This is a genomic window from Micromonospora sp. DT228 (assembly GCF_049841595.1).
Taxonomy (GTDB): domain Bacteria; phylum Actinomycetota; class Actinomycetes; order Mycobacteriales; family Micromonosporaceae; genus Micromonospora.
The window spans coordinates 1-114,548 of record NZ_JBNCKO010000011.1; the positions used below are offsets into that span (position 1 = coordinate 1).

At 72.0% G+C, this 114,548-nt stretch carries 100 protein-coding genes (1 of these 100 running past the window's edge); 58 read left to right on the forward strand and 42 right to left on the reverse strand.

Annotation, left to right across the window (positions count from 1 at the left end):
* Window positions 1–172 precede the first annotated feature (172 nt).
* Window positions 173–793 (reverse strand): hypothetical protein, encoded by a 621-nt coding sequence (locus tag ACLQ29_RS21855; RefSeq protein WP_425773348.1) that lies wholly within the window; start codon window positions 791–793, stop codon window positions 173–175.
* Window positions 794–1,461: 668 nt separating this feature from the next.
* On the opposite strand from ACLQ29_RS21855, the gene ACLQ29_RS21860 reads away from it, so the two are divergent.
* The 7 genes from ACLQ29_RS21860 (at window position 1,462) to ACLQ29_RS21890 (ending at window position 15,491) form a co-directional block, all read left to right on the forward strand.
* On the forward strand, window positions 1,462–4,341 hold the full coding sequence (locus ACLQ29_RS21860) for an ATP-binding protein (protein WP_425773349.1): 2,880 nt from the start codon (window positions 1,462–1,464) through the stop codon (window positions 4,339–4,341).
* A gap of 151 nt (window positions 4,342–4,492) precedes the next feature.
* A complete protein-coding gene (locus ACLQ29_RS21865; protein WP_425773350.1) occupies window positions 4,493–5,518 on the forward strand; it encodes a hypothetical protein in 1,026 nt (341 codons plus the stop codon).
* A gap of 140 nt (window positions 5,519–5,658) precedes the next feature.
* On the forward strand, window positions 5,659–7,932 hold the full coding sequence (locus tag ACLQ29_RS21870) for a TOMM precursor leader peptide-binding protein (RefSeq protein WP_425773351.1): 2,274 nt from the start codon (window positions 5,659–5,661) through the stop codon (window positions 7,930–7,932).
* Between the two features lie 52 nt (window positions 7,933–7,984).
* Window positions 7,985–9,448, forward strand: coding sequence for a SagB/ThcOx family dehydrogenase (locus ACLQ29_RS21875; protein WP_425773352.1), 1,464 nt, complete (start codon window positions 7,985–7,987; stop codon window positions 9,446–9,448).
* Window positions 9,445–10,254 carry a hypothetical protein gene (locus tag ACLQ29_RS21880; RefSeq protein WP_425773353.1) on the forward strand — a complete coding sequence of 270 codons (810 nt, stop codon included), beginning with the start codon at window positions 9,445–9,447 and terminating at the stop codon, window positions 10,252–10,254. Before ACLQ29_RS21875 ends, ACLQ29_RS21880 begins: the two co-directional genes overlap by 4 nt.
* Window positions 10,251–12,434: an NHLP family bacteriocin export ABC transporter peptidase/permease/ATPase subunit gene (locus ACLQ29_RS21885; protein ID WP_425773354.1), complete on the forward strand. Its 2,184-nt coding sequence runs from the start codon at window positions 10,251–10,253 to the stop codon at window positions 12,432–12,434. Before ACLQ29_RS21880 ends, ACLQ29_RS21885 begins: the two co-directional genes overlap by 4 nt.
* A gap of 24 nt (window positions 12,435–12,458) precedes the next feature.
* On the forward strand, window positions 12,459–15,491 hold the full coding sequence (locus ACLQ29_RS21890) for an ATP-binding cassette domain-containing protein (RefSeq protein ID WP_425773355.1): 3,033 nt from the start codon (window positions 12,459–12,461) through the stop codon (window positions 15,489–15,491).
* Between the two features lie 8 nt (window positions 15,492–15,499).
* Here the strand turns inward: ACLQ29_RS21890 and ACLQ29_RS21895 are convergent, their stop codons facing one another.
* On the reverse strand, window positions 15,500–16,246 hold the full coding sequence (locus tag ACLQ29_RS21895) for a MerR family transcriptional regulator (RefSeq protein ID WP_425773356.1): 747 nt from the start codon (window positions 16,244–16,246) through the stop codon (window positions 15,500–15,502).
* 356 nt (window positions 16,247–16,602) lie between these two features.
* Between ACLQ29_RS21895 and ACLQ29_RS21900 the strand changes: the two genes are divergently transcribed.
* The 5 genes from ACLQ29_RS21900 to ACLQ29_RS21920 all read left to right on the forward strand — a co-directional run bounded on the left by ACLQ29_RS21900 (window position 16,603) and on the right by ACLQ29_RS21920 (window position 22,202).
* On the forward strand, window positions 16,603–16,965 hold the full coding sequence (locus ACLQ29_RS21900; RefSeq protein WP_425773357.1) for a hypothetical protein: 363 nt from the start codon (window positions 16,603–16,605) through the stop codon (window positions 16,963–16,965).
* Between the two features lie 148 nt (window positions 16,966–17,113).
* The gene (locus tag ACLQ29_RS21905; protein WP_393246266.1) at window positions 17,114–17,488 is read left to right on the forward strand and encodes a class IIb bacteriocin, lactobin A/cerein 7B family; all 375 of its coding nucleotides are present in this window, start codon (window positions 17,114–17,116) and stop codon (window positions 17,486–17,488) included.
* Window positions 17,489–17,514: 26 nt separating this feature from the next.
* Window positions 17,515–18,681 carry a YcaO-like family protein gene (locus ACLQ29_RS21910; protein ID WP_425773358.1) on the forward strand — a complete coding sequence of 389 codons (1,167 nt, stop codon included), beginning with the start codon at window positions 17,515–17,517 and terminating at the stop codon, window positions 18,679–18,681.
* Window positions 18,674–20,071 (forward strand): TfuA-like protein, encoded by a 1,398-nt coding sequence (locus ACLQ29_RS21915; RefSeq protein WP_425773359.1) that lies wholly within the window; start codon window positions 18,674–18,676, stop codon window positions 20,069–20,071. The genes ACLQ29_RS21910 and ACLQ29_RS21915 overlap by 8 nt, the downstream gene beginning before the upstream one ends.
* 10 nt (window positions 20,072–20,081) lie before the next feature.
* Entirely contained in the window at window positions 20,082–22,202 is a 2,121-nt protein-coding gene (locus ACLQ29_RS21920; protein ID WP_425773360.1) for a B12-binding domain-containing radical SAM protein, read from the forward strand.
* A 100-nt stretch (window positions 22,203–22,302) separates the two neighbouring features.
* On the opposite strand, the gene ACLQ29_RS21925 is transcribed toward ACLQ29_RS21920, so the two are convergent.
* Window positions 22,303–23,496 carry a PEP/pyruvate-binding domain-containing protein gene (locus ACLQ29_RS21925; protein ID WP_425773361.1) on the reverse strand — a complete coding sequence of 398 codons (1,194 nt, stop codon included), beginning with the start codon at window positions 23,494–23,496 and terminating at the stop codon, window positions 22,303–22,305.
* A 93-nt stretch (window positions 23,497–23,589) separates the two neighbouring features.
* Here ACLQ29_RS21925 and ACLQ29_RS21930 point away from each other — a divergent pair, with 93 nt between their 5' ends.
* Both ACLQ29_RS21930 and ACLQ29_RS21935 read left to right on the forward strand, forming a co-directional pair.
* Window positions 23,590–24,234, forward strand: coding sequence for a transcriptional regulator (locus tag ACLQ29_RS21930; RefSeq protein WP_425773362.1), 645 nt, complete (start codon window positions 23,590–23,592; stop codon window positions 24,232–24,234).
* Window positions 24,235–24,243: 9 nt separating this feature from the next.
* Window positions 24,244–24,837, forward strand: a complete 594-nt coding sequence (locus ACLQ29_RS21935) for a histidine phosphatase family protein (RefSeq protein ID WP_425773363.1) — start codon at window positions 24,244–24,246, stop codon at window positions 24,835–24,837.
* 408 nt (window positions 24,838–25,245) lie between these two features.
* Here the strand turns inward: ACLQ29_RS21935 and ACLQ29_RS21940 are convergent, their stop codons facing one another.
* From ACLQ29_RS21940 to ACLQ29_RS21970, 7 genes are all read right to left on the reverse strand, one after another.
* Window positions 25,246–25,857, reverse strand: a complete 612-nt coding sequence (locus ACLQ29_RS21940) for a DM13 domain-containing protein (RefSeq protein WP_425773364.1) — start codon at window positions 25,855–25,857, stop codon at window positions 25,246–25,248.
* A gap of 94 nt (window positions 25,858–25,951) precedes the next feature.
* Complete coding sequence (locus ACLQ29_RS21945; protein ID WP_425773365.1) at window positions 25,952–26,794, reverse strand: S-methyl-5'-thioadenosine phosphorylase; 843 nt, start codon at window positions 26,792–26,794, stop codon at window positions 25,952–25,954.
* Between the two features lie 35 nt (window positions 26,795–26,829).
* Entirely contained in the window at window positions 26,830–27,243 is a 414-nt protein-coding gene (locus ACLQ29_RS21950) for a hypothetical protein (RefSeq protein ID WP_425773366.1), read from the reverse strand.
* On the reverse strand, window positions 27,240–28,388 hold the full coding sequence (locus tag ACLQ29_RS21955) for a molybdopterin-dependent oxidoreductase (protein WP_425773367.1): 1,149 nt from the start codon (window positions 28,386–28,388) through the stop codon (window positions 27,240–27,242). The genes ACLQ29_RS21950 and ACLQ29_RS21955 overlap by 4 nt, the downstream gene beginning before the upstream one ends.
* Window positions 28,385–29,098: a methyltransferase domain-containing protein gene (locus tag ACLQ29_RS21960; protein WP_425773368.1), complete on the reverse strand. Its 714-nt coding sequence runs from the start codon at window positions 29,096–29,098 to the stop codon at window positions 28,385–28,387. The genes ACLQ29_RS21955 and ACLQ29_RS21960 overlap by 4 nt, the downstream gene beginning before the upstream one ends.
* Window positions 29,095–29,775, reverse strand: coding sequence for a TIGR04282 family arsenosugar biosynthesis glycosyltransferase (locus tag ACLQ29_RS21965; protein WP_425773369.1), 681 nt, complete (start codon window positions 29,773–29,775; stop codon window positions 29,095–29,097). The genes ACLQ29_RS21960 and ACLQ29_RS21965 overlap by 4 nt, the downstream gene beginning before the upstream one ends.
* Window positions 29,772–30,449 (reverse strand): glycosyltransferase family 2 protein, encoded by a 678-nt coding sequence (locus ACLQ29_RS21970; RefSeq protein WP_425773370.1) that lies wholly within the window; start codon window positions 30,447–30,449, stop codon window positions 29,772–29,774. The genes ACLQ29_RS21965 and ACLQ29_RS21970 overlap by 4 nt, the downstream gene beginning before the upstream one ends.
* A 147-nt stretch (window positions 30,450–30,596) precedes the next feature.
* Between ACLQ29_RS21970 and ACLQ29_RS21975 the strand changes: the two genes are divergently transcribed.
* Entirely contained in the window at window positions 30,597–31,952 is a 1,356-nt protein-coding gene (locus ACLQ29_RS21975) for a hypothetical protein (protein WP_425773371.1), read from the forward strand.
* Here ACLQ29_RS21975 and ACLQ29_RS21980 read toward each other — a convergent pair.
* The gene (locus ACLQ29_RS21980; protein WP_425773372.1) at window positions 31,924–33,003 is read right to left on the reverse strand and encodes an NAD-dependent epimerase/dehydratase family protein; all 1,080 of its coding nucleotides are present in this window, start codon (window positions 33,001–33,003) and stop codon (window positions 31,924–31,926) included. The two genes, ACLQ29_RS21975 and ACLQ29_RS21980, sit on opposite strands and share 29 nt — an antisense overlap.
* A gap of 161 nt (window positions 33,004–33,164) precedes the next feature.
* Here ACLQ29_RS21980 and ACLQ29_RS21985 point away from each other — a divergent pair, with 161 nt between their 5' ends.
* The 3 genes from ACLQ29_RS21985 to ACLQ29_RS21995 all read left to right on the forward strand — a co-directional run bounded on the left by ACLQ29_RS21985 (window position 33,165) and on the right by ACLQ29_RS21995 (window position 35,903).
* Window positions 33,165–33,860, forward strand: a complete 696-nt coding sequence (locus ACLQ29_RS21985) for a response regulator transcription factor (protein ID WP_425773373.1) — start codon at window positions 33,165–33,167, stop codon at window positions 33,858–33,860.
* Window positions 33,853–34,869, forward strand: coding sequence for a sensor histidine kinase (locus ACLQ29_RS21990; RefSeq protein WP_425773374.1), 1,017 nt, complete (start codon window positions 33,853–33,855; stop codon window positions 34,867–34,869). Before ACLQ29_RS21985 ends, ACLQ29_RS21990 begins: the two co-directional genes overlap by 8 nt.
* Before the next feature lie 131 nt (window positions 34,870–35,000).
* Window positions 35,001–35,903 (forward strand): CPBP family glutamic-type intramembrane protease, encoded by a 903-nt coding sequence (locus tag ACLQ29_RS21995; RefSeq protein WP_425773375.1) that lies wholly within the window; start codon window positions 35,001–35,003, stop codon window positions 35,901–35,903.
* Window positions 35,904–36,057: 154 nt separating this feature from the next.
* Here ACLQ29_RS21995 and ACLQ29_RS22000 read toward each other — a convergent pair whose 3' ends face one another.
* A complete protein-coding gene (locus ACLQ29_RS22000) occupies window positions 36,058–36,390 on the reverse strand; it encodes a GNAT family N-acetyltransferase (RefSeq protein ID WP_425773527.1) in 333 nt (110 codons plus the stop codon).
* Window positions 36,391–36,542: 152 nt separating this feature from the next.
* Between ACLQ29_RS22000 and ACLQ29_RS22005 the strand changes: the two genes are divergently transcribed.
* Entirely contained in the window at window positions 36,543–37,418 is an 876-nt protein-coding gene (locus tag ACLQ29_RS22005) for an endonuclease/exonuclease/phosphatase family protein (protein ID WP_425773376.1), read from the forward strand.
* Between the two features lie 109 nt (window positions 37,419–37,527).
* On the opposite strand, the gene ACLQ29_RS22010 is transcribed toward ACLQ29_RS22005, so the two are convergent.
* The 3 genes from ACLQ29_RS22010 to ACLQ29_RS22020 form a co-directional block, all read right to left on the reverse strand.
* A complete protein-coding gene (locus ACLQ29_RS22010) occupies window positions 37,528–38,280 on the reverse strand; it encodes a hypothetical protein (RefSeq protein WP_425773377.1) in 753 nt (250 codons plus the stop codon).
* A gap of 79 nt (window positions 38,281–38,359) precedes the next feature.
* Window positions 38,360–39,193 (reverse strand): hypothetical protein, encoded by an 834-nt coding sequence (locus tag ACLQ29_RS22015; RefSeq protein WP_425773378.1) that lies wholly within the window; start codon window positions 39,191–39,193, stop codon window positions 38,360–38,362.
* A 118-nt stretch (window positions 39,194–39,311) separates the two neighbouring features.
* Window positions 39,312–39,707 (reverse strand): DUF3224 domain-containing protein, encoded by a 396-nt coding sequence (locus ACLQ29_RS22020; RefSeq protein WP_425773379.1) that lies wholly within the window; start codon window positions 39,705–39,707, stop codon window positions 39,312–39,314.
* Between the two features lie 158 nt (window positions 39,708–39,865).
* Here ACLQ29_RS22020 and ACLQ29_RS22025 point away from each other — a divergent pair, with 158 nt between their 5' ends.
* Complete coding sequence (locus ACLQ29_RS22025) at window positions 39,866–40,900, forward strand: phosphotransferase (protein WP_425773380.1); 1,035 nt, start codon at window positions 39,866–39,868, stop codon at window positions 40,898–40,900.
* Here ACLQ29_RS22025 and ACLQ29_RS22030 read toward each other — a convergent pair.
* Window positions 40,842–41,399 (reverse strand): hypothetical protein, encoded by a 558-nt coding sequence (locus tag ACLQ29_RS22030; RefSeq protein WP_425773381.1) that lies wholly within the window; start codon window positions 41,397–41,399, stop codon window positions 40,842–40,844. The two genes, ACLQ29_RS22025 and ACLQ29_RS22030, sit on opposite strands and share 59 nt — an antisense overlap.
* Window positions 41,400–41,657: 258 nt before the next feature.
* Between ACLQ29_RS22030 and ACLQ29_RS22035 the strand changes: the two genes are divergently transcribed.
* The 10 genes from ACLQ29_RS22035 (at window position 41,658) to ACLQ29_RS22080 (ending at window position 53,709) form a co-directional block, all read left to right on the forward strand.
* The gene (locus ACLQ29_RS22035; protein ID WP_425773382.1) at window positions 41,658–43,073 is read left to right on the forward strand and encodes a family 43 glycosylhydrolase; all 1,416 of its coding nucleotides are present in this window, start codon (window positions 41,658–41,660) and stop codon (window positions 43,071–43,073) included.
* Between the two features lie 36 nt (window positions 43,074–43,109).
* On the forward strand, window positions 43,110–44,549 hold the full coding sequence (locus ACLQ29_RS22040; protein ID WP_425773383.1) for a glycoside hydrolase family 43 protein: 1,440 nt from the start codon (window positions 43,110–43,112) through the stop codon (window positions 44,547–44,549).
* A 51-nt stretch (window positions 44,550–44,600) separates the two neighbouring features.
* The gene (locus ACLQ29_RS22045) at window positions 44,601–46,094 is read left to right on the forward strand and encodes an RICIN domain-containing protein (RefSeq protein ID WP_425773384.1); all 1,494 of its coding nucleotides are present in this window, start codon (window positions 44,601–44,603) and stop codon (window positions 46,092–46,094) included.
* Between the two features lie 168 nt (window positions 46,095–46,262).
* Window positions 46,263–46,973 carry a ThuA domain-containing protein gene (locus ACLQ29_RS22050; protein ID WP_425758572.1) on the forward strand — a complete coding sequence of 237 codons (711 nt, stop codon included), beginning with the start codon at window positions 46,263–46,265 and terminating at the stop codon, window positions 46,971–46,973.
* Complete coding sequence (locus tag ACLQ29_RS22055) at window positions 46,943–48,097, forward strand: Gfo/Idh/MocA family protein (RefSeq protein WP_425773385.1); 1,155 nt, start codon at window positions 46,943–46,945, stop codon at window positions 48,095–48,097. Before ACLQ29_RS22050 ends, ACLQ29_RS22055 begins: the two co-directional genes overlap by 31 nt.
* A 9-nt stretch (window positions 48,098–48,106) precedes the next feature.
* Entirely contained in the window at window positions 48,107–49,648 is a 1,542-nt protein-coding gene (locus ACLQ29_RS22060; protein WP_425773386.1) for a phenylacetate--CoA ligase family protein, read from the forward strand.
* On the forward strand, window positions 49,645–50,091 hold the full coding sequence (locus tag ACLQ29_RS22065; RefSeq protein WP_425773387.1) for a DUF4188 domain-containing protein: 447 nt from the start codon (window positions 49,645–49,647) through the stop codon (window positions 50,089–50,091). Before ACLQ29_RS22060 ends, ACLQ29_RS22065 begins: the two co-directional genes overlap by 4 nt.
* Window positions 50,088–51,185, forward strand: coding sequence for a hypothetical protein (locus ACLQ29_RS22070; protein ID WP_425773388.1), 1,098 nt, complete (start codon window positions 50,088–50,090; stop codon window positions 51,183–51,185). Before ACLQ29_RS22065 ends, ACLQ29_RS22070 begins: the two co-directional genes overlap by 4 nt.
* Window positions 51,182–52,084 carry a hypothetical protein gene (locus ACLQ29_RS22075; RefSeq protein ID WP_425773389.1) on the forward strand — a complete coding sequence of 301 codons (903 nt, stop codon included), beginning with the start codon at window positions 51,182–51,184 and terminating at the stop codon, window positions 52,082–52,084. Before ACLQ29_RS22070 ends, ACLQ29_RS22075 begins: the two co-directional genes overlap by 4 nt.
* A gap of 170 nt (window positions 52,085–52,254) precedes the next feature.
* On the forward strand, window positions 52,255–53,709 hold the full coding sequence (locus ACLQ29_RS22080; protein ID WP_425773390.1) for an alkaline phosphatase PhoX: 1,455 nt from the start codon (window positions 52,255–52,257) through the stop codon (window positions 53,707–53,709).
* 90 nt (window positions 53,710–53,799) lie between these two features.
* Here ACLQ29_RS22080 and ACLQ29_RS22085 read toward each other — a convergent pair whose 3' ends face one another.
* A complete protein-coding gene (locus ACLQ29_RS22085; RefSeq protein WP_425773391.1) occupies window positions 53,800–55,545 on the reverse strand; it encodes an RICIN domain-containing protein in 1,746 nt (581 codons plus the stop codon).
* Between the two features lie 425 nt (window positions 55,546–55,970).
* On the opposite strand from ACLQ29_RS22085, the gene lanKC reads away from it, so the two are divergent.
* The 4 genes from lanKC (at window position 55,971) to ACLQ29_RS22105 (ending at window position 62,260) form a co-directional block, all read left to right on the forward strand.
* The gene (gene lanKC, locus ACLQ29_RS22090) at window positions 55,971–58,568 is read left to right on the forward strand and encodes a class III lanthionine synthetase LanKC (RefSeq protein WP_425773392.1); all 2,598 of its coding nucleotides are present in this window, start codon (window positions 55,971–55,973) and stop codon (window positions 58,566–58,568) included.
* Window positions 58,569–58,573: 5 nt separating this feature from the next.
* Complete coding sequence (locus ACLQ29_RS22095; protein WP_013734295.1) at window positions 58,574–58,693, forward strand: SapB/AmfS family lanthipeptide; 120 nt, start codon at window positions 58,574–58,576, stop codon at window positions 58,691–58,693.
* 73 nt (window positions 58,694–58,766) lie between these two features.
* On the forward strand, window positions 58,767–60,491 hold the full coding sequence (locus ACLQ29_RS22100; protein WP_425773393.1) for an ABC transporter ATP-binding protein: 1,725 nt from the start codon (window positions 58,767–58,769) through the stop codon (window positions 60,489–60,491).
* Window positions 60,488–62,260, forward strand: coding sequence for an ATP-binding cassette domain-containing protein (locus ACLQ29_RS22105; protein ID WP_425773394.1), 1,773 nt, complete (start codon window positions 60,488–60,490; stop codon window positions 62,258–62,260). Before ACLQ29_RS22100 ends, ACLQ29_RS22105 begins: the two co-directional genes overlap by 4 nt.
* Window positions 62,261–62,281: 21 nt before the next feature.
* Here ACLQ29_RS22105 and ACLQ29_RS22110 read toward each other — a convergent pair whose 3' ends face one another.
* The 3 genes from ACLQ29_RS22110 to ACLQ29_RS22120 form a co-directional block, all read right to left on the reverse strand.
* The gene (locus tag ACLQ29_RS22110) at window positions 62,282–62,866 is read right to left on the reverse strand and encodes a response regulator transcription factor (RefSeq protein WP_425773395.1); all 585 of its coding nucleotides are present in this window, start codon (window positions 62,864–62,866) and stop codon (window positions 62,282–62,284) included.
* Window positions 62,867–62,984: 118 nt separating this feature from the next.
* Window positions 62,985–63,590: a response regulator transcription factor gene (locus ACLQ29_RS22115; RefSeq protein ID WP_425773396.1), complete on the reverse strand. Its 606-nt coding sequence runs from the start codon at window positions 63,588–63,590 to the stop codon at window positions 62,985–62,987.
* A 200-nt stretch (window positions 63,591–63,790) separates the two neighbouring features.
* The gene (locus tag ACLQ29_RS22120) at window positions 63,791–65,023 is read right to left on the reverse strand and encodes a hypothetical protein (protein ID WP_425773397.1); all 1,233 of its coding nucleotides are present in this window, start codon (window positions 65,021–65,023) and stop codon (window positions 63,791–63,793) included.
* A gap of 298 nt (window positions 65,024–65,321) precedes the next feature.
* Between ACLQ29_RS22120 and ACLQ29_RS22125 the strand changes: the two genes are divergently transcribed.
* The 5 genes from ACLQ29_RS22125 to ACLQ29_RS22145 all read left to right on the forward strand — a co-directional run bounded on the left by ACLQ29_RS22125 (window position 65,322) and on the right by ACLQ29_RS22145 (window position 68,072).
* The gene (locus ACLQ29_RS22125; RefSeq protein WP_425773398.1) at window positions 65,322–65,864 is read left to right on the forward strand and encodes a hypothetical protein; all 543 of its coding nucleotides are present in this window, start codon (window positions 65,322–65,324) and stop codon (window positions 65,862–65,864) included.
* 57 nt (window positions 65,865–65,921) lie between these two features.
* A complete protein-coding gene (locus tag ACLQ29_RS22130) occupies window positions 65,922–67,217 on the forward strand; it encodes a GAF domain-containing protein (RefSeq protein ID WP_425773399.1) in 1,296 nt (431 codons plus the stop codon).
* Window positions 67,218–67,291: 74 nt separating this feature from the next.
* On the forward strand, window positions 67,292–67,726 hold the full coding sequence (locus ACLQ29_RS22135; protein WP_425773400.1) for a glutaredoxin domain-containing protein: 435 nt from the start codon (window positions 67,292–67,294) through the stop codon (window positions 67,724–67,726).
* Between the two features lie 2 nt (window positions 67,727–67,728).
* Window positions 67,729–67,827: a DUF302 domain-containing protein gene (locus ACLQ29_RS22140; protein ID WP_425773401.1), complete on the forward strand. Its 99-nt coding sequence runs from the start codon at window positions 67,729–67,731 to the stop codon at window positions 67,825–67,827.
* A gap of 68 nt (window positions 67,828–67,895) precedes the next feature.
* Window positions 67,896–68,072, forward strand: coding sequence for a hypothetical protein (locus ACLQ29_RS22145; protein WP_425773402.1), 177 nt, complete (start codon window positions 67,896–67,898; stop codon window positions 68,070–68,072).
* 42 nt (window positions 68,073–68,114) lie between these two features.
* On the opposite strand, the gene ACLQ29_RS22150 is transcribed toward ACLQ29_RS22145, so the two are convergent.
* From ACLQ29_RS22150 to ACLQ29_RS22175, 6 genes are read right to left on the reverse strand one after another with little or no spacing between them, the layout of a single operon-like run.
* Window positions 68,115–69,239 (reverse strand): LLM class flavin-dependent oxidoreductase, encoded by a 1,125-nt coding sequence (locus ACLQ29_RS22150; RefSeq protein ID WP_425773403.1) that lies wholly within the window; start codon window positions 69,237–69,239, stop codon window positions 68,115–68,117.
* A complete protein-coding gene (locus tag ACLQ29_RS22155; RefSeq protein ID WP_425773404.1) occupies window positions 69,236–70,282 on the reverse strand; it encodes an aldo/keto reductase in 1,047 nt (348 codons plus the stop codon). Before ACLQ29_RS22155 ends, ACLQ29_RS22150 begins: the two co-directional genes overlap by 4 nt.
* Window positions 70,283–70,302: 20 nt before the next feature.
* Window positions 70,303–71,640, reverse strand: coding sequence for an LLM class flavin-dependent oxidoreductase (locus ACLQ29_RS22160; RefSeq protein ID WP_425773405.1), 1,338 nt, complete (start codon window positions 71,638–71,640; stop codon window positions 70,303–70,305).
* Window positions 71,637–72,374, reverse strand: coding sequence for an ABC transporter ATP-binding protein (locus ACLQ29_RS22165; protein ID WP_425773406.1), 738 nt, complete (start codon window positions 72,372–72,374; stop codon window positions 71,637–71,639). Before ACLQ29_RS22165 ends, ACLQ29_RS22160 begins: the two co-directional genes overlap by 4 nt.
* A complete protein-coding gene (locus ACLQ29_RS22170) occupies window positions 72,350–73,186 on the reverse strand; it encodes an ABC transporter permease (protein ID WP_425773407.1) in 837 nt (278 codons plus the stop codon). The genes ACLQ29_RS22165 and ACLQ29_RS22170 overlap by 25 nt, the downstream gene beginning before the upstream one ends.
* Complete coding sequence (locus ACLQ29_RS22175; protein WP_425773408.1) at window positions 73,183–74,247, reverse strand: ABC transporter substrate-binding protein; 1,065 nt, start codon at window positions 74,245–74,247, stop codon at window positions 73,183–73,185. Before ACLQ29_RS22175 ends, ACLQ29_RS22170 begins: the two co-directional genes overlap by 4 nt.
* 474 nt (window positions 74,248–74,721) lie before the next feature.
* Between ACLQ29_RS22175 and ACLQ29_RS22180 the strand changes: the two genes are divergently transcribed.
* A complete protein-coding gene (locus tag ACLQ29_RS22180; RefSeq protein ID WP_425773409.1) occupies window positions 74,722–76,065 on the forward strand; it encodes a glycoside hydrolase family 6 protein in 1,344 nt (447 codons plus the stop codon).
* Between the two features lie 33 nt (window positions 76,066–76,098).
* Here the strand turns inward: ACLQ29_RS22180 and ACLQ29_RS22185 are convergent, their stop codons facing one another.
* Together ACLQ29_RS22185 and ACLQ29_RS22190 are read right to left on the reverse strand one after the other, a co-directional pair.
* The gene (locus tag ACLQ29_RS22185; protein ID WP_425773410.1) at window positions 76,099–77,289 is read right to left on the reverse strand and encodes an amidohydrolase family protein; all 1,191 of its coding nucleotides are present in this window, start codon (window positions 77,287–77,289) and stop codon (window positions 76,099–76,101) included.
* Window positions 77,290–77,392: 103 nt separating this feature from the next.
* Window positions 77,393–77,752 carry a winged helix-turn-helix transcriptional regulator gene (locus ACLQ29_RS22190; protein WP_425773411.1) on the reverse strand — a complete coding sequence of 120 codons (360 nt, stop codon included), beginning with the start codon at window positions 77,750–77,752 and terminating at the stop codon, window positions 77,393–77,395.
* A 73-nt stretch (window positions 77,753–77,825) separates the two neighbouring features.
* On the opposite strand from ACLQ29_RS22190, the gene ACLQ29_RS22195 reads away from it, so the two are divergent.
* Together ACLQ29_RS22195 and ACLQ29_RS22200 are read left to right on the forward strand one after the other, a co-directional pair.
* Window positions 77,826–78,605 carry a group II truncated hemoglobin gene (locus ACLQ29_RS22195; protein ID WP_425773412.1) on the forward strand — a complete coding sequence of 260 codons (780 nt, stop codon included), beginning with the start codon at window positions 77,826–77,828 and terminating at the stop codon, window positions 78,603–78,605.
* Window positions 78,606–78,631: 26 nt separating this feature from the next.
* On the forward strand, window positions 78,632–79,813 hold the full coding sequence (locus ACLQ29_RS22200; RefSeq protein ID WP_425773413.1) for a MalY/PatB family protein: 1,182 nt from the start codon (window positions 78,632–78,634) through the stop codon (window positions 79,811–79,813).
* A 65-nt stretch (window positions 79,814–79,878) separates the two neighbouring features.
* Here ACLQ29_RS22200 and ACLQ29_RS22205 read toward each other — a convergent pair whose 3' ends face one another.
* Window positions 79,879–80,379: a MarR family winged helix-turn-helix transcriptional regulator gene (locus ACLQ29_RS22205; RefSeq protein ID WP_425773414.1), complete on the reverse strand. Its 501-nt coding sequence runs from the start codon at window positions 80,377–80,379 to the stop codon at window positions 79,879–79,881.
* 73 nt (window positions 80,380–80,452) lie between these two features.
* Between ACLQ29_RS22205 and ACLQ29_RS22210 the strand changes: the two genes are divergently transcribed.
* From ACLQ29_RS22210 to ACLQ29_RS22240, 7 genes are all read left to right on the forward strand, one after another.
* Window positions 80,453–80,878: a hypothetical protein gene (locus ACLQ29_RS22210; RefSeq protein WP_425773415.1), complete on the forward strand. Its 426-nt coding sequence runs from the start codon at window positions 80,453–80,455 to the stop codon at window positions 80,876–80,878.
* A gap of 171 nt (window positions 80,879–81,049) precedes the next feature.
* Window positions 81,050–81,766 carry an alpha/beta fold hydrolase gene (locus tag ACLQ29_RS22215; RefSeq protein WP_425773416.1) on the forward strand — a complete coding sequence of 239 codons (717 nt, stop codon included), beginning with the start codon at window positions 81,050–81,052 and terminating at the stop codon, window positions 81,764–81,766.
* A gap of 308 nt (window positions 81,767–82,074) precedes the next feature.
* Complete coding sequence (locus ACLQ29_RS22220; RefSeq protein ID WP_425773417.1) at window positions 82,075–82,374, forward strand: acyl carrier protein; 300 nt, start codon at window positions 82,075–82,077, stop codon at window positions 82,372–82,374.
* On the forward strand, window positions 82,374–83,645 hold the full coding sequence (locus ACLQ29_RS22225) for a beta-ketoacyl-[acyl-carrier-protein] synthase family protein (RefSeq protein ID WP_425773418.1): 1,272 nt from the start codon (window positions 82,374–82,376) through the stop codon (window positions 83,643–83,645). The genes ACLQ29_RS22220 and ACLQ29_RS22225 overlap by 1 nt, the downstream gene beginning before the upstream one ends.
* A 38-nt stretch (window positions 83,646–83,683) precedes the next feature.
* Window positions 83,684–85,735, forward strand: a complete 2,052-nt coding sequence (locus ACLQ29_RS22230) for a 3-oxoacyl-[acyl-carrier-protein] synthase III C-terminal domain-containing protein (protein WP_425773419.1) — start codon at window positions 83,684–83,686, stop codon at window positions 85,733–85,735.
* Window positions 85,736–85,746: 11 nt separating this feature from the next.
* Window positions 85,747–87,717, forward strand: coding sequence for an asparagine synthase (glutamine-hydrolyzing) (asnB, locus tag ACLQ29_RS22235; protein ID WP_425773420.1), 1,971 nt, complete (start codon window positions 85,747–85,749; stop codon window positions 87,715–87,717).
* Entirely contained in the window at window positions 87,714–88,757 is a 1,044-nt protein-coding gene (locus ACLQ29_RS22240) for an NAD-dependent epimerase/dehydratase family protein (protein WP_425773421.1), read from the forward strand. Before asnB ends, ACLQ29_RS22240 begins: the two co-directional genes overlap by 4 nt.
* 9 nt (window positions 88,758–88,766) lie before the next feature.
* On the opposite strand, the gene ACLQ29_RS22245 is transcribed toward ACLQ29_RS22240, so the two are convergent.
* From ACLQ29_RS22245 to ACLQ29_RS22255, 3 genes are read right to left on the reverse strand one after another with little or no spacing between them, the layout of a single operon-like run.
* Window positions 88,767–91,640 carry an FAD-binding and (Fe-S)-binding domain-containing protein gene (locus ACLQ29_RS22245; RefSeq protein WP_425773422.1) on the reverse strand — a complete coding sequence of 958 codons (2,874 nt, stop codon included), beginning with the start codon at window positions 91,638–91,640 and terminating at the stop codon, window positions 88,767–88,769.
* A 25-nt stretch (window positions 91,641–91,665) separates the two neighbouring features.
* A complete protein-coding gene (locus ACLQ29_RS22250; protein ID WP_425773423.1) occupies window positions 91,666–92,835 on the reverse strand; it encodes an anhydro-N-acetylmuramic acid kinase in 1,170 nt (389 codons plus the stop codon).
* Window positions 92,836–92,846: 11 nt separating this feature from the next.
* Window positions 92,847–94,412, reverse strand: a complete 1,566-nt coding sequence (locus ACLQ29_RS22255; protein WP_425773424.1) for a sodium:solute symporter — start codon at window positions 94,410–94,412, stop codon at window positions 92,847–92,849.
* 256 nt (window positions 94,413–94,668) lie between these two features.
* On the opposite strand from ACLQ29_RS22255, the gene murQ reads away from it, so the two are divergent.
* On the forward strand, window positions 94,669–95,562 hold the full coding sequence (murQ, locus tag ACLQ29_RS22260) for an N-acetylmuramic acid 6-phosphate etherase (protein ID WP_425773425.1): 894 nt from the start codon (window positions 94,669–94,671) through the stop codon (window positions 95,560–95,562).
* Window positions 95,563–95,690: 128 nt separating this feature from the next.
* On the opposite strand, the gene ACLQ29_RS22265 is transcribed toward murQ, so the two are convergent.
* From ACLQ29_RS22265 to ACLQ29_RS22275, 3 genes are all read right to left on the reverse strand, one after another.
* Window positions 95,691–95,969: a hypothetical protein gene (locus ACLQ29_RS22265; RefSeq protein ID WP_425773426.1), complete on the reverse strand. Its 279-nt coding sequence runs from the start codon at window positions 95,967–95,969 to the stop codon at window positions 95,691–95,693.
* Window positions 95,970–95,982: 13 nt separating this feature from the next.
* Complete coding sequence (locus tag ACLQ29_RS22270) at window positions 95,983–96,783, reverse strand: hypothetical protein (protein ID WP_425773427.1); 801 nt, start codon at window positions 96,781–96,783, stop codon at window positions 95,983–95,985.
* A gap of 198 nt (window positions 96,784–96,981) precedes the next feature.
* Window positions 96,982–98,220 (reverse strand): MFS transporter, encoded by a 1,239-nt coding sequence (locus ACLQ29_RS22275; protein ID WP_425773428.1) that lies wholly within the window; start codon window positions 98,218–98,220, stop codon window positions 96,982–96,984.
* A 124-nt stretch (window positions 98,221–98,344) separates the two neighbouring features.
* Between ACLQ29_RS22275 and ACLQ29_RS22280 the strand changes: the two genes are divergently transcribed.
* Entirely contained in the window at window positions 98,345–99,610 is a 1,266-nt protein-coding gene (locus ACLQ29_RS22280; RefSeq protein ID WP_425773429.1) for a prolyl oligopeptidase family serine peptidase, read from the forward strand.
* A 214-nt stretch (window positions 99,611–99,824) separates the two neighbouring features.
* Here ACLQ29_RS22280 and ACLQ29_RS22285 read toward each other — a convergent pair whose 3' ends face one another.
* The 3 genes from ACLQ29_RS22285 to ACLQ29_RS22295 form a co-directional block, all read right to left on the reverse strand.
* Entirely contained in the window at window positions 99,825–100,085 is a 261-nt protein-coding gene (locus ACLQ29_RS22285) for a hypothetical protein (RefSeq protein ID WP_425773430.1), read from the reverse strand.
* A 108-nt stretch (window positions 100,086–100,193) separates the two neighbouring features.
* The gene (locus tag ACLQ29_RS22290) at window positions 100,194–100,853 is read right to left on the reverse strand and encodes a response regulator (protein ID WP_425773431.1); all 660 of its coding nucleotides are present in this window, start codon (window positions 100,851–100,853) and stop codon (window positions 100,194–100,196) included.
* Window positions 100,850–102,226: a sensor histidine kinase gene (locus ACLQ29_RS22295; RefSeq protein ID WP_425773432.1), complete on the reverse strand. Its 1,377-nt coding sequence runs from the start codon at window positions 102,224–102,226 to the stop codon at window positions 100,850–100,852. The genes ACLQ29_RS22290 and ACLQ29_RS22295 overlap by 4 nt, the downstream gene beginning before the upstream one ends.
* Window positions 102,227–102,431: 205 nt before the next feature.
* Here ACLQ29_RS22295 and ACLQ29_RS22300 point away from each other — a divergent pair, with 205 nt between their 5' ends.
* A complete protein-coding gene (locus ACLQ29_RS22300; protein WP_393361468.1) occupies window positions 102,432–103,124 on the forward strand; it encodes an ABC transporter ATP-binding protein in 693 nt (230 codons plus the stop codon).
* Window positions 103,121–105,514 carry an FtsX-like permease family protein gene (locus ACLQ29_RS22305; protein ID WP_425773433.1) on the forward strand — a complete coding sequence of 798 codons (2,394 nt, stop codon included), beginning with the start codon at window positions 103,121–103,123 and terminating at the stop codon, window positions 105,512–105,514. Before ACLQ29_RS22300 ends, ACLQ29_RS22305 begins: the two co-directional genes overlap by 4 nt.
* 65 nt (window positions 105,515–105,579) lie before the next feature.
* Here ACLQ29_RS22305 and ACLQ29_RS22310 read toward each other — a convergent pair whose 3' ends face one another.
* The 3 genes from ACLQ29_RS22310 to ACLQ29_RS22320 form a co-directional block, all read right to left on the reverse strand.
* A complete protein-coding gene (locus ACLQ29_RS22310) occupies window positions 105,580–106,335 on the reverse strand; it encodes an MBL fold metallo-hydrolase (protein ID WP_425773434.1) in 756 nt (251 codons plus the stop codon).
* 135 nt (window positions 106,336–106,470) lie between these two features.
* Window positions 106,471–107,877: an acyl-CoA synthetase gene (locus ACLQ29_RS22315; RefSeq protein ID WP_425773528.1), complete on the reverse strand. Its 1,407-nt coding sequence runs from the start codon at window positions 107,875–107,877 to the stop codon at window positions 106,471–106,473.
* 53 nt (window positions 107,878–107,930) lie between these two features.
* Window positions 107,931–108,557 carry a TetR/AcrR family transcriptional regulator gene (locus tag ACLQ29_RS22320; RefSeq protein WP_425773435.1) on the reverse strand — a complete coding sequence of 209 codons (627 nt, stop codon included), beginning with the start codon at window positions 108,555–108,557 and terminating at the stop codon, window positions 107,931–107,933.
* A gap of 69 nt (window positions 108,558–108,626) precedes the next feature.
* Between ACLQ29_RS22320 and ACLQ29_RS22325 the strand changes: the two genes are divergently transcribed.
* The 3 genes from ACLQ29_RS22325 to ACLQ29_RS22335 all read left to right on the forward strand — a co-directional run bounded on the left by ACLQ29_RS22325 (window position 108,627) and on the right by ACLQ29_RS22335 (window position 112,372).
* A complete protein-coding gene (locus ACLQ29_RS22325) occupies window positions 108,627–109,160 on the forward strand; it encodes an MMPL family transporter (RefSeq protein ID WP_425773436.1) in 534 nt (177 codons plus the stop codon).
* 95 nt (window positions 109,161–109,255) lie between these two features.
* Window positions 109,256–111,853: a rifamycin-inactivating phosphotransferase gene (rph, locus tag ACLQ29_RS22330; RefSeq protein ID WP_425773437.1), complete on the forward strand. Its 2,598-nt coding sequence runs from the start codon at window positions 109,256–109,258 to the stop codon at window positions 111,851–111,853.
* A gap of 84 nt (window positions 111,854–111,937) precedes the next feature.
* A complete protein-coding gene (locus tag ACLQ29_RS22335; protein ID WP_425773438.1) occupies window positions 111,938–112,372 on the forward strand; it encodes a VOC family protein in 435 nt (144 codons plus the stop codon).
* A gap of 19 nt (window positions 112,373–112,391) precedes the next feature.
* Here the strand turns inward: ACLQ29_RS22335 and ACLQ29_RS22340 are convergent, their stop codons facing one another.
* Window positions 112,392–113,336: an acyltransferase domain-containing protein gene (locus ACLQ29_RS22340; RefSeq protein WP_425773439.1), complete on the reverse strand. Its 945-nt coding sequence runs from the start codon at window positions 113,334–113,336 to the stop codon at window positions 112,392–112,394.
* A 338-nt stretch (window positions 113,337–113,674) separates the two neighbouring features.
* Between ACLQ29_RS22340 and wrbA the strand changes: the two genes are divergently transcribed.
* Window positions 113,675–114,274 (forward strand): NAD(P)H:quinone oxidoreductase, encoded by a 600-nt coding sequence (gene wrbA, locus ACLQ29_RS22345; RefSeq protein WP_425773440.1) that lies wholly within the window; start codon window positions 113,675–113,677, stop codon window positions 114,272–114,274.
* Between the two features lie 123 nt (window positions 114,275–114,397).
* Window positions 114,398–114,548 carry the beginning of a GNAT family N-acetyltransferase gene (locus ACLQ29_RS22350; RefSeq protein ID WP_425773441.1) on the forward strand. The gene runs 584 nt beyond the window's last position, so the window shows 151 of its 735 coding nt (coding positions 1–151); it begins with the start codon at window positions 114,398–114,400; its stop codon lies beyond the right edge, outside the window.

Sequence of the window (114,548 nt, forward strand, 5' to 3'; positions counted from 1 at the left end):
AGCCAGACGAGCCCACTACGCCCGCCGCCTCAACCTCGAATTCCAACCATGATCACGAATGGCGGCTGTCGTACTAGACGAGTAAGTCTCAAGCTCAGTGGCCGAGTCTGCGCTGGAGGTAGTGGCAGGGCGAGGACGAAGGCGTCGAGGAGTCGGCGGATCCCGGTGACGGTCAACGCGATGATCTCCGGGTGCCGCCGGGCTGCTGAGCCGGGTGCTCGGTGCGGCCGGCGGGTCGGGTGTCCCACCAGCGTGGCAGATCCACGTCCGGCGTTTCCGGGCTGGCGAAGTGGAACGGCACGCCGCAATGCCGTGCGATCGCCTGGCCGTGCTCGATCGCCTGTTGCGCCTCCGGCCACGGCGGCACCTGCCCGTTGAACAGGCGGATGTCGCTGCCCTCTCGGAGCGTCGCCAACCGCACCTCGTCGACGTGATCGTGGTCTCGGCCCGGTCGGCTGACGATCGCCACCAGGTCGACGCACCAACCCCGGGAGTCGCCGTCCCAACAGGCTTCGACCGCGAGGATCGGTGCGGCGATGGCGTCGACCTTCGCGATGAGCTGCGTGGTCGTCGGCGGCGGTGGCTCGGGCGGCAGCAGGCCCTGTCGGTCCAGTTCGGCGCGTCGCTCGACCAGCAGACCCTGTGCCTCGTACAGGCCAGGTCGCGGTTGCGGTCCGCCTTCCCCGCGCAGGAGGAGGATCGCCTGGATCAGTCGATCCGTGCACAGGGCCTCGTCTATCTGCGTCAGCAGCCGTGGCTCTACCGCGTCCCACCAGCCATCGGGTGTCAGCACCCGGCCATTATCGTCGGGCGGCGTCCATGTTGGTGGACAGCGTCCCGCGCTGGGGTCGACGGCTCGGCGGGCCGCACCCCGGCTGCCGCGTGTGGCCCGAGCATCGATCGACCGAGAGGGTGCTCCGCCCGTTTCCGTCCGCGCGACGCCTACGGCTTTTATTTTTTGTCCCTTCGTGTGCTTGCGGCCACCGCTTCCTGCTGTGCTCACTTCTTCACGGTCGGCAGAGGGTGGCCAATTATGCGAGAGGTCCCGGCCATTTGTCGCCGTCGAGACCCGTGCGTCGGCGCAGTTCGCAAGCCCTGATGGCCCCGGGATTGACATAGGCGGCGATGAACATGGTGGTATCCCGGCGGGTGCGGCCCTGCGCTGATTACCCGACTGTCCTGGTCGGAGCCGCGCAGGGGGCCCTGCCGTCCGGGGAACCGCTCCCCGGGCACCGTGGCGCGACAGGTGGGCGATTTAGGATGGTTCAGGGACATCGTTCCACCGTTTGGGTGACCGGTCCGTTTCGGTAGGTGTGGTGCGATCCCGGGAAAGAACCGCGCCCGGACGTGCAACTTGCCGAATAGGAGCCGTTCGCATCGGTATCTTTCGACAATTGACGGTGCACCGGTATAGTGCCTCCAATTCCCCTGGAGCGTGCCGGAAGGCGTCTGGTCTGCGTGATGAAATCTGGGCTGGAAAGCGCGTCAACAAGCCCGCGCTTCGTCGGGCGGCAACCACAGTTGGCGCACATCAGGAGAGCCCAGGCCGCCGTGCTCAACCGTGGCTGGCAAATGGTCTGCGAGGTGGTCGGGGAGCCGGGCATCGGCAAGACGCGTTTCGTCCACGAGGCACTGGAACGGAACGTCCCCGCCGTCGCCTGGGCCGTCGGGACCTGCTCGCCGGATGAGCGAGGAGTTCCCTTCCACGTGTTCCGGCACGCCTTCACGGCGGGGCAGTCACCCCGACGCGGGCTGCCCGCCGGACGGTGCAGCGGGCAGACCTGGGCCGAGTCCGCCGCCGAGGTGCCGCCGGCGCCGGCGCGGGCCTCGGACGCCCAGCGGTTCCGGACCTACCAGTTGGCCCGTCGGCTGATCGGCCTGGCCGCCCGGGACGGTCTGGTGCTGGTCCTCGACGACCTGCACTGGGCGGACGCATCCTCCACCGGGTTGATCGCCCACCTGCTGCGGTATCCGGTGCCCGCCCCGCTGCTGCTCGTGCTCGTCTACCGCCCGCGGCAGATGGCGACCCCGATGCCGTTCGGCCCACCAGATCCCGGCGAACATGCCGATGCGGCGACGACGTCACGCGATCGGATCGAGCTGCAACCGCTCAGCCTCGCGGAGGTCGCGCTGCTGCACCCCTGCGTCGGCCCCGCGGAGATGCGCCCCCGGTACGACCTGACCGGCGGCATCCCCGGTTACCTGGCGGCGCTGCCGGTCGACCCCACCTCGACGGACGCCGATCCGACCCGTGCGACACCCGGTGCCCGGTTGTCCGACGCGTCGGTGGCCGAGTTGCGCCGCGAGTGGAGCGGCCTGCCCCCCGTCGACCTGGCCTGCCTACGGGCCGGGGCGATCGTCGACGCGCCCTTCTCCACGGATCTGCTCGCCGAGGTCGCGCAGGTCCCGGCGGCACTGGCGGTCGAGGTCGGCTGGCGGTTGGCCCGGCTCGACCTGATCCGCCGTGTCCCCGGCGCCGGACGGTTCGCCTTCCGGCACCCGGTGCTGCGCATGGCCGTCGCTCAGGACACCGACCCGGCGTGGCAGGCGGAGGCGTGCGGGCGGGCGCTGACCGCGCTTGTCGAGCTGGGCGCCCCACCCGCGGACCGGGCCCGCTACGCGGAGCGTCTGCTCGCCCTCCCGAACGGCCGCTGGGTCGACCGCTGCGTCACAGTGCTCTGCCGGGCCGCGCAGGAGGTCCGGTGCGAGACACCGGACCTGGCCATCCGCTGGCTGCGGCTGGCGCTGCGTGCGCTGCGGCCGACGGCGGGCCTGACGCAGCGTCGCCACGAGGTGTCACTCGTGCTCGCCCAGATCATCGGGGAGGGGGGTGACCTGGCCGAGAGCCGGGCGCTGCTGCAGGAGATCGTGCCGCTGTTCCCCGCCGACCCACTGGGACGACGGGCGCAGGCAGTGGCGCTCTGGGCGCGCGTGGAACGCCTGCTCGGCAACTACGCCGAAGCGGCGGCGATCAGCCGACGCGAGCTGGCCGCCCTGCCCGCCGAGGCCGGACCCACAGGTGGTTACCGACTCGCCACCGAGATCGGCGTCGCCGGCATCCTGGCCGGCCGCCCGGCCGCCGGGCTGCCCGACGTGCTCGGCGGAGATCTCGGCGGCTCCGGCGCGGACCGGGCCGGCCTGCTGGCCGTCCGCAGTCTGGCCGCCGTCCACGACGGTGCGCTCGACGACGCCCGGGGCCTGCTCGACGCCGGTGCCCGGATCGTCGACTCGCTGCCGGACGGGGACGTGCGGGACCACCCCGACTGCCTCACCGCGCTCGGCCTCACGGAGTTGTACCTCGAACGGCATGCCGACGCGGAACGGCACCTCGACCGTGGGCTGACGCTCGTCCGCGCCTCGCACCGCGACGACGGGCTGTGCCAGTTGCTGCTCGGCCGCAGTCAGGTGGCCTACCACGGCGGCCAACTGCCCATCGCCATCGGACTGGCCACCGAGGCGGGCATCGTCGCCCGACGCATCGGCAGTCACCACCTGTTGAGCTTCGCCCTGGCGTTCGAGGCGGAGGCGACGGCGTGGCGTGGTGGCCTGCGCGACGACGACCGGGCGGTGGCGCTGGCCCGCAGCGCCGCCGGCATCGCCACCGACCTCGCCACCTGGTGCGGGCGTACCGCCGCGACGGCGCTGGCGACCGCCGCGCTGCTGTCCGGTGATCCGGCGACCTGTGCCGACCTGGTGCGGTCGGCCGGCGGCGACAGCCGGCTGAGCCGTCTCCAGAGCACCCTCCGGCCCAGGTGGTTCGAGCTGCTCTGCGCCGCCGCCCTCGCCGCGGGTGACCTGACCGACGCCGAGCGGCAGGCGCGGCTGGCGCTGGCCGAGGCAGACCAGGTAGGGCTGCCCGGGCAGCGGGGCTTCGCCGAGTCCGCGTACGGCGAGGTGCTGCTCGCCCGCGGCGAGGCCGCGGCGGCGCTGCCGCACCTGGAGACCGCGGCCGACCTGTTCCGCTCCGGCGGGATGGCGCTCCGGCGCAGCCTCGCACTGGCCTCGCTGGCCCGGGCGGCAGAGGCCGCGGACCAGACCGGCCTGGCGGCGCGGGCCCGCCGCCGCGCGCTGGAACTGGCCGGGTGGTGCGGGACGGAACGGGTCGGTCTGCGGCTGGCCCGTCCGGTCGGCCCGCGCGAGGTCGCCGCCCTGACCGACCGGGAGTGGCACATCGCGCGGCTGGCGGCGACCGGGGCCACCAGCCGACTGATCGGGCGGCAACTGAACATCAGCCCCCGCACCGTCGAGGCGCACCTGACCCGCATCTACCGCAAGGCGGGCGTCGCCTCCCGGTCGGCTCTGGTCGCCTGGGTCGCTCGGCTCGATGACACCGATCGATGACCACCTCCCGGGCCGGATGACATCGTTTCGTGCGACGTCGACAGGCCGGGCAGCACGAGGCCGCGCCGCCACCGTCGTGGCCCCACAGCCGCTCACATACTCGACTGCATCGGGCGCGAATCCCGTGCACCGGTGGTGGATGGAGGACCAGATGCTGGGCAGTAGATCCGTCAGGAGCCCGCGTACCCTCACCGCGCCGGTGCCGGCGATGCCGTTCGCCGCCGCCACGGTGGCGCTGCTCGTGCTGGCCGGCTGTGGTGGCGAGCCGGTGGACGCGGCCACCCCGGCGCCCCAGGGTTCGGCGGCCTTCGGTCGGGACCGGGCCGCGCTCGTGCTCACCGCCTTCGACCAGGCCGACTCGGCGGCCTCGGTGGCCGGCGACGTCGAGGCGCTGCGGGCCCAGGAGGTCCCGCCCTCGCTGGACCTGAGCATCGCCGCGGTACGCCGGGCCACCTACAACCAACGAACGCAACCGTCCTTCCAGCACATCAACCCCGCCTTCGCGGTGCCGCCCGGCGACCCGGCCTGCTTCCTCGTCACGGCCACTCTGCGGCTGACCGGCTCGGAGCTGGCGCCGACCGACGTGAGCCAGTTCGTGCGGGGCGCCGACGGCCAGTGGAAGCTCAGCCACAACGTCCAGGTCACCCAACCGTCGCTTGTGGCCGCCCGGAGCATCGACGGCCGGCCGGCCACGGCGGGCGGGACCGCGCTTGACGAGACCAGTCGCCGGGCCCTCGCCGCCGAGGTGTTCGCCCGCAGCATCGGCTCCACGACGGGCAACCGGTCCCTCGTCGCGTCGAGCCCGCTGCTCGACGGCCAGTTCGCCGGCGGTTGGGAGGTCTACGGGCAGCAGCTCGCCGGTGTCGGCGCGGCGGCGCGGCGGACGATGGACCGGGCGGAGTGGTCGGACTGCGCGGTGGCCGTGCCGACCGGCACGCTCACCTTCCTGACGATCCACGCCACCGACACGCTGCGTCCCGCGCCCGGCGGCCCGGCCACCGTCCAGATGGTGCCGCAGAGCCCGGATCTGATCGCCACCGGTCATCGCACGGCGGTCCGCGGCACGTCGATCCGGGTCACCCGGGTGGAGACGTTCGTGCTGCTGGTTCCCCCGCAGGCCACCGGCACGTCGGTGCTGGGGCTCAACGACACCGCGCTGACCGTCACCGCCGGCTGACCTGCCATCGGGCGTCGACGACGCCGCCGGCGGCAGAAACCTGTGGCATCACTCGGATCGAACGCCCGGGACCGCGACGATGACAGCAGCCGTGATCGCCGGCGGGGCCGGCCGTCCGGCCACCAGGCTCGGGAGGAACCATGTGGCGTCCGCGCTTCCGATCGGATTACGTGCCGGTGCGGCTGCCCGACGGCCCGCTCGTGGTGCTGGGGGAGACCCGCAGCCTGCTCATCGACGACCCGGTCGCCGCGGACCTGGCCGACCAGCTCGACGGCGTCGCGCCGCTGGCCGACGTGGTGGCTCGGCTGGCCACCCGACACCCGGTCGCCGCCGTCGCCGCCGCCCTCGCCCGACTGCGCGACCACGGCCTGCTGGTGGCAGGTCCGGCGCACACCTCACCGGCCGAGGCCGCCGGCTGGGACGCCCGGGGTGTTCCACCCGAGGCCGGCCAACTGTGGATGGCTGGCGGGGCGGTCACCATCGTGGACCTCGGCGCGCCCCGGGTGGCCGAGACCGCCGACGCGCTGCGCGGCCTCGGGCTCGCCGTGACAGTGGTCGGACCGGACCAGACCGACCCCGACCCGGGCACCGCCCAGGTGCTGGTGCTGCCGTCGTCGATGCTCGACCCCCGCCTGGCGCTGGTCAACGACCGCCACCTGGCCGCCGGACGATCGTGGACGCTGGCCCGGCCGCACGGCAACGTCGTCTTCCTCGGCCCGCACCTGGTGCCGGGCCGCACCGGATGCTGGGCCTGCCTGCGGCAGCGGTGGCAGGAGAACGAACAGGTGAACGCCTTCCTCGACGGGCAGGAGCTGGCCGCTCCGCTGCCGCAGCCCGGCCGCGCGGTCCTGCCCGGACTTGCCACCATGGCCGCCGGGCTGCTCGCCGCCGAACTCGCCGTGCTCGCTGTCCGGGGCACGTCACCGCGCCTCACCGGCCGCATGGTCGCCCTGGACACCCGGGACCTGAGCACGGAGAGCCACCAGCTGGTACGCCAGCCGCAGTGCCCCGCCTGCGGCGACCCGGACCTCGTCGGCAAGGCCGAGCCCCGGATCGACCTACCCCCGAGCGGCGCCCAGCCCAGTCGGGGCGGGGAGTCCCGTACCCGGGAACCCGCCGAGGCGTACGCCGCGCTCGCCCACCACGTCAGCAGGTATCTGGGTGTGGTGAGTCGGCTGACCCCGCTGGAGGCGACCGACAACGGCGTCACCCACACCTACTCGGCCGGGCACAACTTCGCCCAGCCCCGCCAGCTCGCCGCGTTGCGCCGCAACCTGCGCGGGCAGAGCGGCGGCAAGGGCCGGACCGACCTGCAGGCCCGGATGAGCGCGGTCGGGGAGGCGGTGGAGCGCTACTGCGGGGTGTGGCGCGGCGACCGCCCGGTGCACCGGGCCACCTACCGGCAGCTCGGCCCGGACCGGGCGGTGCACCTGCGGGAGTTGCTGCTGTACTCGGAACGCCAGTACGCCGACCGGGACCGGCTCAACCGCGACCTGGGCCACCTGCACCGCGTTCCCCGCCCACTGCCCGACGACGTGGAGCTGGACTGGACCACGGGCTGGTCGCTGACCCGTCAGGCGCCGCGCGAGCTGCCCGCCGCGCACTGCTGGTACGGGCATCCGGAACTGACCGGGCTGGGGGTGTGCTCGGCCGACTCGAACGGCTGCGCGGCCGGCGGCACCCGGTCCGAGGCGATCGTGCAGGGCTTCTGCGAACTCGTGGAGCGCGACAGCGTCGCCCTGTGGTGGTACCACAGATCCCGGATGCCCGGGGTCGACCTCGCCTCGTTCGCCGACCCGTGGACCGCCGCCTGCGTCGACCACCACGCCACCGCCCTCGGCCGTGAGCTGTGGGCGCTGGACCTGACCGCCGACCTCGGCGTACCCACGTTCGCCGCGGTGTCCCGGCGGCTCGGCGCGGGGCCGGAGGACGTGCTTGTCGGCTTCGGCGCGCACCTGGACGCGCGGGTCGCGCTGACCCGGGCGCTCACCGAGGTCAACCAGTTCCTGCCCGCCGTGGCCGGACCGACCTCCGCTAACCGGTACGGCGTCGACGACCCGGACACCGCGCGCTGGTTCGGTGCCGTACGGGTGGCCGACCAGCCCTGGCTGGCCCCGGATCCCACCCGGACGCCGCGCACCGCCGTGGACCACCCGGCGCTGACCACCGGCGACGTCGGGGACGACGTGCGGCGGTGCGTACGCCGGGCGGAGCGGGCCGGCCTGGAGGTGATCGTCGTCGACCAGTCCCGTCCGGACGTCGACCTGGCGGTCGTGAAGGTCGTCGTGCCGGGCCTGCGGCACTTCTGGCGCCGGCTCGGTCCGGGCCGGCTGTGGGACGTGCCGGCCCGTCTCGGCCGGAACCCGCTGGCCGTCGACGAGACGTCGGCCAATCCGCTGAACGTCTTCTTCTAGTGAGGGACACGCAGATGACCAGCATGGTGGACCCGGTCGGTGGGCGGCCGGCGTGAGCGGCTCCGTCGGCGGTCCGCCGGTGCAGGAGTCGTACCGGCTGCGCCGGGACGCGGAACTGCGACTCGGGGAGGACGGCTCACTGACCCTGCGGCAGACCCGCTTCCAGCTCACCCTGGACCAACCGGGCATGGGCCGGCGGGCGCTGCTGCTGCGGCTCGCCGCCGACTGGGTCAACGACGTCGAGGTCGGCCGGCTGATCAGCGGGCTGGAGGGGGAGAACCGGGTGCTGCCCGCGCAGCTTCTGCTGCGCCGGCTGCTCGCCCACTCCTGGCTGGAGCGGCGCGTCCAGGTCGACGACCGGGCGCTGCTCGACCTGGTGCCCACCGGCCTGGGTCGGGGCAGTCTGCCGGAGAGCCGCCTGCACGCACCCGGGGTCCGCTACCGGCTCTCCCGCTTCGCCACCCTCCAGCACGAACACGGCATGCTGATGGCCGCATCGCCGCTGAGCACGATCGCGGTCGGCTGCGCCGACGCCGCCCTCGGCGCGGTGCTGGCCGCCGCCGTGCCGGGCGTCGGACCCGAGGCGGTGGCCCGCACGCTCGGCGTGCCGCCGGAAGCCGCCGGACGGGTGCTCGACGAGTTGGCCACCGCCCGGATCCTGGTCACCGACGCCGAGTTCACGGCGGAGTGCGACGACGCCCCGCTTGCCTACTGGTCGCCCGAGGAGTTGCGGCTGCACCACCGCTCCCGGGCCGGCCGGCACGCGCTGCCGGTGGGTGGCACCTACCGGATGCGGGAACGCTTCGCACCGCTTCCGCTGCGTCGCCCGTACGACGGGGGTCGGGCGGTCGAGCTGCCACTGCCGGACCTGGCGACCATCACCAAGGCGGACCCCGCGTTCAGCCAGGTCGTCACGGACCGCCGCAGCGTGCGCGACCACGACGACGCGGCACCGCTGCCCCTGGAGCGGCTCGCCGAGTTCCTGTACCGGTCGCAGCACACGAACGCCGTCGGCGAGACCGGTGGGCAGGAGGTCGGCCACCGGCCCTACCCGGGCGGCGGCGGAGTCTACGAGCTGGAGATCTATCCACTTGTCGCGCGCTGCGCCGGGCTCGACCCCGGGCTCTACCACTACGACGCGGTCGGACACCGGCTGGAGCCGGTCGCCGGCTGGGGGCCGGCCGCGGACCGGCTGCTGGCGTACGCCCGGGCGGCCGGCGCCCTGCCTCGGCCACCGCAGACGGTCCTGGTGGTCACCGCCCGGGTCCAGCGGCTCATGTGGAAGTACGAAGGGATGAGCTACGCCATGATTCTCAAGGACGCGGGTGTGCTGACCCAGCAGATGTATCTCGTCGCCACCGCCATGGGGTTGGCGCCCTGCGCTCTCGGCGCCGGGGACTCCCAGTCCTTCGCCGAGCTGTCCGGGCTCGACCCGCTCGTCGAGCCGAGCGTCGCCGACTTCCTGCTCGGCTCGCGCCGCTCCACCGGCCCGGCCGCGGCGGGGGGCCGGCCATGAAGTTCCGGCGGCAGGCGTTGCGCCAGTTGGAGGCGCCCGAGCAACTGGACCGGGCGGTACGGCTGACCACGGTGCCGAACTGGCTGGCCACCACCGCGCTCGTCATCGTCGTGGTCGCGGCGGGTGTCTGGTCGGTGCGCACGGTGGTGCCCCGGACCGTCGAGGCGGCCGGGGTGCTGATCCACTCGAACGGGATCTCGGCCCTCGACGCGCTCGACAGCGGCCAGGTCACGAAGGTGTGGGCGGCGCCGCACCAGCGGGTGCCGAAGGGCACCCCCCTCTACAGCCTGCGCACACCGGACGGCAAGGTACGGGTGGAGACCGCGCCGGGCGACGCGTACGTCGTGGCCTGGCTGGTCTCCGAGGGTGAGATCGTCACCCCGGGCACGCACCTGGCCGACCTGGAACGACTCGACACCGCCGGGGACGCGTTGCAGGCCGTCGTCTACGCCCCGGCCGTCGCCGCGCCGCTGCTGCAACCCGGGGTGTTCGTCGAGGTGGCCGCCGCGGCCGCGCCGCGCAACGTGTTCGGCACCCTGGCCGGCCAGGTGACCACCGTCGGCGCGTTTCCGGAGACCGAGGCCTCGCTGCGCGCCTTCCTCGGCACCGGGCCGGACGTCCGGCGGCTGCTCGCCCGCGGCAGCGTGGTCCGGGTGACCGTCGCCCTGGAGCCCGACCCGGCCGCCCCGGGCGGCCTGCGCTGGACCAAGTCCCCGCCGCCGTTCCAGCTCAACTCGGCAAGCGAGGTCACGGCGTGGTTCACGGTGGACCGGGAACACCCGATCGACTGGTTGCTGCGGCGATGAGCGCGCCGACGACAGCCGCCAGCGGCACGCCGGCGCTGCCCAGGATCCGGCGGCGACGCGTCCGTACGCCCACCCTGATCCAGATGGAGGCGGTGGAGTGCGGTGCCGCCGCGCTGGGGATCCTGCTCGCCCACCACGGACGGCACGTGCCCCTGGAGGAGCTGCGCCGGGTCTGCGGGGTGAGCCGGGACGGCTCCACCGCGGCCACCGTGCTCAAGGGCGCCCGCCGGTACGGGATGGTGGCCAAGGGTTTCCAGATGGACCTTGCCGGCCTGGCCACCGTGGCACTGCCGGCGGTGCTGTTCTGGCGGTTCGAGCACTTCGTGGTGCTGGAGGGGCTCGGGCGCAAGGTCTTCATAAACGATCCGGCCACCGGTCCCCGGGCGGTGAGCTGGGAGGAGTTCGACGGTGCCTTCACCGGCATCGTGCTCACCATGGAGCCCGGCCCGGAGTTCCGGCCCGGCGGCACCCGCTACCGGCTGGTGCGGGCGCTGGCCGAGCGGTGGCGCGGCCCCGGCTCGGCGATCGCGCAGATGCTGCTGCTCGGCCTGCTGATCGCCGTTGTCGGTCTGACCATCCCGGTGATGGCGAAGGTCTTCGTCGACCGGGTGCTGCTGCAGGAGGACCGGGCCGCGTTCGCCGGGCTGGTGGCGGCGGTGGCGGTGGCCACCGTGCTGACCTTCCTGGCCAGCCTGCTCCAGCAACGTCTGACCGTACGCGCGGAGACGGCGCTCGCCCTCGCCAGCGCCGCCCGGTTCTTCCGACATCTGTTGCGGCTGCCGCCGGCCTTCTTCGACCAGCGGCAGGCCGCCGACCTCAGCCAGCGGGTCCGCGGCAACGAGGTGGTCGCCGAGGTGCTGACCCGTCGGACGGCCACCACCGTGGTGGACACCGGCCTGGTGCTGGCGTACGGGGCACTGCTCTGCCAGTACGACCTGCTGCTCGGACTGTGCGCGGTGGTCCTCGCCGGGCTGAACGTCAGCGTGCTCCGCTATGTCGCCTCGACCCGGTCGACGGCAGTCGCCGGACTGCAGGCGGACCGCAGCAAGCTGGTGACCACCGTGTACACCACGGTTCAGATGATCGAGACGGTGAAGGCCGGCGGCGAGGAGGAACGCGCGGTGGCCCGGTTCGCGGCCCGCCATGCCACCGTCGCCAGCCGTCAGCAGCGGCTGGGGGTGCCCACCGCGGTGCTGTCCGTCCTGCCGGCGCTCCTCGCCTCGGCGACCACCGCGGTGCTGCTCGGCTTGGGCAGCCGGCAGGTCGTGGCGGAGGCGATGAGTGTCGGCGTGCTCGTCGGCATGCAGAGCCTGGCCGCCGCGATGAACCGCCCGTTGGGCAATCTGACCGCGCTGGGCTCGCGCCTGCAGGACATGAGCGCCGACCTCAACCGGCTGCGTGACGTGGAGCGGTATCCACTGCCGGCGGCCCAGGACCAACCCACCCGTCAGTTGACACCGATGGAGGGGCACCTGCGCCTCGAGGAGGTCACCTTCGGCTACAACCCGCTGGGCCGTCCCCTGCTGGAGAACTTCAGCCTGGACCTGCCGCCGGGGGCGCGGGTGGCGCTTGTCGGACGGTCGGGCAGCGGCAAGTCGACTGTGGGTCGGCTGGTCGCCGGTCTCTACCGGCCCTGGACCGGACGGGTCACCGTCGACGGCCTGGAACGGGCCGCGGCCGACGACGGTCTGTGGGCGGCCACCGTCGCCATGGTGGACCAGGATCAACGGCTGTTCGAGGGTACGGTCCGGGACAACGTCACCATGTGGGACCTCACGGTCGCGGACGAGGACGTCGTCACCGCGCTCACCGACGCGTGCCTCTACGACGAGGTCGCGGCCCGTCCGGGTGGCCTGGGCAGCCCGGTACGGGAGAACGCCCGCAACTTCTCCGGCGGCCAGCGGCAGCGGCTGGAGATCGCCCGCGCGCTCGTGCGCAACCCCCGGGTGCTGGTGCTGGACGAGGCCACCAGCGCGCTGGACGCCGAGACCGAACGCCGGATCGACATGCACCTGCGCCGTCGGGGGGCGACCTGCCTGATCGTGGCCCACCGGCTGTCCACCGTCCGCGACTGCGACCTGATCGTCGTGCTGGACGGCGGTCGGGAGGTCGAGCGCGGCACCCACGAGCACCTGGTCGCCCAGGACGGGGCGTACGCGCGCCTGGTCCGGGACCACTGACCACGACGAACCGAGGAGACGCTGATGAGTGGCGCGGTGGAGGATCCCCCGGCCGGCGGCCTGATCGGCTTCTGCGCGGACGGCGTACGCGAGGTCTGCCGCCTGGACGGTCCGGTGGCCGGCTGGCTGGTGGCCGGGGGCGAGGCCGACCTGTTCGCGGTGCGCCGGGCCGGGATGAGCCCCTCGCGTCGCCACCATGTGGCCCGGCTGCCCGCCGGTGGCCTGGTGCCGACGTCCACCGCGATCGGTGCGTGGCAGCTGATCCTGGTGCCGCTGCCCGGTACGGAGTTGCGCGGGCTGTCCCGGCGTCACCTGTCCCTGCTGGAGCGGCACGTCCGGCTCGGCCGGGTGGCGGACGAGGGGGTGTCGCTGCGGGCGCGGACCGCCGCGACGGAGCTGGTCGAGGCGGTGGACCTGGTGCTCGTCACCGTCGCCGACGCGTTGCGCCGGGGGCAGGCGCCCCGCGAGGCGTCCACCCTGTGCGGACGCGAGATCATCTCGCTGGCGCAGGGGAGCGCCCTCACCTCCACCGGTGGCGCCTGGTGGCTGCGCAGCGCCGGCGGACAGCTGCGCCGCAACGACGGTGGCCCGGCGGAGATGTCCGGGGAGCGGGAGCTGCTGCTGGTCACCGAGCGGGACTGGGTGGTGGCCGAGTCGCCGTGCGCGGTGGAGAGCCACGGGAGCTGGGACCTGCTTGTCAACGGTCAGCTCCGCTCGGCCGTCGACCAGCACGTGGCCCGGCTGTTGCGGATGGTGGAGACCCGGATCGAGGAGGCCGACGCGGCCCTGCTGAGCGCCGTGCGACGGCGCCGGCTCACCGACGCGGCGGTGCTCGCCGCGGCGGCCCGCCGGTCGATCGGGGTGATCGGCGCGGGCGGTGCGGTGCCGGTCCCGGACACCGAGGCCGGCTTCGACAGGTACGGGCGGGCGGCCTCGGTGCTCCGGGTGGTCACCGAGGGGATGGGCGCCCCGATCAACGAGCCGGCCGACCGCAGCCGCGCGCCGCTCGACGACCGGGCGGCGGTGCACGCGGTGACCCGGGCGTCCAGCCTGTTCCTCCGTGTCGTGCGGCTGCCGGACCGCTGGTGGCGGCGCGACCTGGGTCCGCTTGTGGGGTGGCGGGCCGGTGGTGACCCGGAGCACGCCGTGGCGGTGCCGCTGCTGTTCCGCCGCGGGCGCTACCACCACGTCGACCCGGACACCCGGGCGTACGCCCCGATCGACGCGACGGTGGCCGCGACGTTCGCCGCCGAGGCGACCGAGGTGCAGGCACCGCTGCCGCCGACCGCGCGGATGCGCCACCTGCTGCGGGCCGGGTTGGTCGGCGCGTCCCGTGACGTACGGGGTCTGCTGTTCGCCGCCGCCTGCGTGGCGGTGCTGGGCCTGGGCGTGCCGCTGGCCACCGGCGAGGTGCTCGGCCAGCTGGCCCGGCGGGGCGAGGTGAACGGGCTGGTCGGCTTCGTCGCGCTGATGCTCAGCGCGGCGGTGGTCGCGGGGCTGGTCGGCGTGGTGCAGAACCTGCGTCTGCTGCGGTTGGACGGCCGGTTGCAGTCCGGTGCGCAGTTGGCGATCTGGGACCGGCTCATGCGGCTGCCGGCCCGGTTCTTCACCGGCCGCAGCAGCGGTGAGATCGCCAACTCGATGTTGGGGATCTCGTTCGTCGGCGAGGCGCTGAGCGCGTTGCTGCCGCAACTCGTCTCGGCGGCCGCGACGGTCGCGGTGACCCTCGGCATGCTCCTGGTGGTCGAGCCCGTGCTCGGGCTGTGGGGAGCGGGGATCGTCGCCGTCACCATGTTGACCTTCGGCGCGTTCGCCGTCCTGATCGTCCGTCAGCAGCGGTCCGCGTTGCCGGCCGAGCACCGGGCGGCGGCGATGACCAACCAGCTGCTCGGCGGCATCGTGAAGATCAAGCTGGCCGCCGCCGAGACCCGGGCCCACGCGCGCTGGTCGGAGGTGGCCGCGACGGCCCGCGCGTCGCTGCAACGGGTCCGGCAGAGTCAGGCCGGCCTGGTCGCCTTCGGCACCGTGCTGCCGGTCGCCGGTCAACTGGTCCTGTTCGCCGTGCTGATGGGGCCGCTCGCCGGCCGGGTCGCGCCGGCCGACTTCTTCATCCTCAACGTCGGCTTCGCGATGCTGCTCGGCGCGCTGCTGGTGCTGGTGTCGGCCGGGGTCGAGGTGATCGCGGCGGTGCCCCGCCTCGGCAGCCTGCGGGAGATCCTGCGCGCCGAACCCGAGGCGCGTCCGGACCGGGTGGACCCGGGCGAGTTGCGCGGCGAGGTCGCGCTGCACCGGCTCACCTTCGCCTACCAGCCGGACGATCCGCCGGTGCTCGTCGACATCGACCTGCACGTACGCCCGGGTGAGTTCGTCGCCATCGTCGGACCGAGCGGCTGCGGAAAGTCCACACTGCTCCGACTGCTGCTCGGCTTCGAACGCCAGCAGCAGGGCGCGGTGCTCTACGACGGCCAGGACCTCTCCGAACTCGACGTACACGCGGTCCGCCGGCAGTGCGGGGTGGTCCTGCAGGACGGGCAGCTCTTCGCCGGCTCGGTACGGGACAACATCTGCGGCGCCGGCAGCTACCCCCTGGATCAGGTCTGGGAGGCGGCCCGGATGGCCGGCCTCGCCGACGACCTGGAGGCGTTGCCGATGGGGATGAGCACGATGGTGCCGTTCGGCGGCGGCACGCTCTCCGTCGGGCAGCGTCAGCGGGTGCTCATCGCCCGCGCGCTGGCGCCGCTGCCCCGGATCATCTTCCTCGACGAGGCGACGAGCGCACTGGACAACCGGACCCAGGAGGTGGTCAGCCGGAGCACCGCGGCCCTGGCCGCGACCCGGGTGGTCATCGCCCACCGGCTGTCCACGGTCCGTGCGGCGGACACCATCGTGGTCCTCGAAGCGGGGCGGATCGTCCAGCGGGGCACCTTCGACGAGTTGATGGGCGACCCGGAGGGGCTGTTCCACAGGTTGGCGCGGCGGCAACTGCTCACCGAACCGGAACGGGCCGACGCGGTGGAGCGGAGCCGGCAGGCCGACGGGCAGCCCGCGACGGGCTGACCGGTCGGTCAGCCGTTGTCGATGACCGTGCTGTCCTCCAGGCACACGTCCGTGTCGAGATGGTTCTCCAGCAGTTCGGCGACGTGCGCCTCCGCCTGGTTCTCCACGGCGAGTCGAAACGCCTCGGTGAGCACGTTCACCACGCCCTGGGTCAGCAGCAGGGTCTCCCGGTCGAGGTCGGCCCAGGACGACCGGGCGCCGCCGCGGACCAGCTCCGGGGCGAGGGCCAGCAGCCGGGCGGTGACGGCGGCCACCAGCTCGTCGGCCACCGGCCGGAGGCTGTCCAGCACCTCGCTGAGGGTCTGCAGGGCCGGCACCGTGCCGACGCGTACCCGATGCAGGTCCAGGGCGGCGCGCAGCGGGCGGGGCCGGACCGTGCGGACGGTGCCGTCGGTGGTCCGGCCGATCACACCGTGCCGGGTCAGCGCGTGGGCCAGTGCCGGACGGTCGGCGGTCAGGCGTTGCAGCATCGCGGTCAGTCCGTCGGGCGCCTCGTCACTGGCCCGGACCCCCAGCATCGCCTCGATGGACACCAGGTTGAAGCCCTGCCGCTGCAGGGCGAGGATCGCGTCCAGGCGGCGGACGTGGGAGTCGTCGTAGAGCGCGGCCCGACCGCGCCGCACCGGCGGGGGCAGCAGTCGCCGGGCCTGGTGGGCGCGGATGTTGCGCGGCGACATCCCGACCTTGCGGGCGAGTTCCTCCACGCTGTACCCGGCCGGTCCGCCGGGCGTCGTCGTCACCTCGTCGATGCTCACGATGGCCTCCGGCAGCACTCGGTGACGGAACACGGCACCCCGTCGAACCGCTGTCACTGCTGGCGGTCCGCCGATCGCAGCCTAGGTGCGGGCACCGGGCGGTCGACAGGCGAGGAATTACTACTTGTCCACAGTGGTGTCACTCATTAGAATTGCTCGCCCGCCGCAAGTCGCTGATTCTCAATTACCCGGCTTTCGCCGCAGCGCGACCTTTTCGCGGCCACATTCGATGAAATCCCCGCTCGGTGGGCGGACCGGATCCGCCGGTGACCCACGATGAGGTGAAATCGGCGGCCCGGACCCTCCCGCGCTGCCTGTCGCCGCCGCCGGCGGTCGACCATCGAAGGGAGCAGGGTGTGACACCTGTCGATAGAGCGGTCTTCGTGGCCGCGTACAGCCGGCTTGTCGCCGACGTCTGGGCCGACCCGGTCAAGGAGCAGGCGCTCGATCGGGACCCGCGCGGGTTCCTCGCCGGCTACGGGCTGCATCTGTCCGAGGATGTGCAGGTCCGGGTGGTGCGGGACGTTGCCGACGCCGATCCGGACCTGGAGGTGCAGATCGAGTCGTGGCAACTGGCGGGGACCACTGGCGTCTTCGTGCTCTTCGTGCCGTCGCTGCTGCCGGTGGCCCAGGCGGAGCTGGCCGAGGACGAGCTGGACAGCGTCGTCGCCGGCCTGGACCCCAGCTGCGCCTGCTGCTGCCCGTGCTGCTGCACCTGACACCGATGTCTGCCGCCCACCGGTTGGCGCGGCAGATTCTGATGGCAGAAAGCCGAAATCGTTGATTGTCGAACCTCGATCTTCGTAGCGTTCTCGCCACAGCGATCGACCCCCGTCCCACAGTGACCCGCGAGGAAAGGACCGAACGATGAGCAACGACGACCAGGAATATGGCGCGAGGTTCGTGACCAAGTACTCGGAACTGGTCACCGCGGTATGGCGCAGCGACGACGAACTACAGCGCCTGCTCGCCGACCCGACCGGCTACGCGACGGCGGCCGGCCTGCCGGTCGCCGCCGGCTCCCGGGTCGAGGTCGACCGCGCACAGCCCGCCACGCTCTACACCAAGGACCAGATCGTCGCCGACTGGGCCGGCACGCCCGGCCTGCACGTGCTGCACGTGCCGGAGGTGCCGCTCGTCGACCTCAACGAGCTGACCGAGGCCGAGTTGGAGAGCGTCGCCGGCGGCGTCGCCCCGATCGCCGACAACAACGTCAACATCATCGCCGTCCTCATCCTCTAAGTTCCCCACCCCCGCCGGGAGCCTCGATGACTGACACGACCGAGACCATCGCCTTCCGATCCGGCACCTACCGGACGGCCACCGTGGAGCAGACCTGGGAACGGATCGCCGGCCTGCTCGACAGGTTCCGGATCACCCGGGTCGCCGACATCACCCGGCTCGACGAGATCGGCCTACCGGTGCACGTCGCCTACCGGCCGGTCGGAGCCACCATGGCGGTGAGCGTCGGCACCGGCGCCACGGCGACGCAGGCCCGGGTCAGCGCGGTCATGGAGAGCATCGAGTCCTGGCATGCCGAGAACCTCCGGCCGGGGACCGTCGTCCGGTCCCCGGCCGAGGCGCTCGACCTTCGGTACGACGTCCGGTGGCTGCACCTGGCGGAACGGTCACCCCTGACCCCTGCCGTCGAACTCGACTGGGTGGCCGGCCGTGGGCTGGTGACCGGTGCGCGTTGCCTGGTGCCCCGCGCCACCATCGAACTCGACTTCACCATCCGTAGGGGCTGGGAACGCGCCCTGTTCACCCCCAGCAGCAACGGGCTCGCCACCGGGAACACCTTCGCCGAGGCCAGCCTGCACGCCCTGCTGGAGGTCATCGAACGCGACTGCATCGCCCCGTACTGCACCTCCCCGTTGGCCGAGCGCACCTACGCCGACCCGGGCACCGCCACCAACGCGATGACCCGCACCGTGCACGAGGCGCTGCTGCGGGCGGGTTGCTGGGTGGAGATCTGCGACATCACGAACGCGGTCGACGTGCCCTGCTACGCCGCGTCGATCTGGTCGGAGGACCTCCCGGTCACCTTCGGCGGCTTCGGTTGCCACGTGGACCCGGAGATCGCCGTCGGTCGGGCCATGTCGGAGGCGGCGCAGTCGCGGCTGGTCATGGTCTCCGGCGCCCGGGACGACATCGACGCCACCGCCTACCACGACGTGGGCGCGCCGCCGGTGCCACCTCCCACCGTCGACCGGCCCGTCCGGCCGGTCCGCCGGGACTCGCCACCCGTGGGGGACGTGACCCAGGTGCTGCGGGAGCTGGCGTCGCGGGTGCAGCGGGTCACCGGCGTCGAGCCGTTCAGCGTCGACCTGACGCACGACGACATCGGCATACCGGTGAGCAAGGTGTTCGCCCCCGGCCTGCGGATGTTCGACGAGCGGGCCCTGAGTATCCGACCAGGAGTGCCCCGTGACTGACGTCGTCTTCATCGGTCCGAGCCTGCCGGCCGACGAGGTCGGTCGGCTGCTGCCCGACGCGGTGGTGCTGCCGCCCGTCGCGCACGGCGACCTGCTCCGCCTGGACGTCGCCCCCGGCGACCGGGTCCTCGTCATCGACGGGTTCTTCCTGCAACACCCGCCGGTCCGCCACCGGGAGATCCTGCACCTGCTCGACCGCGGCGTGACAGTGGCCGGCGCCGCCAGCATGGGAGCACTGCGCGCCGCCGAGCTGTGGCCGTTCGGGATGCGGGGCGTGGGCGAGGTGTTCGAGCTCTACCGCGACGGGGTCGTCACGGGCGACGACGAGGTGGCGGTCGTGCACGGTCCCGCCGAGGAAGGCCACCGCGCGTTGAGCGTCCCGCTTGTGAACATCCGGGTCGCGCTGCGCCGCGCCGTCACGGCCGGCGTGCTCAGCGACGCCGAGGCCGAGCTGCTGCTGACCATCGGCCGGGAGCTGCCCTTCCGGCGGCGCTCGTACCGGGCGTTGGAGCGCAGCGCACCCCCCGAGGCGGCGGACGTCGTGCAGCGATTCCTGGCGTGGCACCGGCGGGAGCCCTCCGACGCCAAGGGCGCCGACGCTCGGCTGCTGCTGTCGATGGCGGCGGGCAACGCGCCTGAGCTGTGCCCCGCGCACGCCTCTGACAAGCCGATCGACAACCTGCACACCCGCTTCCTGGACAGTTGGCGATCGCGGTTCGCCGGCGCGTCGGTCGGCGGGCACTGGGTCAGCGACCGGGAGGCCGCGGCGGTGCTGATGCTGCTGCACCCCGAGGCGACCCTCTGGCACCGGCGGGGGGTGCTGGCCGGGCTGGCCGAGGTCGACATCGACGACCCGACTGTCGAACAGCGTGCCCGCGAGGTGGCCCGCCGGCGAGGGCTGACCGCTGGGTTGCCGACCGGGTGGGACTGGCTCACCGACCGGGAACGGGACCTCGGCGACAGCGAGGCGGTGCTGCGGATGTTGGTGCGGGCGTTCGGCACCACGCCGTACCGCAGCCTGGCGCTGTGGATGGTCGCGGCGCCGCTGCGTACCCCCGCGTTGCTCGCCGCGGCGCGGCAGGTCGCGGCGACCGCGGCGTCGCTCAACGAGACCCTCGTCCCGCGGACGACGGGGCGCCGCCGGCCGGGTGGTCGGCTGCACTTCCGCACCGAGGTCGTCGACGCGTGCTTCGCGCGGCTGTGGGGCTGCGCCGTCGACGGACTGGAGGCGGCGGCGTGGGACCGGGGGTTCGTCGACCTGGCGGCGCTCCGGTACGCCGCCGAACCGCTCGTCGCGTACGTCAAGGCGTTCGGTGCCCCGCGACTGCCCGCGGTGGCCACGTACGCGCAGGAGGACACCCTGGCCGGTACCGCGGCCCGGGTTGGCTGAGGAGGAATCGATGAGCGGCACGGTGAAGGCGGCACTGATCTACCCCCCGCTTACCGATCCCACCTCGGGATACCACTCCCTGAACTACCTCGACTCGTACGCCCGGGCGCAGGGACACCAACCGGCGGAGATCATCGACGCCAACATCGAGGCGTTCCACCACTCCTACACCCCGTCGGCGTACGACTGGCTCCGGCGGGAGCTGTCCCGGGTCTCCACAAAGGACCTCAGCGGCCCGGACGCGCTGATGGCCCGGGCGAACCAGCTCGGCCTGCCCGACCCCGACCCGGAGCGGCTGCGCCGGTCGATCGGGGTGTTGCAGGACCCGACCCTGTTCTACGACTACCGGCACTACCAGGACGCCGTCGAGGGCGTGATCTCCTGGATGGACGCCCTCGGCACGGTCGGGTTCCCCGGGCAGTTCCACGCCGGCTTCCGGCTCCACCCGCCACCGATGATCTCGATCGGCTCGGTGGCCGCCCTTACCGACGAGGCGCTGCTCGCCCGGCTCAACCGGCCCTTCCAGCCGTACTACGAGGACGTGCTGATCCCGCGGCTGGCCGCCGCTGGAAACCAGGTGATCGGCATCAGCGTCACCTACCAGTGGCAGCTGCCGTTCGCGCTCTGGATCGCCCGACTCGTGCGGCGGGCCTGCCCGGACGTCTTCCTCATCGCCGGTGGCACCGAGATCTCCGACGTCTGGAAGTGCGCCAGCAAACCCGAGTACGTCTTCCAGGTGCTCGCCGACTTCGACGCGATAGTGGTCGGGGAGGGGGAGAGCGCGTACGCGGACATCCTGGACGCGGTGCAGACCGGCACCCTGCCGGCCGGGCACCCGAACGTCCGGCTGCACCCGAAGTACGGCCGCCAGCGTCAGCTACCCCTGCGTTACGAACGCCTGGCGCAGGTGCCGGTGCCGGACTTCTCCGGCCTGCCCTGGGACCTCTATCTCAGCCCGGAGCGGTTCGTCTACTACTCGCCGAGCCGAGGCTGCTACTGGAACAAGTGCACGTTCTGCGACTACGGGTTGAACACCGACGGTCCCACCAGCCCGTGGCGGCAGGGCACGGTGGACACCATGGTCGCGGACGTCACCGAGCTGTCGAAGTTCGCCAAGTTCATCTACTTCTCGGTCGACGTGCTCGCTCCGGCGACAATCCTGCGGTTCGCCGAACGGGTCGTCGAGCGCGGGCTGGACTTCCGCTGGGGCGCCGAGATCCGGCTGGAGAAGTACTGGTCGGACGAGCGCTGCGAGCTGCTGCGGCGCAGCGGCTGCGTGGCCATCTCGGTCGGCTTCGAGTCCGGCAACCAGCGCGTCCTCGACCTGATCGACAAGGGCACGAAGCCGGAGCAGGCGCGACGCACCATGATGTCGATGACCAAGGCGAACATCGGTGTGCAGATGATGGGCTTCACCGGTTTCCCCACCGAGACCCGCGAGGAGGCGCTGGACAGCGTCAATTTCCTGCGGGACAACCCGGACCTGTGGACCCTCGGCGGGCTCGGCGACTTCATGCTGACGCCGGGCGCCATCGTCGCCAAGGAGCCGGACCGGTTCGGCATCACGAACGTACGACCGGTGGAGGGATCGGACATCGTCCGGATGCTGAAGTTCGACGAGCCGGTCACCGAGGCGGCGCAGGCCGAGGTCGCCCAGGCGAAGGCCGGCCTGAACCCCGGTCACTACCACCGGCCGTGGCTGGGCGCCACCGACACCCCGCACACGTTCTTCTACCACGACCGGTACGGCACGGCGGTGCGTGGCGTCCTCGCCAACGACCGGGTACGCCACGACACCGACGACCAGACCCAGTTCCTCGCCAACGGCACCTTCGTGGACCGCGACGACGAGCAGGTGTGGGAGGCGTACCGGCGGATCCGCTCCGACGAGCAGGACGGCGTACCCGGCGACCTGCCGGCGGACCGGCACCTGTTCCGCCGCATCGACGGTCAGGTGTTCGCCCTCAACCGCAGCAGCCGGCTGTTCCTGGATCTCTTCAGCGCGCCGCTCACCCTCGCCGAGGCGCAACGCCGACTCTGGATCGTCGAACCGACGGTCGCCGACCGGGTTTGGCGGACCTTCATCGGGCAGCGGTTGATCCGTCGGCATCAACTCCCGGCCGACCGGTAGGGCCGGTGGGGGCGGCGCGATCCGTCGCCGCCTCCCGAGGCCCCCGCACTCAGTGGCCGGACTCGCCGGGTGCGTCGTCGCGCCGAACAGCCCAGCCGGGTCAGGGCCTCTGGTCGGCCCGGGTGGCGATGACCTGTCGGGCCGCCGGGTGGTCGCCCAGGAGTGCGACAAGGCCGCTGCTCCCGTCCACCCGCACCAGCGCGCCGTCGGGCAGGACTGTCGTCGCGTCCGGGACCGCCAGGACGGCCGGGAGGCCCTGCTCGCGGGCGACGATCGCGGCGTGCGAGAGGAGGCCGCCGATCTCGGTGACGACCGCGGCGACCACGCCGAACAGTGGGGTCCAGGCCGGATCCGTGGTGCGGCAGACGAGGACGTCACCGGGCCGCACCCGAGCGAAGTCGGCGGGGCCACGCACCACGCGCGCCGGCCCGGTGGCGCGACCGGGGCTGCCGGGCGTACCGGTGCGGGCCTGACCGCCCTCGCCGCCGACCGGGGGCGCGGGAGGGAGGGCGCTGGTGACCGGGCGCGACTGGAGGAGCCAGATCCGGGAGCCGGCGATCGCCCACTCGACATCCTGCGGGCCACCCAGCAGGTCGTCGGCCTGCCGGCCGAGCTGCGCGAGCCCGGTGAGCTGGTCGTCGGTGAGACAGAAGCGCTCCCGGTCGGCCGGTGCCACCTCGCGAGTGACCGTGCGGTCGACCCGGGTCTCCTTCGTGCCGAGCGACCGGTGGGTGATGTCGCCGCCGGAGAGCGTCCACGAGTCCGGGGTGACGTGGCCGCTGACCACGCTTTCCCCCAACCCCCAGGACGCCTCGATCCGGATGTCGTCGCCGGTGAACATCACCCCGGCGACGTCCGCGTCCACCAGGCGTTGCACCAGCACGGCGACCTCCGGGGACCGCGTGTCGCCCTGCCGACGCCGATATTCCACGGCACGCTCGGACCACAGCGACGACCAGCACCCGCGGACGGCGTCCGCCACCTGTTCGGGGCCGCGCACGCCCAGGAAGGTGTCGTGCTGCCCCGCCGCGGTGGCGTGGGCGGTGTCCTCGCTCGTCGCCGACGACCGCACGGCAAGGTAGCCGCCCCCGATCCGCGGCAGCGCCTGAGCGATCTCGTCGATCAGCTCCGCCGGGAGGCCGTCGTCGGTCTCCTGGTAGGCGGTGGTCGGCACCACGAACCCGGGCGGGACCGGCATGCCCGCGCGGAGGAGCCGGGCGAGCGCGGCGGCCTTGCCGCCGGACGTCGCGGGTTCGGCGTCGGTCAGGTCGATGAGCAACGGGGCCCCCTTCACGCGTGGGGAGCCTACCTGGACCCGGATGAGGGGCTGACCTGCGCCGAGTGCGCCACGTTGACGTCCGATGCGGGAATCTGGATGCTGACTGCCATGACGCATGCCTCAGCACCGGACCTGTCGGTTCTGCACGCCGTGCGGGTCGCCGGGGTGGCCGACGACGCGGCCGTCTCCGGCCGCACCGGCGTCGACCCGGAGACGGCCGCCGAGCTGCTGTTGGACTTCGAGGCGTACGGGTGGGTGACACACGTCGAGTTCGGCGGCACCGGTGGGTGGACGCTCACCGAGCGCGGCCGCGAGCAGGACTCCCGGAGGCTGGGCGAGGAGCTGGACCAGACGGGCGCACGGGCCACCGTCGAGCAGGCCCACAAGGAGTTCGAGACCCTCAACGGACGACTGGTCCGGGCCTGCACCGACTGGCAGCTGCGGCCGGTCGAGGGTGACCGGTTGACGTCCAACGACCACACCGACCCGCAGTGGGACGGCCGGGTGCTCGACGAGCTCACCGCGATCGGCGTGGAGCTGACCCGGCTGATCGGCGCGCTCGTCAGCGTGCTGGGGCGGTTCGACGGCTACGCCGACCGGTTCGACGCGGCGCTCACCCGTGCTCGCGCGGGGGACGGGCGGTGGGTGACCGGGGTGGGGGTCGCGTCGTGCCACGCCGTGTGGATGGAGTTGCACGAGGATCTCCTGTCGACACTCGGGATCGCCCGGGACGCCGCATCGGAAAGCCGCTAGGTTCCCGCCGTGGCTGTCCGATACCTCTACCTGGCCCGACACGGCGCGGCGGACGCCTTCGGCGAGCTCACCGACGTGGGATACCAGCAGGCCGACCTGCTCGGTCGACGGCTCGCCCGCCTGCCGATCGACGCGGTGTGGCACTCGATGCTGCCGCGTGCCGCCGCGAGCGCCCGCGCGATCGCCAAGCACCTGCCGGACGTGCCGGTCGGCGAGGCGGCCGAACTCGTCGACCACGTGCCGTACGTGCCGAACGCGGACGAGATGCCCCGCTCCTGGGCCGGCTTCTTCGACGGCTACGACGAGGCCGAGGCGGCGGCCGGTGCACGTATCGCGGCAGCTCTGGTGACCCGGTTCACCACGCCCCCGGAGCACGACTCGCACGAGGTGCTTGTCACGCACGCGTACCCGATCGCGTGGCTGGTGCGGCACGCGCTGGCGGCCCCGCCCACCCGGTGGCTCGGCCTGGACAGCGCGAACACGGGTCTCACCGTGCTCGAATACCGGGCCGGGCTGTCGCCCACCCTGGTGATGTTCAACGACCAGAGCCACCTGTCGGGTGACCTGCGCTGGACGGGGTTCCGCTCGGCCACCCGCCCGTGAGGGCCGCGCTGCCGGCGTGAGCGATCGGTGCGGGTCGGTGCTCCCGGCCTGGATCGGGCCTGTAGAGCTGCCCCATCGGTGGGGCAGGCAAGTGCGGCCAGCTCAGCTCCGTGCACCCGTCTTGAACACCTGCCCCGGCTCCAGGCCCAGCCGCGCCCGGCAGCACCGCGCGACGCAGTTGGGCACCGGACCAGCCGGCCAGACTTCCCGGAGCCGTTCGATCGCCTGGCTGGGGGAGCGGTGTGGTTGGTGGAAGACGTGGAAGCGTGGATCACCGAGCACCGGCCGCACCAAGCGCGAGACGCCGACCCGGACGACCGCTGAAGCGACAGGTGCGGGGCCGGTGCTGCGGCCCGGAGTCGGGCTGTAGAGCTGCCCCACGGGTGGGGCGGGCCGGGTCCCGCCAGGTCAGGTGGTCTTGATGTCGGCCGCGCCGAAGGAGACCGAGAATCGCTTGCACCAGATGGAGACACTCCGGAAGTCACGGGGGTCCACCGAGGCCGGTAGGTCGTACACCTGGTTGCCCTTGTTGCCCTTGAGTCGTGCCAGCTCGACCCATTCGCCGTCGTCGAACACGTGCCAGCCGGCCGTGCCCCGGATGACCGGTTGGTCGGTCAACCACACCCGCAGATCCGGCCCGTTCGACGTCTTCAGGTCGCGCAGGACGAGCTGGTGGCGTCCGTTGGCGAGCCGGTGGATCTCGGCACTGCCGGTCGTCTGGTGCTCGTGGGTGACGAACGTCCCGGCGGCCAGGATCTCGTTAGCCGCCGGTGTGGCCTTCGACGCGGGGGCCGGGGTCGCGGGGGCCAGGGTCGTGAGGGCCGGGGTCGTGGGGGCCGGGGTCGCGGAGGTCGGCGCGGGGACGGCCGACGTCGTCCCCGCGCCCGGGAGCGCCTCGTCGACGTAGGTGTCGGTGAACAGCTTCCACGGCTGAAACCAGGAGAGGGCCAGGGCCGTCACGACGACGGCGGAGACGAGGGCGGCCCAGGCCACAGGCGACCGGAAGATCGATTTTCCCACCCCCGCAGCGTACGGCGGCGGTGGTGGCCGGACCGGTCGCGAACCCTTGCGGAACCCTTACGAATCGGCAGCTGTCGACACCCCGCCCCGGTTGTCAGGGCAGCGTGATGCCGGTGTCCGTGCCGACCAGGGCCTGTGCGCAGGGGCAGCCCGCCTGGTCCGCCGGCAACGCCTGGACCGCGTCGCCGAGCAGGACGCGCAGGCGTTCGACGTTTCGTGCGAAGACCGTGAACACCTCCTGCTGGGTGACACCGTGGCCGACCTCGACGCCCGAGTCGAGATCGGTGACCAGCGACAGCGCGGTGTAACACAGGGCCAGTTCGCGTGCCAGCACCGCTTCGGGGTGACCGGTCATGCCGACGACCGACCAGCCCTGCCGCCCGTACCACACCGATTCGGCACGGGTGGAGAAGCGCGGCCCCTCGATGACGACAATTGTGCCGCCGTCGACAGGCCGCCAGTCGGCGTCGCGGGCGGCGTCGAGGACCGTGGCGCGCCCCACCGGACAGTAGGGGTCGGCGAACGGCACGTGGACGACTCCGGGGAGTTGCCCGTCCGGGCGCAGCCGCCCGTCGTAGTAGGTCTGCTCGCGGCCGGAGGTCCGGTCGACAAGCTGGTCCGGCACGACGAGGGTGCCGGGGCCCAGGTCCGGTCGCAGGCCGCCCACGGCCCCCGGCGCGAGCACCTGGCGGACGCCGACCGCGCGCAGCGCCCACAGGTTCGCCCGGTAGTTGATGCGGTGCGGGGGGAGTGTGTGCCGGCGTCCGTGGCGGGGCAGGAACACCACGGGTCGCCCGGCGACGCTCCCGACGGACAGCGCGTCGCTCGGCGGTCCGTACGGGGTGTCGACGGTGACCTCGCTGACGTCGTCGAGGAACTCGTAGAAACCGGATCCGCCGATCACGCCGATCGGTGGGCGGGCCTTACCTTCTGACATGTGCACGTCTCCTCGGAAGCGGGTGGGGTCGACTCTCAGGAACGGTTCGTGCCGCGCCGGCCGATGATGGCGGCGACGACAAGCACGATCACGACGACTGCCCAGACGACGGCCAGACCGGCCGCGAGCCCCAGCGGGTAGTCGCGGTCCGGTAGGCCGGGGTTCGGCGGCGCCGAGGGCGGACGCCACAGCAGTGGCACCGCGAGCAGCAGCAACGTGGCGCTGGCCAGCAGGCCCGCGCCGATCCAGGCCAGGCGGAACCGGTCCGTCACCAGTCGGCCCAGCGCCAGCCCGACCAGTCCGACGAGCGGTGCGACAAGGACGTCGTGCAGCACCGGACCGCCGAGAAGCCACGGCAGAGCGGTGCCGAGCTGGGGCAGGAGCAGCCAACCGCCGTACGCCGCCGTGGCGACGCCGAGCACGAGCAGGAGCAGTCGGACGGCCCTCACCGCAACACCTCCAACCGGGCCACCCACTTGGTCTGCAGGACGCCCGGCCGGCTCGGCGCGATGAGGCGGCAGGGATACCCGTGGTCCGGCGACAGCTCCTCGCCGTTGATCCGCAGCGCGAGCAGGGTCAGCGGGTCGCGGGCGTGGGCGGCGGGGAGGGTGCTCGCGGCGTACAGGCCGTCGGTCTCCAGCGAGGTGACGCGAACCGGTCGGCCGGTGGGCGCGCCGGCGTGGCGCAACAGGTCGACGACGGGCACGCCGGTCCAGTGGGCGGAGAAGCTCCATCCCTCGACGCAGGCGATCGGCAGTTCCGCAGTGCGTTGCGGCAGGGCCGCCAGGTCGGCAAGCGTCAGGGCGTTTCGTCCGCCCGGCCAGACGATCTCCAGTCGCCAGTCGGGTGCAACGGTGATGCGCGCGGCGGCGGCCGTCCGGTTGATCGGCACGCCCTGCGGCCCGGACGCGGACCGCCACGCCAGCGGGGACACCCGCCGCAACCACGGCACGGTGACCCCGGCGGTGGCCAGCACGGCGACGCCGGCGACGCCCACCGAGGTACGCAGGAACGCGCGCCGCCCGGCCGCGTCCCGATCGCCCTGCCCGACGGCGCTCCGTCGCAGTGACGTGCCCAGCGCCGCGCGGGCGACCGGGAGCTGCACCGCCACGTGCAGCAGCAACGCGCCCACCACCACCCAGGCGACCGCGTAGTGGGCCGTCGGGAAGAAGAACCCCCAGGGGTACGACTGGGCGACGTTGAACAGGCCGGTGACGAGTTCGAAGAACGCGGCGCAGACCAGGACCAGGACGGAGATCCGTTCGAGGGCGTGGGCGGACAACCGGATCGGCTGGCGCAGGGGCGGACGGACGAACAGCCGGGGGTAGACGCTCCACAGTTTGGCCAGCAGCAACGGGATCGCCGCGACACCGGAGAGCACGTGGACGCCCTGGGTGATCCGGTAGAGGCTGACCGGTCGGGTCGGCCAGGTGAACCAACCCGGCGGGTGCTGGAGGTAGTGGCTCAGCAGTCCGGTGCCGAAACACAGCCCGAACGCCACCGCGAGCCAGAGGCCGAGCCGGGCGGCGACAAGCGGTGAGTGCGACGGCGCGGTGAAGTCCTCGGGGACGGGCACGCGGGGCCTGCGGATCACGGTCGCACCAACTCGGTGAACCAGCGTCTGCCGAACCGGAGACGGTTCGCGACCCGTAGGCCGGCAGCGGCGGCGGCATCGGCCATCGAGTCCGCGCTGACCCGCGCCCACGGAAACGCCGGCCCCTGGCGTCCCCCGTCGCCGGACGCCCCGGACAGCACGTACGCCTGTCCCTGCCACAGCCCGGCGCCCGGGGGTTCCACCTCGACCAGGAGCGTCCCGTCGGCCGCGAGCAGGGTGGCGCAGCGGCGCAGCAGCCGGACCGGGTCACCGCCGATGCCGATGTTGCCGTCGACGAGCAGGGCGTGGGCCCACCTCCCCTCGCCGGGGAGGGGGTCGAAGACGTCGCGTCGCAGGGCGACCACACCCCGGCCCTGGGTCAGCCGTACCGCCTCGGCGGAGATGTCCACCCCCAGTGCGACGAGACCGCGCTGGGCGAGTGCCCTGGTCAGTCGGCCGGGGCCGCAGCCGAGATCGATCGTCGGCCCGTCGCAGCGGGCGGCGATGGCTTCGATCGCCGGTTCGGGTGGGCCGTGCCAACGCCGTACCGGCAACAGGTCGCGTCGCCCGTCGGTGTGCACCAGCCAGTGCTCGGGTGGGGCCGGGGGGAACGCGGCGACAGGTGTGGCGCGGGCCCCCTGGTCGGCGGGCCACCCGTCGAGCCCGCCCAGCACCACGGCGAAACCGTCGAGACTTATCGTCGAGGTCACCGGGTGCGTCCGCTCACCAGGTGGCCGCCCACCGACTCGACGGCAGCCGCGAACCGGGTGCCGGGCAGGTCGGCCGCGACCGCCAACGCGCCGGGCCAGTCGTCGACATCGCGCTGCGCCGGCAGGATCGCCGGGCGTACGCCGTGTTCCCGGAGCGCGGCGAGGGTGCGGCGACCGGTGTCGTCGGTCGACATCGGCACGTCGCGCAACGCGCTCGCGGACGCCGGATCGCGTAACCCGAGAGCCCACCAGCCGCCGTCGAGCGCAGGCCCGAACACGGCCCCGTGCTCGGCGAGCAGGTCCAGGGCGGTGGTGAGCAGGGCCGGCCGGACCTGCGGGGTGTCCATGCCGATCTGGAGCACCGGTCGGCCGGGGAAGGCCGCGGCGGTGTCGGCGTGCGCGTTCGCGAGACGGTCGGCGAACGTCGCGCCGCGCTGGTCGACGAGGTGCCAGCCCGCCAGCGCGGCGGCCAGCTCGTCGGCGTACGCGGCATCGGCGAACCGACCGGTGTGGGCCAGCACGGGAATTGTCGCGGCGGTGGCGCGTACCGCCGCGAGGGTGTCCAACAGCGCCGCCGCCGCGATGTGGGCCGCCTGGGCAGGGCTCGCCGGAGGGCAGAGGCGCGTCTTGGCCAGCCCGGCGACCGGTGCCTTCGCGACCAGGAGCAGCACGTTCACCGGCCACCGCCGGCGCCGCCGCGCAACACGCCGGCGAAGTCCCGGGTCGCCCGCACCGTGCCCCGGACCGACCCGGAGACCTTCGACCTGGTGCCGGCGGCCCGCGGCGCGTACGCGACGTCCAGCTCGACGATCCGCCAACCCGCCTCGGCCGCGCGGAGCAGCAACTCCAGGGGGTAACCGAACGCGCGGTCCTCGACGCCGAGGCCGAGGAGCGCCGCGTGCCGGGCCACCCGGATCGGGCTGATGTCGTACACCGGCACACCGCGACGTCGCAGCAGCGCGGCCACCAGCGCGTTTCCCGTCCGGGCGTGCCACGGCCAGGCATCCGCCGAGACCGGCCGACGCCGCCCGACGGCGAGATCCGCCCGACCGTCGAGCACCGCCGCGACGAGCCTGGGCAACTCGGCCGGATCGAACGAGCCGTCCGCGTCGAGGACGCAGACCAGCTCCGCGTCCGCCGCCAGCAGGCCGGCGTGCACGGCCGCGCCGTACCCGCGTCTCGGCTCGTGGACGACCCGGGCCCCGTACTCGGCCGCGACGGCCGGCGACCCGTCGGTGGAGCCGTTGTCGACCACGATGGCCCGGTAGCCAGGCGGCAGCCCGCTCAGTACGACAGGCAGTGCGGCCGCCTCGTCCAGACACGGCAGCACCACGTCGATCGTTGTGTGCATACCGGCGACGCTAGGCCCGCCACGGGCCGTCGGGACCGCTGTTCGTCCTTACGAATCGCTTACGCGGCAGGGGATCTTACGAGTCCCTGACGTCCCGCCGTCGCGCTGTCGGATCCCTGGTCGGAGGTCGTAACGTCGGCCGTCACCATGACCACGATGACCCGGCCGGGACGACCCCGGTCCGCCGACCTGATCGTCCTCGGCGTCGAGGTGGCCCTGCTCGCCATCGCCGTCGCCGTCGGCGCACTGCTCAACCATCGGGGCGTACGGCTGCACGCGGACGCCGCCCCGCTCTACGCCACCTGGCAGCCGCACCTGGGCCCCGGCACTCCCGCCGCGCTCCTCGTCGCGGCGCTGTTCGTCTGGCGCGGCACGCGCTGGGCAACCACCGCGCGGTGGCCACTGTTGCTCGTCGTCGGCTTCCTCACCGCGGTGCTCTGGACGCTGTCGCTGGCCCTGGTGGACGGCTGGTCCGCCGGGTTGACCGAGCGGCTCACCGTGCAGGCCGAATACCTGCACGAGGTACCCGGGGTGACGGATGTCGGCGCCATGGTGGCCGGCTTCGCCGGTCGGATCCTCGATTTCCAACCCGACTCGTGGTCCACCCACGCCGCCGGCCATCCACCGGGAGCGCTGCTGTTCTTCGTCGTCCTGGAGCGGATCGGCCTGGGCGGCGGGGCGGCCGCCGGGCTCGCGTGTGTGGTGCTCGGCGCCACGGTCGCCGTGTCGGTGCCGGTGACGGTGCGGGCGCTCGGGACCGAGGACGCCGCTCGGGCGGTGTGGCCGTTCCTGGTTCTCCTCCCGGGGGCCGTCTGGGTGGGCGCGTCCGCGGACGGGGTCTTCGCCGCGGTGGTCGCCGCCGGGCTGGCGCTGCTGGTGGTGGGTGGCCGCGCCGGGGCCGTACTCGGTGGGCTGCTGCTCGGCTTCGCGCTCTACCTGTCGTACGGGTTCGTCCTGGTCGGGATACTCGCGTTGACAGTGGTGCTGCTGCGGGCGCGGGACCGACTCGGCGTGCTCCTGGTCGCGGCGACGGCTGTCGCGGCCGTCGTCGCCGGGTTCAGCCTCGCCGGCTTCTGGTGGCTGGACGGCTACCACCTGGTGGCACGTCGTTACTACCAGGGCTGGGCGGCGGAACGCCCGTACGGCTACTGGATCTGGGCGAACCTCGCCGCCCTGCTCCTCTCGGCCGGGCCGGTGCTCGGGCCGGCGCTGCGCCGGGCGGTGGCCGCCGTGCCGCTCCGCGCACCGCACCCGACGGCCCTGCGACAGCGGATGCTCAGCGCCGGACCCACCGTGTGGCTGCCCGTCGCGGCGGCGGTGGCCGTGCTCGCGGCGGACCTGTCCGGGCTCAGCAAGGCCGAGGTGGAGCGGATCTGGTTGCCGTTCGCCGTCTGGCTGTTGGTCGCCACCGCGCACCTGCCCGACCGACACCGACGGTGGTGGCTGGCCGCCCAGGCCGTGACGGCTCTCGCCGTCAACCACCTACTGTGGACGGTGTCCTGACCGAGGCCGGCTCCCGCATCACCGCGGTGGTGAAGTCGGCGATGCCAGCGGCGAACCCGACCCGGGCGGTGAAACCCAGCAGCCGGGTGGCGCGGGCCGGATCGGCCACGACGTGCCGGACGTCCGCCATCCGCCCGCCGCCGACCGTGACCGGCGTCGGCCCGCCCATCGCCGATGCCAGCTCGTGGGCCAACTCGCCGACGGTGTGTGGTTCACCGGAGCAGACGTTCACCGGGACCAGGGGCTCCGGGGCCGCTGTCGTCAGGGCCAGCAGGTTGGCCGCGGCGATGTCGTTCACGTGCACGAAGTCGCGCCGCTGCCGGCCGTCCTCCAGGACCCGGGGCGCCTGCCCGGCGGCCAGGGCCGACCGGAAGATCGACGCCACCCCGGCGTAGGGGGTGTCGCGGGGCATCCGCGGCCCGTAGACATTGTGGTACCGCAGCGCCCAGACCGACCCGCCGGTCTGCCGGGCCCACGCGCCGGCGAGGTGCTCCTGGGCCAGCTTGGTGGCGGCGTACGTGCTCTGCGGTTCCAGCGGCGCGTCCTCGGGCACGAGATCGGGGGAGAGCGTCAGGTCGCAGCGGGGGCAGGTCGGCTCGTACCGGCCCTCGGCCAGGTCGGCGGCGCGACGGCCAGCCGGCCTGACGATCCCGTGGACCGGGCAGTGGTAGCGGCCCTCGCCGTAGACCACCATCGAGCTGGCCAGCACGAGGCGGCGTACGCCGGTGGCGTGCATCGCGGCGAGGAGGGTGGCCGTGCCGAGGTCGTTGTGCGCGGCGTACCGGGGGGCGTCGGCCGGGTCGACGCCGTGGCCGACCATGGCCGCCTGGTGGCAGACCGCGTCGACACCGGCGAGCAGCCTGGTCAGCAGCTCACCGTCGCGCACGTCGCCGACCACGAGATCGTGCCGCTGCGCCCAGGGCGGTGGCGTCGCGCCGTGCGCCTCCGGCAGGAGCGCGTCGACGGCCACCACCTCGTGCCCGTCCTCGCCGAGCAGGTCGGCGACATGGGAGCCGATGAACCCGGCAGCACCGGTGACAAGTATCCGCATTCCGGTCACCGTAGGACCCCGCGTACGCCCGCACCGGCCGGCCCGCGCTGCCGTAAGAACCTCGTTAGGTTTCGCCGGTGCGGCCGACGCCCGGCGCCTGGCTACGCTGGGCGGATGGACAGGCCGGGGGACAGGTCGACCGGCCGGAACGGGGGACGTTCGTGACACAGCGGGTGCTGGTGGTCGACGACGACCAGACCGTCAGTGACGTCATCTGTCGCTACCTCGAACACGACGGCTTCCAGGTCAGCCACGCCGGCGACGGAGCGGAGGCGCTGGCGGCGGTGGCTCGCCAGGCACCACACCTGGTCGTGCTCGACCTGATGCTGCCCCGGATCAACGGCCTGCAGGTGTGCCGGGAGCTGCGGGCCCGGCCGGACGGCATCCCGATCATCATGCTGACCGCGCGGGGTGACGAGTCCGACCGCATCCTCGGGCTGCAACTCGGCGCGGACGACTACCTGACCAAGCCGTTCTCCCCCCGGGAGCTGGTGCTCCGGGTCCGCTCGGTGCTCCGTCGCGCCGCCGGCGGGCCGCCGCCCGAGCGGCCGGAGTCGCTCACCGACGGCAGCCTGGTGGTGCACACCACCTCCCGAACCGCCCGCCTCGCCGGTGCCGACCTGGCGCTGACGCTGCGCGAATTCGACCTGCTCGTCCACCTCATGCGGCATCCGTCCCGGGTGTTCAGCCGGGCCGAACTCCTCGAGCAGGTCTGGGGCTGGAACTTCGGGGACCACTCGACGGTGACGGTGCACGTACGCCGACTGCGCGAGAAGATCGAGGCCACCCCGGCCGATCCGCAGCGGATCGTGACCGTCTGGGGCGTCGGCTACCGGTACGAGCCAGCCGATGCGTGACCTGCTGCTGATCTTCGCGATCGCCCTCGGCGCGGCACTGGGCATCGGGCTCGCCGGCGCGCTGCTGCTGCGCGCGCTCCGGCGCAGCTCGATCACCGTGCACGTCGGCGTGCTGCTCGCCACCACCGTGGTCGCCGTCGCCGTCGGGGTCCTGGCGGTCGCGGAGGCGATGTTCCTCTCCGCCCACGACCTCGAGGTCGTGCTGATCACCGTCTCCGCGGCGGCGGTGGTCAGCCTCGCCGTCGGCGGGCACTTCGGCCGTCGACTGGCCCGCGCGGCGGTCTGGCGCGACCAGGCCCGGGAGCGGGAGCGGCAACTGGAGAAGGGTCGACGCGACCTGGTCGCCTGGGTCTCCCACGACCTGCGTACCCCGCTCGCCGGACTGCGGGCCATGGCGGAGGCGCTGGAGGACCGGGTGGTCCGCGATCCGTACACCGTCGACGAGTACCACCGCCGGATCCGGCTGGAGACCGACCGGATGACCCGACTCGTCGACGACCTGTTCGAGCTGTCCCGGATCAACGCGGGAGCGCTGCGGCTGTCGTTGACCGCGGTGCCGCTCGGCGAGGTGGTGTCGGACGCGCTGGCCAGCACCATCCCACTGGCCGACGCACGCCGGATCAAGCTGATCGCCAGCGAGTCGGGATGGCCGACGGTGGCCGCGAGCGAACCGGAGCTGGCCCGGGTCGTCGCCAACCTGCTGCTCAACGCCGTCCGCTACACCCCCGAGGACGGCACCGTCCGCATCGAGGCCGGCCGCGAGGACGACCACGCCTGGCTGTCGGTCGCCGACACCTGCGGCGGCATCCCCCCGGCCGACCTGCCCCGGCTGTTCGACATCGCGTTCCGTGGCGAACCGGCCCGCACCCCCCGTCCCGGCGACGGTGGGGCGTCCGGAGGGCTCGGCCTGGCCATCGTCCACGGCCTGGTGGAGGCGCACGGGGGTCGGGTCGAGGTGCGCAACACCCCGGAGGGCTGCCAGTTCATGGTCCGACTGGCCACCGCCTGAGGAATCGAACGTTCGGGGTGGTGGGAGAGGCGGGTTAACCCTACCGGAAGCTCACCGACCAGCCGGATCGTCAGGGACTGAGGATCCTCGTAGCGTCGTGATCATCAATGCGACGACGAGATGAGCACACCATGGCCAAGTTGCGCCAACGGCAGCGCGGGCATCGCCGTCCGGTCACCCGGGCCGCGGTGGCGGACGAATTCGCGCCGACGCGCCATCTGCCCGCCGAACGCGGCTTGGTCCGCCTGCGGCTGCTGGAGTTTTGGGCTGTCTGTCTGTTGCTGACCTGGATCCCGTTTGCACTGCTGGGAGTGCTGGGTGTCAGCCCCGACGAGGGACTCGGATTGCTGGTGTTCGCGCTCGCGGCGAGTGGCCCGTCCCTGGCGGCGCTGATCCTGTGGTTGCGGCGCCGCGGGGAAAGGCGTCCGGGCCCCCGCACGCGATGGTCGCTTGGCACGTCAGTGGTGGCGGTACTGCTGGGCGGGGTCGCCCCGGTGGGTGCGGCGGTCCTGATGAACCTGAACGACCTGTCGGCGATCCCGCACCACGCGGGTTCGGTAGTCGCCGGTGTGGGCGGACCGCTCATCGCGCTGGCCTACACGCTGCTCGCAGGGCCAGTGGCGGAGGAGTTCGGCTGGCGGGGGTACGTACAGCCACGCCTGAGGCAGTCCTACAGCCGGATGGCGACCACCCTGGTGCTGGGAGCCGCGTGGGGCCTGTGGCACGTGCCGCTGTTCTTCCTGCCTGGCACCGGGCAGCACGACGAAGGCTTGTTCACCCAGCAGGGGGCGGTGTTCTTCCTGGCGCTCCTTCCATTCACCTACCTCATGCTCTTCGTCACCGAACGCCTGCGCGGTGGTGTCCCAGCGGCGATCCTGATGCACGCGGCCTGGAACCTCGCCGACGAGACGATGCCACACCTGGGCAACGGCGGCCCGTGGCTGAAGCTTGTTCTCCTGTCGGCTACGGCGGCAGTGGTGGGCCTGCTGTGGCTCCGTGCGACTCCGGTGGGCCAATACCGCCCCGACTCCTGATCCGGGTGCGCTGCAGACCTCGTCCGGCGTTGTCGTGGTTGAGGCGGGCGAGCGCGTCCTGCTTACGCTGCGTCAGATCGCGCGGCGGTTCGGGTTCGTTGTCGGAATCCTCCACGCGTTCTCGGCGGTCGCACAACTGACGGAGGGGCGCGGCTCAGCCGACCCGCTGGGTCAGTACCCGCCCCGGCCAGGACCCAGCCAGGAAGGTTTCGGCGGGAGTGAACCCGTGGCGTTCGTAGTACGCCACCAACTCGCCACCGCCGCCCGCCCAGCAGTCGACGCGTAGCAACCGCACGCCGGCCCGTCGGGTTTCCTGCACGGCGTGGGCCAGCAGGGCCGACCCGAGATTCCGGCCGGCGAATCGTCGGTCGGTGACCAGGAGGCGGATGTAGCGCTCGGGTTCGTCCGCAGGCGCGATCGGTGCCCGCGGATCGGGCCCGGAGTCCAACACCAGGGCTGCGGCCGGCGTCCCGTCCACCTCCGCGATGTACGGGAGGTTCTTGCTCCGAACTCAAGCGCGCCCGCACCGGTCGACCCGGGTCTGTTCATGCTTCGTCACCGGATGTTCGGCCTCGCGTCGACTCGAATCGATAGGGTTCGTTGGCCGCCACCGACGGCGGCTTGTGCGGAAGGACGTCGATGCGCAGGACGACGGACTGGCAGGCCCGTACCCTGGGCGCTCTCGCGGTTGCGGTCGCGCTGGTGGCGGCCCTGCTGCCGGCAGCCCCGGCGGCTGCCGCCAGCGCGGGCTTCAAGACGGCGACGCTGAACATCTACTACGGGCTGAGCCAGGCCGACTTCGTGCACGACCTGAACCTGATCTCGTCCAGGGCGGACCTCGTCGGACTCAACGAGGTCGGTGCCCGCAAGGCGTTCCTGGAGAGCTGGGCCGCCGACAACGGCTGGTGGTTGTACGCCCCGGGCGGGACCAACCAGGCTGGCGAAGCGTTGATCGCCAGGAAGAGCGTGTTCGACGTACTCGACAAGGGGTCGATTTTCGTCTGTGACACCAACGGTCCGGGCGAGGTGCCGCCCGCGCGGTACAACAACTGGGTCAAGTACCGGCACAAGACCAGTGGTCGCAACGTGACCCACATCAACGCCCACGCGGTGGCGAGCATCGAAAACGCCGGCCGGCCGGAGGACCTGCCGCGCACCAGGTGCGCCGAGGCGCAGTTCCAAGGCCTCAAGGACCTGGCGGTGGACAAGCAGGACGAGGGCCAGGTCATCGTGAGCGGTGACCTCAACGTCGACTTCAGCGCCGACCGGAGCCACGGGTACGCGAAGTTCCCGTGGCAGGTCTTCGAGGCCAACGAGCTGCCGAATCTGCGCTCCAACTACAACCTCTACGGCGAGAAGGGCACCGGCACACACGGCAACCGGCACATCGACTACGTCTACTTCTGGAAGCGGCTTCCCGCACACCAGCTGATGTGGATGACCGATTACGACGTCGTCGGTGGCACCAGGTCCGACCACAACGGTGTCGTCGCGACGTTCTCCATCCAGAACTGACGCGCCCGCCTTCGGCCGGCCACGAGTTTCTGGAGAGGTTTGTGCCGCCGGGGGCAGACGCCACACGTGTGTCACGGCAGTCCGACTGGCCACCGCCTGACGCAGTTCGCTACTCGTACTGCTGCCCACACCGGGCCAGGTCCGCCAGATCGTCCCAGCCGAGGAAATCGATGGCCTGATCGCCTGGCTCCCGTTCGTTCACCAACTCCGCGTGTGGGCCAGGAAGCGGCTTCCGTATGCCGTCGTCCTCGCTCCAGCCGCCCAGCGCCCCGGCCGCCCCGCATTCCAGGTACGTATTCGGATCGAAGTTGTACCAGGTGGTGGTCAGGGCTCGTGCACATCCGGCGGTACGGGGCGCAGCAACGCCGAAGTAGGCGTACTTGTCGAGGGGGCCCTGGTCGACGAAGTCGGCCAGGTCCGCGATCTGCGACAGGACGATGGCTTCCCAGTGGGCATACGTGGTCGGCTCGTGTGTGTAGGGGAACGAAGCGGATCGCCAGGAGGCCCGCAACGGCGCCGGCTCGACCATGCCTGCTGCCGCGACCATCGCGGCAACCGTGTCCAGGTCCAGCCGGACCTGGTCCGACAGCGGCCGGGAAACCTGCCACCAGGCGCGCAGGAACCTGTCCAAACTGTGTCCGGCGGCGTTCATCTGCTCGCCTTCTCGGACAAGCCGTCGGTAGAGGTCGCGGTTCGTGCGGCAGACCGGGTCGGATGGGCCGTGGACCCAATAGGTCTGCTTGTGCACCACCCCGGATTCCAACGCCAGGGCGTTGGCCAGCGCCTCGATCCGATCAGCGAAAGCGCTTATCTGGACCCGGTTGCCGTTGTCATCCTGCCGCCACAGCTCCCACACCGCCACGGCAGCACCGTAGCCGTCCGCTCGCTGCGTTGATGACGGGGGGAGCCGAGAGGTCCTCCCCTCCGGGCGTGACCCAGAATCACGGACGTTCCAGGTGGCCGAATTCGTGCCATCCGGGCCATCGCCAACTGTGGACTTCAGGCCAGCTTGTCGCGAGACCGGTGGAGAGCGCGCCACCGAAGGCCACGGTCCCTTCGTGGGACGCGTAGGCGATCCAGTCGTGCCGCTCGTCGCTCCAGAGAGCTTCGGCTCCGGCGTACCTCGGTGCCATGATCGCGGCATCCAGCAGGTAGTCGGCCCCGTACTCACTCACCTCGACCACGCGACGGCGGCCCAGCTCCCACAGCACCCGGCGGACCTGGTCAACGCCGTCGTCCTCCCACATCGACTCCCCGGTCAGCACCAGCACGTCGTGCGGAACCGAAGTGCTCAGCAAGGGGTGCCACCAGCCGTTGCGCACACCCCATCGTCGCTGCAGCGACGTGCGCCAGGCTGATGACTCCGCAGGCGTCAGCACGCGTCGGTACGGAAGCGGGTCGATGTCGAGGTCGGGCTGCGCCACCCACCGCCGCACGTTTGCGACGAACAGTCGACGCTCGTCCGCGATGGCGCCAGCCTCCACCTCGTCCTGCCTGGGCGTGGTGAACGGAGAGTTCGCGGCCTCGGGGGCGGCGAGGAGCGCGTGAGTCAGCACGTCGATGCCGGGGAGGTGGTCCGGGTCGAGGCGCTCGACCTCCACCAGGATCGCTGCCACCACGTTGTAGCGGGGAAAGATCTGCTTCGCCTCGGTGGTGTAGTGGTACCCGTCGGCTTGGCGGCCATCGTTGGGCAGTTGGCGGTACCCACGCCGCAGCTCCTCGTATCGCGCCTTGAGGTAGCGCCGCGACGCCCAGTGCACGGTGTTGGATTCCACGCGAGCATCCTTGCTCTGCTGGGTGGTTGTCGTTGCTGTGGGGTGCGAGTGCTGGGCAAGTCTCGCCGCCACTGCTCGGTGGGTCGGGTGAGTCGCTGGTCGCGCAGGTCGGTACGCGTCAGGCCAGGGTGTACTCCAAGACGTAGGAGTGGCTGCCGTCGTCGGACTGGATGATCTCGAATTCTCCCGCGATCCCGGCGAGGTCACCGGAGCCCGTTCCCGGGACGACGCGGATCGCGAGTTGCTCACCGTGGCTGCCGGGTGCGCTGTGTTGCAGGACGAACGAACCCTTGCGGCCGTCAAGTTCGCCCGTGAATCGCTCCACGGCGACGTAGGCGGCGGGGCTGCCCTCGTTGTCGGTCACCGACAGCATGGTCACCGTACCGGTGCCGGCCAGGCCGCCCTGGAAGGTCTTGGTGACCCGCGCCCGGCCAAGCGCGGCCCCTGGGCCTTCGTCGAGCACCTCCGGCTCGAATGAGGTGACCTCGAATGTTCCGCCAGCCTTCGAGCTCATCTCGCACCTTCTCATCTTGGTGGCATTTATCGCGCAGCAGCCTTGCAGACGGCACTGACATTCCCGGACGGTGACCCTCGGAAGCCCTGCACCCCGAGGGTGACCAAGCCCGGCGGGTTGGCCAGCGTCCAGATGAGAGCGGTACATAGGATGCGCTGATGCACCCGCCTGGTGATCTCGTAGGGCGGCAGTCGGAGGCCGAGCTGCTGACCCACAACTCGCTCAACGGGGCGACCGGTGGCATCTGGCGGGTGAACCGCGATGGCCGGAATACGATCTTGAAGATCGCGGCCCCGCCTGGCCGGAGCGGGGTGCCCGCGCACTGGGCGGCGAGCACCGACCAGGGCCACTGGAACTACTGGCAGCGAGAAGCCCTGGCCTACCGCGATGGGCTGGCGGAGACTGCCTATTCGGCGGCGGGCATCCGCGCTCCGGCCCTGCTGGAGTGGACGGACCGGCCCGACGGGTCGGTCGCGCTGTGGCTGGAGCACGTCGACGGCGTGCCCGGCACCGCGGCAACGCCCGCGACGCTTGGCGACTTCGCCGAGCGGCTCGGCGCTGGGCACGCGTTCTGGCTGGGCCGGCGCCCCACCGAGCCATGGTTGTCCCGCGACTGGCTGCGCGACTACACCACGACCCGCCCCGTCACCGAACCGATCCCCTGGGACCATCCCACCGCGGCCTCGACCTGGCCGCACGACCTCCGGACCAGCCTACGAGAGCTGTGGCTACGCCGGTACGACGTGCTGCGTGCCACGGACGAGCTGCCCCGTACCCTCTGCCACCACGACGTCTGGCCGACGAACCTGATCGTCGACGACTCGGGGCCGGTGCTGCTGGACTGGAGCTTCGTCGGCCCAGGTCCACTCGGCGAGGACGCCGCCAACCTCATCCTCGACACGTTCTTCGACGGCCTGGTCGACCTGGTCCTGATCGACGAGGTCGTCGAACTGGTCACCACCGGCTACCTTCGCGGCCTCGCTGGGGCGGTGGACGCCGCTACCGTCCGCCGTGCCATCCAACTCACCGGCGCCGCGAAGTACTTCTGGTTGGCCCCCTTCATGCTCAACCACCTCACCACCACGCCCACGAAGACCCGCCAGACCTACGACCTCCGTAACACGGTCACCATGTTCACCGGTCGCCGCCGCCCGCTGGAGTTGGTCGCCACCTGGTTTGCGAAAACCCGCTGACCCCATCAGCAGACCGCTGTGCCCGCCGCCATACCTGGAACGTCTGATCGAGGCGCCACGTGCCGTCGGGCTGTCGTGCCTCGTTGCGCCAGCGGAACTCGTCTGCCTCGATGTCCGAGAAGGTCCAGCGGAGGTCGCCGCCGTCCAGCACGATCTGCTCGCCGACGCGAGAGGCCAGGAAGGTGTGTGCCCGACGCCGTCCGGGTCCCACCCACGTCGAGCGCCAGACCCCCAGACCGGCCGCGGGGTCGGGGAATCGCACGCTGACGCCGTGTTCGACGCCGGGCAGGATCCAGACGTCGGTGGTGGCCCGGCCGCCCAACGCGTACCCGAAGTGCCACTCGCCTCGTCGAACTGTCGACGACCCGTCGGGGTCGTACTCGGTGCAGTCCAGTGCCCAGGAGCCCGCGAACTGTCCGAACAGGCTGAGGTCGACGCCGTCGGCCGGCTCGTCGGCGAGGAAGGCGGCGCCGACGGCACCGGATGACGTGAGCACCATGCCAGAACGATAGCGCCGGCCACGGCGGCGCGATCAAGGTAAGCGAGATTGGTCGATCCTTGACACCCGTTGATGCGATCGCTAACACTGGTCCGCAACGCGAACTTAACGAGCAGAACACATTGTGCCTGTACCGCGTGGCGCAACAGAGTTGTCCCGTGCGGCAGGGTGCCCGTCGCGCAAAACCATCAGGACCCCGAGCATCGCATGATTTGATCTTGTTAACGCTAACATCGACGGTCGCCCGGAGGAGGAGTCGTGACCCTGGCCAACGGCTACGTCCGCATCCGGATCCTGGTCCTCTCCGCCGTGGCCGCCGCCGCTCTCGTGGTGGTCGCCGACGGGCCGGCGCAGGCCGCCACGCTGCCGACCGGCGCCGTCTCGCTGGAGGCGGTCAACCAGACCGGACGGTACGTGCGGCACATCGACTACCTCGGGCAACTCGATCCGGTGACCTCCGGCAGCGCCAACCAGGTCAAGCTCGACGCCACCTTCACAGTGGTAAACGGTCTGGCCTCACCCGCCTGCTACTCGTTCCAGACCAAGAACGGGATGTTCCTGCGGCACCGCGACTACCGGCTGCGGATCGACCCCAACGCCGGTGACGCGGGATTCCGGGCCGACGCCACCTTCTGCGCGGTGGACGGCTCGGTCGCCGGATCGGTGGCGCTCGCCTCGTACAACTATCCGACCCGGCGGATCCGGCACCGTGACTTCGCGCTCTGGCTCGACGCCTACCAGGACACGGCCGCGTTCCGGGCGGACAGCTCCTTCCGCCTCGCCGCGCCCTGGGCGCCCAAGACCACCAGGGGCCCGGTGCTCCCGGGCCTCTTCGCCGACCCGCACCTCGCCGTCTTCAACGGCCGCTACTACCTCTACCCGACCACCGACGGCTACGCGAGCTGGGCCGGCACCTACTACAAGGCGTTCTCCTCCACCGACCTGGTCAACTGGACCGACCACGGGGTGATCCTCGACCACGGCCCGGATGTGTCCTGGGCGGACAACTCGGCCTGGGCGCCGGCGGTGGCCAGCGCCAACGGCCGCTACTACCTGTACTTCAGCGGTGGCGCGGCCAGCGGCAACACCGCAAAACACCTCGGGGTGGCCGTGGCCGACAGCCCCACCGGGCCGTTCCGCGACGCGCTGGGCCGGCCGCTCGTCCGCAACGACCAGTTCTCCGGTGGGCAGGCGATCGACCCGATGGTGTTCACCGACGACGACGGGCAGTCCTACCTGTACTGGGGGCAGGGCGTCGCGCGGGCCGTGCGGCTGAACAGCGACATGACCTCCTTCGACGCCGCGCAGGTGCGGGTCAGCACGCCGTCGGGCTACAACGAGGCGCCGTTCGTGTTCAAGCGCAACGGCCAGTACTACTTCATGTGGTCCGAGAACGACACGCGCAGTGAGGACTACCGGGTCGCGTACGCCACCGGCCCGTCGCCCCTCGGGCCGTGGACCCGGCGCGGCGTCGTGTTGCAGAAGCGGCTCGACGTCGGCATCAGGGGCACCGGCCACCACTCGGTGGTCCGGGCGCCCGGCAGCGACACCTGGTACATCGCCTACCACCGGTTCGCCGTGCCGGCCGGCAACGGCACCAACCGGGAGACCGCCATCGACCGGATGGAGTTCAACGCCGACGGCACCATCCGTCCCGTCGTACCGACGCTCTAGCTGACCCGGATGCCCCTCCGCGAAGGAGAAAGACCAATGTCGAGAGTCCTCGCGCGGCTCGGCGCGGTTGCGGTGGCCGCGTGCCTGCTGTTCACCACCTGGTCGGCGGCGACACCGAAGCAGGCGGCCGCGCTCGACCCGACAGTCGGCTACCTGATGGCGCACTTCACCGGCGAGTCGTCCACCGCCCAGCAGATCTACCTCGCCCACAGCACCGACGGCCTGCGCTGGACCGATCTCAACAGCGGTGGGTTGGTCCTGCGGTCCACTGTCGGCACCCGTGGCGTCCGCGATCCCGCCCTGGTCCGCTCACCGGCCGGTGACCGGTACTGGATCATCGCGACGGACCTGTGCATCGGCTGCGGCCAGGACTGGTCGGCCGCGATCAACAACGGCAGCCGCAACCTCGTCGTGTGGGAGTCCACCGACCTGGTCAACTGGTCCGCGCCGTGGCTGCTGAACGTGGCCGGCGCGATTCCGGACGGACGCAACGCCTGGGCGCCGGAGGCGATCTGGAACCCGGAGACCGGCGACTACGTCCTCTACTGGGCCACGAACGTCCCGCTCAACGGGGCGACCAAGCACCGCATCTACTCCGCGCGCACCACGAACTTCCGCAGCATCACCACGCCGCAGGTCTACATCAACCGACCCGGCAGCCAGGAGATCATCGACACCCAGATCGTCGAGGTGCCCACCGGCGTCGGCGCCTACCGGTACGTCCGGGCCTCCCGGGACGGCCAGATCGCCATCGAGGGCAGCAACTCCATCCTCGGCACCTGGACGAGCCTCGGGAACCTGTCCGGCATCGGGCTGACCGGCGCCCAGGTCGAGGGCCCGATGTGGATGAAGTACAACAACCGCAACGAGTGGGTCCTCTACCTCGACCAGTACTCCAGCGGGCGCGGCTACCTGCCGGTGCTGACCACCAACCCGTCCAGTGCGAGCAGTTACCGGCTGCCGGCGTCCGGCTCGTACGCCATGGGTGGCACCAAGAAGCGGCACGGAACGATCCTCAACCTGACCGCCGCCGAACAGGACCGCGTGCTCGCCCGCTGGCCCGTCACCGCCGTCAACCGGATCCAGTCGTACAACTTCCAGGACCGGTACGTACGGCACTACGACTACGACGTCCGCATCGACCCGAACGTCAGCCCCGCCCAGGACGGTCAGTGGCGGATCGTGCCCGGCCTGGCCGGCTCCGGCACGGTCTCCATCCAGTCGGTCAACTACCCGGGCTACTACCTGCGCCACTACGGGTTCGACTTCCGACTGGAAGCCAACGACGGCACCGCCACCTTCGCCGCCGACGCCACCTTCCGGCGGGTCGCGGGTCTGGCCGACTCGTCCTGGACGTCGTTCCAGTCCTACAGCCACCCGGACCGGTACATCCGGCACTACGCCTACCTGCTCCGGCTCGACCAGATCCCCGACGCGCAGAGCCGTGCCGACGCGACCTTCCGCGTGACCAGCTAACCCCCCAAGATGTCGAGCCCGCAGAGGCACGATCTAGTGATTGGACAACGCATGGAACGGATCAGCCGGTCGTTGCGCCGGACGTTGATCGCCCTGGTGGCCGCCGTGACGGCGATGGTCGGCGGCGTGGTCGTCGTCGCGTCGTCGCCCGCCGTCGCCGCCACCAGCCAGTTCCGAGGCATGAACTGGGCCATGTTGGGTGACAACTTCAAGACCAGCCCGCTCGTCGTGCAGGGCCTGAGCATGTCCGACAGCAACGCGACGGTGCGGGCCAAGGCCAACGCCATCTACGACGACATGGCGTCCACCATGGGCATCAACACCGTCCGGCTGCCCATCAACACCCACACGGTGGGTACTGCCTGGTGGGAGGCCTACCGAGGCGCCATCGACGCCGCCACCGCCCGCGGCTTCAAGGTCATCCTCGCGTACTGGGAGGACGCTGCCGCCTCCGGCGGCAGGATCACGAATCTCGCCGCGTGGAACACGATGTGGTCCACGGTGACCAACACGTACGGCTCGAACACGAACGTCTACTTCGAGCCGATGAACGAGCCGCACGGTTACAGCTCGACCGAGTGGCGCAACGTCGCCGCGAACTGGCTCAGCTACCACACCTCCGCGGTGCCCGGCCGGGTGCTGATCGGCGGCACCGGCTTCAGCCAGGACCTGCGCGACATCTGCAACGACAGCCGCTTCAACTCGACGCTGCTGTCCTTCCACTACTACACCTTCTTCTACGGCGCGATGACCTACGACGGCTTCCGCAGCCACATCCGGGAACGCCTCGGCAACTGCGCCTCCCGCGCCGTCGCCACCGAGTTCGGTGGCCCCATGAACGACGGTCGCAACTACGCCGACGCGGGCAGCACCGACAACTTCGTGCGCTACATCCGGGCCATGGCCCAGGTCATGCGCGACAACCAGATGGGCGGCACCTACTGGCCCGCCCTCGGCGGCAAGACCGGCACCATCGGCTACGACTGGTACTCGATGTTCGCTCTCACCGGCAGCGGCACGGACCTCAACCTGACCGTCCGCAACACCTCCGGCGCGGACCGGATCCGGTACGGGTGGGGCGACACCATCGGCGGCGGCGACCCGACGACGCCTCCGCCGTCGACGGGAACGTTCTACCGGCTCGACGTGCGGCACAGCGGCAAGGCCATGAACGTCCAGTCACCGAACACCGACAACGGCGCGCGCGTCGCCCAGTACACCTACGGCGGAAACGCCTGGCAGCAGTGGCAGTTCCAGGACGCCGGCAGCGGCTACTGGCGCATCGTCAGCCGACACAGCGGCAAGTGCCTCGATGTGGTGAGCGCGTCGACCGCCGACGGTGCCGAACTCGTCCAGTACACCTGCGGCAGCGGCACCAACCAGCAGTTCCAGATGGTCACCAACGGCAACTACTTCCAGCTCCGGGCCCGTCACAGCAACAAGTGCGTGGACGTACCCGCCGCGTCGACCGCGGACGGCGTGGTCCTCAAGCAGTACACCTGCAACACCGGCACCAACCAGCAGTGGTCGCGCACGGCCGTCTGAGGTAGCAACACATCGACGGTACGGCCCGTACGCCTCGACACCGAGACGTACGGGCCGCCTTCACTGTGTGATCCGGAAGCTGGCCAAGGTCGGCTTTGCCGGCAAACACGAGTACGGTTTCGATGTCCGACAAGCACGGGTATCGGCGGACCGTGGGAGGGAGCGAGGGTGGCGCAGCGGAGAGCACTTGTGGTTCGGGGCGGGTGGGAGGGGCACCAGCCGGTCGAGGCGACCGAGTTGTTCATCCCCTTCCTCGACCGTAGCGGCTATGCCGTACGGGTCGAGGAGTCGACGGAGATCTACGCCGATGCCGCCGAGATGGCCGCCACCGACCTCGTCGTGCAGTGCATGACGATGGCGCAGATCACCTCGGCCGAGGCGGCGGGCCTGAGCGCGGCGGTCAGCGCCGGTACGGGTTTCACCGGGTGGCACGGCGGCATTGTGGACTCGTTCCGCGCGTCCTCGGAATACCTGCACCTGGTGGGCGGTCAGTTCGCGACCCATCCGGGCAAGGAGCCGTGCGAGCGTCACGGTGGCCCGGAGGACAACTTCCTGCCGCACACGGTGCGCGTCACCGACCTCGGCCGGGAGCACCCGATCACCGCGGGTGTCGAGGACTTCGACCTGGTCACCGAACAGTACTGGGTGCTGCACGACGACCTGATCGACGTCCTGGCCGTCACCACCCACCCCACGCAGGCGTGGCACCCGTGGCACCGGCCGGTCACCTCACCGGCGATCTGGACCCGGCGCTGGGGTGCCGGACGCGTCGTCGTGACGACCCCGGGGCACAGCGTGGACGTACTGGAGCACGCGAGCGTGCGTACCGTCATCGAGAGGGGGATGGTGTGGGCGACCCGCACGGCGTCGGCGTCGTAGGTCTCGGGGTCATCTCCCGCGCCTACCTGGACACCCTCGCCAACCACCCCGCGGTGCGGATCGCCGCACTCGCCGACCTCGACGCCTCCCGGTCGGCCGCGGTCGCCGCCACGATCCCCGGCGCCGAGGCGATGAGCGTCGAACGCCTGCTCGCCCACCCGGACGTGCAGACGGTGCTCAACCTCACGATCCCCGCGGCGCACGCCGACATCTCGCTGGGCGCGGTCGACGCCGGCAAGAACGTCTACGTCGAGAAGCCGCTCGCCGTGACGTTCCCGGACGGCCGCTCGGTCCTCGACCGGGCCGCGACGACCGGCGTACGCGTCGGGTGCGCGCCGGACACCGTCCTGGGCACGGGCACGCAGACGGCGCGGGCAGCGATCGACGGCGGGCTCATCGGACGCCCGATGTCCGCGTCGGCGGTCATGGTCACCGCGGGGCACGAGCGCTGGCATCCCCACCCCGACTTCTACTACGCCCCGGGCGGCGGCCCGTTGCTGGACATGGGGCCGTACTACATCTCGGCGCTCGTCCACCTGCTCGGACCGGTTCGCGCGGTGATCGGCGCCGCCAGCCGCCTGCGACCCGAGCGCGTCATCGGCTCGGGTCCGCGTACCGGCCAGCGGATCCCGGTGGAGGTGGACACCCACGTGACGGGCGTGCTCGAACACGCGAACGGCGCCCTCTCCACGATCACCACGAGCTTCGACGGGGTCGCGACGACCGCCGCGCCGATCGAGGTACGAGGGGAGACCGGCACACTCGCCGTACCCGACCCGAACTACTTCGACGGAGAGGTCCGCGTCCTCGCGCTCGGCGACAGCGACTGGCGCGCCCTCCCACCGCAGGCCGGCTACGCCGAGGCGTCCCGGGGCATCGGGCTGATCGATCTGGTCACCGCCGACGGGCACCGTCCGGCGCGGGCCGGCGGCGACGTCGCGCTGCACGTGCTGGAGACGATGACCGCCCTGCTCCGGTCGGCGGCCGAGGGCCAGCGGATCGAGCTGACGACCGTGGTGCGGCGGCCCGTAGCGGTTCCGCTCACGCCGGCTGAGGAGTGGCGTGCTCAATACTCAGGACAGCTGAGTACCCGCCATCAGGTGGCCGGCTCGACCGACAAATAGTGTTGCCGCGTGGTGACATTCCTGCGTCGGTGGACCCTGCGGGCGACAAGCTTCGCCCTGACCTGGCTCTACACCCTCTACCGGATCCATCCGGCGGTGTGGCGGCTCACGGCCCGTCAGTACCGTCCCTCCCTGGGGCGCTTCGCCCGGCTGCACGCCTGGATGACCTGCCAGTTCGCCGCGATCGACGTGCCCGCGTACGGCGACTTCCTCCGCCGCCACAACTGGCGGTTCCGCTGGTTCGACCTGTCGTCGTACCCGCCCACCGACAAGCGGTCGTACGTGCAGGCGTACCCGGAGGCGCAGCGTTGTCGGCACGGGGAGATCGAGATCGCCGGCAGCGTTGTCGACGAGTCGTCGGGCTCGTCCGGCCAGCCGTTCAACTGGGTCCGCAGCCGCCGCGAGCTGCGCTCGGTGCACAAGAACCTGGCCGGTTACGCGACGATGGTGTTCCCGTCGAAGCGGCGGTTCGTCATCAACGCGTACTCGATGGGCGCCTGGGCAACCGGCACCAACACCGGCATCGCCATGTCGAAGATCGCGATGGTCAAGAACACCGGGCCCGACCTGCGGAAGATCGTCGACACCCTGTTGTACTTCGGCCCCGGTTTCGACTACATCGTCACCGCCTACCCGCCGTTCCTGAAGCACCTACGCGACAAGCTCGACGCCGAGGACTTCCCCTGGGCCGACTACCGCATCAGCGGACTCGTCGGCGGTGAGGGGATGACCGAGGCGCTGCGCGACTATCTGCAGGAGCGCTTCGTCAAGGTGCGTTCCGGCTACGGGGCCAGCGATCTCACCATCGGTATGGCGGGGGAGAGCGACTTCAGCGTCTGGGTCCGCCGACGGCTGCGTACCGACGTCGCGCTGCGGACCGCCCTGCTCGGCGTCGACGAGCACCGGCTGCCGATGGTCTTCCAGTACAACCCGCTGGAGACGTACCTGGAGACCACAGCGGACCACGAGGTGCTCTGCACGATCAACTCGACGGCGGTGCTCAATCCCCGGGTCCGCTACAACATCGGCGACGAGGGCCGGCTGATCTCGTACCCGGATGTCCTGGCCGCGATCGCCGACCCCGCGGCGCGGGCCGCCGCGGACCGCGCCTGGCAGGTCGACCGGATGCGTCTGCCACTGCTGTTCCTGTACGGCCGCAAGGACAGCACGATCTCGTACATGGGCGCCAACATCTACCCGCAGGACGTCGAGTACGGCCTCTATGCCGGCAATCCCCAGGCGCACCTGCTACAGAGCTTCTGCCTAGCGGTGACCGAGCAGGCCGACCTGGAGAGCCGGCCGGTCGTCAACCTGCAACTCCGCGAGGGACTGACGCTCGACCCGGTGCAGCGGCGAGCCCTCACCGACACCTGCCGCGCGGGAGTGTTGCGCCACCTCGCCGAGGTCAGCCGGGACTTCGCCGAGTCCCTCGCCGAGGACCCGTCCGCGGCGGACCTGCGCGTGGAGGTCCACGAGTACGGCACCGGCCCGTTCGCCGGCGCGGCGTCCACGATCAAGAACGTCTACCTGGTGAAGGGCGTGCCGGCATGAGGACCACGGACTTCTCCGCCGCGCCCGCCGTGGGCCAGGCGACAGCAATGTTCGTCGGCGCCACCCGTTACCGGGGGCCGCGCTCGATCCTCACGCTCACCCGGATCTGGTTCCGGATGGTCCGGCAGATGAAGCGAATGAACGGATACCGGTGGCACACCGTCTATTACCAGTTCCCGTTCACGCTCGGCACCATCGCCTTCTTCAGTGACCGTGACGCGCTCCTGACGTTCGCCCGCAGCCGCCATCACCGTGACCTCATGTGCTGGGTGACCGATCACGGCACGAAGAACGCGACAGGCGGCTACATCCGCCTCTACAACGCCGAGCCCGAGGGCTACAGCAACGGCATCTGGCGCGCCGAGGGAGACGGCATGGCACACATACCGACCTTCACCCCGCTCTCGCGGGAGACGTCCGGCCCGCCGGTGCACCGCACATGAGACTGGACCCCGTGCGGTCGCGGGCCGACCTGCGGGCCTTCGTCGACTTTCCGCTCCGGCTCCACCCGACCGACAGGTACGTGCCCCTGGTGTCATCGGTCATCGCGGCCCACCGCGACGCGGCCGAGCTGTTCGTGGTCCGCGACCGACGCGGCGAGGTCGTCGGACGCACCAGCATGCACCGCAGTGCGCCCTTCGATGCCAAGGTCGGCCCGCGGCAGTTGTTCGGGCACACCGAGTTCGTCGACGACGACGACGTCTTCGCCGCCATCATGGACGCGGTCGAGACCCGGGCCGACGGGCGACAACTGTTCGGGCCGGTGGCCCTGCTGCCCAACCAGACCGGCGGGGTGATCACCTCCGGCTTCGCCGACCGCGGCTTCGTGGACTCGGCGTGGAACCCCGCCTACTACCCGGACATGTACGAGCGGCACGGCTTCCACCGTCGCTTCGAGGCCGACACCTGGCTTGTCGACCTGGACGGCACGGCCACGGGTGCGTCGCCGGCCGTCGACCCTGACTGTGGATTCGCCTTCGACGATGCCCGGATCGGCAGCGAACAGCTCGTCGTCCGGCACGGCTCCCGGCGGCACCTGCGCAGCCAACTGCCGATCCTGCGTCGGATGCTCAACGCGAGCTTCGCGCAGTTGGGCTACTACACCGACATCTCCGCCGAACAGTTGGCGGAGCAGACCGACGGCCTGGCGTTCCTGCTCGACGAGGGGCTGCTCCTCTGGCTGGAGAAGGCCGGCCGACCCGTCGCGTTCGTCGTCACCGTGCCGGACATCTCCGCATACCTCATGAAGGTCGGCGGTCGGCTCGGTGTCCTCAACCAGCTCCGGCTTCTCGCCACCCGTGGCCGGTACCGGCGGGACGCGGTCCTCATCATCAAGGGCACAGTTCCCGACGAGCAGGGCAACGGGTATCTGACCCTGCTGTCCCGGGAGTTGCACCGCAACCTCGCCCGCAGCGGCTACCGGACGCTGCGCAGCACCTTCGTCGAGCGGACGAACGTCGCCTCCGCCGCCCAGTACCGGCGCGCGGGTGGGCGGCCACTGCACGGGTACACCTTCTACGAACGAGGAGCCAGGTGAGCTGGGTCGAGCGGTTGCGGGCCACCGAGGCGATCTGCCGCCGGGCGCCGAGCGCACACAACACGCAGCCGTGGCGACCGGAGTACCACGCCGACGAGATCACCATCGACGTCGATCCGGCCCGCAGCCTGCCCGACTCCGACCCGACCGGGCGCGACCTGGCCCTCGGCATCGGTGCGTTCGTCGAGACCTGCCTCATCGTCTCCGCCGAACTCGGCCTCACCGTCACCGTGGCGCCCGGTCCACGACTGGTCCCCGCGGCACATCGGTACGCGACTCCGTTCACGATCGCCGACATCGAGGCCCGCCGGGTCGCCCGTGGTCCATACGCACCCGGGTCCGTCGACGACGCCGTCCTCGCCGATCTCGAGCCGGGTCTCGCACACGTCCCGACCCGGGATCTCGTCTCGGACCTGGTCGTCGCCGACCGGTGGATGTTCGGCACACCCGCCGTCGCGGTCGAGTTGCGGGACTGGCTGCGCCTGAGCCCACGCCATCCTCGCTATCACCTCGACGGACTCACCGACCGGGCGCTCAGCCTGTCCCGGACCGAAGCGCGGGTCCTGTCCGCCGCGCTGCGCGCGTACCCGGTCACCCGCCGGCTGGGCCTGCCGGCGCTGTTGGCCGCCAGCGGACGCGGCCTGTTGCGCTACGACGGCAGCGTCCTGGTCCTCCTCGCCGCCGCCGACGAGGACCGGATCAGCGCGGGGCGACGTCTGCTGCGTACGTGGCTGGCTCTCGCCCGACACGGCCTGGCGGTCCATCCGCTCAGCCAGCTCATCGACTGCCCCGCGACCGCCGCTCGGCTCGCCGAGCGGGTCGCCGGCCAGCCGCTCGCGGTGTTTCGGGTCGGTCGACCCCTCGTCGCCCCGGTCCGGTCGGCCCGACGCGGCGAGTAGCCGTCGACCCGGCCGGAACAGCCCGCCGCCGGACCGTGGTCCGCGACGGGCGAGCGGCCCTGATTCTTCACCTTCACGTCACCTCTCGAACCCTCGGGTGACGTGTCGGTGTCCGCCCACTCCAGTTGGCTGTCAGCCGTCGCACATACCCTGACCAGGAGCTGATTCGAGTGCCTTCCTCCCGTCGTACCTTCCTCGCGGGCGGCGCCGCCGCCGGCGTGGGCCTTGCCGTCGCCGGTGGGCTGCCGTCCCTCGCTCAGGCCAGCCCGAGCCGGCCGCACCCGCCGGTCTTGGGCGGTCCCGTGCCCTTCCCGCCGCTCGTGGACGACCCCAAGGGGATCCTGGCCCTGCCGGAGGGCTTCAGCTACACGGTGGTGACCCGGACCGGCGTCACCCGACTCGATCGTGGCCAGGGCGTGACGCCGTCGGACCACGACGGCATGGCCGTCTACGACGCCGGCCAGGGCCGTTACACCCTGATCCAGAACCACGAGATCGACCCGGGCGCCGAGTTCGGCGTACCGCACGTCAAGGGCACGGTGTACGACGCGGGCGCCGTCGACGCCGGCGGCTGCACCGTGATCAGGACGGACCGCGCGGGCCGCAACCTGGGTGAGTTCGTCGCCCTCTCCGGCACCATCTCCAACTGTGCCGGCGGACCGACCCCCTGGGGCACCTGGCTCACCTGCGAGGAGACCGAGGACCGGGCCGGCGACGAGTGGGAGGAGGGCGGCCGGTCCGGCGTCTACCAGAAGGACCACGGGTACGTCTTCGAGGTCTGGTCGGACGGCAGCGCGGACCCGAAGCCGATCAAGTGTCTGGGCCGCTACTCCCACGAGGCCCTGGCGGTCGACAGGGACCGCACCCACATCTACCTCTCCGAGGACGCCGACGAGCCCAACGGTCTGTTCTACCGGTGGTCGGCGCCCCGCGGCGTCAAGCTCGGCCCGGGCGTGCTCACCCGCCTCGCGCCGAACGCGGGCGTCCTCGCCGCCATGCAGATCATCATGGACGACGGTTCGGTGCTGCCGGACGTCGCCTACCTGACCTCCGCCCAGTTGGGCCGCCCCTTCCCCGTACGGTGGATCGAGGTGCCGGACCGCGACGCGCGGCACACGTCCGTGCGCGAGCAGTTCGCCGACGGTCAGGTCACCCGGGGACGCAAGTTCGAGGGCGTGTGGAGCACCGACGAGGGTGTGTACGTGGTCAACTCCTACGCCTGGGACGAGGGTGACCTGCCGGCCGACGCCGCGCCGCACGACGGCATGGTCTGGTTCTACAACTTCAAGGCCCAGACCATCCAGTTGGTGACGTACTTCCCGCACCAGACGGCCTCGGAGGAGGGCACGCCGGTCAAGTACAACGACCTCACCTTCGACGGCCCGGACAACGTGTCGGTCACCCCGTGGGGCAGTCTGGTGCTCGCCGAGGACGGCACCGGGGCCTCGCACGTGCTCAGCACGACACCGGGTGGGCCGACGTACGCGATCGCCCGCAACCAGCTCAACGACTCGGAGTTCTGCGGGCCGACCTTCACCGCCGACGGCCGGGTCCTCTTCGTCAACATGCAGGACCCGGGCCTCACCCTGGCCATCACCGGCCGGTGGGAGAAGTACCTGGGCTGACGACGTCAGGCCGGCAGGGGAGCGGGGGGTCCCGCCGGTGCGGCTCCGGGTCGGCCTTCGGTGGTCGACCCGGAGCCGCGCGGTGGAGCCTCAGCCGACCGGGACCAGCCGCCAGTTGTTCCTGGTGCTGCCGTTGTCGGTGTACTGGACGGCCTGGGTGCCCCAGGTGCTGGAGCCGTTGAGGATGGCGAGCACCTTGCCGCTGTTGACGTTGCGGATCCGGTAGGAGCCGTCGCTGTTGGCCACAAGCGTCCAGCGGTGGTCGGCGGTGCCGTTGTCGCTCCACTGCATGACGCGGGCGTTGTCGGCGGTGGACATGTTCTCGACGCCGAGGACCTTGCCGCTGTTGACGTTGCGGAACCGGAACGCGGTGCCGTCGGTGACCCGCACCCAGTTGTGGTCGGCGGTGCCGGTGTCGCCCCACACCACGGCCAGGCCGCCGTCGGCCGTGGACATGTTCTGTACGCCGAGGACCACACCGGTGTCGACGTTCACCAGCTTGTAGGTGTCTCCCACCGGGGTCGTGCCGCCGCTCACGGTGGTCACGAACGTCATCACGCTGCGGGCGGGAAGCGTGACGGTGAGCGAGCCGTTCGACATGGTGAGCGCGCTCTGGGGCGCGACGGTCCTGCTGGCGTCGGTCAGCCAGTTCGAGACACTGCCGGACGCGGTGGTGTTGGACAGGGTGAACTGCTGGCTCACCGCCGAGGTGTTCTTGTTGACGGCGACGATCACGACGGTGTTGCCGCCCCGGTACGCCGAGACGTAGACGTTCGACGCCGGGTTCGCGGTCGCGTCGATCCGCTGGTATCCGGGGCGGACGAACCTGGAGAAGTGCGCCATCATGGCCCCGCGCTTGCTGATCTGGCCGTCCTCGCGCATCGGGCCGTAGCTGCGCCGGAGATACCACCAGACGTACGCCTGGAACTCGGCGTCGACCATGGCGCGGTGGATGTGCTCGCCCACGTCGAGCGCCTCGGGCCACGCGTCGCCGGAGTTGGTGTTGCTGTTGGGGTAGTAGACCTCGGTCATCCAGAGCTCTTTGCCCGCGCCCTTCTGCTTGAACAGGGGGTAGGCGAAGTTCGAGTACGAGGTGCCGTAGAGGTGCGCGCCGATGATGTCCACGTTGGCCAGCGCCGTGGCGTCGTTGAGGATCGGGTCCGACACCGACTTCACGTACTGGAAGGACTCCGGCGCGATGACCCTGGTGCTGATCGAGCCGGCGTTCTCCCGCAGGAACCGGACCATCTCGGTGGTGGTCCACCACGTCCACTCGGCCGCGTAGTCGGGCTCGTTCTGCACCGATATGCCGTACAGGTTCACCCCGTTGTTGCGCATGTGCGTGGTGAAGTTGTTCAGGTGCGTGGCGTAGGCGGCGTACGAGCTGTACCGCAGGCGCCGGGCGTTGGTCTGGCTGCCACGGGTGAACGTCTCGATCATGCTGGCCGGGGGGTTCCACGGCGAGGCGAAGACCGTCGCTCCGAGCGCGACCGCGCGTTGCGCCGTCGCCAGATCGGCGCTCCAGTCCGCCTGGTTCTCGTTGACGGGGATCCTCAGCAGGGAGAACCCCAACTGACCCTGGCCGGTGCCGAAGGCCGTGTCCCGCTGGGCGGCCGTCAGGTCGCCGATCCAGGCGGCGTGGGCCATGGCGCCGAAGCCTCGGATCGTCTGCCGGGTCGCGGACGGATTGATGCTGGCCGCTGCGGCCGAGGCCGGCGAGGCCCCCGCGACCGCGGCGACCGCCGCGACCGGTACGGCCCCCATCGTCGTCAGGACGGTTCTCCGGCTCAGCAATTTCCGCTCGCCGCTCACCGGCTCGTTCTGCTCGTGCGTCATGTCTCGTCCTCCTGGCTGGTGGTGGTACGCGCCGTCGCGGTCCCATCGGCCCGGTCGGGCACCGGTCTGTCGCGTCGCCACCGGGGGTGACGGGGAACCCGGTGGCGATGACGTGTCGATTACGATCGAGTGACGTGACTGTTAACGTTAACAATCACGGAAGTCTAAGTTCTGTTTTCACCAGGGGTCAAGAACATGCAGCTCAGTGAGCGGATGGCCACCCTGCGTGTCACATCGAATGATGACGCCGGCCAGGCTGGCGGGCGACCGCGTGGGCGCAGCGGCCCTGACTATTGTCATTGCCCACCCGTGCGCCTCGCATCGAACATGGTGACTACGTGCACTGGGTTCCACCACGTCCCGTCGATGAGACTCGATGCAACGCCGGCACATCAGCCGGGCCGAGTCGAAGGGACGGCGGGACAGTGGACGAACGTTACGACAGCTACTGCGCCGCGGATCCGCTGTTCTACGACTCGCTCGGCAGCGCCGTCGCGCAGCCCGTCTTCCCGGCCGCCGAACGGCCGCTGCCCACCGGCTGGCGCCGCGAGCCGCTCGACGACTGGCTGATCTACGCCCCCGACGGCGGCTCGCTGCCGCAGCAGGGCTGGAAGATCCACGTCTCGGCGGGTCTGGCGAACGCCGAGCGGGTGCTGGACACCGTCTGGGACTACTGCGTCCCCCGCGGCCTGTCCTTCAAGTTCCTGCGCGGGCCCCGCACCCTGCTGCTGCGCAACTCCAAGTACGCCGCCCGGGCCGCCAGTGGCAAGTTCATCACGGTCTACCCCAGCGACGACGCCGAGCTGGAACTGACCTGCAAGGAACTCGACGAACTGCTCACCGGCGAGACCGGGCCGTACATCCTCAGTGACCTCCGCTACGGCAACGGCCCGGTCCACGTGCGCTACGGCGGCTTCGCCGCCCGCTACTGCCACTCGCCAGACGGTCAGGTGGTGCCGGCGATCGAGGACGAGTCCGGCACGCTGGTGCCGGACCGCCGGGAGCCGGTCTTCCACGTACCGTCCTGGATCACCCTGCCCGACTTCCTCGGCCCGCACCTGGCCGCCCGCAGCGGCACCAGCACCGACCAGGTGCCGTACCGGATCGAGCGGGTGATCCACTTCTCCAACGGCGGTGGGCTGTACGTGGGCCGGGACCTGCGCACCGACACCGAGGTGGTGTTGAAGGAGGCCCGGCCGCACGCCGGCCTGGACGCCGACGGCACCGACGCCGTCGCCCGGCTGGCCCGCGAGGCGGAAGCCCTGCGGCAACTCGCCGACCTGCCGCAGGTGCCACGGGTGCACGACGAGTTCGTCCTGGGCGAGCACCGGTTCCTCGCGCTCGAGTTCATCGAGGGTCGAGCGCTGAACAAGGTGCTCGTGGACAGGTACCCCCTCATCGACGCCGACGCGACCGACGACGACCGGGCGGCGTACGCCCACTGGGCCCGGCAGACCTACGAGCAGGTCGAATCCCTCGTCGAGGCCATCCACGAACGCGGCCTGGTCTACGGGGACCTGCACCTGTTCAACATCATGATCCGGCCGGACGACCGGGTCGCCCTCGTCGACTTCGAGGTGGCCGCCCCGATCGCCGGGCACCGCCGACCCGGACTGCGCAACCAGGGCTTCGCGGCCCCGCGGGACCGGACCGGGCCGGCTGTCGACAGGTACGCCCTGGCGTGCCTGCGGTTGGCGCTGTTCCTGCCGCTCACCCAGTTGGTCCGGCTCGCGCCGGCGAAGGTGACGCACCTGGCCGACATCATCGCCGCGAGCTTCCCGGTGCCGAGGTCCTTCCTCGACCCCGCGGTCGAGGAGATCACCGGCAGCCCCCGGGCCGCCACGGACCCGGGCGGCGCCCTGCGCGCCGACGACTGGCCCGCCACGCGGGACCGACTGGTCACCGCGATCCGGGCCAGCGCCACTCCCGAGCGCGACGACCGACTCTTCCCCGGTGACATCGAACAGTTCCGCAGCGGCGGCCTGAACCTCGCCCACGGGGCGGCGGGAGTGCTGTACGCGCTCGACCGGAGCGGCGCCGGGCGGTCGCCCGAGCACGAGGACTGGCTGGTGCGGCGAGCGACAGCGCCGCCGTCCGGCACCCGGTGCGGCTTCTACGACGGGCTGCACGGCGTCGCGTACGCGCTCGATCACCTCGGCCGGCGGCAGGACGCGCTCGACGTTCTCGACATCTGCCTCCGTGAACCCCTGGACGGGCTCGACCACAGCCTGGCCAGCGGACTGTCCGGGATCGCGCTCAACCTGGCCGAGCTGGCCGCGCGTACCGGGGAGGTGTCGTTGCACGACGCCGCGTGGCGGGTCGCCGAGCAGGTGATCGCGCACCTGGCCGACGACCCGGGGCCGGACGTCAGCGGCGGACGTAACCCGTACGCCGGGCTGCTGCGCGGCCGGACCGGACCGGCGCTGATGCTAATGCGGCTCTACGAGCTCAGCGGTGACGACGAGCTGCTGGAGCACGCCGCCACGGCTCTGCGCCAGGATCTGCGCAGGTGTGTGCTGCGCCCGGACGGCGCCCTGGAGGTCAACGAGGGCTGGCGGACCATGCCGTACCTGGCGCACGGCAGCGTCGGTATCGGGCTGGTCCTCGACCAGTACCTGCGGCACCGCGCCGACGAACGGTTCGCCGAGGCGAGCGCGGGAATCCGCCGCGCGGCGCGGTCACCGTTCTACGCGCAGTCCGGGCTCTTCGCCGGCCGGGCCGGCATCATCGCCTACCTCGCCGCCTCGACCGACGACGCCGACCGCCGGGAACTCGGCGCGCAGCTGGATCGGCTGACCTGGCACGCGCTGCCGTACCGGGAGGGAACCGCGTTCCCCGGTGAGCAGTTGCTACGCCTCTCCATGGACTTCGGCACCGGCACGGCCGGCGTGCTCTTCGCGCTGGCCTGCGCACAGCACGACCGGCGGCCGGTGCTGCCCTTTCTCGCGCCGCTGCCGGGCGCGCAGAGACTCCCCCGCAACAGCGGGGGCGACCTGATCGGCGAACAGAAGGAAGGGAGGTGAACGACATGGCGCTTCTGGACCTCCAGGGCCTGGAGATGGCTCCGGCCGACCGTACGGGTGGCGGTAGCCGGGCGAGCCTGCTGCTCTGCGGCGACAGCTCGCTCTCCGTCACGACCTGCAACTGATCCGCCGCACAAGCGCAGCCCTGGGTGGGCAGACGTGCCCACCCAGGGCAACCGCGTACCACCGGGAGGGCCGATGCCGACGTTCGCCTCGGGGGATCGACTGCTCCGGCGGACGGCCCGGGCCGGCGGCGGCTGGACCGGCGCGCTCGCGGCGGTCGCGCTGCTCGGCGCGGCCGCCGAACTGGTGCTACCCGCGGTCCTCGGCCGCGCCGTCGACGCCGCCCTCGGCGGGGGCCCCGGCTGGTGGGCGGTGACCGCCGGTGGCCTGGTCGTCGTCCTCATCGCCGTCGACACCCTCACGGACCTGGCCAGCGGATTCGGCGCGGCACGCGCCACCGCCGGGCTACGCCGGCACCTGCTGCGGCACGTGTTCGCGTTGGACGTCCGCGCCACCCGCCGCCACCCGGTGGGTGATCTCGTCGGCCGGTTGGTCGGCCAGGCCGCCGACGCGGGGCAGGCCGGCAACGCCCTTGTGCTGGCCGTCGTGGCGGTGCTTCCCCCGCTCGGCAGCGTCGTCGCGCTCGCCATTCTGGAACCGGCCCTCGGGATCACCCTGCTCGCCGGTCTCGTGCTGCTCGCCGTCCTCATGCGCGCCTTCGTGACCGACGCCTCGGCCGCGACCGCCGGCTACCAACAGGCCCTCGGCACCATGGCCGGCCGACTGCTGGAGTCGCTGGGCGGTGCCCGGACCATCGCGGCAGCCGCCACCACCCGCCGCGAGGAGGACCGGGTGCTCGCGGCCCTGCCGGAGCTGGGCCGGCACGGCCGGCGCGGTTGGGACCTGCTGGCTCGGGCCGGTGCGCGTACCTCCGCCGTGGCGCCGCTGCTGCACCTGAGCGTCGTCGCGGTCGGCGGGTACGCCCTGACCGCCGGCTGGCTCACCCCGGGTGAACTGGTCGCCGCCGTCCGGTACGCGGCCATGGGCGCCGGGCTCGGTGGAGTGCTCGCCACCCTGAACCACCTGGTGCGCAGCCGTGCGGGGGCACACCGGGTCGCGGAGCTGCTGCGACAGCCGGTCGCGCCGGCCGGCGACCGGCCCCTCCCACCCGGCGGCGGCACCCTGCGACTGCGCGGGGTGCGCGTGTACGCCGACGACGGCCGACCCATCCTGGACGGCATCGACCTGGACGTGCCGGCCGGCGCGACGGTGGCAGTCGTCGGAGCGTCAGGCGCCGGCAAGTCGACACTGGCCGCCGTGGCGGGACGGCTGCACGACCCCGACGACGGCGAGGTGCGGCTCGACGGGGTGCCGCTGCGCGACCTCGACCTGTCGGCGCTGCGCCGAGCCGTCGGCTACGCCTTCGACCGGCCGGTGCTCGTCGGCGCGACAGTCCACGACGCGATCGGGTTGGCGCTGCCCGCCGACTCGGCGCTGCCGCCCGACCGGAGCCCGGCCACACCGGCGGTCCGCCAGGCGGCCCACCTCGCCGCGGTCGCCGACGTGATCGACAGGCTGCCCGACGGGTACCGCACCCCGCTCGTGGACGCGCCGCTCTCCGGAGGCGAGGCCCAACGCCTCGGCCTGGCCCGAGCGTTCGCCGCCGAGCGACTACTCATCCTGGACGACGCGACGTCCAGCCTGGACACCGCCACCGAACACCGGATCACCCAGGCGGTGACCGGGTGGGTCGGCTCGCGTACCCGACTGGTGGTCACCCACCGGCCGGCGGTGGCCGCGGCGGCCGACCTCGTCGCCTGGCTGGACGGCGGTCGGCTGCGCGGACTGGCGCCGCACCGGCGGCTCTGGGCCGACCCGGACTACCGGGCTGTCTTCCAGCCGGCCGGCGGTGGCTCGTGAGCCGACCCGGCGTACGGCGGGTGACCTGGCGGGCGCTGCGGGCCCGCCGGCGCGATCTGGCCGGGCTCTGCGGCTGGTCGCTCGTCGAGGCGCTGCCCGCCCTGCTCGCCGGCCTCCTGGTCGCCCGCGCCATCGACGAGGGTTTCCTGGCCGGACGCCTCCTCGACGGCCTGGCGTGGTTGGCGGTCCTCGCCGTGGCCGTGCTTGTCGGCGCGGCGGCGACCGGTCGGACGTACCGGTGCCTCGGCGCCGTGGTCGAGCCGTTCCGCGACGAGGTGGCCGCCCAGGTGGTCCGGGGATCGTTGCGCGACGCCACCCGGGCGGGTGGTCGCCCGGACAGCGCCGCCGTGACCCGGCTGACCCACCAGATGGAAATCGTCCGCGACACCTTCGCCGGTCTGCTGATGGTGACCCGCGGCTTCGTCTTCTCCGCCGGCGCGGCCCTGCTCGGCCTCCTCGCCCTGGCGCCGGTGGTCGCGGTGCTGGCCGCCGCGCCAATGGTCGCCGGCCTGGCCGTGTTCCTCGCCGCGCTGCCGGCGATGGCCGCGCACCAGCGCGCGTACGTCCGCGCTGGCGAGCAACTCGGCCAGTCGGCCGCGACGGCGCTCGCCGGTCACCGCGACGTGCTGGCCTGTGGTGCCCAGGCACGCGTCACGGCCGACGTGGAACGCCTGGTGTCGGCGCAGGCCGCCGCCGAACGCACCCTCGCCCGGATGGCCGCGATCCGCAGCCTCAGCCTCGGCATCGGCGGCTGGTTGCCGCTCGTGGTGCTGCTGGCGGCTGCTCCGTGGCTGGTCGAGCGGGGGTTGACCGCGGGCGCGGTGGTGGGCGCGCTGATCTACGTCTCCACCGGGCTGCAACCCGCCCTGCACACCCTCGTGCAGGGCCTCGGCGGTGGCGGGCTGCGGTACGTGGTCACCCTGGAGAACATCCTGCGCGCCGGTCCGGTCTCCGCCGGCCCCCGTCGGTCCGGCCCCGCCACCCCGCCACCCCGCCCGTCGTCAAGCCCGGTCGGCCGCTCGCCGGCCGTCGAGGTCCGGGGGCTGACCTTCGGCTACGGCCCGCGCGCCCGGCCCGTCCTGCGGAACTTCTCGCTGACGGTGGCCGACGGGGAGCACCTCGCCGTGGTGGGACCGAGCGGCGTCGGCAAGTCCACACTGGCCGCCCTGATGGCGGGGCTGGTGCCGCCGCAGACCGGCACTGTCCACCTGGCCGGCGCGCCGGTCACCGATGCCGAGCCGGAGATGCTGGCCGGCATGCGGGTGCTGGTGCCCCAGGAGGCGTACGTCTTCACCGGCAGTCTCGCCGACAACCTCCGCTACCTGCGGCCGGACGTCGACGACCGGACGCTGGAGGTCGCCCTCGACGCCCTCGGCGCGGGCCCGCTGGCGACCCGCCTCGGCGGGCTCGGCGGGCCGGTCGCGCCGGCCGTGCTCTCCGCCGGGGAACGGCAGCTCATCGCGGCGGTCCGGGCCTGGCTGGCACCCGCCCCGCTGGTGATCCTCGACGAGGCGACCGGACACCTGGACCCGGCGCTGGAGGTGACAGTCGAGGGTGCCTTCGCCCGGCGGCCCGGCAGCCTCGTGGTGATCGCGCACCGGATCAGTTCCGCGCTGCGAGCCGATCAGGTGCTGGTCCTCGACGGCGACGAGCCCGTGCTCGGGACGCACCGGGAGCTGCTGGCTCGCTCGGCCACCTACCGGGCGCTCGTCGGCTGCTGGGACGACCAGGTGCTGCCGCCCCGGACGGCACCGGCGCGGCGAGGCTGAAGCTCAAGCCGACCGCGCCGGTCAGATCCAGCCCGCCTCGCCGGCCATCCGCACGGCCTCCACCCGGGTACGCGCGCCCACCTTGCTGGCGATCCGACCGAGATGGTTACGGACGGTGCCACGGGTGAGCCCGAGCGACGCGGCCACCTCCGCGACCGGCGCCCCCGCCGCCGTCAGCTTCAACACCTCGGTCTCGCGGCTGGTCAGCGGGCCGTCCGAGCGCAACGCCGCGACGACGAGATCAGCATCGACCACCGGCTCCCGGCGGGCGAGCCGGCGGATCCCGTCGATGACCCGCTGCGGGGCGGCGTCGCTGCGCAGGATGCCGACCGTCCGGGTCGGGCAGAACATGCCGCGCAACCGCCGGGCCCGCTGTGGGTGGGCGAGCACCAGGACGGGGCACCGGCCGAGTCGGCTCGGCTCGACCGCCTCGACGACGTCGAGGTCGGCCACCACCACGTCGGGGCGCTGGGCGCGGACGGCCGCGGAGACCGCGTCGCCGCGGTCGACCTCCGCCACGACATGGATGTCGTCCTCGGCGGCGAGGACGAACGACAGCGCGCCCAGCACCAGGGCACCGTCCAAGGCGAGCAGGGTACGGATCACGATGAACCTTCCCGCACTCCGATAGCGATCACTCAACGTCAATATTCAAACACGCATCCGGTGGGTCCGCACGGCGAGGGGGCGGGCCCGGACCTCTCCGCCGGACCCGCCCGCACCGCTACAACCAGCCGTTACACCGCGCGCGCCACACCGCCTCCAACCGGTTGCGCGCGCCCGTCTTGCGCAGGATCACCGACAGGTGGTTGCGCACCGTCCCGTGTGCCAGGTAGAGGCGGGCGGCGATCTCCTTCAGGGGCAGCCCCTCGGCGGCCATCCGCAGCACGTCCATCTCCCGAGGTGTCAACGGGATCTCCGGTGGGCTCAGCACCGCCACCGCCGCGGCCGGGTCGATCGCCCGTTCCCCGGCCGCCAGCGCACGGATCGCCCGTACCAGCTCCGCCAAGGAGCTGTCCTTACCGACCAGGCCGCGCGCGCCAGCCGCCAGCGCCGCCTCCACAAGCGTCGGGCTCCACCGGGGGCTCATCGCCAGCACGGCGGTGTGCGGCACATCGGCGCAGATCCGCGCCACCACCTCCACCGGGTCGGGCAGCTCCGGCGTCAGCGCCAGCACCACCACCTGGGGCTGGCACCGCCGGACCACAGTCAACAGTTCGCCGACGCCGTCGACGTCGGCCACCACCTTCATGTCCTCCTCACCTGACAGCGCGGCGCAGAGCGCACCGCGCAGCAAACCCATGTCCTCGGCGACGACAACGTGGATCACCACGTTTCTCCGATCTCAGGTACGCGTCACACCGGCCACCGATCCCGGAACATCCACGGGTTGGTCAGGGCGGTCGTGCGCGACGGACGGATAGGCATGGCCCGGGGCACCGTCACGGCGGACGGGCGCGGGCACTGGTCGACCAGACCGGCGGGTGCGATGGCCGTGTCGGTCAGCCACCCGGGGTCGGTCGACCCGCCTCAGCCGGGGCGGGCGATCGGAGCGGGAGCGCGGCTCGCGACGAGAAGCGGCACGAGGTCGCGGAATTGCCAAGCGCGAAGGTGAACCTGCCGGTCGTCAGCCTGGACGAGTCCCGGCCCGGGTGGCGATCCGTCGTCGGCGCCGGCGGCGTCCTGGTCGGCGGGCGTGACGGGTCGGCCCGGAAGGCCGGCCTGGGCGGTCACCGGATCCGGGCGCGCGGCGGGATGTCCCGTCGAGGCCCTGGCGCACGTGGGCCCGACGACGGACAGCCACGGCGGCGCGGCTGTCGCCGCCGCCGCTGTGTGTACCGGGGCCAACGCCGGTTCCGCCGGTGCCGCTGATGGCGTCGGTACCGTCGGCGCGGGTGTCGGGTCGGCCAGCGGCACGGCGGCCGGCACGAGCGCTGGGGGAGTGGGCGGTGCAGGTGCCGCCGGAACGACCACCGCGTGGATGGCGGGCGTCGGAACGGCGCCGGTGACCTGGCGCAGCGCCCCGACCACAGGCCGGATGGGCAGTGCGCTCACGATGTCGACGACGTGCGGTAGTGGGACGCTCGCGATGTCGACGACGTGCGGCAGCGAGGCGTTCACGGTGTCGATGATGTGCGGTAGTGGGGCGCTCGCGGTGTCGACGACGTGTGGCAGTGGGGCGCTCACGATGTCCGCGACGTGCGGTAGCGGGGCGCTCGCGACGTGCGGTAGCGGCGCGGTGATCAGGTCTGCCACGGGCGTACCGGCCGGTCTGGGCATCGCGGGCCGGCCGGGCGCGGCGCCGGCCGGCTGGCGTGCCGGATCAGCGGGTGGCCGCGACGCCTGAACGCGGCGAGCTGGGCGATGAGCCGCGCGGGTTGCGGAGGCTGGCCGGAGGGTTTCGCGCGCCGCCGCGCCGGAGGTGTCGACCCGGGGCAGCGGCACGGACACCGGCGAGGCGCCCGCCGACCGAGGCGATCTCGGCGCGGGAGTCGCGGCGCCGGGGGCGACGACGCCACCGACGGCCCTGGTCAGCGGGGCGTCGGGGTTACCGGCGTGGCGGTGGTCGGCACCCGTGGGCCGCTGGCGGTCACGGTCGGGGCGTGCCGCCTCCGTGAGGCGCGTGACCGGCTCGACCAGGCCGCCGATCTCCAGCTGGGGCTCGACGCCGGAGCCGCTGCGCATCCCGTCGGCGGCGGCCGGCCCCTGGAACAGGGCGGCCAGGAGGAAGCCGGCCCCGACGGCAGCCGCGAACAGCGCCATCCGGCGGACGAGCCTGCGCAGTCGGTCGGCCGCAGGCGGCACGGACGGGCTTGGCGCGGACGTCGGTGCGGTTCCGTTGACGGGACTTCGCACGCGGCCACGACCCCCTTCCCTCTGGATTGCTGACCCATAGTAGCGACGCACTCACGTATCCGCATCCGCTGATTGGTGGTTCCGCGCCGTGCCCTGCCTCGGCGCCGAGCTGAGCGTGTGGACGCTGCCGCGCCTCGCTCGGCCGTGGGAGGAGGCCCCCCGAAGGAGGGAGGCATCGTCGGGTCGGCGCGACGAGGGTGCTGGTATGCCCGCCTGCAGAGATCCGCGTTGGGCGTACGGCGCCCTCGCCTGGTTGATCTTCTTCGTGGTGTCCCACGTGTTCCTGGTGTTCTTTCCCGGTGACGACCCGACCGGTGACGGACCCTGGAGCATGCGGGCCTACGTCATCTTCAACGTCGTGCTCATCTCGGTGTCGGCCGTCGGGGCGGTCGTCGTCCACGCCACCGTCCGTCCCTGGGCTCGACGCCTTCCCCGCTGGCTACTCCTGCCGCCGCTCCTGTGTGGCAGCATCCTGCTCGTGATCCGGGGCGTTCCCGGGATGGTCGAGAACCTGCTGATGGTCAGCGGCGTCCGTCGCGGCGGCTTCGTCGGCGCCGACGACATCTCCACGACCGAGTTCTGGACCGGCCTCGGCATCAACACCTACTTCTTCCTGGGGGCCGTGCTGCTGGTGGGGGCAACCGTCTCCTACGGCCGCCGGACGCCCGGATCCCGCGTGCGTTCGCCGTCGGACCGTCCCGCCGGTACGCTGCATCGGCGAACTCAGCCACCTCCTCGCGCACGGTGAGCGCGGCCACGCAGCATCGAGCCTTCCTGTAACCGCAGACGAGAGGCGGACCACGACGTGACGGCGGTACCAGGCCAGCTGCGCTCGACCGCGGATCCGGCGGGCGCCGGGCAGGAAGGGGCGGACGAGGATCTGCGGGCGTTGTTCGGGCAGTCCACCGCCGTCTTCGCCTCACTGGCCGGGCCGGAGCATCTGGTGGAGACGGCGAACCCGGCGTTCGTCGCCGCCATCGGCGAAGAACGGGCTCGCAGCGGGGTCGCGCTGGCGGATCTGATGCCCGAGCTGGCCGGCCAGGGCTTCATCGCTCTGCTGGACCAGGTCTACCGCACGGGTGAGCCCTACACCGGCAGCGATGTCCGGGTCGTGCTGGGCACCGGCCCGCAGGCGCGGGAGGCGTTCTTCGACTTCACCTACGAGCCGCGCCGGGACGTCGCCGGTCAGGTCTCCGGGATCCGGGTGCTCGGGGTGGAGACCACCCAGGTCAAGCAGGCCCAACGGCTGATGGCCGAACATCGCGCCCTGTTGGAGCAGATCGCCCGTCAGGCACCCCTGACCGAGGTGCTCGACGGGATGGCCCGCTGCATCGAGAATCTCGCACCGCAGGAAGTGTTCGTCTCCGTGCTCCTCGCCGATGCCGACGGCCGGCACCTGCGCCACGGCGCCGCACCCAGCCTGCCCGACTTCTACAACGAGGCCATCGACGGGATCGCCACCGGCGAAGGCGTCGGGTCTTGTGGCACCGCCGCCCACCGCCGGCAGCCGGTGATCGTCACCGACATCGGCACCGACCCGTTCTGGGACGAATTCCGGCACCTGGCCGAGCAGGCTGGCCTGTCGGCCTGCTGGTCCACGCCGATCCTGGCCCGCGATGGCGGCCTCCTGGGCACCTTCGCCATGTACCACCGCACCCCGCGCGCCCCGCAGGACTCCGACCTCGCCCTTGCCCGGGTCTTCGCCGGCACCGCCGCCCTGGCCATCGAGTGTCACCACAGCGAGCAGGCGCGCCGAGCCGCCGAAGCACGCGCCAGGTCCGCCCATGACGAGCTGGCCAAGGTGGTACGCGTGGAACGGGAGCTGCGCGCCGAGGCCGAGCAGCGCGCGAGCGTCGCCGCGGAACTCGCCGCCCGGATGCGCGCCGCGGCGGCCGCGCAGGCTGCCATGCCGCACCCGGAGCACTGCGAGCTCGGCGGCGCACTGGGATGCACCGCCCCGGCCGGGATCAAGATCGCCGACTCGTGGGGCGACGCGGCGTGGGGCTGCTCCGCCCACGTCGAGGAAGCCATCCTCAACGTACGGTCGGTCTTCATCGCCAGCGAAGAGCTCGGCGGCCTGGCCGCGTACCTCAGGCGCTAGGTGTTCTGCCCAGAGAGAGGTTGGGGACGCGGGCGGCGCCGGCGGTGACCGCGTGCCGGGGTAGTGTCCGCGTCGTGCTGCGGCGGTGGATCCTGGCGATCGTGATGGTGGCGTGCGGCGTGCTGGTCCTGGTGACGCAACTGGCCGCCGGTCTGCCCGCCGTCGGCGGCGTCGAGTTGGTGGTCTTCCTGGCGCTGGCATTCGTGCTGTCGCCGTGGGCGTTCCCCCGCTCGGTGGACGCCGCCGAGGCGCAACGGGCCAGCGCGGCGGACGGGCGGCCGATCGTGTACTGGCGTCCCGGGTGTCGTTACTGCCTCCAGCTCCGGTTCGCGCTCGGCCGGCTCGCCGGGCGGGCGCACTGGGTGGACATCTGGCAGGACCCGGCAGGTGCCGCCGCGGTCCGAGCGGTGGCCGGTGGCAACGAGACGGTGCCCACCGTCGTGCTCGGCGGTCAGGCCGTGGTGAACCCCGACCGGGCCTGGCTCCGCGAGCAGCTCCACTCGGGCTGAGCATGCCCGAGACGCAGGTCATCATCTTCGGCAACCCGCAAACGGGCACGCCGCTCGTGCAGGCCCGTCCCGAGATCTCCTTGGCGGTCGAGGGTCGCTGAGCACGCCCCCGGCGCAGCCGCTCAACGAGCTCGTCCTGGCCTTCACCTTCCTCAACATCTTCGCCATCGTGCTGGCCGCCCTGACCTTCGTGGCGCTGCCGAGCCTCGATGTCGGGCTCGTGGCGTCGGTGATCGGGTTGGTGCTGCTGCTGGTCAACCTGAGCGCGTACCTCGCCTTCCGGCGCCAGATCAACGACCCGGGTCGAAACCCGCGCGCGTCATCGTCGGCGTCGACGCGACCCTGATCTGCTTGCCGAGCTGACCGGGCCGCGTCGCGCGTGATCGGTTCAGGTGGCCGTCGGCACCGCGTCTCGGTCCCGGGTGCTGGTCCGGTGAGTGGCGACGGCTCCCTGGCGCAGCAGCGGCAGGAGCTGCGTGCCCTGGCGATCGATCTCCGGAAGGTAGGGCGTGTCGGAGAGCACGAAGTGCGTGATGCCGAGACGCTCGTACCTGCGCAGTGATCGCGCCACGTCCTCGGCCGAGCCCACCAACCACGTGGTGCCGGCCCCACCACCGCCGTACCTGCCGGGTGCGGTGTAGAGGTTGTCGTCGAGCACGTCTCCGCGCGCGGCGAGGTCGAGCAACCGCCGTTGGCCGACGGCGGCCTGCCAGTGCGGGTTGCGCTCGATGCCGCCGCTGCGGCGCGCGAGTTGGGCAACCTTCGCCTCGGCATCGGCCCACGCCTGCTCGGTGGTGTCCCGGACCAGGGTGGTGACCCGTAGCCCGAACTCCAGCGGGGCGTGCTCGCGCCCCAGCTTCTCGCCGAGCTGCCGCAGCCGCCCGATCCGCTCGGCCACGCCGTCGAGTGGCTCGCCCCAGAAGAGCTGGACGTCGGCCTCGGTGGCGGCCACCTCCTCGGCGGCGGCCGAGGCGCCACCGAAGTACAACGTCGGGTGCCGGCGCTCGCCCCGGACGACCGGTCGGGGCGCCAGGGCGGAGTCGGTGACGCTGAAGTGCGCGCCGCGATAGGTGACCCTCTCGGTGGTCCACAACCTGCGCGCGATCTGGATGAACTCTCTGGTCCGGGCGTACCGTGCGGCCTGGTCGCCGTCGCTGTCGCCGTACGCGGCCAGGTTGTCCTTGCCCGACACGATGTTGACGAGCACCCGCCCCTGGGTGAGGTGGTCCAACGTCGCGGCGGCAGCGGCGAAGTGGGCCGGACGCCAGTAGCCGGGCCGGATCGCGATCAGCGGTTGGAATGTCGTCGTGCGGGCGGCCAGCGCGGCGGCGACGGTGAAGGTGTCGGGGCGACTCCAGCCGGTGCCGATGAGCGCGCCGGCCCACCCGTGCTGCTCGATGGCTCGGGCGTGACCGGTCAGGGTGTCGAGACTGTTGTGGTGCTGGACGACGTCGTCACCGCGGTGGCCGGGTTCGACCTGGTTGGGGATGTACCAGAGGAACTTCGAACTCACCAGCCGCTCCTTCCGCCGCGACGCCGTTGTGCCGGGTCGGTCAGCGACGGTGGTTGGTATCCGGCGTCGGCGGGGTTCAGCGTGGTGCCCGGCGGGACGATGGCGTCGATGCGGTCCAGCACGTCGCGGGACAGGGTCACCTTGGCCGCGCCGCGCTGTGACTCCAGATGGGTGAGCGTGCGCGGGCCGATGATCGCCGACGTGACGGCCGGGTGCTCCAGGACGAACGCGATAGCCAGGTGGATCAGCGACACTCCGGCGTCGTCGGCGAGGGCGGCCAGCTTGTCGACGGCGGCGAGCTTGGCGGCGTTCGCGGGCCGCGTCGGGTCGAACCGGGCGGGGAGTCGGTCGGCCCGGCGGGAGATCGGGGTGTCGAGCCCGCCGTGGTAGCTCCCGGAGAGCCAACCACCGGCCAGCGGACTCCACGGGATCACCGCCAGCCCGTAGCGCTGCGCCACCGGCAGCACCTCGCGCTCGACCTCGCGGGCCAGGATCGAGTACGGCGGCTGCTCGCTGACCACCCGTTCCCGGCCGCGCCGCTGCGCGATCCACTGACCCTCCACGATGGCCGACGGCTCGAACGTGGAGGTGCCGATGTAGCGGATTTTGCCCTGGCGAACCAGGTCGCTGAGCGCGCCCAGGGTCTCGTCGAAGTCGGTGTCCGGCTCCGGCCGGTGCACCTGGTACAGGTCGATCCAGTCGGTGCCCAGCCGGCGCAGGCTGTTCTCCACCGCCCGGACGATCCAGCGGCGGGAGTTGCCTTGGTGCTGCGGGTTGTCGCCCACCTGGCCGTGGAACTTGGTGGCGAGGAAGACGTCGTCGCGACGCCGTCCGGCGAGGGCCTTGCCGACGATCTCCTCCGACTCGCCGTGTGAGTAGACGTCGGCGGTGTCGATGGCGTTGATGCCCGCGTCGAGCGCCCGGTGGATGATCCGGATGCCCTCCTCGTGGTCGGGGTTACCCCGTTGGCCGAAGTTCATCGCGCCCAGCGTCAGCGAGCTGATCCGCACGCCGGTGCGTCCGAAGGGTCGTTGGTCGACCATGGTTCGTCCTCTCCTGGTGGTCAGTGGGAAGCGGCGGCGAGCCGCCGGGCGGACTGGTTGACCGGGCGGGGCAGCCCGTAGTGGTCGCGAAGGGTGGTCCCGGCGTATTCGGTGCGGAACAGGCCCCGGCGCTGGAGGATCGGCACGACCTGGTCGACGAACGTCTCCAGCCCGGACGGCAGCACCGGCGGCATGATGTTGAAGCCGTCGGCGGCGCCACTGCGGTACCACTCCTCGATGGCGTCGGCGACCTGCTCCGGCGTGCCGGCGAAGGTACGGTGCCCGCGTCCGCCCCCGAGCCGGCCGATGAGCTGGCGGACGGTCAGGCGTTCCCGCCGTGCCAGGGTGACGATGAGCGTGTACCTGCTCTTGGCGCCCTGGATCTCGTCCTCGCTGGGCAGGTCGGCGGGCAGTTCCTTGTCCAGGTCGAGGTCTTCCGGTGCCACTCGCAGTGTGGTGGCGAGCTGGGCTCTCGCGTACTCCGGTTTGATCAGCCGGTCCAGTTCCTCCTCCAGCGCGCGCGCTTCCGCCTCGGTGGCGCCGACCGCCGGCACGATGCCGGGCAGGATCTTGACGGAGTCCGGGTCGCGGCCGAACTGCGCGGCACGCCGCTTGAGATCGCGGTAGAAGCCCTGCGCCTCGGCGAGCGTCTGCTGAGCGGTGAAGACGGCCTCGGCGTACCGGGCGGCCAACTCCTTGCCGTCCTCGGACGACCCGGCCTGCACCAGCAGCGGGTAGCCCTGCGGTGAGCGCGGCACGTTGAGCGGTCCGGCCACCCGGAAGTGCCGTCCGACGTGGCGGGGCGGATAGAGCAGGCTGTCGTCGCCCCACCGGCCGGCGTCCTTGTCGCCGAGTGGCGCGTCGTCGTCCCAGCTGTCCCAGAGCTTCAGTGAGACCTCCAGGAACTCGGCGGCTCGCTCGTAGCGGTCCCGGTGGGCGGGCAGCTCGTCCAGGTTGAAGTTGCGGGCCGCGTCCACGCCTGCGGTGGTGACGATGTTCCACCCCGCCCGGCCGCCGCTGACATGGTCCAGCGACGCGAACCGGCGGGCCAGGTTGAACGGCTCGTTGTACGTCGTCGAGGCGGTCGCGATGAGCCCGATGTGGCGTGTCGCGCCGGCCAGCGCGGTGAGCAGCACCGTCGGTTCGAGCGTGCCCGCCGGCCGCCGGCCGATGCTGTTCCAGAGCACCGGGCTGTCGGCGAGGAAGAGCGAGTCGAGCTTGCCCCGCTCGGCGATGCGCGCCAGGCGCGTGAAGTGCGCGACGTCGGTCTGCGCGAACGGGTCGCTCTCCGGCAGCCGCCAGGCCGCCTCGTGGTGGCCGACGCCCATCAGGAACGCGTTGAGGTGCAGCATGGTCATCCCTCCGTCGGGTCGACGCCGAGTGCGCGGAGCAGGGTTTCGCGGTACGCGAGGAATTGCGGCTGCCGGTACGAGCGGGGCGTCGGCAGGTCGATGGCGACGTCGACGGCGATCCGGCCGGCGTCGAGCAGCAGCACCCGGTCGGCCAGGGTGATCGCCTCGTCGACGTCGTGGGTGACGAGCAGGACCGTGGGCCGGTGCCGGACGCACAACTCGCGCAGCAGGCCGTGCATGCGGAGTCGGGTCAGCGCGTCCAGCGCGCCGAACGGCTCGTCGGCGAGCAGCAGGTCCGGCTCGGACACCAGCGCCCGGGCCAGCGCCACCCGTTGCTGCTCGCCACCGGACAGCTCGTTGGGCCAGGCCCGCTCCCGCCCGGCCAGTCCGACCTCGGCGAGTGCCGCCTGGCCGCGCTTGTAGGCGTCCGGTCCGCGCAGGCCGAGAACGACGTTGTCCAGCACCCGCTGCCAGGGCAGCAGGCGGGCATCCTGGAAGACGACCGAGGAGTTCTCCGGCACGTCGACCAGGCCCGAGCCGGTGGCGTCGCCGTCCAGGCCGGCGAGCGCACGCAGCAGGGTGCTCTTGCCCGAGCCGCTGCGGCCCAGCAGCGCGACGAACTCGCCCTCGCCGATCTCCAGGTCGAACCCGTCCAGGACGGCCCGATCCCCGAAGCCGCGGATCAACCCCTCGACCCGGACGGTACGGGTGGCGGTCAGTCCGCCATGGTGCGTCGCCATGACAGGGCCCTCCTCTGCACGAGTCGGACGGCACCGTCGGACAGCAGTCCGAGCAGTCCGTACAGCACGAGTCCGACGATGATCACGTCGGTCTGGCCGTACTCGCGGGCCAGGTCCATCATGTAGCCGATGCCGCTCGTCGAGTTGATCTGCTCGACGACCACCAGGGACAGCCACGCCCCGACGACCGCGAACCGCATGCCGAGCAGGAAGCCGGGCAACGCTCCGGGCAGCACGATCCGGCGGATGAAGGCGGTCTGCCGCAGTCGCAGCGACTCACCCAGCTCGACGTACCGGCTGTCGATGGTGCGCAGCCCGTTGTGGGTGTGTATGTAGACGGGGACGAACACGCCCAGCGTGATGGTGATGACCTTCATCTGCTCGCCGATGCCGAACCAGAGGACGAGCAGCGGGATCAGCGCGAGGGCCGGGATGGCCCGCTTGATCTGGATCGGACCGTCGAGGATTGCCTCGCCCCACCGGCTCAGGCCCGCGAGCACGGCCAGCACCGTGCCGACGACGGTGCCGATGGCGAGGCCCAGGCCGGCGCGCTGCGCCGAGACGATCAGGTTGTCCTGAAGTCGCCCGTCGGCGATGAGGTCACCCGCCGTCGTCACCACGGTCCAGGGCGCCGACAGGGTACGGGGGTCGATCCAGCCGCCCGCCGAACCGGCCGACCAGACCGCCAGCAGCAGGAACGGCCCGATCGCCGCCCCGAACGGGATGGGGCGACCCGGCTTCAGCCGACGCCGTGGGCGACTGGCGGGTACCGTGGTGGCCGGTCCGGGCCGGGTCAGTGTCGAGGCGGTCACTTGGCGCCTCCCGCGGTCAGTGCCTGTGCGGCGACGGATTCGTACCGTCGGTCGTACAGGCTCTCGGCCTTGAGGGGCTTGTTGCCCGTCTCCCTGGCCAGCAGATCGATGGTTTCCTGGTGCCGGCCGATGGCCTCGGTCCAACTGGCCGGGATGTCGGCGAGGCCGGCGTTCTCCACCAGCCACTTGCCGTCGTCGCGGTTCAGCCCCTGGTCCTTGACGTAGTACCGCTCGATCCACTCGTCGGGATTGGCCTCGCGCCACCGCCAGGCCCGCGCCCACACCTGCACGTACTCGCGGATCGCGGCCGCCTTGGCCGGGTCGCCGAGCACGGTGACCGGCGCGTACAGGTGACCGGGGTCGTCCCGCAGTCCGTGCGCGATCGCTGTCGCGCCGTCCCGGGCATACTTGGTCTCGTAGCGTTTGATCTGCACGCCGCCGATCGGCGCGACCTCGACCTGGCGGCTGGCGAGCGCTGTCGCGTAGACGTCGCCGGTGCTGGGCAGTTCGACCAGCTTGACGTCCCTCTGGCCGAGGCCGGCCTTGTGCAGCACCCGCAGCACCAGCGCCCCCTGTGCCTGCCCCGGGCTGTACGCGATCTTCTTGCCTCGCAGGTCGGCGAGGGTGGCGACCCGGACGCCGGGTGCGATGCCGAGCCGGTAAAGGGCGTGGTTGAGCGGGTCCTGGCGGTACTTCGAGGCGACGATCTTCGTGGGGATGTTCGTCCAGTGCGAGTGGATCGGCGGGATGTCGGCGACCGCTCCGATGTCCAGCGCCTTCGCGCGGAATGCCTCAAGGGTCTGTGGGCCGCCGCTGATGTTCGCCCACTCCACGTCGAAGGTCAGCTTCTCCGCCTCTCCGGAGAACTCGATCGCCTTCTGGTGCTCCTTGTCTCCGATGACGAGCTTGGTGCCCTTCGGCACGGCCTCCGGCAGTGGCGCGCCGGCGGCCAGGGTCACGGCGGGTGCCTCGTCGCCGGCGCAGGCGGTCAGGCCCAGCGTGACCACGCCGAGGGCGGCCGACAGGATGGCCCGGCGATCCAGGAGGGGTGGTGACGTCACTTGCGACTCCTTCGTAGCTGGTTGCACGACGGGACCGCGCCCCACGTGGTCGAGGGGCGGCGCCGTCGCCGTGACTGCCGATCGGCGGCTCGGCGAGCACGATCGTGTGCTCGCCAGCGGGCACCCGCCGGGTGATCGGCTCGGCGCGCATCTGTTGATCGGTTCGAGGAGGCGGCTGCCGGTCGTCGTCGAGCCGGCGGCGCCGCGCATGGGGGAGGCGGGTAACGCTCGCTCAGCGGCAGCAGCCGCAGGCGGCGGTCCAGCCGCGGCAGCATCCCCGCGACACCGCGATGGCGGTGCCCCGAAGCAGGGTGTGCTGGCTGGTCATGGGTACGACGCTAACCCACAATTCCTACGTGTCAACTAGGATTTCATGCGCTGGGACGCGCGCGGTGTGACAATGTATAGAAATATGTAGATCTACTGCGGAGGGCGCACACCCGACGCCGGGTCACAGCCGAGGGAGCCAGCGACATGACCATGCCACGTCGACGCCGCGTACCCGCCACGGTCCTCGCCGCCGTGTCCCTCCTCGGGGCGGGGGTGCTCGCCGGCGGCGGTCCGGCCCGCGCCGCCGATCCGCCGCACCGGGTGGACAACCCGTACGCCGGCGCCCGGGTCTACGTCAATCCCGAGTGGGCCGCCCGCGCTGCCACCGAGCCCCGCGGTGCCGCGGTCGCCGGTCAGCCGACAGCCCTCTGGCTGGACCGGATCGCCCGGATCGAGGGAACAGCCGGGGTGCTGGGCCTGCGCGAGCATCTGGATGCGGCAGTGGCCCAGCACGCCGACCTCGTCCAGGTGACCCTCTACAACCTGCCGGCCCGCGACTGCGGTCGTCGGGCCCCGCAGGGGGAGCTGTCGATCGAGGACCTCGGCCGCTACCGGGCCGAGTTCGTCGACCCGATCGTCGAGATCCTCGCCGCTCCCCGCTACGCCGACCTGCGGATCGTCGCCTTCGTCGAGCCGAACTCGCTGCCCAACCTCGTCGTCAACACCGGCTCCCGGTACACCGCCACCCCGGCCTGTGACGAGGCGCGGGCACGTGGCACCTACCAGCAGGGCATCGGCTACGCCCTGGCCCGGCTCGGCGCCGTGCCCAACGTCTACCCGTACCTGGACATCAGTCACCACGGCGAGGTCGGCTGGTCGGAGGACTCCGCCGAGCTGACAGCGCTGCTGCTGCAGGCCGCGACCGCCGCCGGCAGCACGGTGACCACAGTGCACGGCTTCGTCGCCAACACCGCCAACTACTCGGTCCTGCGCGAGGATTACTTCCGCGTCGACGATGTCGTGAACGGCCAGCCGGTGTACCAGTCGAGGTGGGTCGACTGGAACCCGTTCGTCGACGAGGCGCCCTACGCGCAGCACATGCGTGCCCAGTTGACCGAGGTGGGCTTCTCGTCGCAGGCGGGTGTCGTGGTCGACACCTCACGCAACGGCTGGGGTGGCCCGGGCCGCCCCACCGGGCCGGCGACCGCGAGCGAGGTGAACCGGTATGTCGACGGCAGCCGGATCGACAGGCGGGCCTTCGCGTGGAACTGGTGCAACCAGGTGGGCGCCGGCCTCGGCCCCCGGCCCGTCGCCGAACCGGAGCCGGGCATCGACGCCTACGCGTGGGTCAAGCCACCCGGCGAGTCCGACGGCACAGCGGGGAATCCGGGCCTGGGTCAGCCGTACGAGCCGCTGTGCGACCCGAACTACGTCCCGCCGCGCAGCTCCCCGTACGACACCGGGGCGATGCCGGCCGCCCCGCCGTTCGGCGAGTGGTTCCCGGCGCACTTCGGGCAGCTGCTGACAAACGCCTGGCCGCCACTGTGACAGTGCTGCGGAGCGCCGACCATCGGCCCCCGGTCAGCCGCTCACCAGAACGCCCGCGCGGTACACGGCGAGCGGGCGGCGCAGCACGGTGATGTCGCTCGTCGGGTCGCCGTCCACGACCAGCAGATCGGCCTCGAACCCGGCGCGGATGCGGCCCTTGCGCCGCCCCAGGCCACACACCTCGGCCCCGATCGAGGTGGCCGCGGCAAGCGCGACGGTGGCGGGGATGCCGCACGCGACGTACTCGACGAGCGTCTCCGGCAGGATTCCGTGCGGCTTCGCGGGGCCGAGACCCGCGTCCGAGCCGGCCACCAGGCGGACCCCGGCACGGTGCAGGGTGGCGATGCCGTCGCGCAGCGTGGCCTCGCTGAGCCCGGCCCGCGCCGCCATCGCCACCACCTCAGGCGGTGTCACCACGGTCGGGTCGGTGCCGAGCGTGGCACAGACCGTCACGCCCGACGTGGCCAGGCGGTCCGCCAGTTCGGCGGGCACCTGGGCGCCGGTCGCGGTCACGCACGTGCAGTGCTCGATGCCGTCCACGCCGACGCGTACCGCCTGCTCGACCGCGCTGAGCGCGTGCGCGTGCGCGGTCACCGGCAGGCCGAGGTCGTGCGCCTGGGTCAGCGCGGCGGTCAGCTCCTCGTCGGTGAACTGCGGTCGGGTCGTGTCGGTACCGGGGGTGAACACCCCACCGCTGGCCATGACCTTCACCAGGTCGGCGCCGGCGTCCGCCCGCAGGCGCACGGCCGTGCGGATTCCGTCGACGCCGCTGGCCTCGCCCCCCAACGACCAGCAGTGTCCGCCGACGCTGGTGACCGGCGCACCCGATCCCAGCACCGTCGGCAGGTCGTCGCGCAGCCCCCGGCCCCGCCAGCGGAGCACGGCGTCGCGGCGGTCGCCCAGGTCGCGGACTGTGGTGACGCCAGCCGCCAGGTGCGCGCGCAGCGACGCCTCGACGACCCCGTCGAGGTCCGGCTCGGGGCGCTCGGCGAGCCGGCCGAGCGCGTCGGACCCGGCGTCGGCGCACAGGTGCACGTGCGCGTCGACCAGGCCGGGCAGCACCGTCGAGTCCGGCTCCTCGCGCACCAGCCAGCCGTCCGGCGCCTCGGCCCGACCCCGGTGTACGTCGGCGATGCGGCCGTCGTCGAGCAGGACGAGCACCCCTCCGTCCACGAGTCGTTCACCGTCGAACATCCGCGCCGCCCGGACCGCGTGCCGTGTCATTGACCCTCCCCGTGGGTTGAACCGTCTCGGTCAGGCTCTCAGCTGACGGCGTCGCGCGGGCACCCGGTCGTCCGCGGCAGGGTGTGGCTGCTCCACCCTGGCCTCAGCGATTACCAGGCGCCAGCCGGACCGGGTCGTCGATTGTGGTGCCGGTGCGGGTGGCCCGTGCCGCGCCCCAGTCGTACAGGGCCTGCAACACCGGGGCCAGGCTCAGTCCCTCCTCGGTGAGCCGGTACTCGACGTGCGGTGGCGTGGTCTCGCGGTCGTGCCGCAGGATGAGCCCGTCGGCCTCCAACTCGCGCAGACGCTGGGTCAACATCTTCTCGCTGACCCCCGGCATCCGGCGGCGCAGTTCGCCGTAGCGGTGTACGCCCTCCTTGAGGTGGGCCAGGATCACCGGCCGCCACTTGCCGCCGATGACGTCGACGGCGAACTCCACCGGGCAGTGATAACGCTTGGGCATCGTGGCCTCCCTCGGGGTACGCACCAGATGGTGCGTACTTGATCGCCGCCGCTGCGGGTGTTGGGCTGTCCCCATGGTCATCGAGTACATCAGGTACCGGGTGCCGCAGGAGCGGCTGGACGGGTTCGAGGCGGCGTACGAGCGGGCCGCCGACGCGCTGCGCGCCGCGCCGGAGTGCGTGGACTACGAGTTGAGCCGCTGCCTGGACGACCCCTCCTGCTCCGTGCTGCGCATTACCTGGACGTCGGTGGACGAGCACCTCAACGGGTTTCGGGGCGGCCCGGTGTTCGGGCGGTTCTTCGCCGCGATCAGGCCGTACGTCGAGGACATCGAGGAGATGCGGCACTACCGCCGAACCGGGATCTCCGGGCCCGGCGGCGCGGCACCGCCGAGCCTGTACGAGTGGGCCGGCGGTGGCGACGCGTTCGGACGGCTCTGCGACGCCTTCTACCTCCTGGTCCGCGCCGACGACCTGCTCGCGCCGCTCTTCGCGCACATGGACCCGGCGCACGCCCACCATGTGGCGACGTGGCTGGCCGAGGTCTTCGGCGGCCCGGCCACCTACACCGCCGAGCGCGGCGGTTACCGGCACATGCTCGGGCAGCACCTGGGCCTGGCGATCAGCGAGGCGCAGCGTCGGCGGTGGGTGAACCTCATGATGGACGCCGCCGACGAGACCGGCCTGCCCGACGATCCGGAGTTCCGCGCCGCCTTCACGGGCTACCTCGAGTGGGGCACCCGGTTGGCGGTCCGCAACTCCCGACCCGACGCGGACCCGATCCGACGGGCACCGGTGCCACGCTGGGGCTGGGGTGTCGCGCCGCCGTACCGGGATGGCTCGCGGCCGGCATGACGCAGGGGGCCGAATAGGCTTCAGCGATGAGTGGCGTGCTGAGCGGTACCCGAGACTCGATGAATCCCCTTCGCCAGCTCACGATCGATCAGCTCCGCGAACGGACGAGCCTCAAGTGGCGGGAGTACCCCGCCGATGTGCTGCCGCTCTGGGTCGCGGAGATGGACGTGCCACTGGCCGAGCCGGTCGCGGCGGCGATCACCGACGCGGTCGCGCGCGGCGACACCGGCTACACCGCCGGGACGGCGTACCCGCGGGCGCTTGCGGATTTCGCCCGGCGGCGGTGGGGTTGGGACGGGCTGGCGGTGGAGCGCACCGCGTTGGTGCCCGACGTGATGCACGGCGTCGTCGAGGCGCTGCGGCTGGTCACCGAGCCGGGGGACGCGGTGGTCGTCAACTGTCCGGTCTACCCGCCGTTCTACGAGTTCGTGGCGCACGCCGGCCGCCGGATCGTGGAGGCGCCGCTCGGCGCGGACCTGCGGCTGGACCTCGGCACGCTCGAGGACGCCTTCCGGCAGGCTCGGGTCGGCGGGCGACCTGCGGCGTACCTGCTGTGCAGCCCGCACAACCCGACCGGCGTCCTGCACACCGCCGACGAGTTGGCCGCCGTCGCCGGGCTGGCGCAGCGGCACGGGGTGCGGGTCGTCGCCGACGAGATTCACGCCCCGGTGGTGGGTGGGGGAGCGCGCTTCGTGCCGTACCTCTCGGTGCCCGGCGCGGAGAACGGCCTGTCGCTCATGTCGGCCTCCAAGGGGTGGAACCTGGCCGGCCTGCGCGGCGGGCTGCTCGTCGCCGGCCCGGCCGCGGCCGGAGACCTCGCCCGCGTTCCGTTCGAGGCCAGCGTCAGCACCAGTCACCTCGGCGTGATCGCGCACACCGCCGCCTTCCGCGACGGCGGCGAGTGGCTCGACGCCCTGTTGACCGGCTTGGACGACAACCGTCGGCTCCTCACCGCGCTGCTCGCCGAGCACCTGCCGGCCATCAGTTACCAACCCGGTCAGGCCACATATCTCGCCTGGCTCGACTGCCGCACCCTCGGCCTCGGCGACGACCCCGCCGCGGTGTTCCTCGACCGTGGCCGGGTGGCGCTCAACTCGGGTTCGGCTTTCGGCGCCGGCGGCGACGGGCACGTGCGGCTGAACCTGGCCACCGCGCCGGAGCTGATCACCGAGGCGGTACGCCGAATGGCGACAGCGGTCGCCGGCTAGGCCGGACCACCACCGTCGCCGAAGGCCCATCCCACCAGGACGATCCGCGCCCGGCGGCGGGTCGCTTACGGCTGGCCCTCTTTGGCGGGGCCGGAGGGGTCGACCTCGGGGCCGTCCAGCAGTTGTCGCAGGGCTTGGTCGAACGCCCGCCGAGCGCTCGGGGCAAGGTGCGCAAAGAGTTGCCGGCCCACGTTGCCGGCGATTTGCTGCGCCTCGTCGATGCGCCGGCGGCCAAGGTCGGTGAGATGGATGGTGTGGGCACGACGGTCGGTCGGCACCGCTCGGCGTTCGGCCAACCGCTGCCGCTCAAGATCGTCGACGATCCGGCCCAGTGCTGACTTGTCGAGATCAAGCAAGGTGGCGAGTTGGCGTTGGGTGAGCGGACCACGGCCGTGGAGGACGGCCAGGACCGCGAAGTGGCGTTCCTCGAATCCCAGGGGCCGAAGCGCCTCATTGAAAATCTTCTGACTTCGCCGGTGAATGGTGCTGATCTGCATGGCCGTGATGACGTCGGCCGGCAGGAAGGTGAGCCGGGAGGCGTCGGCCGGGGATCGTGCAGCACTCATGCCTGGATCATAGGGCCGCCACCAGATAGGCTCGACTGAGAACTTCTCGATCGAGCCTATTGGAGGAGCTGTGGTGCCAGATGCGACGAGTGGGGCTACCGCGATCGACCGGACAGCCGGCGCGGACGCGCGGCACTCACCCGGGCCCAAGGGGCGATCGGCCCGGTTGCGGACGGTGATCGCGCTGACCTGGGCACTTGTGGTCGAGCACACGTACGCGCTAGTGACCCCGCCCTACGAGTTCGGGATTCCGCACGCGTTTCACCTCAGCTTCGGGATCGCGTACGCCTGGCTGGCGCTCCGACTACACGCATGTCGACGCTCGGACCAGGTGTTGCTGACCGCGCTGCTCGGCGTCCAGCTCGTCGGCAGGTTCTTCGTCTTCGCCGCGATCACCCATACCTGGGTGAGGGTCATCCTCGTACTGGGCGCGCTGCTCACCATCGCCATTGCCGCACTACTGTGGGCGGCCGGCGGCTCCCGACTACGCAGACGCTGACCAGCGGCAGACCCAGCGGCGTGACGACGCGGTCCGGCCAGTAGCCCGGACCGCGTCGTCATTCAGAACGGCAGGGTTCTCCTCCGATGTTTCGGTCTCTCGGAACGGGTATTCAGGCGCACCGGCGCGGCCGTGGGTGGAACAGTGTCACGGAGTAAGGGAGTGCGTGTTATGTCTGATCCGCAGCCCACAATCGTTCTCGTGCACGGCGCGTTCGCCGAGTCGGGCAGCTGGAACGGCGTGATCGAGCGGCTGGGCGCCGCGTACGACGTGGTGGCCGCCGCCAACCCGCTGCGGGAGGTCGCCGGCGACGCCGCGTACGTGCGGGACGTGGTACGCGGGATCGGCGGCCCGGTCATCCTCGTCGGACACTCCTACGGCGGCATGGTGATCACGCAGGCCGCTGCCGACGAACCACTGGTGCGGGCCCTCGTGTACGTCAACGCCTTCGCCCCGGACACCGGCGAGTCGGGGCTGTCGCTGTCCGGGAAGTTCCCCGGCAGCACGCTCGCCGACACGCTTGTGAAGTATCCGCTCTCCACCGGCGGCAACGAGGTGGCGATCGGCCAGGACGCCTTCCACAAGCAGTTCGTCGCGGACGTGTCGGCCGACGTCGCCGCGCAGATGGCCCGGACCCAGCGACCGATCACCGAAAAGGCCCTGGGTGACGGGCTCATCGGCGACCCGGCCTGGCGATCGTTGCCCAGCTGGTTCGTCTTCGGGGACGCGGACAACAACATCCCGGCCGCCGCGCACCGGTTCATGGCCGAGCGGGCCCAACCGCGGGGCCAGCGTGAGGTCGCCGGTGGTTCGCACGCCATGGTGGTGGCCCGGCCCAGTGAGGTCACCGAGACGATCATCGAGGCGGTCCGGGGCGTGGGCGGCTGACGTCCGATCCCGGCGGGCACGTCGTCGACCGCTGCCCCGGTCGGCCGGCGTGCCGCACGTCTGCGGCCCCGCGTCACGGCGCGGGGCCGCTGCCGTGCGCCTACCAACCGCCCGCGCCCGCTGGTTTCGAGATTGCCGCCGGACGGAATGAGCGTGTCGTATTGGCGACGGCAGATCCGAGTCGGATCCATGACGCAGGCGTGATCGAGGCCTTTCTGGCCCCCGACGCTGCGTGTTAGCCTGCCTCAACTCTTGCAGGTAAAGCCCCAATTAGGCACCGATCACCTCGGGTGATTGTTGGAGGGCACATGGACAGACTGCAGGCTCTTTCGGTCTTACGCGAGGTTGCGGTCGAGGTGCTGACGGTCGAGCCGGAGGCGGTGACCGAGGACGCCGACTTTCGCAAGGATCTCGACGCGGAGAGTCTCGACCTGGTGGAGCTTCTGATGGCGCTCGAGGACCGGCTCGGGATTCGACTGCCGCAGGACGGTCTGCGGGGGATCAACACCGTCGGGCAGGCGCTCGACATGGTGCTCGACGGCGATGCCACCGATGCCACCGAGGGCACCGGGGTGGTGGGGGAGGCCGAACGGAAGACGCCCGCCTGATGACGGGCGACAGCCCCGTCCGGCACCGGGTTGCCGTTACCGGGCTGAGCGCCAGGACGCCGGCCGGCGACACTCCAGACGCACTGTGGACGGTGCTGCGGTCCGGGCGATCCGTCATCGGCCCGATCCGCAGCTTCGACGCCTCCGGGCTCGCGACCCGCATCGCCGGTGAGATCCAGGGCTTCGACCCGACCGCCTACCTCACCGCCAAAATGGTCCGGCAGACCGACCGAGTCAGCCAACTCGCCTTCGCGGCGGCGCTCGACGCGTTCACCGACGGCGACACCAGAGACTTCGACCCGGACCGGTGTGCGGTCGTGGTCGGCACCGGCATGGGCGGATCGGACAGCTTCTACCGGCAGGTCCGCGCGTTCATCGAGAACGGCCCGGACCGGATCAGCCCGTGGGCGATTCCGATGATCATGCCGAACGCGGCGGCGTCGCTCATCGCCCGGCACCTGCGCTGGCGTGGGCCGAACTTCTGCATCTCGACCGCCTGCACGGCCGGTGCCAACGCGATCGGTGAGGGCGTCCGGCTCATCCGTGACGGCAGCGCCGACGTCGTCCTGGCCGGCGGCGCGGAGGCGGCGGTCAACCCCATCGTCGTCGCCGGGTTCGCCCGGATGCACGCGCTGAGCACCCGCAATGCCGAGCCGGAGACCGCCTCGCGTCCGTTCGACGGCGCACGGGACGGTTTCGTGCTCGCTGAGGGCGCGGCCTTCGTGCTGCTGGAGCGCCTCGACCGGGCGCTGGCCCGGGGCGCCCGCGTCCACGGTGAGGTCACCGGCTACGGGTTCAACAGCGACGCGTACCACTCCACGATGCCGCACCCGGAGGGACGCGGCGCGGTGCACTGCATGCGGCTGGCGTTGCGCGACGCCGGCGTGGACCCGGCCGACGTCGCTCACATCAACGCCCACGGCACCTCGACGACGCTCAACGACGCCGCCGAGGCGCAGGCCATCCACACCGTCTTCGGCGGCGCCGCACCGCCGACCACCTCGACGAAGGGCACGCTGGGACACCTGATCGGGGCCGCCGGCGCGGTCGAGGTCGTCGCATCGTTGCTCGCCCTGCGCCACGGCGAGATTCCACCAACGGCCAACCTGCGTACCCGCGGGTCCGACATTCCCATCGACGTCGTCGCCGACGCCCCCCGCACCGGCCGTCCCGGCCCGATCCTGTCGAACTCGTTCGCTTTCGGCGGGCACAACGCCTCGCTGGTGCTCGCCTCCGTGGACGACGGCACAGCCGTCGTCCACTCCAACTGAAGCATCCGCACCGTCCAATCGAGACAAGGTGGTCGAGGGTGAACATCCAGGCCGCCCCGGCGGGGGCCGGCAGTGTCATCGACAGCATCGGCGTCGCGCTTCCCGACCGGGTCATGACCACCCGCGAGGTGCTCGACGGGTGCCGGCGCCGGTTGGCCCTGCCGCTAGAACAGACCACCGGCATCGTGTCGCGGCGCGTCGCCGGCGACGTCGAGTACGCCCTCGACCTGGCCACCCGGGCCGCGGAGGACTGCGTCTCCCGCTCGTCGATCGGGCCTGCCGACGTCGACCTGCTCATCAGCGCCAGCATCTCGCGGGTCGACAGCCCGGACCGGTCGACCTACGAGCCGTCGGCGGCCACCCAACTGCGCCACCGGCTCGGCTGCGAACGGGCCTGGGCGTTCGACGTGACGAACGCGTGTGCCGGCCAGTTCACCGGCATCTACGTCGCCGACGCGCTCATCCGGGCCGGTGAGATCGGTTCGGCGCTGATCGTCAGCGGGGAGTACATCTCCCATCTGATGCGGACCGCCCAGTTGGAGATCGCCGACGAGCTCGACGCCCGCGTCGCCTGCCTGACGCTCGGTGACGCGGGTGCGGCGGTCCTGCTGACCCGGGCCGACGACGGTCCGGGGGGCTTCGACCACATCGGCATCCGTACCGTCGGGCGGTACCACAACCTGTGCGTGGCCGGGCCGACCGACCAGCCGCACGGTGGCGTGATCATGAAGACCGACATGATGGGTCTGGCGGCCGTCGGCATCCGGGAGATGGTCAAGCACACCCAACAGGCCCTCGCCGCCATGGGCCTGTCGCCGACGGACTTCGACCGGTTCATCCCGCACCAGACGTCGACGCTGGCGATCCAGGCCGCCGTCCGTCGTACGAACAAGGTCTTCGGCGGTGTGGTGTTGGACGAGCGGGACGTCATCAACAACCTGCCGAGGCGCGGCAACACCGCCACCACGACGCACCCGGTCGCGCTGCGCGACGCGAGCCGCGACGGGCGGATCCGGACCGGCGACCGGGTGCTGTTCGAGGTCGCCGCGTCCGGCGTCAACGTCGGCACCGCCGCGTACCGGCTGGACGGGCTGCCCGACCGGCTGGCCCGGGGGACCCGCTCAACACGGACCGCGCCCCCGCGCCCCCGCCCGGCGCCATGGCCGGACCCGGTGCGCGCCGTCGCGATCGGCCGCACCGAACCCGAACCCGCATCCGGCCCCGCAACCGGGGCCGGCCCCGCAACCGCGACCGGCCCCGACGTGACGACGCTCCAGCTCATCCGCGCCGCCACCGACGACTGCCTGCGCCGGGCGGGCGTCCGCGCCTCCGGCGTCGACCTGCTCATCCACGTCGGCGTGTACCGCACCGGCATGATCGCCGAGCCGGCGATAGCGGCGATCGCGGCGGGCGAGCTGGGCTTCGACGGCAGCACCGCAGCCACCGGCGAACTCCTCGCCTTCGACGTCACGAACGGCGCGCTCGGCATGCTCGACGGCTGCCGGATCGCCGCCGAACTCATCCGGGCCGGCAAGGCCGACACCGCCGTCGTGGTCGCCTCCGAGGTCGAGCAGCGCGAGCCCGGTGCCGCCGGGCCCGCGGTGGCCAGGTGCGGCTCGGCGGTGCTGCTGCGCCTCGACCCCGACCGGGCCAGCGGCTTCCTCGGTTTCCACAGCCGCTCCGTCGCGACGCCCGCCGCCGACCGGGGCGCCTGGGTGATGCAGGACGGCGGGCACAGCTTCATCCGCGCCACCGACCGCGTCGAGCCCGCCGCGGCGTACGCCGAGCACCTGCCCGTTGTCGTCGCCGAGCTGCTGGACCGCCTGCGGGTACGACCCGACGCGATCCGCGCGGTCGTACCGCCCTGGCTGCCACCGCCGGTCGAGCGCCGGCTGCGCGACACCTGGCCGGTGCTCGGTCCACGGCTGGCCACGCTGCCGCCCGCGCGCGACGGCGCCGACCTGTTCACCTCGGCCCTGCCGATGGGCCTGCGCGCCGTGTCCGCCGGCGGCGCATCGCCAGGCGAACTGGTGGTGGTCGTCGGCGCGAGCACCGGCATGGAGATCGGCGCCGCGCTGTACCGCATCTGAAGGGAACGCGTATGTGTGGTGTCGCCGGCATCCTCGATCTCGACGCCGCTGTCGAGCCGCACCGGCTGGCCCGGATGGCGCATTCGCTGGCGCATCGCGGTCCCGACGGCGAGGGCTACTTCGTGGGGCCGGGGATCGGGCTGGCGTACCGGCGGCTCGCGATCGTCGACGTGGCCGGTGGGCAGCAACCACTGAGCGACGAGCGCGGCGACGTCCAGGTCGTCTTCAACGGCGAGATCTACAACCACCGGGCGCTGCGGGCCCGGCTCGTCGCACGCGGCCACACGTTCACCAGCGGTAGCGACGGCGCGGTGATCGCCCACCTCTACGAGGAGCACGGCCTCGCCTTCGTCGACCACCTCGACGGGGACTTCGCCATCGCGTTGTGGGACGTCCGCCGTCGCCGGCTCACGCTCGCCCGGGACCCGGTGGGTGTCAAACCCCTGTACTACCACGTCGCCGGGGGCCGGCTTCAGTTCGCCAGCGAGGTGAAGGCCCTGTTCGCGTCCGGGCTGTGCGCGGCGCGCGTCGACCCGCAGGGGTTGCGCGACGTCTTCGGGTACGGCCAGCCGACCGCGCCCGGCACCTTCTGGGCCGACGTCCACGACCTGCCGCCCGGGCACCTGCTGGTGGCCGACGGGCAGGCGGTCGCCCTGCGCCGGTACTTCACCCCGCTGGTCGGGGACCCGCGCGACCTGTTGAACGGGCGGCCCGCCGTCGAACAGTTCCGCGCGGCCCTGGTCGAGGCGGTCCGCAAACGGCTGCCGGACGAGGTCGGCTTCGGCGCGACGCTGAGCGGCGGCCTGGACAGCACCGCCGTCGTCGCGACGATCTCGGCCGTCCTCGGCACACAGGTACAGACCGCCAGCATCCGACTGCCCGGCTCGGACCTCGACGAGGGTCGCTACTCCCGGCTCGCCGCGACGGCGCTGGGGGTCGACAACGTGGAGATCGAGTTCGACGGCGCCGAGGCGTGCGAGCACCTGGCGAAGACGCTGTGGCACCTGGAGGCGCCGCAGTGGTTCGGCGTCGCCACGCCGTTTCTGAAGGCGACTCGGATCGCCGCCGAGCGGGGCGCCAAGGTCGCGCTGACCGGCGACGGCGCCGACGAGCTGCTCGGCGGCTACTCCTGGTACGTCCTCCAGCGGCTGGAGCAGCGACTCGGCCGGCTGACCCGGGCGGGCCTGGACCCGCTGCGTCGGCTGATCCTGACCGGGGTGCTGGCCTACCACGGCGCCCCCGCCGGCGCCGCCGCCCACGTGGCCGCCGTGCCGGGGCGGCTCGCGACCGCCGCGGATCGCTTCGGCGGTGGCGCACCCGCCTGGTTCTACCTGTGGTCGGCGATGGACGCGGTCGCGCCCGCGCTGCTGCGCCCGTCCAGCGGCGCTCTCGCCCCCTCGCCGCTGCCGGCCCCGCCGACGCACACGGCGCTGCACCGCTCGTTGCACTACGAGTACCAGACCCGCCTGCCGAGCTGGGTCCTCCTGCTCAGCGACAGGTTGTCCATGGCCAACGGCGTCGAGGTACGCGTGCCGTTCATGGACCGGGCGCTGCTGGACCTGGCGGCACGGCTGGACCCACGGGTGCTCCTGCGCGGCACCAGCGAGAAGCACATCCTCAAGGAGGCTCTTCGCGACGTGGTTCCGGCACCGATCCGACGCCGCCGGAAGAAACCGTTCTTCACACCCATCACGCCGTGGTATCTCACCGGCCCCGGGGAGGACCTAGCGGCGACCTATCTCGGGCCGGCGGCGGTACGCGCCCACGGGCTCTTCGACCCGGCGCAGGTGACAGCGCTGCACCAGGCCGCCCTGCGGGGGGCCGGACGCACCTGGGAGGGCACGGTCGCCGAGTGGGCCAGCATGGCCGTCCTCACCACCCACCTGCTGCTGGAGGTGTTCCGCGACGCGGCAGCCGCCACCGCACCGGCCGCGCTCCCGGCGCCGCTCGCCAGCGCCGTGCTACGCGCCGAGCGGCGATGACGAGCCCCGAACGGCACCGCTGGCCCGGCATCGCGTCGCGCGCCATCATGGTCACCGGGGCGACCGGCTTCATCGGCGCCCGGCTCGTGCGACGGCTGGCGGACCTGGGTTGCACACCCGTCGCGATGGTCCGCCCCACGTCGGACCGCACGGTCCTGGCCGACATCCCCGGGCTGCGCTACGCGGTCGCCGACCTCGACACCGGCGCGGGCGTGCGGGCGGCCGTCGCCGGCGTCGACACCGTCGTGCACCTGGCGGGCCAGGTGAAGGCCCGCCGTCCGGGGGCGTTCCGGCGCGGAAACACCGAGTCCACCGGCCGGCTGGTCGCGGCCCTCGCCGCCGCCGACCCGACCCCTCGGCTGGTGTTGTGCTCGTCCCTGGCCGCCGCCGGGCCGTCGCGTCCCGGCCGGCCCCGGGACGAGTCCACCCCGGTCGCGCCGGTCTCCGCGTACGGCCGCAGCAAACTCGCCGCCGAGGAGATCGCCCGCGCCGCGGGTGTTCCCACAGTGGTCCTGCGCCCGACGATCGTCTACGGCCCGGGCGACCACGACTTCCTGCCGTCCTTCCTGCCGATGGCCCGCCTCGGCGCCCACCTGCGCCCCACCCGCCCGGAACGCGAGTACTCCTTCGTGCACGTGGACGACCTGTGCGCGGCCCTGATCGCGGCCGTCGTCCGGGGCGGGACGCTGCCCCCGGGCGGCGGTGCCGAGGGGGTGTACCTCATCAGCGACGGCGCGGTGTACGGCTGGAGCGACTTCTGTCGGGAACTCGCCATCGCGGTCGGCCGTCCCCGCGCGCGGTTCATCGCGGTGCCGGGTCCGCTCGTGCACGCGACCGGCTGGCTGTGCGATCTGAGCCCGGTTCGCCGGGGCCCGGCCCTGACGATGAACCGGGACCGCGCGTACGAGATCCGACAGTTGGCGTGGACGTGCGCCACCGACCGGGCCCGGGCGGACCTCGGCTTCACGCCCGCGTACCGCCTCCCGGAGGGCCTGGCCAGCGCGGTGGCGTGGTACCGCGACCAGGGCCTGCTCCGGTGACACCCCCGGCTATGCCTGCGGCTCGACCGCCTCGACGAGGACCTGGAGCACGTGCCGGTACGGCTGCCCGGTGGCCCGGCTCATGCCCATCTCGCAGGTGCGGTTGCAGGAGGCGTACGCGTCGTGGTCGCGCTCGTTGACCTCGGCGGCCTGGGCGGCGGTGGCGCTGGCGGTCACCTCGGGATGCAGCAGCCCCCGGTCGCCGGCGAAGGCGCAGCATCCCCAGCTGTCCGGCACGGTCACCGTGTCGGCGACCGCCGCGGCGACCGCGCGCAGGTCGTCGATGCCGTCGAGGTGCACTGTGGAGCAGGTGGGGTGCAGGGCCAGCGAGCCCAGCCGCCGGGGCTCCGGCAGCGCCGGCAGGAGGCGCTCGGCGGTGAACGTGACGCTGTCGACGAAGCGCAGGGCGTCGTACCGTGCCCGGTCCTCCTCGGCCAGCGCGGCGGTCAGCTGGGTCAACCCGTGCGTGCAGGACGACGCGTCGCACACGACGGGCAGGCGACCCTCGTCGCTGGCCTCCCACAGCGCGGCCAGGGTCCGCTCGGCCATCTCGCGGTGACCGGCGGGGTAGCCCTTGGACTGCCACGGCGTGCCGCAGCACAGGCCCGCCGTGCCGGCCGGCACGACGACCGGCACGCCGGCCAGCTCGCACAGGCGCAGGAACGCCGCCGCCGCGCCGCCGGCCGGACCGTCCTCCGGGGCGAAGAGGCTGCCGACGCAGGCCGCGAAGAACACCGCCTGGGCGTCCGGCGCGCTGCGGGGTCGGGGGCGGGGAGCGCCTGCGCGCGGCATGTCGTCGCTCCACTCTGGCACCAGTTCGGTGGCGCCGAGTCCACGGATCACCCCGGTGGCGGCGCGGGTCAGCGGTGTCGGGACGGCGTGCGCGGCGGTCAGTCCCACCCGGACACCTGTCACGGCGGCCTGCCAGTGCCGCGCGGCGGTGCGGGCGGTGCGCTGGGCGCGGGGGCTGTGCCGCTCGGCGCGCAGCCGCTTCATGGCCGCGCCGGTGTCGATGCCGACCGGGCAGGCGGTGACGCAGAGGCTGTCGGCGGCGCAGCTGTCCACCGCCGCGTACGCGTAGTCGGCGGTCAACTCCCGGCGGCGCTCCTCGTCACCGGCGGCGGTGGCGAGGGCGATCTGCCGTTGCAGGACGATGCGCTGCCGGGGCGTGGTGGTGACGTCGGCGGTGGGGCAGACCGGCTCGCAGTAGCCGCACTCGACGCAGGCGTCCAGCTCGGGGTCGACAGTCGGGACGGCCTTGAGCTGCCGCAGGTGCACGGTCGGGTCGTCGTTGAGCAGCACACCGGGGTTGAGCAGGCCGCTCGGGTCGCACAGCCGCTTGAGGTCGCGCATCACGTCGTACAGGTCGTCGCCGTACTGGCGGCGGACGAAGGGCGCCATCGCCCGGCCGGTGCCGTGCTCGGCCTTGAGGGTGCCGCCCTCGGCGAGCACGAGGTCGACCATGTCGTCGGTGAACCGGGCGTAGCGGTCGATCTCGGCCGGGGTGTCGAAGGACTGGGTCAGCATGAAGTGCAGGTTGCCGTCGCGGGCGTGTCCGAAGATCACCGCGTCCGGGTAGCCGTGCCTGTCGAACAGGCGGATCAGCCCGTCGCAGGTGCCGGTCAGGCGTGGCATCGGCACCGCGATGTCCTCCAGCAGGGCCGTGGTGCCGGGCGCGCGGGCGCCGGCGACCGCCGTGTAGAGGCCCTTGCGCAGGTGCCAGAGCGCGGCCCGTTCACGCGGGTCGTGGGTCAGCGCGGTGCCGGTGACGGCGGGCAGCCGGTCGAGCACGGGCTGGGCGTCGGCAAGCGTCGCGGCCAGCCGTTCCGCGCTGTCCTCGGCGAACTCCACGAGCAGCGCGGCGTGCCCGGTGACCGTCAGCCCGCGCAGGGCCGCGCTCGCGTCGGGGTCGCGCTGGCTGACCCGCAGCGCGGCCGCGTCGAGCAGTTCGGCGGTACGCGCGCCGGCGGCGAGCAGAGCCGGCAACGCGTCGGTGGCGGCGCTGAGGCCGGGCAGGATCAGCAGTCCGGTGGCGGCGTGTTTGTGGATCTCGACGGTCCGGAAGACGGCCTCGGCCACGAAGCCGAGGGTGCCCTCGCTGCCGATCATCAGGTGGGCGAGCATGTCGGCCGGGCTGTCGTGGTCGAGCAGGGAGTTCAGCCCGTACCCCATGGTGTTCTTCATCGCGAACAGCCGCTCGATCGTGGCGCGTGAGCCCGGTGTCGAGCGCACCCGGTCGCGCAGGCGCAGCAGCCCGGCGTGCAACTCCGGCTCGTCGGCCCGCAGCCGGTCGTCGGCGTCGCGCGCGGCGGAGTCGACGACGGTGCCGGACGGCAGGACGAAGCGCAGCGACTCCATGGTGCGGTACGCGTTGTCGGTGGTGCCGCAGGTCATCCCGCTGGAGTTGTTGGCCACCATGCCACCCACCGTGCAGGCGGCCTCGCTTGCCGGGTCCGGGCCGAGCCGGCGGCCGTAGCGGGCCAGCCGGGCGTTGGCCTGCCGGATCGTGAGGCCCGGCTGGAGCCGGATGCGGCGGCCGTCGTCGAGCACCTCGGCGTGCCGCCAGTCGGTCCGGACGTCGACGAGGACGCCCGCGCCGCCGGCCTGCCCGGCGAGGCTGGTGCCGCCGCCACGCAGGGTCAGCGGGACACCGGCCTCCCGGGCGGCGGCCAGCAACGCCCCCACCTCGGCCGCCGAGGCGGCGCGTACCACCGCCTGCGGCTCGAACAGGTACGGCGAGGCGTCGTGCGCCGCCGCCAGCCGCCGGGGCAGTTCGGTGCTGACCCGGGTCGGATCACCGAGGCGCGAGCGCAGCAGCTCGACGACCTCGCGGGCGCGGACGCCGGCGGTGGTCGGCGCGGGTACTCCTACGACGGGTCTCATGGGCGGGTCCTCCCGGGAGGGGCGATCAGTAGGCGACGATCAACCGGTCCGGCGCGGTGTCGACGGGCGCCGGCAGTCGCAGCGGCTGGCGACCGGGGGTGATGCTGCCCAGCACCGAGGCGTGCCGCGCGCCGGTGCCCGAGGGCAGGGTGCCGGGCAGCCCGTGCACGGACAGGTAGCCCAGCAGCGCGAAGGCGAGCGCCTCCTTGGCGTCCGACGCCACACCCAGGTCGTCGCTTGACGACAGGCGCACGCCCGGCAGCTCCTCGCCGATCATGCGCAGCAGCGTCGGGTTGTGCGCGCCGCCGCCGGAGACGACGAGCTGGGTGACGCCGTGGTCGCGGCAGGCGCCGGCCACCGTGACCGCCGTCAGCCGGGTGAGGGTGGCCAGGACGTCCCGCTGATCCGGCGTGGGCGCGTCGGCGAGGGCGGCGAGCAGGTACGGCAGGTGGAACAGTTCCTTCCCGGTGCTCTTCGGGCCGGGCTGCCGGTAGTACGGCTCGTCGAGCAGCCGCCGCAGCAGGGCCGGGTTCACCTGCCCGGCCGCCGCCCCGCGTCCGTCCCGGTCGTACTCCTCCACGCCGCCGCTGAAGTGCCGCGCGGCGGCGTCGAGGAGCGCGTTGGCCGGGCCGGTGTCGTACGCCAGTGGGTCCGCGTCCGGCGCGACGACAGTGATGTTGGCGATGCCGCCGAGGTTGAGCGCGGCGGGGACACCGGGCAGACCACGCAGCAGCAGCGTGTCGAACAGGGCGACCAGGGGAGCGCCCTGGCCGCCCGCGGCGACGTCGCGGGTGCGCAGGTCGGCCACGACCGGAAGGCCGGTGGCCTCCGCGATCCAGGCCGGCTGCCCCAGTTGCAGGGTGCCCCGGACCACACCGCCGTCGACCCAGTGGTGCATGGTCTGCCCGTGCGAGACGACCAGGTCGGCGTCTCCGCCGCACAGCTCGGCGAGAGCCCGCACGCCGGCCTCGGCGAAGGCCTGGCCGATGCCGGTGTCCAGGACGGTCATCGCCTCGGTGGTGGTCGGCGCGGGCGGCAGGGCGGCGGCGATCCGGGTGCGCAGCTCCGCGGGGTACGGGTGGCTGAGCCGGCCCAGCGGTCGCATCCGCAGGGTGTCGCCGCTGAGGTCGAACTCGGCGGCGGCGGCTTCGATGCCGTCGTAGGAAGTGCCGGACATCAGGCCGATGACACGCATCAGGGTCTCCTTCACGCCCGCCCGGCGGGCTCTGCCGCCGAGTCGTCGTCGATCTCGTCGGCGCGTCCATGGTCGTACGGCGTCGCCGGGGCCGCGTGGAAACGGCTCGACACCGCGCCGACCAGCAGGGTGATCAGGACTCCGATCGGCACCAGCCACTGCGCGGCGATGGCGGTGGGGACGGTGTGCCCGGCCGTCGTGACGTCGATCTTGACGTAGCGGACGATGTAGGTCATCACCGCCACGGTGACGAGGAAGGCGACGAACGCGTCGACCTGGTTGGCCCGGCTGACCAGGCGGCCGAGCAGGAAGGCCCCGAGCAACGCCCCGTAGGTGTAGCCCGCGATGGTCAGACCGGTCAGGTAGACGTTTCCGGTGCTGGAGCTGAACGCGCAGGCGAAGATCGCCATCAACACCGCCCAGACAAGTGTCATCACCCGGGCGAGGCGCAGCATCGCGTCGTCCGACGGGACCTTCCGGAAGAAGCTGTGGATGAAGTCGGCGACAGTGGAGTTGGACATCGAGTTCAGCGCCGACGACAGCGAACCCATCGCGGCACCGAGGATGCCGGCCACCAGCAGGCCCGAGATGCCCACCGGCAGGGCGTGCAGGATGAAGCTCGGGTAGAGGTTGTCGCTGCTGGCCAGGCCGAGCTCCTTGAAGGTCTGACCCTTGTTGTACGACCACAGCAGCGCCCCGACCAGGGAGAACGCCGCGAACTGGATCACCACGAAGATGCCCGAGGAGATCATCGCCTTCTGCCCCTCGCGCAGCGTGCGGGTGGACAGGATGCGCTGCACGATCAGCTGGTCCGACCCGTGGCTGGCCATCGCGAAGATCGCACCGCCGATGATCGCCGTCGGCAGGGCGAACGGGCTGGTGAGCACGTGCGCGAGCGTCAGGTTGGTGTCGAAGAGCTGGAACTTGCCGGCGTCCAGCGCCTGCGAGTAGCCGTCGAAGCCGACGGCGTGGCTGAGCACACCGATGGCCAGGATCGCCCCGCCCAGGTAGAGCCCCATCTGGATGGCGTCGGTCCAGATGACCGCCTTGATGCCACCCAGGTAGGTGTAGACCACCGTGATCAGCGTCAGCACCACGATAATGGCCTGATAACCGACATTCAGGCCAAACTCGTCGAGGAGCAGCTTGATGGGGATGGCTGAGGCGAACAGCCGTACGCCCTCGGCGAGCAGGCGGGTGAAGACGAACGTGACCGACGCCAGACCCTGGAGTTTCAGGCCGAACCGTTCACCGAGGTACTGGTAGGCGCTGACGAAGCCACCGCGCTTGTACAGCGGGATGAGCACCGCCGCCACGACGACGCGACCGATCACGTAGCCGAGGGCCAGTTCGACGTTGCCGAACCCCTGCCCGCTGTAGGCGCCGCCGGGCACGCTGATCACGGTCAGGACGCTGGTCTCGGTGGCGACCACGGAGAACGAGACGGTCCACCACGGCAGCCGACCCTCGCCCACGAAGTAGTCCTTGGCGGACTTCTGTTTGCCGGACAGGCGAAGTCCGACGTAGGCGATCACCACGAGGTACAGCACGATCACAACAAGGTCGAGTTGACGCACGGCTCGCTCCCAACCAGTGGTTGTAGATAAGTGACGCATGTCTAGCGTATCGCGAAAGTTTTTGCCAGTTCCCGTCCGGGCTGGCTACGCTGTGACCCCGGCCTGCTGATCCGGAGGATGCGGGGCGCAGCCGACATCCCTCCGCGCCAACCAGGCTGGCACGGTCGGAACGGCGCATTGCGGACGCGGCGCTCGACGAGCCGCCGCCCGTCGTCCGACCGGCGACCGCGCACCAGCGAGAGGAACGAGTAACCCCGTGGACCTCAGCACCCTCGGCACCGAGACCCGCAACGACAAGACAAGCGACCTCGACCTGATGTCCCCCACCGAGCTGCTCCTCGCGATGAACGACGAGGACCAGACGGTGGCCCAGGCGGTCCGCCGGGCCGTGCCGGACATCGCGGCAGCCGTCGACGTCGTCGTGGCGTCGCTGCGCCAGGGCGGTCGGTTGATCTATCTCGGTGCCGGCACCAGCGGCCGGATCGGCATGCTCGACGCCGTCGAGATCCCACCCACCTTCGGTACGTCGCCCGACCGGGTTCTCGGCCTGCTCGCCGGAGGAGCGCGTGCCTTCGGTGTCGCCGTCGAGGGCGCGGAGGACGACCCGAGTCGCGCCGTCGCCGATCTCGACGCGGTCGGCCTGACCGCCCGCGACACGGTGGTCGGGCTCGCCGCCAGCGGCCGTACGCCCTACGTGGTGGGCGGGCTGGAGCACGCCCGCGCACTCGGCGCGTCGACGGTCTCGGTGGCCTGCAACTCCGACGCGGTGATCAGCCGGTACGCCGACGTCGCCGTCGAGGTGCCCACCGGCCCCGAGGTGCTCACCGGCTCCACCCGACTCAAGGCCGGCACCGCCGAGAAGCTCGTCTGCAACATGCTCTCGACCGCCTCGATGGCCCGGCTCGGCAAGGTCTACGGCAACCTGATGGTGGACATGAACGCCACGAACGAGAAGCTCGTCGACCGGGCGCGTCGGATCGTCGCCGAGGCCGCCGACACCGATCTGGACTCCGCCACCCGGGCGCTCGCGGCGGCGCACGGGCACGCCAAGACGGCAATCGTGCTGCTGCTCGCGAACTGCACCGCCGAGGAGGCCGCAGCGCGGCTGCGCGACGCCGACGACGACGTCCGCGCGGCGGTCGCGGCCTGAGCGGAGGGCGGATCCGGGCACGCGGAGTAGCTGTCCGCCGTGGCCCGTGGCGATCCGCGCGGCGTGTCCGGCTCGAAGGCCAGGTCCACGAAGCGCCCCGTCCGACCCGGACGGGGCGCTTCGTCGCGTCAGTCGAGCTGGGGGTAGGAAATCGTTCGGTCCCCCTCCGCGCCGGTCGCGGTGGCCAGCTCGATCCGAGGGGACCGGTCCGGCGGGAGGTGGGCATGGTCGGCGATGACGACGACGTCCACCTCCCCGTCGATCATGGCCTGCTCGACGGTCTCCCACGATGCCCGCATGATTCCCGCAAATCGGTACGAGTGTCGGCGAAGGTGAGCAAGACACGTCGCGACGGCGGGCTCCACCGGCTCGATGTCGGCGGGAATCCAGATAACGGCTATCTCCATGGTCCTCTCCTGATCAACGTCGTGGACGCGAGTGGGTGATCAGGAGTTGCTGTGGCGGTGGGGGACCCCGCTCCACCGGTCGGCTGGCGGCGCGCCTGTCGGGGGCGGTCACGGTGAGCCCCGGGCCCAGCGGCGCGCCGGGCGGCGGAGCTTCGGCTGTCGACGTGTGTGGATCGCTACCGCCGGTGCTGGCACCTGTGGGCACCGACGTGAGTGCCAGCACGAGCGCCGGTGGCCCCGGCGTGGGACGGGCGGGTGGCCGGGGCGGCTCGTCGGTGATCGCGGCCCTCGCCACCCGCGCCCGATCCGGTGTCCGGCCGCCGGGGGTGTCGTGCACGACGCGGAATACCGTCGCCGGCAGGGGTGTCGACGGCGCCGACCGCGGGGCAGCGCGTGCCACTGCGGCGGCCGAGTTCGACGGTGCGGGCGTGGCCCGCGGCGAGGACGACGCCGACGTACGGGCCGGCCGCGTCGGTACGACTGTGGACGGATCGACCGACAGCGTCGGCAGCGGGACGGCTGACGGCAGCGGCAGGGGGACTGCGGATGGCAGGGGCAGGGGAACTGCCGACGGCAGCGGCAGGGGGAGCGCGGTCGGCAACGGCAGGGGGACGGAGAGCCGCACCTCGGCGAGGTCGGGCACCCGCACCGTGATGGTGCTCGGCGAGGTGCCGACCTCCACCGGCTGGCGACTCGTCGGCAGCGGCAGCGGCAGCGGCAGCGGCGTGTCGGCGTGGGCGGGGTCGGTGCCCAGGACCGCGCCGAGCGCCGCGGCCCCGAACGCCGCCACCGGAAGGCTGTGCCTCAACCGCATCAGACGGAGGCCGCCCGGTCCGATTCACCGGTACGCTGCCGCCGGCCGGGTGGATGCCCGTCGCGTTCTGCCGTTCCCTCCATCTGCCGGTTCTTGCCCCGGGAATCCCCGGGCTACACCTTCTGTCGATGTCCGGGTGGCGGGCTCGCGCGTCCAACCTGGACCCGGGCCGTCAGCGGCAGTGATCGAGTGGGCGGATCACACCCGGGCTTCCGTGGGTGCCGGGGCGGGGTCGAGTGGCAGGTCACGCATCCGGCGGATCGGGGTCGACAGATAGATGATGGGGGAGAGCACGGTGAGCGCCCCGAAGATCAGCAGGGTGGTGCGGGCACCGAGTGGCCCGGCCAGGACGCCGGCGAGGAGACCGCCGAGCGGAATCGCGCCCCAGGAGACGAACTTGACCGTGGCGATCACCCGCGACAGCAGCTCCGGGGGGCTGGCGAGCATCCGGTACGTGCGGGTGGTCACGCTGAGCACCACAGTGGACCCGGCGAAGACGAGATTCCCGACGGCGAAGGCGACGTAGGCGGCGGTGCCGGTGCCCAGCGGGATGATGAGCGCGCCGACCACACCGACGAAGGCCGAGATGATCAGGCCACGTGCGGTGCCGAACCGGTCGGTGAAGCGGGTCGTCAGCGCGGCGCCGATGAGCGTGCCGAGCCCGTCGGCGGCGATCAACAGCCCGACCAGGAGCGGCGACGCGTGCAGCTCGCGCACCAGATAGAACGGGAAGAGCGCCAGCATGGCGCCGTTGACGAAGTTCGTCGCGGTGGCGTCCCACATGGCCGGTCCGATGATCGGGTGGCGCAGCACGTAGTGCCAGCCCTCGCGGATCATCGTGACCATCGGTGGCCGCTGGTCCGGTCGCTGCACGCGGCGGGCGGGCAGGGTGCGTAGCAGCACGGCCGAGACCAGGTAGCTGACGGCGTCCACAAACAGGGTCGGCACCGCTCCGAACAGTTGCACCGCGAGCCCGCCCAGGGACGGCCCGCCCAACTCGGTGGCGGCGCGAGTGCCGGAGTTGAGACTGTTGCGCGCCTGCAACTGGGCGGCCGGCACGATCTCCGGCAGGAAGGTCTGGTTGGCCACGTCGAACAGCACGTTGGCGAAGCTGACGACCAGGGCGACCGCGACCAGTTGGGCCACCGTCAGGGCGTCGTACCACCAGGCCAGGGGGACGGACGCGATGGCGAGGGCCCGGACCACGTCCAGGACGACCTGCATGCCGCGCAGCGGCAGGCGCTGCACGATCACCCCCGCGGGCAGGCTGATCAGGAGGTACGCGAGATAGCCGGCCGCCGTGATCAGACCCATCTCGAAGGCCGACGCGTGCAGCACGACCAACGCGGTCAGCGGCAGGGCCAGCCCGCCGACGGCCGAGCCGAGGTGGCTTGTCGTGCTGGCCAACCACCAACGCCAGAACGCGGTAAGTTCCATAATGGAACTCACTATAGCGGTGGCGGTGCGGACGGTCGACCCGGCAACGGTTGCCAGCGGATCTCGGTGGCGTTACGTTGAGATCTCATCGACGCACGTCAACCTCACAGGGTACGGGGGCCGCATGTCCACGTCTGTCACTCGTCGCACCGTTCTGGTCGGTGGGGCCGGTGCCGCCATCGGCCTGGCCCTGCCCGGCCGCGCCGCCCACGCCGGTGACCGCCATCCCGCACGTGTGAGCTTCACCCTCGACGCGACAACACTCGACGGCGGTGAACAGGTCACCTCGGTCACCCTCGACACCCGCCGGCTCGGGCCGATCGACCCGGCCGGGCTGACCCCCGGCACGTTCAGCGTGCACGCCAAGGCCACCAGCCCGCTCCCCATCGCCCCCGGCGACCAGATCTTCAGCGAGTACGACCTGGACCGTACGGTGACCGCGGCCCGGCTCGACCGGCACGGCAACATCGTGCTGGAGCTGAGCACCGCCGAAGGTCAACCCGGCGGTGGCACCCTCGGCTACATCCTGAGCAAGGGCCGTAACGTCCGGCTGGACCTCGTCTACACCATCACGCAGAACACCCCGATCGCCCGACGCCACGGCTCGCCGGTCACCATCACGCGCTTCGTCCAGGGACGACTGTCGAACCCCGAGGTGGACGCCTTCAGCTACCACGTGTCGGGCTCGGGTATGAAATACCGGCTGTACTCGCCCGACAACTCGCCCCGGCGGGGTCGCCAGCCGCTCGTCGTCTGGCTGCACGGCGCCGGCGAGGGTGCCTCGCTGCCCGACGACTACTACGATAACGAGACCACGCTGCGCGCCAACCGGGGGGCGCTCGGCTTCGCCACCCCGCAGGCGCAGCGGATCTTCGGCGGGGCGTACGTCGTGGCTCCGCAGAGCACCTCGTACTGGATGGAGGACGGCCCCCGGTTCGCCCCGCTGATCCGCGAGATCGTCCAGGACCTCGTCCGCCGCGAGCGCGTCGATCCCGACCGGATCTACGTGGTCGGTTGCAGCAACGGCGGCTACATGTCGCTGGAGATGACAGTGGCCTATCCCGACCTGTTCGCCGCGTCGGTGCCGATCTGCGGCGTCGTCGAGCCGCTCGGCGGGGAGGGCCCGCCGCTGATCACCGACGCGGAGCTGGCGAACATTCGGACCCCTACCTGGCTGGTCACCTCGCTTGACGACGACACCGTGCCACCGGAGACCAACACGATCCACGCCCACGACCTCATCCCGGGATCGCTTGTCAGCCTGTACGACCACGTCGTCTGGAACGGCTACCAGTTCCCCGGCCACTGGTCCTGGATCTACGTGGCCCGCAACGACCCGAGCCTCAACGGCACCCACATCTGGCAGTGGATGGCCCGCCGCCGTCGGTGAGCGCAGCGGGTGCGGCAGCCCGAGCCCGGGCGGCCGCACCTGCTCGGCTCAACACCAGGTGAGTGTCGAGTTGACCCGCGAGACGTTGCTTATCGTGTTGTTCGCCCCACCGCAGGGGCTCTGGGTGATGTTGGTGCTCCTGACGGTCAGGTTCTGGAACCGGATGCCGGAGGAGATCGGGAGCTCGCCGCGATCCGTACCTCACCACCGCCCGTCACCGTCCCGGAAACCCCGGCGACGACGACGTTTTGACATCCTCGCCGTCCTGAAGGACGGAGATTCCCGCCACGCTGCGTGTGGGACACACGGCGTCCGGGTGGGTTACCGCTTCGCCGCGCGGTGCCAGCACGGATGCTGGTCTTACCTGCGCTTCACGGTCGTTGAAGTCCGCCTGTCCGGCGGCCTTGATGTTCTTCGACCCGTCTGTCGGTGCGGCAGTGCCGGCCGAGGCGTCGTGGCCGATCCGGTTGATCACCGCGCGGTGACAGCGGACCGGGTGTGTCCAGGAAATCTAGCCGGTGACCTGCTCAGCGTCCGGCCGAGGGTTGGCGTCGTGCGCGCGAGGGTCGACCGGTCGGCACGGTCAGAGGGCGACCAGACCGGTTCGGTACGCGACGACGACGGCCTGGACCCGGTCACGGAGGCCCAACTTGGCCAGGATCCGGGCGACGTGTGTCTTCACGGTAGCCTCCGACAGGTGCAGGCGGCCGGCGAGTTCGGCGTTGCTCAGACCGTGCGCCAGCAGGCCCAGCACCTCCAACTCCCGTGGGGTCAGAGCGGCCAGGTCCCGATGGATGGCCGGCGGGTCGGAGTCGCGCTGGGCGAACCGTTGCACAAGCCGCCTGGTGATCGTCGGCGCCAGCAGCGCGTCACCGGAGCGGACCAGCCGGACCGCACCCACCAGATGCTCCGGGGTGACGTCCTTGAGGAGGAAGCCGCTCGCTCCCGCGGTCAGTGCCGCGTACACGTACTGGTCGAGGTCGAAGGTCGTGAGCATGATGATGCGCGGCGCCTCGCCAACACCGGCGAGGATCTGGCGGGCCGCCGCGAGACCGTCCAGGTCGGGCATCCGGATGTCCATCAGGACCACGTCGGGGCGGTGCCGGTGGACCGCCTCGACGGCCTCGACCCCGGTCGTCGCCTCGGCGACCACGTCGATCCCGTCGGCGGTCAGGATCATCCGGAACCCGGCCCGGACCAACGCCTGGTCGTCAGCGACCACCACCCGCAGCGCTGCGGTCATGCCGTGCCCCCCAGAGGTGTGCCGGTCCGACCGTCGTCCGCGACGTCGTCGATCATGGCATTTTCCAGCGGGATCAGGGCCTGGACCCGGTATCCACCGGTGAGTCGTGGACCCGCCCGCACCGTGCCACCGTAGACCGCCAGTCGCTCGCGCAGACCGATCAACCCGCGCCCGGTGCCGGTACCGGCGGTCGCGCCGGCTCGACCGCCGGTGTCGGTCACCTCGACCCGCAGGTGCGTCCCGGCATAGTCGACGAGCACGCGCACGGATGCGCCGGCAGCGTGTTTGACGGCGTTCGTCAACGCCTCCTGCACCAGTCGGTACACGGTCAGCTCGATGCCGGACGGCAGCGGCCCTCGCTGCCCGCGCAGGACCAGCTCGACCTCGACCCCCGAGTCACGCACCCGCCGCACCAGCGCGCCCAGCCCATCGAGGCCGGGCTGCGGAGCCAGCTCGGCCGCGCCCTCCTGCCCCAGAACGTCGTCGTCCATCGTGAGTAGCCCCATCACGTGCCGCAGCTCGGTCATCGCCGCCCGGCCGCCGGCTTCGACAGCGAGCAGCGCCGCCCGGGCGTCCTCGGGCCTGGACTCCATCACCTTGCGGGCCGCGCCGGCCTGGATCACCATCACGCTGACGTTGTGGGTCACCACGTCGTGCAACTCCCGGGCGATCCGGGCCCGTTCGACCTCCGTTGCCCGGCGCAGCGCCTCGACCTGCTCGTGCTCCATGGCCGACATCCGCGCCCGGCCCTCGTCGGCGTGCTCCTTCCACCGGCGGAGCCCGTCGGCCGCCACCGCGATCGGCAGCAGGATCAAGAACGGCACGGCGCTGTCGGACACCGAGCTGGCGTCCGACTGCAACCCGGCGTGCAGAATCGCGGCCGCCGGCAGGCTGGCCAACGCCAGGATCTTGTACGGGCTGAAGACAGCGGCGCTGTAGCCGGCGACCACGCAGGCGAAGAAGGACAGCCGCAGCGCGGCCGGATTGTCGTCGACCAGCCCGGCGCTCGCCAGCACCACCCAGAGCGTCCCCAACGGGTACCGGCGGCGAAACAGCAACGGCAGGACGACGAGCATGAGCAGCGCCGCCGTCCAGCCGCTGCCGTCGTCCTCGACCGGCAGGAAGGGCGGCCACACCGGGTCGGGTGGCACCTGCGGACCCGACCAGACCTCACCCCGCTCGAACACGATGCGGTGCTCCGCCGGCCGGTCATCGACACCCCGGTCCGCCTGGATGGCGAGGAGACCGAGCCCGAGCGCCAACAGCGCGTCGAACAGCTGCCCCCGGCGCGACAACGGCGGCAACTGGCCGACCGGACGAGCCAGGGACCGGATGTGAGACCACAGCCGGTTCACCATCGCACGCCACGTCATCGGTTCATTCTCGGTGCCGACCGCGCCCGTGCCTATCCGCCTGGCGAGCGGTGTCGCTACATCGCACGCCTACCTCGCAGGGATGACGCCGGCACCGCTCATCCCGACGCGGTACCGAAGATGCCTCCCGCTGCCGATGTATCCGACTCGTACCCGCCCCTAGCGTCAGCCTCGCCAGCTCACCACCACCTGAGGAGACGGGGACATGACCACACCGCTTATCGAGTTGCACGAGGTGACACGCCGGTACGACGAAGGGCCACCGGCGCTGCGTGAGGTGTCGTTGAGCGTCGCGCCCGGTGAGGCGGTGGCGATTCTCGGCCCGTCCGGCAGCGGCAAGTCGACGATGCTGAACCTGGTGGCCGGGCTGGACCGGCCGAGCACCGGCACGGTCACCGTCGACGGGGTGCGGGTCGACCAGCTCGGCGAAGCGGCCTCCGCCCGGTACCGCAGGGCCCGGATCGGCCTGGTGTTCCAGTTCTTCAACCTCCTCGACGACCTGACCGTCGCCGACAACGTCATGCTGCCGGCACAGTTGGCCGGCATGGGCCGCGGCACCGCCCAGCGGCGGGCGGCCGAGCTGCTCGGCCGGCTCGGCGTCGACCGACACGCCGGCGCGTACCCCGGGAGGCTCTCCGGCGGTGAACGGCAGCGGGTCGCCGTCGCCCGCGCGCTGATGAACCGGCCGCCGCTGCTGCTGGCCGACGAGCCGACCGGGGCGTTGGACACCGCCTCCGGCGAGGAGGTCATGCGGCTGCTGACCGAGCTGCACGCCGACGGCCAGACCATCGTCGTGGTCACCCACGACCTGGTCCTCGCCGAGAGGTGCGCGACCCGGACCGTCCAGCTCCTGGACGGGCAGGTCGCCGCCGACTCCGCGCTGGAGCGGGCCCGATGAGCGCGCTGGCTCGGGTGGTGCGGGCCGGGGTCGGTCGGCGACGCGTACAGACTGTCGTGATCGGCCTGGTCGTGATGATCGCGGTGACCTCGGCCGTCCTCGGCGGTTCGTTGATGGTGGCCTCCCGGGGACCCTTCGACCGGGCCTTCAGCCAGCAGCAGGGCGCGCACCTCACCGCCCAGTTCGACGCTGGCGTGGTCACCGAGGCGCAGTTGGCCGCCTCCGCGGATGCCGCCGGGGTCGCCGGGTCGGCGGGACCGTTCCCGAACGCGGAACTCAACGTGACCAGCCCGATGGGCAACCCGGTGCCGCCGCTGACCGTCGTCGGGCGTGCCGATCCGGGTGGCGCGGTCGACCGGGTCGAGGTCGTCGACGGCCGGTGGGCGACCGGCCCGGGGGAGATCGTGCTGGCCACGGGGGAGCGCCTGCGGTTGCCACAGCAGGTGCTCGGCCAGCGGTGGACGGTGTCCGACGCGCCGGGCAGCCCGGCGGTGACAGTCGTCGGGCTCGCCCGGTCGGCCAGCCAGACCGCCGACGCCTGGACCACCCCGGCGCAGCTCGCGGCGTGGACCGGACCGGACGGCCCCCGCGCCTACCAGATGCTCTACCGCTTCACCGAGGCTGGCACGGCGGCACAGGTCCAGGCCGGCCGGACCGCCGTGCAGGCGTCCGTCCCCGCCGCCGCGCTCGACAGCGCCGTGTCGTGGCTCGACGTCCGCCGGGAGGCGACCGGCGAGACCGTCCTGCTGGTGCCGTTCCTGATCGCCTTCGGCATGCTGGGTGTGGTCATGGCGGTGCTGATCATCGGCAACGTCATCGCCGGCGCGGTCTCCACCGCCACCCGCCGGATCGGCATCCTCAAGGCGCTCGGCTTCACGCCAGCCCAGGTGGTTCGGGCGTACGTGGGGCAGGCGCTCATCCCGGCCACCGTCGGCGCGGCGCTCGGTGTGGTCGCCGGCAACCTCCTGACCGTGCCGATCCTCGCGCAGACCAACCAGATCTACGGTACGGACGACAACGGTGTCGCGCTCTGGGTCAACGCGGTCGTGGCCGGCGGCGCGCTCACCCTCGTGGCGGTGACCGCCCTGGCCGCCGCGGCCCGGGCCGGCCGGTTGCGCAGCGTCGACGCGCTCGCCGTCGGGCGTACCCCCCGACCCGGTCGCGGTCGATGGGCGGCCCGCCTGACCAGCCGGCTGCCGATCTCCCGGCCGGTGACGCTCGGACTGGCCCACCCCTTCGCCCGACCGGTACGAGCGGTGAGCATCGTCGCCGCGATCGCGTTCGGCGCGGCCGCGGTCACCTTCGCGGTCGGTCTGGGTACGTCGCTGAACCGGATCCAGGAGGTCGAGGACATCGCCGACGTCCAGGTCGGGCAGCCGCACCGGGCGCCGCAGGGCGGGCCACCGCCGGGCCCGGGGCAGCCGCCGGGCCCGGGGCAGCCGCCGAGGCCGGGGCAGCCGGAGCCGTTCGGCGACCCGGCCGCGATCGAGCGGGTGATCGCCGACCAGGCGGGCACCGACGGGTACCTGGGCATGGCCCGCAGCGAGATCACCGCCGGGGGGATCACCGGAGAGCTGGAGGCGGTTGCCGTCACCGGGCCGGACGCGGCGCGCTACTACCGGATGGTGTCGGGGACCTGGCTGACCGGCCCGGCGCAGATCGTCGTCTCGACGCCGTTCCTGACCGCTGCCGGCAAACAGGTCGGTGACCGCATCGTGCTGACCGACAAGGGTGTCGACATCCCCGTCACGATCGTCGGTGAGGCGTTCAACCTCGACGACGACGGCATGCAGGTCGTCACCGACGTCGCCACCCTCCGGGTGGCCGAGCCGGAGCTGGCGCCGTCGATCTACTACGTCACCGTGGCGTCCGGCACCGACGCCAGGGCGTACGCCACGGCGTTGACGGCGGCTCTGGAGCCGCTCGGCGCGCTGGCCGACGGACTCAACCACGAGCCCGACGAGATGATCATCATCATCAACGCGCTGACCGGGCTGCTCAGCCTCCTGCTGATGGTCGTCGCCGGCCTCGGCGTGCTGAACACGGTGGTGCTGGAGACCCGGGAACGCGTCCACGACCTGGGCGTGCACAAGGCGCTCGGGATGACACCCCGGCAGACCACGGCGATGGTCATCGCCTCGGTGGTGGTCACCGGCCTGGTCGGCGGCGTGGTCGGCGCGGCGGTCGGCGTGCTGCTGCAACGCACGGTCATCACCGAGATGGCGAGCAGCGTGGGTTTCCGCCTGCCGGACGCGGTCCTGGACGCGTACGGCTCGGTCGACCTGTTGCTCTTCGGTCTCGGCGGGCTGGTCATCGCCGTGGTCGGCGCCCTGCTGCCGGCCGGCTGGGCGGCGAAGACGCGGGTCGCGGTGGCACTGCGAACCGAGTGACGGGAGGGGAGCCGCCGCTCGCGGGAGTTGCCCGTGTGCGGCGGTCAACCGCGTGTGCCGGAAACTCAGATGGTCGCCGTGTCGCCGGGGCGCAGGTCGACGAGCACCTGTCGCAACCCCGCCTCCTCGAAGGCACGTACGACGTCGTCGGCGCCCTGGGTGTAGTGCGCCCAGCCGTGCTGGTGCACCGGGACCACCGCCCGCACACCGAGCAGGGCCGCCGCGCGGGCCGCCAGTTCCGCCGTCAGGGTGAGGAACCCCTCGCCGCGTGCCGCGATGTGGGCCGCGCCCAGGTTGAGGATCGCGATCTCGATCGCAGGGAACCGCTCCGCGATCACCGCCACGACATCCACCGAGGCGTTGTCACCGCTGACATAGACCGTCGGCCAGCCACTCGCCTCCAGCACGAAGCCGATCACCGGACCGTTGACCACACCGATCTCCGGCGTACCGTGCAGCGCCGGAACCGCCGTGACGCGCAGGTCACCGACGTCGGCGTGCTCGAACGGCCGGAGGCCGACCGCGCCCGGGCCGAGATTCGGCGCGCCCGCCGCCGTGGTGAGCACCCGTCGGGACTGCCGTGCGTACTCCCGCCCGGAGATGTCGAGATTGTCGAGGTGGTGCTCGTGCGACACGAGCACCAGGTCGGCCTGGCCCAGGTCCCCGGGTGAGATGGCCGGGCCGGCCAGCTTGGTCGCGGTGACCTTTCCGTAGTGGTACGTCTGCGGATCGTCGAAGGTCGGATCCAACACGACGCGCGAGCCCGCGTAGTCGAGGACGGCCGTCGGCCCGCCGATGGCGCGCACGGTCAGCTCTGTCATGGTGCTCTCCCTGGTCTCCGGTGGCACCCGCGGTCGCTCGCACGAGGTGCGCGAGTCGGCGTTCCCACTTTTCGGCAGGGAACGCCTCGATCTCGCGGCGGCCGGTCCGGGAGGGTCGCCGGCGGCCGGCAGGGATCACTCCGTGCCGAGTCGGCTCTTCTGCACCTTGCCGAGCGCGTTGCGGGGCAGGGCCTCGACCAGCCGCACCTGTCGGGGACGCTTGTGCGTCGACAGCTGTCGGGCCACGAACTCGATGAGGCGCGCCTCGTCGATCCCGTCGCCCACGACGTACGCCGTCACCTGTTGGCCGAGGTCAGGGTGCGGAGTGCCGACCACCGCTGCCTCCCGGACGCCCGGATGCGCCAGTAGCGCGTCCTCCACCTCGCCGGCGCCGATCCGGTAACCGCCGCTCTTGATCAGATCGGTGGCTGCCCGGCCGACGATGCGATGCCAGCCGTCCGGACCGATCGTGGCCACGTCGCCGGTGCGGAACCAGCCGTCCGCGGTCCGGGTGGCGGCGTCCGCGTCGGGCCGGTTCAGGTACCCGTCGAAGAGGGTCGGGCCGCACACCTCCAGCTCGCCCATCGCCACCCCGTCGGTGGGCATCGGGCGGCCCTGCTCGTCGACGACCCGGGTGCGTACCCCCGGCAACGGCAGACCGACGGCGCCGGGCCGGCGGGGGCCGTCGGCGGTCGCGCTGATCGTGATCAACGTTTCGGTCATCCCGTACCGCTCGACGATCTGATGGCCGGTGAGCCTGGTCAGGTCGGCGAAGACCGTCGCGGGCAGGGCGGCGCTGCCCGACACCAGCAGCCGCGCGGCGCGCAGCGCCCGGGCCGAGGTCTCGTCGGCGGCGATCCGGGACCAGATGGTGGGGACGCCGAAATAGAGGGAGCCGGCCGCCGCCGCGTACCGCTGGGGGCGGGGTTGGCCCACGTGGTGCAGCCGGCTGCCCACGCGCAGGGGGCCGAGCACCCCGAGCACCAGGCCGTGCACGTGGAACAGCGGCAGGCCGTGCACGAGCAGGTCGTCAGGCGTCCACCGCCAGGCCGCGGCGAGCCCGTCGAGACAGGCGGCGATGGCTCGGCGGGAGAGCGTCACGCCCTTCGGCGCGCCGGTGGTGCCGCTGGTGTAGAGGATCAGCGCGATGCCGGCCGGGTCGGGCTCCGGGTGGAAGGTGTCCGATCCTCGGCCCAGGTCGATCGGAATTGTCGGCAGCCCGTCGGATGGCTGCTGGTGCTCAGCGTGAGCCGGCACGAGCATCGCTCCGGGCGCCGAGTCGCGGAGAATGTGCTCACGTTCCATCGGGCCGGCGTCCGGCGGCACCGGGATCACCGCGGATCCGGCCAGCAGCGCGCCGACGACACCGACCACCGTGTGCAGGCTGGCAGTCGCGTCGACGGCGACACGGTCCACACCGCGCAGGTCGTCGGCCACCGCGGCGGCGAGCCGTCGCAACTCAACCCACGACGTGGCCCGGTCGTCGATCCGGATCGCATCCGGACGCTCGTCGGTTGCCGACAGCAGCCAGCTCAGCAGCACAGGCACGTGACCCTTCTCGTCGTGCCCCGCGTGCGCCACCGGCGTACGCGGGGTCAGCCGGTGCCGCCGAGGTGGTGCCAGGTGGAGCTGATGGCGGCTTCCAGTTCGGCGCGCATCCGCTGGGGATCCGCGGCCATCCGGGCCGCCACCGCGGCATCGGAGTAGAGCATGGTGATCGCGCCGACCAGGGTGCCCACCATGGCGCCGACAAGCGCCGCGGCGGCTACCGGGTCCAGCGTGTCGGGATAGGCGTCGAGCAGCGCCCGGACGATCTCGCGTTGACCTTCCAACACCTTGCGCACGGCGCCGGCCTGTAGTGCCGGTGTCTGGAGGATCAGGTTGGCGCGGACACGCTCGGACTGGCCCATCAGGTCGGTGTCGGAGTGGAGGACCGAGTGGAACGCCCGGACCAGCAGTTGCGCGGGGGTCTCGTCCGGACCGGGGTGCGCCAGCACAGCGGTGAAGAGTTCCAGCTTGAGCGGGGGATCGTCGAACAGCACGTCCTCTTTGCTGGCGAAGTGGACGAAGAAGGTGCGGGGTGAGACGTCGGCGGCGGCCGTCACGTCGGCGATTGTGGTCTCGTCGTATCCCTTGCTGGCGAACAGTGCGATCGCCGCGTCGACGAGCGCCTGTCTGGTGCGCGCCTTCTTCCGCTCGCGAAGGCCCATGTTGCCCGTCATCGCTGCATCCTACAAGCCCTGATGTTGCATCCATTGCAATCTTGCAGACAGTGTATCTGGGCTGCGGGCATGGAGAGAACCCTTGATCGGTTGGGGCGCACCACGGCCCGGCACCCATGGCTGACGCTCGCGGCCTGGGTCGTGAGCGTCCTGGCGTTGCTCGGTGTGGCCCAGGTCAGCGGCGGCGCCTTCGTGCCGATGCTGTTGTTCGCGGTCCTTTTCGGACTCTCCATGGACTACGAGGTGTTCCTGCTGTCGGCCGTCAAGGAGGAGTACGACAGTGGCCACGACGCGCAGCGCGCCGTCGTGGTCGGCGTGGACAGCACGGGTCGGCTGATCACCGCCGCCGCGGCGATCATGACGGTGGTGTTCCTGTCTTTCGTGCCGATCGAGGACACCAGCATCAAGATGATCGGTATCGGGCTGGCCACCGCCGTCATCATCGACGTCACAGTCATCCGCCTGGTGCTCGGCCCGGCGGTGCTGAGCATCCTCGGGTCGGCCGCCTGGCGTCGATGGCCGGGCCGGCGTCACCCAGAATCGCAGCCTGCCGTGGGCGACCACAGCAAAAGGCAGGGAGATCCGACTCCCTGCCACTTCTAACTTATAGCGTACCGGGGGGCTTGCGGCAAGACCCGGGTCGTGCCGCAGAATCGGCGGCTGCGGTGCGCTGGAGCACCGTCTCCGGGGAGGTGGCGATGATCGAGCCGTACGTTGTGGATCTCCGAGAGGTGGACCGGACCTCTGTCGCGCTCGTTGGCGGCAAGGGCGCGAATCTGGGCGGACTGACCCGGATCGACGGCATCCGGGTGCCGGCCGGCTTCTGCGTCACGACTGCCGCCTTCCAGCGGATCGTGGCGCAGGGGCCTGCGATCGACGATCTGCTCGATGAGCTGGCGCGCCTCAGACCGGACGACCGGGACGCGATCCGCGTGCTCAGCGCCGAGGTCCGCCAGCGCATCGAGGGGACCGCGATCCCTGACGACCTCGCGGCGGAGATCACTGACACGCTCCTCGTGCACGGCGAGCAATCCGCCTACGCCGTGCGTTCCAGCGCGACGGCGGAGGACATGCCGACGGCCTCCTTCGCGGGCCAGCAGGACAGCTACCTGAACGTCCGGGGTCCGGCGGCGATCCTCGCGCACGTCGGCCGGTGCTGGGCGTCGCTGTTCACCGAGCGGGCCGTGACCTACCGCCTCCGCAACGGCTTCGAGCACCGCAGGGTCGGCATGGCCGTGGTCGTCCAGCAGATGGTCGTCCCACGGTCGGCCGGCATCCTGTTCACGGCCGACCCCGTCACCGGCAATCGCAAGGTCGCCACCGTGGACGCCAGCTTCGGCCTCGGCGAGGCACTGGTCTCCGGTCGGGTGAACCCGGACGTCTTCAGGGTGCGCGACGGTGCGGTCGTCGACAGGGCGGTCGCCGCCAAACAGGTCGCGGTGCACGCCCTGCCCGGTGGCGGGACGCACGAGGTGACGATCGACGGCCAGCGGCAGGAGCAGCCGGCGCTGACCGATGAGCAGGTCGTCCGGCTCGTGCGACTCGGGCGACGCGTCGAGGCGCGGTTCGGCTGTCCGCAGGACATCGAGTGGTGCCTGGTCGACGATGACTTCCAGATCGTGCAGAGCCGGCCGATCACCACGCTCTTTCCCATCCCCGCGGCCGACGACCAGGAGAACCACGTCTATCTTTCCGTCGGCCACCAGCAGATGATGACCGATCCCATGAAGCCGCTGGGCCTCTCCATGTGGCAGCTGACGGCCATGACGCCGATGCACGAGGCGGGCGGCAGGCTGTTCGTCGACGCGACCCGGATGCTGGCCGCGCCGGCGAGCCGCGCCAGCTTCCTGGAGTTGGCCGGCCGAACCGATCCGCTGACCGGGGACGCGCTGCGGACCGTCCTCGACCGCCCCGGTTTCGTCCCGGCGCTGCCGGACAGCGGTCCCCTCCAGCCGCCGGGCGGTGCCACGGCCACCCCGATCGCTACCGACCCCGACATCGTCACCCAACTGATCGAGCGCAACGAGGCGTCCGTCGCCGCCCTGCGGCACGACATCGCCCCGTTGACCGGACCAGCGCTGTTCGACTTCCTGCTGAAGGCCTTCGACGAGCACAGGCGGGACCTCGGCGATCCGTTGAGCATGCAGGCGATCATGGCGGGGATGCAGGCCACCTGGTGGCTCAACGACCGGCTGGGGGAGTGGCTCGGCGAGCGGAACGCCGCCGACACCCTCACCCTGTCCGCCCCCGGCAACGTCACGTCGGAGATGGGGCTCGCGCTGCTCGACGTCGCGGACGTGCTCCGCCCGCACCCGGAGGTGGTGGCGTTCCTGCGGGGCGTCGAGGACGACGGTTTCCTGGACGAGTTGCCGAAGCTCGCGGGCGGGGCCGAAGCGCGCGACGCCATCGAGGCCTACCTCGACCGGTACGGCATGCGCTGCGTCGGCGAGATCGACATCACGAGGCCGCGGTGGCGCGAACGCCCGGCCACGCTGCTGCCCGTGCTCCTCGACAACGTCGCGAACTTCGCGCCGGGCGCCGCCCAGCGGCGCTTCGAGCAGGGACAGCAGGAGGCGCAGCGCAAGGCGCAGGAGGTGCTGACGCGCCTGCGGGCGCTGCCGGACGGGGAGCAGAAGGCCGACGAGACCGAGCGGATGATCGAACGGGTCCGGACCTTCGTCGGCTACCGGGAGTACCCGAAGTACGGCATCATCAGCCGCTACTTCGCCTACAAGCAGGCCCTGCTGCGAGAGGTCGAGCGCCTCGTGCGGGCCGACGTGCTCCGCGAGCCGGAGGACGCCTTCTACCTCACGTTCCAGGAGTTGCACGACGTCGTGCGCTCACACCAGGTGGACCACACGGTGATCCGGCAACGCAGGGACGCGTTCCGGTCGTACCACGCGCTCACGCCGCCCCGGGTGCTGACCTCCGAGGGCGAGGCCCTCACCGGGGCGTACCGACGCGACGACGTGCCGGCCGGCGCTCTGGTCGGCCTACCGGTCTCCGCCGGGACGATCGAAGGGCGCGCCCGCGTCATCCTGGACCTGGCACAGGCTCATCTCGAACCGGGTGACATCCTCGTCACGGCGCACACGGATCCGAGCTGGACGCCGCTCTTCGTCGGCATCGCAGGCCTGGTGACGGAGGTCGGCGGATCGATGACACACGGCGCGGTGATCGCCCGGGAGTACGGCCTGCCGGCCGTCGTCAGCGTGGTGGACGCCACCCGGCTGATCCCCGACGGGCAGCGGATCCGCGTACACGGCAGCGACGGCTACGTCGAGATGCTGCCCTGACTGACCGGTCGCCCGTCGGCGGGTGGGGTCGCGCGCCCATTTAATGCGGTGCCGACGACACGGGTGCCTCTCTAGGGTGGAGTGATGCCGTCGGTCAAGCAGGTTCAGATCACCTTCGACTGCGCGGAGCCGGAGCGGGTCGCTCGGTTCTGGTGCGCGGTGTTGGGATACGTCGTACCGCCGCCACCGGAGGGCTTCGCCACCTGGGACGATTTCGAGGCGACCCGGCCGGCTGCGCAACGGGGTTCGGCGTTCGCCTGCGCCGATCCCACCGGGGTGGGACCGCGCCTGTTCTTCCAGCGCGTGCCCGAAGGCAAGGTCGTCAAGAATCGAGTGCACCTCGACGTGCGGGTCGGCACCGGGCTCGTGGGTGATGAGCGAGTGGCCGCGTTGGAGGCCGAATGCACGCGACTTGTCGCGCTCGGTGCGACGCGCGTGCGGCTGCTGACCGCCGACGAGGACAACGAGTCCTGCCTCGTGATGCAGGACGTCGAGGGTAACGAGTTCTGTCTCGACTGAGGGGCCGCACCACCTGCGACTAGATCGGGAACCGGCCCCGGCGCCAGCGCCAGTGGCGGCCGGCCGCCAGGTGGTCGACGACCGCACGCTGGAGCACGGTGTCGCGCGGCAACTCGTCGAGTGGCGTGGTCAGGGTGCGGAACACGAATCGTCGCACCTCGACGTCGGCGTCCAGCCCCTCCGGCTCCTCGTAGGGGTCCAGTTCGAAGCGCCGTTGGAACCGGATGATGTGGGAGTCCGCGGGCAGGTACTCCCGCAACTGCGGGTCGAGCAGCCAGGAGCCGCAGGCGAACGCCGTGTAGTGCTCGTCGGGGAAGTGGCGGGGGAAGAACGCGCGGGCCTCGTCGAGCGACGCCTCGACGGCCTCGGGGGTCAGCGGCCCCGCCTCGGGGATGTGCAGGTCGATGCCGGTGCCGCCGCGCTGGTGCTGCAATCGGCCCAACTCGTAGAGGCCGCCGCGCGCGTGCAGCGTCAGCCAGCTCTGCATGACCGGCCAACCCTCGCGGCGCATCCGCCTGTCGATCGCGAGGTTGCGGCCCAGGTCCGCGAGGGTCGCCCAGGACACCTCGTCGGTGACGCCGTGGTCACGGTGGTAACCCCGGACGACGTCGACCAGGGCCAGGTACGCGTACACGTAGAGGTGCCGCCAGGCGGGACCTCGGTCGCGCGGCAGCTCCGGACCGGGCGGCAGCCAGCCGTGGCCACCGAGATCGGCGAGAACCAGGGCGGTCGAGCGGTCGAGCAGCCAGCGCAACTCGGGTGTCCACAGTGGTGATTCGGGGTGGGGCCAGCCCGCCATGATCTCGGCGGCGTCGTCCGGTCGTACCGCGAGCCGGTCGAGGATCGCGGGCGCGTCGGCCGGGGCGGGCAGCGGAGCGGACGGCCCGTCGTTCGCCAGGCGGTGCACGCGGTCGACGTCCTCGACGGGCACCCCGAGCCGATCGGCGACGACGTCCAGATTCACGCTGCCGATCGTACCGGCGGTGGATGCGCCCCATCGCCCGTCGATGCTCTGGCGGCCCCGATCCCTGGCGGGCCACCGGCGTGGCGTCGGGTGATCCGGCAGCGGCGCCCGGTGTGGCGCGGGACACGAGTTTGCCCTGTCTGGCATCAGCCGTCCTGACCGGGGCATCCGTAGTCGTTCGGCGGTTCTGCGCCGGCGAGCGCGGTCTGTCGGTATTCGGGTTCCCCGCCGACCGGTCGGGCCGAGGTCCGGTGGCAACCGTTCGCCGCCGTTGCTACAGTCAGATTGTTGCTAACGCAAATTTATCGCTAGCAACTACTTCGAGAAGGGACCCTTCGATGACCAAGCTCGCCGTCATCTACTACTCCTCCACCGGCACCGTCCACGCCATGGCCCAGCGGCTCGCCGAGGCTGGCGAGAAGGCCGGCGCCGAGGTGCGCCTGCGCCAGGTTCCGGAGCTTGCCCCGGCGGAGGCCATCGCCTCCAACGCCGCCTGGAGCCAGCACTTCGACGCCACCAAGAACGAGGCGAAGGCGACCGCCGACGACCTCGTCTGGGCCGACGCGGTGCTGTTCGGCTCGCCCACCCGGTTCGGCAACGTCGCCAGCCAGCTCAAGCAGTTCCTCGACACCCTGGGCCCGCAGTGGGCGCAGGGCCTGCTTGCCGACAAGGTGTACGCCGGCTTCACCGCGACCATGACCGCCCACGGTGGCCAGGAGTCGACGCTCCTGGCGCTCTACAACACGATCCACCACTTCGGCGGCCTGGTCGTCGCACCCGGCTACACCGACCCGCTGAAGTTCGCCGACGGCAACCCGTACGGCGTCTCGCACGTCACCGGCGGAAGCAACGACGCGCCGCTCGGCGACGCGCAGCTCAACGCCCTCGACCACATGGCGCAGCGGGTCGTCAAGATCGCCAACAAGCTCGCCGCCTGACCGCCCTCGCTGGGGCCGGTCTCCATCGATGGAGACCGGCCCAGGCATACTCGAACGCTTCCCGGGCTGGTCCGGGGCCGCGGGCAGCACGAGGGGGTTCCGATCAACACGATCGCCGAGCGGATGGCGGCGTCGTACTTCGACGCCATCAGGGGCCTCTGTGCGGTCACCCCGAAGGGCTGGTACGCCGAGCGAGGCACCGCCCGCGCAGCTCTGACCCACGCCGGGGTGGCGGCGCTGAACGCGGCCTACGACACGACGCTCGAACCGGACC

Excerpts from the sequence above, each read along its gene's own strand:
- ACLQ29_RS22305 (WP_425773433.1), top strand. The coding sequence starts at position 103,121 with ATGAGCGCGCTGGCTCGGGTGGTGCGGGCCGGGGTCGGTCGGCGACGC.
- ACLQ29_RS22045 (WP_425773384.1), top strand. The coding sequence starts at position 44,601 with ATGGAACGGATCAGCCGGTCGTTGCGCCGGACGTTGATCGCCCTGGTG.
- ACLQ29_RS21905 (WP_393246266.1), top strand. The coding sequence starts at position 17,114 with ATGAGCAACGACGACCAGGAATATGGCGCGAGGTTCGTGACCAAGTAC.
- ACLQ29_RS21910 (WP_425773358.1), top strand. The coding sequence starts at position 17,515 with ATGACTGACACGACCGAGACCATCGCCTTCCGATCCGGCACCTACCGG.
- ACLQ29_RS21995 (WP_425773375.1), top strand. The coding sequence starts at position 35,001 with ATGGCCAAGTTGCGCCAACGGCAGCGCGGGCATCGCCGTCCGGTCACC.
- ACLQ29_RS22245 (WP_425773422.1), bottom strand. The coding sequence starts at position 91,640 with ATGAGACCCGTCGTAGGAGTACCCGCGCCGACCACCGCCGGCGTCCGC.
- ACLQ29_RS22300 (WP_393361468.1), top strand. The coding sequence starts at position 102,432 with ATGACCACACCGCTTATCGAGTTGCACGAGGTGACACGCCGGTACGAC.
- ACLQ29_RS22200 (WP_425773413.1), top strand. The coding sequence starts at position 78,632 with ATGAGTGGCGTGCTGAGCGGTACCCGAGACTCGATGAATCCCCTTCGC.
- ACLQ29_RS21945 (WP_425773365.1), bottom strand. The coding sequence starts at position 26,794 with ATGTCAGAAGGTAAGGCCCGCCCACCGATCGGCGTGATCGGCGGATCC.
- ACLQ29_RS22095 (WP_013734295.1), top strand. The coding sequence starts at position 58,574 with ATGGCGCTTCTGGACCTCCAGGGCCTGGAGATGGCTCCGGCCGACCGT.
- ACLQ29_RS22310 (WP_425773434.1), bottom strand. The coding sequence starts at position 106,335 with ATGACAGAGCTGACCGTGCGCGCCATCGGCGGGCCGACGGCCGTCCTC.
- ACLQ29_RS22125 (WP_425773398.1), top strand. The coding sequence starts at position 65,322 with ATGCCCGCCTGCAGAGATCCGCGTTGGGCGTACGGCGCCCTCGCCTGG.
- ACLQ29_RS22140 (WP_425773401.1), top strand. The coding sequence starts at position 67,729 with ATGCCCGAGACGCAGGTCATCATCTTCGGCAACCCGCAAACGGGCACG.
- ACLQ29_RS21890 (WP_425773355.1), top strand. The coding sequence starts at position 12,459 with ATGAGTGGCGCGGTGGAGGATCCCCCGGCCGGCGGCCTGATCGGCTTC.
- ACLQ29_RS22335 (WP_425773438.1), top strand. The coding sequence starts at position 111,938 with ATGCCGTCGGTCAAGCAGGTTCAGATCACCTTCGACTGCGCGGAGCCG.
- wrbA (WP_425773440.1), top strand. The coding sequence starts at position 113,675 with ATGACCAAGCTCGCCGTCATCTACTACTCCTCCACCGGCACCGTCCAC.
- ACLQ29_RS22275 (WP_425773428.1), bottom strand. The coding sequence starts at position 98,220 with ATGGAACTTACCGCGTTCTGGCGTTGGTGGTTGGCCAGCACGACAAGC.
- ACLQ29_RS21880 (WP_425773353.1), top strand. The coding sequence starts at position 9,445 with ATGAAGTTCCGGCGGCAGGCGTTGCGCCAGTTGGAGGCGCCCGAGCAA.
- ACLQ29_RS21920 (WP_425773360.1), top strand. The coding sequence starts at position 20,082 with ATGAGCGGCACGGTGAAGGCGGCACTGATCTACCCCCCGCTTACCGAT.
- ACLQ29_RS22120 (WP_425773397.1), bottom strand. The coding sequence starts at position 65,023 with ATGGCGCTGTTCGCGGCTGCCGTCGGGGCCGGCTTCCTCCTGGCCGCC.
- ACLQ29_RS22185 (WP_425773410.1), bottom strand. The coding sequence starts at position 77,289 with ATGACACGGCACGCGGTCCGGGCGGCGCGGATGTTCGACGGTGAACGA.
- rph (WP_425773437.1), top strand. The coding sequence starts at position 109,256 with ATGATCGAGCCGTACGTTGTGGATCTCCGAGAGGTGGACCGGACCTCT.
- ACLQ29_RS22195 (WP_425773412.1), top strand. The coding sequence starts at position 77,826 with ATGGTCATCGAGTACATCAGGTACCGGGTGCCGCAGGAGCGGCTGGAC.
- ACLQ29_RS22280 (WP_425773429.1), top strand. The coding sequence starts at position 98,345 with ATGTCCACGTCTGTCACTCGTCGCACCGTTCTGGTCGGTGGGGCCGGT.
- ACLQ29_RS22205 (WP_425773414.1), bottom strand. The coding sequence starts at position 80,379 with ATGAGTGCTGCACGATCCCCGGCCGACGCCTCCCGGCTCACCTTCCTG.
- ACLQ29_RS22160 (WP_425773405.1), bottom strand. The coding sequence starts at position 71,640 with ATGACCATGCTGCACCTCAACGCGTTCCTGATGGGCGTCGGCCACCAC.
- ACLQ29_RS22030 (WP_425773381.1), bottom strand. The coding sequence starts at position 41,399 with ATGGTGCTCACGTCATCCGGTGCCGTCGGCGCCGCCTTCCTCGCCGAC.
- ACLQ29_RS22225 (WP_425773418.1), top strand. The coding sequence starts at position 82,374 with ATGACGGGCGACAGCCCCGTCCGGCACCGGGTTGCCGTTACCGGGCTG.
- ACLQ29_RS22020 (WP_425773379.1), bottom strand. The coding sequence starts at position 39,707 with ATGAGCTCGAAGGCTGGCGGAACATTCGAGGTCACCTCATTCGAGCCG.
- ACLQ29_RS22190 (WP_425773411.1), bottom strand. The coding sequence starts at position 77,752 with ATGCCCAAGCGTTATCACTGCCCGGTGGAGTTCGCCGTCGACGTCATC.
- ACLQ29_RS22005 (WP_425773376.1), top strand. The coding sequence starts at position 36,543 with ATGCGCAGGACGACGGACTGGCAGGCCCGTACCCTGGGCGCTCTCGCG.
- ACLQ29_RS21970 (WP_425773370.1), bottom strand. The coding sequence starts at position 30,449 with ATGCACACAACGATCGACGTGGTGCTGCCGTGTCTGGACGAGGCGGCC.
- ACLQ29_RS22070 (WP_425773388.1), top strand. The coding sequence starts at position 50,088 with ATGAGACTGGACCCCGTGCGGTCGCGGGCCGACCTGCGGGCCTTCGTC.
- ACLQ29_RS22320 (WP_425773435.1), bottom strand. The coding sequence starts at position 108,557 with ATGACGGGCAACATGGGCCTTCGCGAGCGGAAGAAGGCGCGCACCAGA.
- asnB (WP_425773420.1), top strand. The coding sequence starts at position 85,747 with ATGTGTGGTGTCGCCGGCATCCTCGATCTCGACGCCGCTGTCGAGCCG.
- ACLQ29_RS21860 (WP_425773349.1), top strand. The coding sequence starts at position 1,462 with ATGAAATCTGGGCTGGAAAGCGCGTCAACAAGCCCGCGCTTCGTCGGG.
- ACLQ29_RS22100 (WP_425773393.1), top strand. The coding sequence starts at position 58,767 with ATGCCGACGTTCGCCTCGGGGGATCGACTGCTCCGGCGGACGGCCCGG.
- ACLQ29_RS21990 (WP_425773374.1), top strand. The coding sequence starts at position 33,853 with ATGCGTGACCTGCTGCTGATCTTCGCGATCGCCCTCGGCGCGGCACTG.
- ACLQ29_RS22025 (WP_425773380.1), top strand. The coding sequence starts at position 39,866 with ATGCACCCGCCTGGTGATCTCGTAGGGCGGCAGTCGGAGGCCGAGCTG.
- ACLQ29_RS22155 (WP_425773404.1), bottom strand. The coding sequence starts at position 70,282 with ATGGTCGACCAACGACCCTTCGGACGCACCGGCGTGCGGATCAGCTCG.
- ACLQ29_RS22290 (WP_425773431.1), bottom strand. The coding sequence starts at position 100,853 with ATGACCGCAGCGCTGCGGGTGGTGGTCGCTGACGACCAGGCGTTGGTC.
- ACLQ29_RS21975 (WP_425773371.1), top strand. The coding sequence starts at position 30,597 with ATGACCACGATGACCCGGCCGGGACGACCCCGGTCCGCCGACCTGATC.
- ACLQ29_RS22295 (WP_425773432.1), bottom strand. The coding sequence starts at position 102,226 with ATGACGTGGCGTGCGATGGTGAACCGGCTGTGGTCTCACATCCGGTCC.
- ACLQ29_RS22165 (WP_425773406.1), bottom strand. The coding sequence starts at position 72,374 with ATGGCGACGCACCATGGCGGACTGACCGCCACCCGTACCGTCCGGGTC.
- ACLQ29_RS21885 (WP_425773354.1), top strand. The coding sequence starts at position 10,251 with ATGAGCGCGCCGACGACAGCCGCCAGCGGCACGCCGGCGCTGCCCAGG.
- ACLQ29_RS21980 (WP_425773372.1), bottom strand. The coding sequence starts at position 33,003 with ATGCGGATACTTGTCACCGGTGCTGCCGGGTTCATCGGCTCCCATGTC.
- ACLQ29_RS22265 (WP_425773426.1), bottom strand. The coding sequence starts at position 95,969 with ATGGAGATAGCCGTTATCTGGATTCCCGCCGACATCGAGCCGGTGGAG.
- ACLQ29_RS21865 (WP_425773350.1), top strand. The coding sequence starts at position 4,493 with ATGCTGGGCAGTAGATCCGTCAGGAGCCCGCGTACCCTCACCGCGCCG.
- ACLQ29_RS21870 (WP_425773351.1), top strand. The coding sequence starts at position 5,659 with ATGTGGCGTCCGCGCTTCCGATCGGATTACGTGCCGGTGCGGCTGCCC.
- ACLQ29_RS22325 (WP_425773436.1), top strand. The coding sequence starts at position 108,627 with ATGGAGAGAACCCTTGATCGGTTGGGGCGCACCACGGCCCGGCACCCA.
- ACLQ29_RS22220 (WP_425773417.1), top strand. The coding sequence starts at position 82,075 with ATGGACAGACTGCAGGCTCTTTCGGTCTTACGCGAGGTTGCGGTCGAG.
- ACLQ29_RS22040 (WP_425773383.1), top strand. The coding sequence starts at position 43,110 with ATGTCGAGAGTCCTCGCGCGGCTCGGCGCGGTTGCGGTGGCCGCGTGC.
- ACLQ29_RS22065 (WP_425773387.1), top strand. The coding sequence starts at position 49,645 with ATGAGGACCACGGACTTCTCCGCCGCGCCCGCCGTGGGCCAGGCGACA.
- ACLQ29_RS22270 (WP_425773427.1), bottom strand. The coding sequence starts at position 96,783 with ATGCGGTTGAGGCACAGCCTTCCGGTGGCGGCGTTCGGGGCCGCGGCG.
- ACLQ29_RS22085 (WP_425773391.1), bottom strand. The coding sequence starts at position 55,545 with ATGACGCACGAGCAGAACGAGCCGGTGAGCGGCGAGCGGAAATTGCTG.
- ACLQ29_RS22250 (WP_425773423.1), bottom strand. The coding sequence starts at position 92,835 with ATGCGTGTCATCGGCCTGATGTCCGGCACTTCCTACGACGGCATCGAA.
- ACLQ29_RS22240 (WP_425773421.1), top strand. The coding sequence starts at position 87,714 with ATGACGAGCCCCGAACGGCACCGCTGGCCCGGCATCGCGTCGCGCGCC.
- ACLQ29_RS22215 (WP_425773416.1), top strand. The coding sequence starts at position 81,050 with ATGTCTGATCCGCAGCCCACAATCGTTCTCGTGCACGGCGCGTTCGCC.
- ACLQ29_RS21930 (WP_425773362.1), top strand. The coding sequence starts at position 23,590 with ATGACGCATGCCTCAGCACCGGACCTGTCGGTTCTGCACGCCGTGCGG.
- ACLQ29_RS22180 (WP_425773409.1), top strand. The coding sequence starts at position 74,722 with ATGACCATGCCACGTCGACGCCGCGTACCCGCCACGGTCCTCGCCGCC.